This window comes from Arcicella rosea (genome assembly GCF_040543805.1).
Taxonomy (GTDB): Bacteria; Bacteroidota; Bacteroidia; order Cytophagales; family Spirosomataceae; genus Arcicella; species Arcicella rosea.
Genome location: NZ_JBEUMS010000007.1, coordinates 173,014 through 288,356 on the forward strand (window position 1 = coordinate 173,014; position 115,343 = coordinate 288,356).

The 115,343-nt window shown below is 33.2% G+C and carries 104 protein-coding genes, 6 tRNA genes and 1 pseudogene (2 of these 111 only partly in view); 57 read left to right on the forward strand and 54 right to left on the reverse strand.

The window, feature by feature from the left end; translation table 11 throughout:
* The 8 genes from ABID42_RS11065 to ABID42_RS11100 form a co-directional block, all read right to left on the reverse strand.
* Window positions 1-169: the beginning of a tetratricopeptide repeat protein gene (locus tag ABID42_RS11065; protein WP_367283712.1), read on the reverse strand. Its footprint begins 383 nt before the window's first position; the window shows 169 of its 552 coding nt (coding positions 1-169); it begins with the start codon at window positions 167-169; its stop codon lies off the left edge, out of view.
* A 5-nt stretch (window positions 170-174) separates the two neighbouring features.
* Complete coding sequence (locus ABID42_RS11070; RefSeq protein WP_367283713.1) at window positions 175-528, reverse strand: MmcQ/YjbR family DNA-binding protein; 354 nt, start codon at window positions 526-528, stop codon at window positions 175-177.
* Between the two features lie 81 nt (window positions 529-609).
* Window positions 610-798, reverse strand: coding sequence for a DUF6728 family protein (locus ABID42_RS11075; protein WP_323259047.1), 189 nt, complete (start codon window positions 796-798; stop codon window positions 610-612).
* A 165-nt stretch (window positions 799-963) separates the two neighbouring features.
* Window positions 964-3,009, reverse strand: a complete 2,046-nt coding sequence (gene ispG / locus ABID42_RS11080; RefSeq protein WP_367283714.1) for a (E)-4-hydroxy-3-methylbut-2-enyl-diphosphate synthase — start codon at window positions 3,007-3,009, stop codon at window positions 964-966.
* A 145-nt stretch (window positions 3,010-3,154) separates the two neighbouring features.
* Complete coding sequence (locus ABID42_RS11085; protein ID WP_367283715.1) at window positions 3,155-3,475, reverse strand: nucleotidyltransferase family protein; 321 nt, start codon at window positions 3,473-3,475, stop codon at window positions 3,155-3,157.
* Window positions 3,476-3,512: 37 nt separating this feature from the next.
* Window positions 3,513-3,926 carry a nucleotidyltransferase substrate binding protein gene (locus ABID42_RS11090; RefSeq protein WP_367283716.1) on the reverse strand — a complete coding sequence of 138 codons (414 nt, stop codon included), beginning with the start codon at window positions 3,924-3,926 and terminating at the stop codon, window positions 3,513-3,515.
* Window positions 3,927-4,114: 188 nt separating this feature from the next.
* Window positions 4,115-4,819 (reverse strand): GTP cyclohydrolase I FolE, encoded by a 705-nt coding sequence (gene folE / locus ABID42_RS11095; RefSeq protein WP_367283717.1) that lies wholly within the window; start codon window positions 4,817-4,819, stop codon window positions 4,115-4,117.
* Window positions 4,779-5,198, reverse strand: coding sequence for a 6-pyruvoyl trahydropterin synthase family protein (locus tag ABID42_RS11100; protein ID WP_367283718.1), 420 nt, complete (start codon window positions 5,196-5,198; stop codon window positions 4,779-4,781). Before ABID42_RS11100 ends, folE begins: the two co-directional genes overlap by 41 nt.
* A 461-nt stretch (window positions 5,199-5,659) precedes the next feature.
* Between ABID42_RS11100 and ABID42_RS11105 the strand changes: the two genes are divergently transcribed.
* The 10 genes from ABID42_RS11105 to qatD all read left to right on the forward strand — a co-directional run bounded on the left by ABID42_RS11105 (window position 5,660) and on the right by qatD (window position 16,634).
* On the forward strand, window positions 5,660-7,012 hold the full coding sequence (locus ABID42_RS11105) for a Gfo/Idh/MocA family protein (protein ID WP_367283719.1): 1,353 nt from the start codon (window positions 5,660-5,662) through the stop codon (window positions 7,010-7,012).
* Window positions 7,013-7,389: 377 nt separating this feature from the next.
* Window positions 7,390-8,466 carry a GHMP family kinase ATP-binding protein gene (locus ABID42_RS11110; protein WP_367283720.1) on the forward strand — a complete coding sequence of 359 codons (1,077 nt, stop codon included), beginning with the start codon at window positions 7,390-7,392 and terminating at the stop codon, window positions 8,464-8,466.
* A 27-nt stretch (window positions 8,467-8,493) separates the two neighbouring features.
* Entirely contained in the window at window positions 8,494-9,354 is an 861-nt protein-coding gene (locus ABID42_RS11115; RefSeq protein WP_367283721.1) for a sugar phosphate nucleotidyltransferase, read from the forward strand.
* A gap of 505 nt (window positions 9,355-9,859) precedes the next feature.
* Window positions 9,860-10,093: a hypothetical protein gene (locus ABID42_RS11120; protein WP_367283722.1), complete on the forward strand. Its 234-nt coding sequence runs from the start codon at window positions 9,860-9,862 to the stop codon at window positions 10,091-10,093.
* 62 nt (window positions 10,094-10,155) lie between these two features.
* On the forward strand, window positions 10,156-10,464 hold the full coding sequence (locus ABID42_RS11125) for a hypothetical protein (protein ID WP_367283723.1): 309 nt from the start codon (window positions 10,156-10,158) through the stop codon (window positions 10,462-10,464).
* 263 nt (window positions 10,465-10,727) lie between these two features.
* Complete coding sequence (locus ABID42_RS11130; RefSeq protein ID WP_367283724.1) at window positions 10,728-11,600, forward strand: carboxypeptidase-like regulatory domain-containing protein; 873 nt, start codon at window positions 10,728-10,730, stop codon at window positions 11,598-11,600.
* A gap of 273 nt (window positions 11,601-11,873) precedes the next feature.
* On the forward strand, window positions 11,874-13,799 hold the full coding sequence (locus tag ABID42_RS11135) for a KAP family P-loop NTPase fold protein (protein WP_367283725.1): 1,926 nt from the start codon (window positions 11,874-11,876) through the stop codon (window positions 13,797-13,799).
* Entirely contained in the window at window positions 13,799-14,536 is a 738-nt protein-coding gene (locus ABID42_RS11140) for a Qat anti-phage system associated protein QatB (protein WP_367283726.1), read from the forward strand. The genes ABID42_RS11135 and ABID42_RS11140 overlap by 1 nt, the downstream gene beginning before the upstream one ends.
* 2 nt (window positions 14,537-14,538) lie before the next feature.
* Window positions 14,539-15,903 carry a Qat anti-phage system QueC-like protein QatC gene (qatC, locus tag ABID42_RS11145; protein ID WP_367283727.1) on the forward strand — a complete coding sequence of 455 codons (1,365 nt, stop codon included), beginning with the start codon at window positions 14,539-14,541 and terminating at the stop codon, window positions 15,901-15,903.
* A complete protein-coding gene (qatD, locus tag ABID42_RS11150; RefSeq protein ID WP_367283728.1) occupies window positions 15,903-16,634 on the forward strand; it encodes a Qat anti-phage system TatD family nuclease QatD in 732 nt (243 codons plus the stop codon). The genes qatC and qatD overlap by 1 nt, the downstream gene beginning before the upstream one ends.
* Before the next feature lie 841 nt (window positions 16,635-17,475).
* Here qatD and ABID42_RS11155 read toward each other — a convergent pair.
* A complete protein-coding gene (locus tag ABID42_RS11155) occupies window positions 17,476-18,978 on the reverse strand; it encodes a S10 family peptidase (RefSeq protein WP_367283729.1) in 1,503 nt (500 codons plus the stop codon).
* Between the two features lie 127 nt (window positions 18,979-19,105).
* Here ABID42_RS11155 and ABID42_RS11160 point away from each other — a divergent pair, with 127 nt between their 5' ends.
* A complete protein-coding gene (locus ABID42_RS11160; protein ID WP_367283825.1) occupies window positions 19,106-20,296 on the forward strand; it encodes an aspartate aminotransferase family protein in 1,191 nt (396 codons plus the stop codon).
* A 317-nt stretch (window positions 20,297-20,613) separates the two neighbouring features.
* Here the strand turns inward: ABID42_RS11160 and trxA are convergent, their stop codons facing one another.
* From trxA to ABID42_RS11185, 5 genes are all read right to left on the reverse strand, one after another.
* Window positions 20,614-20,937: a thioredoxin gene (gene trxA, locus ABID42_RS11165; RefSeq protein ID WP_309916624.1), complete on the reverse strand. Its 324-nt coding sequence runs from the start codon at window positions 20,935-20,937 to the stop codon at window positions 20,614-20,616.
* A 135-nt stretch (window positions 20,938-21,072) separates the two neighbouring features.
* Complete coding sequence (locus tag ABID42_RS11170; RefSeq protein WP_367283730.1) at window positions 21,073-22,221, reverse strand: hypothetical protein; 1,149 nt, start codon at window positions 22,219-22,221, stop codon at window positions 21,073-21,075.
* A 99-nt stretch (window positions 22,222-22,320) separates the two neighbouring features.
* Complete coding sequence (dnaE, locus tag ABID42_RS11175; RefSeq protein WP_367283731.1) at window positions 22,321-25,893, reverse strand: DNA polymerase III subunit alpha; 3,573 nt, start codon at window positions 25,891-25,893, stop codon at window positions 22,321-22,323.
* 83 nt (window positions 25,894-25,976) lie between these two features.
* A complete protein-coding gene (locus ABID42_RS11180) occupies window positions 25,977-26,933 on the reverse strand; it encodes an SPFH domain-containing protein (protein WP_367283732.1) in 957 nt (318 codons plus the stop codon).
* 125 nt (window positions 26,934-27,058) lie between these two features.
* Window positions 27,059-27,760 (reverse strand): SDR family NAD(P)-dependent oxidoreductase, encoded by a 702-nt coding sequence (locus ABID42_RS11185; protein WP_367283733.1) that lies wholly within the window; start codon window positions 27,758-27,760, stop codon window positions 27,059-27,061.
* 881 nt (window positions 27,761-28,641) lie between these two features.
* On the opposite strand from ABID42_RS11185, the gene ABID42_RS11190 reads away from it, so the two are divergent.
* Window positions 28,642-29,553 (forward strand): carboxypeptidase-like regulatory domain-containing protein, encoded by a 912-nt coding sequence (locus tag ABID42_RS11190; RefSeq protein WP_367283734.1) that lies wholly within the window; start codon window positions 28,642-28,644, stop codon window positions 29,551-29,553.
* A 229-nt stretch (window positions 29,554-29,782) separates the two neighbouring features.
* Here ABID42_RS11190 and scpC read toward each other — a convergent pair whose 3' ends face one another.
* Complete coding sequence (scpC, locus tag ABID42_RS11195) at window positions 29,783-31,285, reverse strand: succinyl-CoA:acetate CoA-transferase ScpC (protein ID WP_367283735.1); 1,503 nt, start codon at window positions 31,283-31,285, stop codon at window positions 29,783-29,785.
* A 190-nt stretch (window positions 31,286-31,475) separates the two neighbouring features.
* Between scpC and ABID42_RS11200 the strand changes: the two genes are divergently transcribed.
* Window positions 31,476-32,261 carry a LuxR C-terminal-related transcriptional regulator gene (locus ABID42_RS11200; RefSeq protein WP_367283736.1) on the forward strand — a complete coding sequence of 262 codons (786 nt, stop codon included), beginning with the start codon at window positions 31,476-31,478 and terminating at the stop codon, window positions 32,259-32,261.
* Window positions 32,262-32,350: 89 nt separating this feature from the next.
* Window positions 32,351-34,678: a TonB-dependent receptor gene (locus ABID42_RS11205; RefSeq protein WP_367283737.1), complete on the forward strand. Its 2,328-nt coding sequence runs from the start codon at window positions 32,351-32,353 to the stop codon at window positions 34,676-34,678.
* Window positions 34,679-34,977: 299 nt separating this feature from the next.
* On the opposite strand, the gene ABID42_RS11210 is transcribed toward ABID42_RS11205, so the two are convergent.
* Window positions 34,978-35,949, reverse strand: coding sequence for a glycoside hydrolase family 43 protein (locus ABID42_RS11210; protein ID WP_367283738.1), 972 nt, complete (start codon window positions 35,947-35,949; stop codon window positions 34,978-34,980).
* A 181-nt stretch (window positions 35,950-36,130) separates the two neighbouring features.
* On the opposite strand from ABID42_RS11210, the gene ABID42_RS11215 reads away from it, so the two are divergent.
* The 4 genes from ABID42_RS11215 (at window position 36,131) to ABID42_RS11230 (ending at window position 40,102) form a co-directional block, all read left to right on the forward strand.
* On the forward strand, window positions 36,131-36,901 hold the full coding sequence (locus tag ABID42_RS11215) for an SGNH/GDSL hydrolase family protein (protein ID WP_367283739.1): 771 nt from the start codon (window positions 36,131-36,133) through the stop codon (window positions 36,899-36,901).
* A gap of 153 nt (window positions 36,902-37,054) precedes the next feature.
* Entirely contained in the window at window positions 37,055-37,720 is a 666-nt protein-coding gene (locus ABID42_RS11220; RefSeq protein ID WP_323259090.1) for a deoxynucleoside kinase, read from the forward strand.
* Between the two features lie 153 nt (window positions 37,721-37,873).
* The gene (locus ABID42_RS11225; RefSeq protein WP_323259157.1) at window positions 37,874-38,242 is read left to right on the forward strand and encodes a BlaI/MecI/CopY family transcriptional regulator; all 369 of its coding nucleotides are present in this window, start codon (window positions 37,874-37,876) and stop codon (window positions 38,240-38,242) included.
* Between the two features lie 42 nt (window positions 38,243-38,284).
* Window positions 38,285-40,102, forward strand: a complete 1,818-nt coding sequence (locus ABID42_RS11230) for a M56 family metallopeptidase (protein ID WP_367283740.1) — start codon at window positions 38,285-38,287, stop codon at window positions 40,100-40,102.
* Window positions 40,103-40,159: 57 nt separating this feature from the next.
* On the opposite strand, the gene ABID42_RS11235 is transcribed toward ABID42_RS11230, so the two are convergent.
* Window positions 40,160-40,243: transfer RNA gene (locus tag ABID42_RS11235), tRNA-Leu, on the reverse strand.
* 139 nt (window positions 40,244-40,382) lie between these two features.
* On the opposite strand from ABID42_RS11235, the gene ABID42_RS11240 reads away from it, so the two are divergent.
* A complete protein-coding gene (locus tag ABID42_RS11240; protein WP_323259093.1) occupies window positions 40,383-40,781 on the forward strand; it encodes a DUF3127 domain-containing protein in 399 nt (132 codons plus the stop codon).
* A 57-nt stretch (window positions 40,782-40,838) separates the two neighbouring features.
* Here ABID42_RS11240 and ABID42_RS11245 read toward each other — a convergent pair whose 3' ends face one another.
* The 4 genes from ABID42_RS11245 to ABID42_RS11260 all read right to left on the reverse strand — a co-directional run bounded on the left by ABID42_RS11245 (window position 40,839) and on the right by ABID42_RS11260 (window position 45,394).
* A complete protein-coding gene (locus tag ABID42_RS11245; RefSeq protein WP_367283741.1) occupies window positions 40,839-42,167 on the reverse strand; it encodes an ABC1 kinase family protein in 1,329 nt (442 codons plus the stop codon).
* Between the two features lie 129 nt (window positions 42,168-42,296).
* The gene (locus ABID42_RS11250; protein WP_367283742.1) at window positions 42,297-42,929 is read right to left on the reverse strand and encodes a TetR/AcrR family transcriptional regulator; all 633 of its coding nucleotides are present in this window, start codon (window positions 42,927-42,929) and stop codon (window positions 42,297-42,299) included.
* 106 nt (window positions 42,930-43,035) lie between these two features.
* Entirely contained in the window at window positions 43,036-44,334 is a 1,299-nt protein-coding gene (locus ABID42_RS11255; RefSeq protein ID WP_367283743.1) for a M43 family zinc metalloprotease, read from the reverse strand.
* Window positions 44,335-44,431: 97 nt separating this feature from the next.
* On the reverse strand, window positions 44,432-45,394 hold the full coding sequence (locus ABID42_RS11260) for a PhoH family protein (RefSeq protein ID WP_323259101.1): 963 nt from the start codon (window positions 45,392-45,394) through the stop codon (window positions 44,432-44,434).
* A gap of 253 nt (window positions 45,395-45,647) precedes the next feature.
* Here ABID42_RS11260 and dnaB point away from each other — a divergent pair, with 253 nt between their 5' ends.
* Window positions 45,648-47,258: a replicative DNA helicase gene (gene dnaB / locus ABID42_RS11265; RefSeq protein WP_367283744.1), complete on the forward strand. Its 1,611-nt coding sequence runs from the start codon at window positions 45,648-45,650 to the stop codon at window positions 47,256-47,258.
* A gap of 156 nt (window positions 47,259-47,414) precedes the next feature.
* Here dnaB and rlmD read toward each other — a convergent pair whose 3' ends face one another.
* Complete coding sequence (gene rlmD, locus ABID42_RS11270) at window positions 47,415-48,827, reverse strand: 23S rRNA (uracil(1939)-C(5))-methyltransferase RlmD (RefSeq protein ID WP_367283745.1); 1,413 nt, start codon at window positions 48,825-48,827, stop codon at window positions 47,415-47,417.
* Window positions 48,828-48,987: 160 nt separating this feature from the next.
* Between rlmD and ABID42_RS11275 the strand changes: the two genes are divergently transcribed.
* Entirely contained in the window at window positions 48,988-49,797 is an 810-nt protein-coding gene (locus ABID42_RS11275; protein WP_367283746.1) for an SDR family oxidoreductase, read from the forward strand.
* 44 nt (window positions 49,798-49,841) lie between these two features.
* Here the strand turns inward: ABID42_RS11275 and ABID42_RS11280 are convergent, their stop codons facing one another.
* Entirely contained in the window at window positions 49,842-50,468 is a 627-nt protein-coding gene (locus ABID42_RS11280) for a hypothetical protein (protein WP_367283747.1), read from the reverse strand.
* A gap of 204 nt (window positions 50,469-50,672) precedes the next feature.
* Between ABID42_RS11280 and ABID42_RS11285 the strand changes: the two genes are divergently transcribed.
* From ABID42_RS11285 to ABID42_RS11300, 4 genes are all read left to right on the forward strand, one after another.
* Window positions 50,673-50,745 (forward strand) — tRNA-Lys (locus ABID42_RS11285).
* A gap of 65 nt (window positions 50,746-50,810) precedes the next feature.
* Window positions 50,811-50,883, forward strand: a tRNA-Lys gene (locus tag ABID42_RS11290).
* Window positions 50,884-50,960: 77 nt separating this feature from the next.
* Window positions 50,961-51,033, forward strand: a tRNA-Lys gene (locus ABID42_RS11295).
* Between the two features lie 67 nt (window positions 51,034-51,100).
* A tRNA-Lys gene (locus tag ABID42_RS11300) sits at window positions 51,101-51,173 on the forward strand.
* A gap of 65 nt (window positions 51,174-51,238) precedes the next feature.
* Here the strand turns inward: ABID42_RS11300 and ABID42_RS11305 are convergent.
* Both ABID42_RS11305 and ABID42_RS11310 read right to left on the reverse strand, forming a co-directional pair.
* Window positions 51,239-51,664: an organic hydroperoxide resistance protein gene (locus tag ABID42_RS11305; protein WP_367283748.1), complete on the reverse strand. Its 426-nt coding sequence runs from the start codon at window positions 51,662-51,664 to the stop codon at window positions 51,239-51,241.
* 23 nt (window positions 51,665-51,687) lie between these two features.
* On the reverse strand, window positions 51,688-52,122 hold the full coding sequence (locus ABID42_RS11310; RefSeq protein ID WP_367283749.1) for a MarR family winged helix-turn-helix transcriptional regulator: 435 nt from the start codon (window positions 52,120-52,122) through the stop codon (window positions 51,688-51,690).
* A gap of 149 nt (window positions 52,123-52,271) precedes the next feature.
* On the opposite strand from ABID42_RS11310, the gene ABID42_RS11315 reads away from it, so the two are divergent.
* Window positions 52,272-53,273 (forward strand): phosphotransferase enzyme family protein, encoded by a 1,002-nt coding sequence (locus ABID42_RS11315; RefSeq protein WP_367283750.1) that lies wholly within the window; start codon window positions 52,272-52,274, stop codon window positions 53,271-53,273.
* 50 nt (window positions 53,274-53,323) lie between these two features.
* On the opposite strand, the gene ABID42_RS11320 is transcribed toward ABID42_RS11315, so the two are convergent.
* Complete coding sequence (locus ABID42_RS11320; RefSeq protein WP_323259117.1) at window positions 53,324-53,623, reverse strand: thioredoxin family protein; 300 nt, start codon at window positions 53,621-53,623, stop codon at window positions 53,324-53,326.
* 301 nt (window positions 53,624-53,924) lie between these two features.
* On the opposite strand from ABID42_RS11320, the gene ABID42_RS11325 reads away from it, so the two are divergent.
* Both ABID42_RS11325 and ABID42_RS11330 read left to right on the forward strand, forming a co-directional pair.
* Entirely contained in the window at window positions 53,925-54,527 is a 603-nt protein-coding gene (locus tag ABID42_RS11325) for a TetR/AcrR family transcriptional regulator (protein ID WP_367283751.1), read from the forward strand.
* A 77-nt stretch (window positions 54,528-54,604) separates the two neighbouring features.
* On the forward strand, window positions 54,605-55,345 hold the full coding sequence (locus tag ABID42_RS11330; RefSeq protein ID WP_367283752.1) for an SDR family oxidoreductase: 741 nt from the start codon (window positions 54,605-54,607) through the stop codon (window positions 55,343-55,345).
* 41 nt (window positions 55,346-55,386) lie between these two features.
* On the opposite strand, the gene ABID42_RS11335 is transcribed toward ABID42_RS11330, so the two are convergent.
* A complete protein-coding gene (locus tag ABID42_RS11335; RefSeq protein WP_367283753.1) occupies window positions 55,387-55,758 on the reverse strand; it encodes a winged helix-turn-helix transcriptional regulator in 372 nt (123 codons plus the stop codon).
* A gap of 146 nt (window positions 55,759-55,904) precedes the next feature.
* On the opposite strand from ABID42_RS11335, the gene ABID42_RS11340 reads away from it, so the two are divergent.
* Window positions 55,905-56,261 carry a DoxX family protein gene (locus tag ABID42_RS11340; protein ID WP_323259125.1) on the forward strand — a complete coding sequence of 119 codons (357 nt, stop codon included), beginning with the start codon at window positions 55,905-55,907 and terminating at the stop codon, window positions 56,259-56,261.
* An 85-nt stretch (window positions 56,262-56,346) separates the two neighbouring features.
* Here the strand turns inward: ABID42_RS11340 and ABID42_RS11345 are convergent, their stop codons facing one another.
* Entirely contained in the window at window positions 56,347-58,689 is a 2,343-nt protein-coding gene (locus tag ABID42_RS11345; RefSeq protein WP_435521473.1) for a M1 family metallopeptidase, read from the reverse strand.
* Between the two features lie 215 nt (window positions 58,690-58,904).
* Here ABID42_RS11345 and ABID42_RS11350 point away from each other — a divergent pair, with 215 nt between their 5' ends.
* Both ABID42_RS11350 and arsS read left to right on the forward strand, forming a co-directional pair.
* On the forward strand, window positions 58,905-59,237 hold the full coding sequence (locus ABID42_RS11350) for an arsenosugar biosynthesis-associated peroxidase-like protein (protein ID WP_323259127.1): 333 nt from the start codon (window positions 58,905-58,907) through the stop codon (window positions 59,235-59,237).
* A gap of 6 nt (window positions 59,238-59,243) precedes the next feature.
* Window positions 59,244-60,287 carry an arsenosugar biosynthesis radical SAM (seleno)protein ArsS gene (gene arsS / locus ABID42_RS11355; RefSeq protein WP_367283754.1) on the forward strand — a complete coding sequence of 348 codons (1,044 nt, stop codon included), beginning with the start codon at window positions 59,244-59,246 and terminating at the stop codon, window positions 60,285-60,287.
* A gap of 97 nt (window positions 60,288-60,384) precedes the next feature.
* Here arsS and ABID42_RS11360 read toward each other — a convergent pair whose 3' ends face one another.
* From ABID42_RS11360 to ABID42_RS11370, 3 genes are all read right to left on the reverse strand, one after another.
* Window positions 60,385-60,711, reverse strand: a complete 327-nt coding sequence (locus tag ABID42_RS11360) for a hypothetical protein (RefSeq protein WP_367283755.1) — start codon at window positions 60,709-60,711, stop codon at window positions 60,385-60,387.
* Window positions 60,712-60,813: 102 nt separating this feature from the next.
* Complete coding sequence (gene holA / locus ABID42_RS11365; protein WP_367283756.1) at window positions 60,814-61,833, reverse strand: DNA polymerase III subunit delta; 1,020 nt, start codon at window positions 61,831-61,833, stop codon at window positions 60,814-60,816.
* Window positions 61,820-62,431: an acyl carrier protein phosphodiesterase gene (locus ABID42_RS11370; protein WP_367283757.1), complete on the reverse strand. Its 612-nt coding sequence runs from the start codon at window positions 62,429-62,431 to the stop codon at window positions 61,820-61,822. The genes holA and ABID42_RS11370 overlap by 14 nt, the downstream gene beginning before the upstream one ends.
* A 108-nt stretch (window positions 62,432-62,539) precedes the next feature.
* Here ABID42_RS11370 and ABID42_RS11375 point away from each other — a divergent pair, with 108 nt between their 5' ends.
* Together ABID42_RS11375 and ABID42_RS11380 are read left to right on the forward strand one after the other, a co-directional pair.
* Window positions 62,540-63,052: an FKBP-type peptidyl-prolyl cis-trans isomerase gene (locus ABID42_RS11375; RefSeq protein WP_323259135.1), complete on the forward strand. Its 513-nt coding sequence runs from the start codon at window positions 62,540-62,542 to the stop codon at window positions 63,050-63,052.
* 75 nt (window positions 63,053-63,127) lie between these two features.
* Window positions 63,128-63,598: a deoxycytidylate deaminase gene (locus ABID42_RS11380; RefSeq protein WP_323259137.1), complete on the forward strand. Its 471-nt coding sequence runs from the start codon at window positions 63,128-63,130 to the stop codon at window positions 63,596-63,598.
* A gap of 163 nt (window positions 63,599-63,761) precedes the next feature.
* On the opposite strand, the gene ABID42_RS11385 is transcribed toward ABID42_RS11380, so the two are convergent.
* The 5 genes from ABID42_RS11385 to ABID42_RS11405 all read right to left on the reverse strand — a co-directional run bounded on the left by ABID42_RS11385 (window position 63,762) and on the right by ABID42_RS11405 (window position 69,469).
* Entirely contained in the window at window positions 63,762-64,625 is an 864-nt protein-coding gene (locus tag ABID42_RS11385; RefSeq protein ID WP_109744482.1) for a sigma-70 family RNA polymerase sigma factor, read from the reverse strand.
* Window positions 64,626-64,775: 150 nt separating this feature from the next.
* Window positions 64,776-66,905 carry a polyribonucleotide nucleotidyltransferase gene (gene pnp / locus ABID42_RS11390; protein ID WP_367283758.1) on the reverse strand — a complete coding sequence of 710 codons (2,130 nt, stop codon included), beginning with the start codon at window positions 66,903-66,905 and terminating at the stop codon, window positions 64,776-64,778.
* Between the two features lie 220 nt (window positions 66,906-67,125).
* Window positions 67,126-67,401 (reverse strand): 30S ribosomal protein S15, encoded by a 276-nt coding sequence (gene rpsO, locus ABID42_RS11395; RefSeq protein ID WP_184135770.1) that lies wholly within the window; start codon window positions 67,399-67,401, stop codon window positions 67,126-67,128.
* 80 nt (window positions 67,402-67,481) lie between these two features.
* A complete protein-coding gene (locus ABID42_RS11400; RefSeq protein WP_367283759.1) occupies window positions 67,482-68,963 on the reverse strand; it encodes an LptF/LptG family permease in 1,482 nt (493 codons plus the stop codon).
* Between the two features lie 113 nt (window positions 68,964-69,076).
* Window positions 69,077-69,469 carry an START-like domain-containing protein gene (locus ABID42_RS11405; protein ID WP_323259143.1) on the reverse strand — a complete coding sequence of 131 codons (393 nt, stop codon included), beginning with the start codon at window positions 69,467-69,469 and terminating at the stop codon, window positions 69,077-69,079.
* A 329-nt stretch (window positions 69,470-69,798) separates the two neighbouring features.
* On the opposite strand from ABID42_RS11405, the gene ABID42_RS11410 reads away from it, so the two are divergent.
* Together ABID42_RS11410 and menD are read left to right on the forward strand one after the other, a co-directional pair.
* A tRNA-Met gene (locus ABID42_RS11410) sits at window positions 69,799-69,872 on the forward strand.
* 89 nt (window positions 69,873-69,961) lie between these two features.
* A complete protein-coding gene (gene menD, locus ABID42_RS11415; protein WP_367283760.1) occupies window positions 69,962-71,680 on the forward strand; it encodes a 2-succinyl-5-enolpyruvyl-6-hydroxy-3-cyclohexene-1-carboxylic-acid synthase in 1,719 nt (572 codons plus the stop codon).
* Window positions 71,681-71,724: 44 nt separating this feature from the next.
* Here the strand turns inward: menD and ABID42_RS11420 are convergent, their stop codons facing one another.
* Window positions 71,725-72,627 carry a tetratricopeptide repeat protein gene (locus tag ABID42_RS11420; protein WP_367283761.1) on the reverse strand — a complete coding sequence of 301 codons (903 nt, stop codon included), beginning with the start codon at window positions 72,625-72,627 and terminating at the stop codon, window positions 71,725-71,727.
* A 234-nt stretch (window positions 72,628-72,861) separates the two neighbouring features.
* On the opposite strand from ABID42_RS11420, the gene ABID42_RS11425 reads away from it, so the two are divergent.
* Complete coding sequence (locus ABID42_RS11425) at window positions 72,862-73,308, forward strand: peptidylprolyl isomerase (protein WP_323259149.1); 447 nt, start codon at window positions 72,862-72,864, stop codon at window positions 73,306-73,308.
* 25 nt (window positions 73,309-73,333) lie between these two features.
* Window positions 73,334-73,576 (forward strand): hypothetical protein, encoded by a 243-nt coding sequence (locus ABID42_RS11430; RefSeq protein WP_184135779.1) that lies wholly within the window; start codon window positions 73,334-73,336, stop codon window positions 73,574-73,576.
* A 417-nt stretch (window positions 73,577-73,993) separates the two neighbouring features.
* Here the strand turns inward: ABID42_RS11430 and ABID42_RS11435 are convergent, their stop codons facing one another.
* Window positions 73,994-75,805, reverse strand: a complete 1,812-nt coding sequence (locus ABID42_RS11435) for a M61 family metallopeptidase (RefSeq protein WP_367283762.1) — start codon at window positions 75,803-75,805, stop codon at window positions 73,994-73,996.
* 225 nt (window positions 75,806-76,030) lie between these two features.
* Here ABID42_RS11435 and ABID42_RS11440 point away from each other — a divergent pair, with 225 nt between their 5' ends.
* The 6 genes from ABID42_RS11440 to trmB all read left to right on the forward strand — a co-directional run bounded on the left by ABID42_RS11440 (window position 76,031) and on the right by trmB (window position 85,120).
* Window positions 76,031-79,054 carry a tetratricopeptide repeat protein gene (locus tag ABID42_RS11440; RefSeq protein WP_367283763.1) on the forward strand — a complete coding sequence of 1,008 codons (3,024 nt, stop codon included), beginning with the start codon at window positions 76,031-76,033 and terminating at the stop codon, window positions 79,052-79,054.
* A 150-nt stretch (window positions 79,055-79,204) separates the two neighbouring features.
* Window positions 79,205-80,893, forward strand: coding sequence for a TonB-dependent receptor (locus ABID42_RS11445; RefSeq protein ID WP_367283764.1), 1,689 nt, complete (start codon window positions 79,205-79,207; stop codon window positions 80,891-80,893).
* Between the two features lie 48 nt (window positions 80,894-80,941).
* Entirely contained in the window at window positions 80,942-82,000 is a 1,059-nt protein-coding gene (locus tag ABID42_RS11450; RefSeq protein ID WP_367283765.1) for an HU domain-containing protein, read from the forward strand.
* 29 nt (window positions 82,001-82,029) lie between these two features.
* Window positions 82,030-82,998, forward strand: coding sequence for an energy transducer TonB family protein (locus ABID42_RS11455; protein WP_367283766.1), 969 nt, complete (start codon window positions 82,030-82,032; stop codon window positions 82,996-82,998).
* A 138-nt stretch (window positions 82,999-83,136) separates the two neighbouring features.
* Entirely contained in the window at window positions 83,137-84,429 is a 1,293-nt protein-coding gene (locus ABID42_RS11460) for a bifunctional folylpolyglutamate synthase/dihydrofolate synthase (protein ID WP_367283767.1), read from the forward strand.
* Window positions 84,430-84,463: 34 nt separating this feature from the next.
* A complete protein-coding gene (gene trmB / locus ABID42_RS11465; RefSeq protein WP_367283768.1) occupies window positions 84,464-85,120 on the forward strand; it encodes a tRNA (guanosine(46)-N7)-methyltransferase TrmB in 657 nt (218 codons plus the stop codon).
* A gap of 91 nt (window positions 85,121-85,211) precedes the next feature.
* On the opposite strand, the gene gap is transcribed toward trmB, so the two are convergent.
* Window positions 85,212-86,222 (reverse strand): type I glyceraldehyde-3-phosphate dehydrogenase, encoded by a 1,011-nt coding sequence (gene gap, locus ABID42_RS11470; protein ID WP_323261108.1) that lies wholly within the window; start codon window positions 86,220-86,222, stop codon window positions 85,212-85,214.
* A 788-nt stretch (window positions 86,223-87,010) separates the two neighbouring features.
* On the opposite strand from gap, the gene ABID42_RS11475 reads away from it, so the two are divergent.
* The 4 genes from ABID42_RS11475 to ABID42_RS11490 all read left to right on the forward strand — a co-directional run bounded on the left by ABID42_RS11475 (window position 87,011) and on the right by ABID42_RS11490 (window position 90,458).
* The gene (locus tag ABID42_RS11475; RefSeq protein ID WP_367283769.1) at window positions 87,011-87,829 is read left to right on the forward strand and encodes a 2,3,4,5-tetrahydropyridine-2,6-dicarboxylate N-succinyltransferase; all 819 of its coding nucleotides are present in this window, start codon (window positions 87,011-87,013) and stop codon (window positions 87,827-87,829) included.
* Window positions 87,830-88,004: 175 nt separating this feature from the next.
* Window positions 88,005-88,862 carry a CvfB family protein gene (locus ABID42_RS11480; RefSeq protein WP_367283770.1) on the forward strand — a complete coding sequence of 286 codons (858 nt, stop codon included), beginning with the start codon at window positions 88,005-88,007 and terminating at the stop codon, window positions 88,860-88,862.
* An 85-nt stretch (window positions 88,863-88,947) separates the two neighbouring features.
* The gene (locus ABID42_RS11485) at window positions 88,948-89,415 is read left to right on the forward strand and encodes a helix-turn-helix transcriptional regulator (RefSeq protein ID WP_367283771.1); all 468 of its coding nucleotides are present in this window, start codon (window positions 88,948-88,950) and stop codon (window positions 89,413-89,415) included.
* A gap of 572 nt (window positions 89,416-89,987) precedes the next feature.
* Entirely contained in the window at window positions 89,988-90,458 is a 471-nt protein-coding gene (locus ABID42_RS11490; RefSeq protein WP_323261116.1) for a nucleoside triphosphate pyrophosphohydrolase family protein, read from the forward strand.
* Between the two features lie 348 nt (window positions 90,459-90,806).
* On the opposite strand, the gene ABID42_RS11495 is transcribed toward ABID42_RS11490, so the two are convergent.
* Together ABID42_RS11495 and gyrA are read right to left on the reverse strand one after the other, a co-directional pair.
* A complete protein-coding gene (locus ABID42_RS11495) occupies window positions 90,807-92,279 on the reverse strand; it encodes a tetratricopeptide repeat protein (protein WP_367283772.1) in 1,473 nt (490 codons plus the stop codon).
* A gap of 94 nt (window positions 92,280-92,373) precedes the next feature.
* On the reverse strand, window positions 92,374-94,911 hold the full coding sequence (gyrA, locus tag ABID42_RS11500) for a DNA gyrase subunit A (RefSeq protein WP_367283773.1): 2,538 nt from the start codon (window positions 94,909-94,911) through the stop codon (window positions 92,374-92,376).
* A gap of 334 nt (window positions 94,912-95,245) precedes the next feature.
* Between gyrA and ABID42_RS11505 the strand changes: the two genes are divergently transcribed.
* From ABID42_RS11505 to ABID42_RS11515, 3 genes are read left to right on the forward strand one after another with little or no spacing between them, the layout of a single operon-like run.
* Complete coding sequence (locus ABID42_RS11505; RefSeq protein ID WP_367283774.1) at window positions 95,246-95,701, forward strand: guanyl-specific ribonuclease; 456 nt, start codon at window positions 95,246-95,248, stop codon at window positions 95,699-95,701.
* A 4-nt stretch (window positions 95,702-95,705) separates the two neighbouring features.
* Window positions 95,706-96,116: a barstar family protein gene (locus tag ABID42_RS11510; RefSeq protein WP_367283775.1), complete on the forward strand. Its 411-nt coding sequence runs from the start codon at window positions 95,706-95,708 to the stop codon at window positions 96,114-96,116.
* A 54-nt stretch (window positions 96,117-96,170) separates the two neighbouring features.
* The gene (locus tag ABID42_RS11515; protein WP_323261126.1) at window positions 96,171-96,587 is read left to right on the forward strand and encodes an OsmC family protein; all 417 of its coding nucleotides are present in this window, start codon (window positions 96,171-96,173) and stop codon (window positions 96,585-96,587) included.
* A 54-nt stretch (window positions 96,588-96,641) separates the two neighbouring features.
* On the opposite strand, the gene ABID42_RS11520 is transcribed toward ABID42_RS11515, so the two are convergent.
* Genes ABID42_RS11520 through ABID42_RS11535 form a run of 4 tightly spaced genes read right to left on the reverse strand, consistent with a single transcriptional unit; the run spans window position 96,642 to window position 100,012 of the window.
* Complete coding sequence (locus ABID42_RS11520; RefSeq protein WP_367283776.1) at window positions 96,642-97,664, reverse strand: LacI family DNA-binding transcriptional regulator; 1,023 nt, start codon at window positions 97,662-97,664, stop codon at window positions 96,642-96,644.
* A 9-nt stretch (window positions 97,665-97,673) separates the two neighbouring features.
* Entirely contained in the window at window positions 97,674-98,024 is a 351-nt protein-coding gene (gene folB, locus ABID42_RS11525; RefSeq protein ID WP_184135812.1) for a dihydroneopterin aldolase, read from the reverse strand.
* 51 nt (window positions 98,025-98,075) lie between these two features.
* Window positions 98,076-99,053 carry a DivIVA domain-containing protein gene (locus tag ABID42_RS11530; protein ID WP_367283777.1) on the reverse strand — a complete coding sequence of 326 codons (978 nt, stop codon included), beginning with the start codon at window positions 99,051-99,053 and terminating at the stop codon, window positions 98,076-98,078.
* Window positions 99,054-99,109: 56 nt separating this feature from the next.
* A complete protein-coding gene (locus tag ABID42_RS11535) occupies window positions 99,110-100,012 on the reverse strand; it encodes a WD40 repeat domain-containing protein (RefSeq protein ID WP_367283778.1) in 903 nt (300 codons plus the stop codon).
* A 125-nt stretch (window positions 100,013-100,137) separates the two neighbouring features.
* Here ABID42_RS11535 and ABID42_RS11540 point away from each other — a divergent pair, with 125 nt between their 5' ends.
* Window positions 100,138-100,773 carry a 4'-phosphopantetheinyl transferase family protein gene (locus ABID42_RS11540; RefSeq protein WP_367283779.1) on the forward strand — a complete coding sequence of 212 codons (636 nt, stop codon included), beginning with the start codon at window positions 100,138-100,140 and terminating at the stop codon, window positions 100,771-100,773.
* Between the two features lie 124 nt (window positions 100,774-100,897).
* Here ABID42_RS11540 and ABID42_RS11545 read toward each other — a convergent pair whose 3' ends face one another.
* A complete protein-coding gene (locus ABID42_RS11545) occupies window positions 100,898-101,734 on the reverse strand; it encodes a transglutaminase-like domain-containing protein (protein ID WP_323261137.1) in 837 nt (278 codons plus the stop codon).
* Window positions 101,735-101,976: 242 nt separating this feature from the next.
* Between ABID42_RS11545 and galE the strand changes: the two genes are divergently transcribed.
* The 3 genes from galE (at window position 101,977) to rfbA (ending at window position 105,016) form a co-directional block, all read left to right on the forward strand.
* On the forward strand, window positions 101,977-102,993 hold the full coding sequence (gene galE, locus ABID42_RS11550) for a UDP-glucose 4-epimerase GalE (protein ID WP_323261139.1): 1,017 nt from the start codon (window positions 101,977-101,979) through the stop codon (window positions 102,991-102,993).
* A 32-nt stretch (window positions 102,994-103,025) separates the two neighbouring features.
* Window positions 103,026-104,078: a dTDP-glucose 4,6-dehydratase gene (gene rfbB / locus ABID42_RS11555; protein ID WP_367283780.1), complete on the forward strand. Its 1,053-nt coding sequence runs from the start codon at window positions 103,026-103,028 to the stop codon at window positions 104,076-104,078.
* Window positions 104,079-104,155: 77 nt separating this feature from the next.
* A complete protein-coding gene (rfbA, locus tag ABID42_RS11560; RefSeq protein WP_367283781.1) occupies window positions 104,156-105,016 on the forward strand; it encodes a glucose-1-phosphate thymidylyltransferase RfbA in 861 nt (286 codons plus the stop codon).
* A gap of 46 nt (window positions 105,017-105,062) precedes the next feature.
* Here the strand turns inward: rfbA and chrA are convergent, their stop codons facing one another.
* From chrA to ABID42_RS11590, 6 genes are all read right to left on the reverse strand, one after another.
* Window positions 105,063-106,229, reverse strand: coding sequence for a chromate efflux transporter (gene chrA / locus ABID42_RS11565; protein WP_323261145.1), 1,167 nt, complete (start codon window positions 106,227-106,229; stop codon window positions 105,063-105,065).
* An 84-nt stretch (window positions 106,230-106,313) separates the two neighbouring features.
* Window positions 106,314-107,291 carry an isopenicillin N synthase family dioxygenase gene (locus ABID42_RS11570; protein ID WP_367283782.1) on the reverse strand — a complete coding sequence of 326 codons (978 nt, stop codon included), beginning with the start codon at window positions 107,289-107,291 and terminating at the stop codon, window positions 106,314-106,316.
* Between the two features lie 108 nt (window positions 107,292-107,399).
* Window positions 107,400-108,149: a superoxide dismutase gene (locus tag ABID42_RS11575; RefSeq protein ID WP_367283783.1), complete on the reverse strand. Its 750-nt coding sequence runs from the start codon at window positions 108,147-108,149 to the stop codon at window positions 107,400-107,402.
* Between the two features lie 30 nt (window positions 108,150-108,179).
* Entirely contained in the window at window positions 108,180-108,557 is a 378-nt protein-coding gene (locus tag ABID42_RS11580) for a hypothetical protein (protein WP_367283784.1), read from the reverse strand.
* Window positions 108,558-108,591: 34 nt separating this feature from the next.
* Entirely contained in the window at window positions 108,592-109,209 is a 618-nt protein-coding gene (gene recR / locus ABID42_RS11585) for a recombination mediator RecR (RefSeq protein ID WP_367283785.1), read from the reverse strand.
* Between the two features lie 55 nt (window positions 109,210-109,264).
* The gene (locus ABID42_RS11590; protein ID WP_323261155.1) at window positions 109,265-109,546 is read right to left on the reverse strand and encodes an ATP-dependent Clp protease adaptor ClpS; all 282 of its coding nucleotides are present in this window, start codon (window positions 109,544-109,546) and stop codon (window positions 109,265-109,267) included.
* A gap of 87 nt (window positions 109,547-109,633) precedes the next feature.
* Here ABID42_RS11590 and ABID42_RS11595 point away from each other — a divergent pair, with 87 nt between their 5' ends.
* Window positions 109,634-111,076 (forward strand): sodium:solute symporter, encoded by a 1,443-nt coding sequence (locus ABID42_RS11595; protein WP_367283786.1) that lies wholly within the window; start codon window positions 109,634-109,636, stop codon window positions 111,074-111,076.
* Window positions 111,077-111,130: 54 nt separating this feature from the next.
* On the opposite strand, the gene ABID42_RS11600 is transcribed toward ABID42_RS11595, so the two are convergent.
* The gene (locus ABID42_RS11600) at window positions 111,131-111,949 is read right to left on the reverse strand and encodes a septal ring lytic transglycosylase RlpA family protein (RefSeq protein ID WP_367283787.1); all 819 of its coding nucleotides are present in this window, start codon (window positions 111,947-111,949) and stop codon (window positions 111,131-111,133) included.
* Window positions 111,950-112,205: 256 nt separating this feature from the next.
* Here ABID42_RS11600 and ABID42_RS11605 point away from each other — a divergent pair, with 256 nt between their 5' ends.
* Both ABID42_RS11605 and ABID42_RS11610 read left to right on the forward strand, forming a co-directional pair.
* Window positions 112,206-114,164 carry an alpha-1,4-glucan--maltose-1-phosphate maltosyltransferase gene (locus ABID42_RS11605; protein WP_367283788.1) on the forward strand — a complete coding sequence of 653 codons (1,959 nt, stop codon included), beginning with the start codon at window positions 112,206-112,208 and terminating at the stop codon, window positions 114,162-114,164.
* Between the two features lie 57 nt (window positions 114,165-114,221).
* Window positions 114,222-114,668 (forward strand): DinB family protein, encoded by a 447-nt coding sequence (locus ABID42_RS11610; RefSeq protein WP_367283789.1) that lies wholly within the window; start codon window positions 114,222-114,224, stop codon window positions 114,666-114,668.
* Window positions 114,669-114,673: 5 nt separating this feature from the next.
* On the opposite strand, the pseudogene ABID42_RS11615 reads toward ABID42_RS11610, so the two are convergent.
* Window positions 114,674-115,343, reverse strand: a pseudogene (locus ABID42_RS11615) (4Fe-4S binding protein); its annotated part runs 404 nt beyond the window's last position; the annotation flags it as partial.

Consider the following 115,343-nt stretch of genomic DNA (forward strand, 5'->3'; position numbering starts at 1 on the left):
TTTCAGTAAAGAATGCTTGTGCTTCAACAAATTTATTTTCGTGAAGTAATCTTTCGCCTTCTCCTAATTTTTCACGGTCACGAAAGTTAAATAGCTTTTCTTCTAACCAATTGAAAAACATCATGGTCAGCACAAATGGTAGGAAGAAAAACAGTAATATCCATTCCATAACACTTATAAATTTTGAAATTCTACTTGTACTTTTTTAGGTAAGCTTGAAACTACTAGCTGATAAGAATGTTCTGTTAATTCTTTTACTTGTACTGTTGAAGCAATATCTGCATTGACAGTGTTCCAATGTTTTTTGTTCATGTGATAACCCGGAATAATGTAATGAAATTCTTCACGCAATTGAATCGCTCTATCAGGGTCACATTTTAGATTAATCGTGAATACTTCTGAATCAAGACCTGTTAAAGCAAACATTTTGCCCATTACTTTATAAACCAAAGTATCTGGACCAAAAGGTAATTCTTCTGTCACGCCTTTCATCGAAAGACAAAAATCTCTAAATTCTTCAATATTCATTGTATTAAATCATAAGGTTTTAGTTTTGCTTATGTTATAGATTTGACAACTTTTTTGAAAGTTGTCAAATCTGAAATGCGTTTATCTAAAGAATGCTCTATAAATCATTACAATCAAACACATTAAAAACATCAAAATTGATATTTTATTGATAATGTGCATGGTTTTGATGTTAAAATTAGTTGGCTTTGATGGATCTGGTTTGCTGAATATTCTAAAGAAGTATCCAAAAGCTTCTCCTAATTTAAACTGGTCTTTCAATTTTGACATGGCTTTGTTTTTTATATTGAATGGCTATTAGCTTTAAGCTATTAGTTAGTTTTGAGCTATGAGCTACCAGCTTTGAGCTTTTTTACTTTCCTTGAATTTTATTGGTCGAGTATTAATCTACATAGAAATGACAGAATTCATAACTTAAAGCTCATAGCTCAATGCTCACAGCTCCAAAGCATTTACTGCTTCAAACCAAACGCCATCCTCTTTGATGATTTCTATCAATTCATTTACGGCATTATCTGCATGAACAGATTTTTTTACCACGTTTTGTCCACGATATAAAGCAATCTTATCTTTTCCAACACCAACATAACCATAATCTGCATCAGCCATTTCACCCGGACCGTTTACGATACAACCCATAATTCCGATTTTTACACCTTTCAAATGCTCGGTACGTTTACGAATCATCGCAGTTGTTTCTTGCAAGTCGAATAAAGTTCTGCCACAAGAAGGACAAGAAATATACTCAGTTTTACTCATACGAGTACGAGCGGCTTGCAAAATACCAAAGGCTGTTGAATTGTAACTTTTTGCTTTAGTGATTAGTTCAGCTTTTGCTGATAAATCAGGCAATTGTAAAAGAATTCCATCACCAAAACCATCGATTAATAATCCTCCACAATCAGTCGCTGAAAATAATTGAAAATCACTTTCTGGTAGATTATCATATTTTCTTACCAAAACTGCTGGAGTACTTATTTCTTGATTTATCAATTCAAAAAATAAACGACGCAATGCTGGCATAGCGTGTTCATTGCTTGTTTCTACTGCTAATACTAATGTTTTATCAGCTTTAATTTGTCGAATTAACTCTTCTGTCAAATCTATTAAGCTGATACTTAAAAAATTTAAAGTAGTATGTTTTTCTGTGTTTTCTTGATAAGCTTCAATACCAAACAATGGGAATTTATTGAGTTTATCATTTTGTTCAGCCCAAAGGGATGCGTCTAAAATTTCTTTTAAACCCATTGGCAACATATATTTTGCAGGATTTTTAGCTGTATAAATATAATCTGCACCTAAATCATTCATCGTCCATTTATCTGGTAAAGGCAAATAAAAATGACCAATTGATTTTAAATCTTCATGTTCAGAAACTTCAATCTTAGAATAATCAGCAATTACTCTTGGCACATTATGTCCTCCGAAATTTGCCACTTCATGCGTATTTCTTCTAAAATACTGGAATGGATTAATTGGAGAATCGAATGAGTTTTGAGTGCTGAGTGCTGAGTGCTGAGTTGGTGTAAATGCTGAAATTATAGTTGATTTCTCTTTTCTGTTTGAATATCTATCAATCAAAGCTTTGGCTACTGGTGCTTCAAATTCTGGATCTTCTGTTAGTGATACTCTTACGGTATCGCCCAAACCATCTTCTAATAAAGTACCAATTCCTACAGCAGATTTAATTCTACCGTCTTCTCCTTCACCTGCTTCTGTTACACCTAAATGTAATGGATAGGCTTTTAAACCTTCTTCATTCAGTTTTTTACATAATAACCTGTAAGCTTCCACCATTACTTGTGTATTTGAAGCTTTCATTGAAAGTACGATATTGAAGTAATTTTCATCTTCACAGATTCTTAAAAATTCCAAAGCCGATTCTACCATTCCTAGTGGAGTATCGCCATACCTACTTAAAATTCTATCACTCAAAGAACCATGATTTGTACCAATACGCATTGCCGTGCCGTACTCTTTACAGATATTTACTAAAGGCAAAAACTTATCTCTGATTCTATCTAATTCTACTTGATAACCAATTTCTGTATAATCAATCGTTTCAAAACGTTTTTTATCTGCATAATTTCCAGGATTAATTCTTACTTTTTCAACTAATCTTGCTGCTAATTCTGCTGCATTAGGTGTAAAGTGAATATCTGCTACTAAGGGAACACTATAGCCTCTTACTCTTAATTCTTTACGGATATTATCTAAATTCTGAGCTTCCTTCACTGATGGTGCAGTAATGCGCACATATTCGCAACCAGATTCAACCATTCTAATGGTTTGTTCAACTGAGCCTATTGTATCTAAAGTATCAATAGTTGTCATAGATTGTACTCTGATTGGATAATCAGAACCCATCGGTACATCGCCAACATTGACAGTAATAGTTTTTCTACGAGAATATTCAGTTAAAGAATTGGCATAACGATTGCCATTTTCAATCAGGTTATTTAAAGTTTGAGTAGTTGACATGGATTTGTGAATTGTTCAATGCAAAGATAAGTGATTCTATCATTGAATTATAGTTTGCATAAAAAAGCCCGATAAACTTAAAACGTTTATCGGGGCTGAATGTTCTTTTATTTTTGAATAAAGACTCATTAAATATTAATTGTATTTATTCATGTTGTATCTCTGCCTTTTTTAAAATATCAATACCTACTCTGTTAATATGTTCAATAACATCTGGGTCATTAATATGACGATACAGAATAATATCAAAAGTATAAGGCAAATAAGTATCATCAAGTTGGTTATCAATATGCAAAACATCTGTTAATGTTAAATTTTCTCCTTTTAGAGCAATATCAACATCACTTCCTTTTCTGTAATTCCCTTTTGCTCTTGAACCAAATAATATCGCTTCTTCAACAGCAGGATTTGCAGTAATAATATCTAATATTTCATTAAGCTGTTTATTTGTAAGTCCGTATTGCATATTGATAAGAGTTTTGAAACCTTATTATTTCACAAATTTAATTGGTTGTATCTATCTCTGTTTGCATTCGCTCTTGAAATACTTTGAATAAGAAATAATAAGTATTTTGAATTGAGTCTTGGATTTCCTCAGCTGTCTCTTTATTGTAAGTATGCGAACTTAAATTACGGCTCTTAATCATATTCATCCAGTTATCTCCATCTTCAATTAAACCCACTTTATAAGCTAATCTAATTGTATCTTTTGAACCAACCAAATCAACATAACCACCTTCTACAAGAAAATCTTTTAAAGTATTCCATGCTAGTTCATAAGTAAATTCAAATGCTTTAATCAGGCCCTGACGTTCAAGTTCACTATAATCACCTTTTTCAACAGCATTTTCCAACTGTGCAAAAGCCTTATTGAAATTGTTAAATCTTTGTATCCAGCGAATATCTGTATTTCCCATGTTTTTAGATGATAGCATTAAAGATTTATTGCATTAGGTTAAAATGAAAACATACTATTTAATGGTTCTCTTCCACAAATATCATTTAAAGCTTTATTTAAACCTAAAAAAAGCTTTTTAACCTATCCTTAAAACAAAAAATCCACTCAAAAACTGAGTGGATTTTAATTAAGATCAACTATTTAAACCTACAATGCAATATATTTCAAAAATTCTGCTTTTGTAGCTTCTTCTAAAAATTTTCCTCCATAAAAGCTTGTTACAGTTGATGATGTATCATCTTTTACACCTCTTGAAGCAACACAAAGGTGTTTGGCATCAATCATAATAGCTACGTCTTCAGTTCCTAAAAGCTTTTGTATTTCTTTGGCAATTTGCATCGTAAGTCTTTCTTGTACTTGCGGACGCTTCGCAAAGTGTTGAACAATGCGGTTTAATTTAGATAAACCAATTACTTGTCCGTTTGCAATATAGGCAACATGCGCTTTTCCGAATATTGGTACAAAGTGATGTTCACAATTTGAATAGAATGAAATGTTTTTTTCTACCAACATCTCATTGTATTGATATTTATTCTCAAAAAGAGCAACTGAAGGCATATTTTTAGGGTCAAGACCGCTGAAAATTTCCTTTACATACATTTTTGCTACTCTTTTAGGCGTACCTTTTAGTGAATCATCTGTCAAATCTAGCCCCAATGTTTCCATAATTTGCTTGAAATGATATTCAATCTGAGCCATTTTTTCATCATCACTCAAATCAAAAGCATCTTCACGCATAGGAGTATCCACCGAAGTCATAATATGCTCATCACCGATTTCATCATCCGTAAACCTAATCTTATTATTGTTATCAACTAACAGGGTATTCAACAAAGTTTCGTTCGGTTTCATATAATCTAATTTTAAGGTCAAAATTTGAGTTGATTTTGGTTTTTAATTTGTCATGAATCACAATTGCGATATTCTCAGCAGAGGGATTTAGGTCTTTAAATTCTTCAGTATCAAGATTTAAGTTCTTATGGTCAAACCTATCTAGAATTTCTACCTTGATAATTTCGCTCAATACTTTCATATCAATCACATAACCAGTCTCAACATCTATTTCTCCCGTTACTTGTACGATTAATTCATAATTATGACCGTGGTAATTGAAATTATTACATTTTCCATACACACGTTCATTTTTTTCATCCGACCAATTCGGATTATTCAGTCGATGTGCGGCATTGAAATGCTCTTTTCTAAACACCGACACTCTTTTTGGCATCATGCTTTTTTTGATTAATTAAAATACAACTTCAGATTAGTAATAAAGTTCAACTAATCTTTAAAAGTTGGAGACAATCATGCGGAATTTAGTCTCAAAGTTTAAAAGCCGTCTGAAAGGTTGTCAGCAACACTCTTAAACTAAATCAGCGTTCTCTTACTCTTTACTATCAAACACTCAGAATAGAATGATTGTTTAAGTTTTAAATTAAAATGATTAAACAAATCCCTTTGTGTGTTGTCTTATCATGCTTCATCAATAAGAAAAACAAAATTAATCAGTAATCAATTACTTATTGAGGCTGATTTGCTAAATATTATTGACAAACTTAATTGAATAAAGAAATTATGATTATTTTTCTCGAAATAATTTCTTAGGTTAGAACATCATTTCAGCTTTCTAGGTTCAAAAAACTAGATAGGATGTTAATAATTCTTTCAAAAACAGCATCATCAAACACAAAAATGCAAAGACGTCAATTTATCCAATCAACTGCGCTGGCAGGTACTGCCGCACTCACTATTCCTAATTTCGTATTTGGAGCTAAACAAGAAGACAAAAAGGTACGCCTTGGTTTTATTGGCGTTGGTCTTCGTGGAAGAAATCATTTAGAAATGGCAATGTATCGTGACGATGTAGAAATTAATGCAATTTGTGACATCGACCCTAATGCCATTGCGATTTCTTTGAAAATGTTGAAAGACAAAGGAAGAAAAGAACCTGCTATTTATCAAAAGAACGACCATGATTTTGAAAACATGGTAAAACGTGATGATTTAGACGGAATTATTATCGCTACGCCTTGGGAATGGCACGTTCCGATGTCGGTTGCTACGATGAAAGCTGGAAAATATGCTGGTGTTGAAGTATCTGCAACAGTTACTTTGCAAGAATCTTGGGATTTGGTGAATACTTTCGAGAAAACAGGTTCGCATTGTATGATTCTGGAAAACGTTTGCTATCGTCGTGATGTGTTGGCGGTCTTAAACATGGTGCGTCAGAATCTTTTTGGAGAATTAGTGCATTTACAATGTGGTTATCAGCATGATTTGCGTGGTGTAAAGTTCAACGATGGTAAACAAGCTTATGGAGGAGGAGTAGAATTTGGCGAAAAAGGTTTCTCAGAAGCCAAATGGCGTACTCAACATTCTATTGATAGAAATGGAGATGTCTATCCAACACATGGATTAGGGCCTGTGGCTGAAATGATTGATATTAACCGTGGTAATAGATTCCTTTCGCTTACTTCAACAGCCACAAAAGCAAGAGGTTTGCATGATTATATTGTTAAGAAAGGCGGAGCCGACCACCCAAATGCCAAAGTGAAGTTCAAATTAGGGGATGTGGTAACAACAGTGATAAAATGTGCTAATGGAGAAAGCATTTTGATTACACATGATACCAATTTACCTCGTCCATACTCACTTGGTTTCAGAGTACAAGGCACAGAAGGAATCTGGACAGAAGATAATAAATCTATTTACTTAGAAAGTTTGGCGAAAAACCACGATCGTTGGGAGCCATTCAAAGAATATCAAGATAAATACGACCATCCACTTTGGAAAGCCCACGCTAAAGATGCAGAAAACGCTGGTCATGGCGGAATTGACTATTTTGTATTGAGAGCTTTTGTAGAATCTATCAAAAGAAAAGTAGCACCACCAATTGATGTATATGATGCAGCAGTTTGGTCGGCAATTAGTCCATTATCAGAGCTTTCAATCGCTAAAAACTCCACATCAGTAGAAATTCCCGACTTTACCAGAGGAAAATGGAAAACCAACAAACGTATTTTTGGATTAGCAGATGAGTATTAGGTTCTAATTTGAAAATTTGAGGATTTGAAGATTTGAAAATTGGTTTAAGTGTTTTTTTAATCCATTGACAAAAGGAGATAATCTAAGCTTAGAACCTCATCCCCAGCCCCTTCTCCTGTTGAGAAGGGGAGTCGTTGGAGTGTTGTTAATATTGATTTTCAAATACTTATAAGATTGTTTTGAAAGTTTTTTCCCATTCAGATAAGGGGAAAAACTTTGGGACTTAAAGCTCCCCTTCTCAACAGGAGAAGGGGCTGGGGGATGAGGTTTTTTTTCGTAGTTATTCCAAATTCCTCTCAAATCCACAAATTTTCAAATCAAAAAACCTCACTATCAAATCAATTCACTAAATTTGCAGTAATTAATTACCGACATTAATGAGTAATAAAATTAAAGTATCAACACCAGGAAGAATTTGTCTTTTTGGCGAACATCAAGATTATCTAGGATTACCAGTAATTGCCGCAGCAATTTCTAAAAGAGTAAGTATCACTGGTGAAAATAGAAATGATGGAAAAGCGATTATACATTTACCCGATATAGATGATGAAATCAGTTTCGAAATCTATCCAGAATTACCTTATTTACATAAAAGAGATTATTTTCGTTCGGCTTTAAATATTTTACAAAGACAAGGCTATACTTTTAAAAAAGGTTTAGAATGTACAGTTCAAGGAAATATTCCCATTAATTCAGGAACATCAAGTTCTTCTGCATTATTAGCGAACTGGATTCATTTTTTATCAAGAATTGCTGATGAACCAAATCCTCTTTCAGCCAATGATATTGCGGAGATTGCCTACAGAGCTGAAGTAGTAGAGTTTAACGAAGCAGGAGGGATGATGGATCATTACTCAACCGCAGTTGGGAATGTTATTTATCTGGAATCAACGCCAGCAATTAAGGTTGAGACCCTAAAACCAGCATTTGGTAGCTTTGTTTTAGGCGATTCACTTGAACCAAAAGACACAGTAGGTATTTTAAAAAGAGTAAAATATGGTGTTTTAGAAGCTGTAGAGAAAATTAAAATAGCCTATCCCGATTTTTCTTTATTTAATGTTCAGCAAGAAGACACCAAAACATTCGCTTCTTTAATTACCAAAGAAGAATTAGATTTAATCAAAGCCAATATTGATAATAGAGAGATTTTGATTGAAGCACTGGCACTATTAAAAGCTAAAACATTGAATCATCAAAGATTTGGTGAATTATTAAATCAACATCAGTTAAATTTACAAGCATTATTAAAAATATCAACTCCTAAAATTGATAGAATGTTAGCAGCAGCAAAGGCATCAGGAGCATTTGGAGGTAAAATAAATGGCTCTGGTGGTGGTGGATGTATGTTTGTGTATGCACCAGAAAACCCTGAGGAAGTTGCTAAAAGTATTGAAAAAGAAGGAGGTAAAGCTTATGTTATTCAAATCGACGAAGGCACGAGCTTTGAAAATTAACCCAACTAGCAAAACGAAAATCTTTAAATGGCAAAATTATTAATCATGGCGGGCGGAATGTCGTCAAGAATGAAAAAAGCAGAAGGCACAGAGGCTTTAGATTCTACATTAGTTGAACAAGCAAATACACTTCCGAAAGGAATGATTGGTGTAGGAAAAGATGGTCGCCCATTTATGGATTATTTAATTTATAACGCTCATCGTGCAGGTTATACAGAAGTTTTGATTTTAAAGAACCCAAAAGACCACGTTACCAAACCTTATTACGATCAATTGGTTGCTGAAAACAAAGCTTGGGGAATTACTTTTAAATATGCTACCCAGCAAATCGCTCCCGACCGTGAGAAACCCGCTGGTACTGCCGATGCTATCCAACAAGCTTTAGAGCAAACGCCTGAATGGAAAGGAGAAAGGTTTACCGTTTGTAATTCAGATAATCTTTATTCTGTAAAAGTACTTACGCTATTAAGAGAAAACCCTGTACAAAATGCAGTAGTTTCTTATGAAAGCATCGCTTTAGGCGTAGCACCAGAAAGAGTAAAAGCATTTGCAGTAATTAAAGCTGATGAAGAAGGCTATTTGGTAGAAATCATTGAAAAGCCAAATGATGAACAGATAGAATCTGCCAGAGATAAAAACGGAAAGATTGGTGTAAACATGAATGTATTCCATTTTAATTATGATGATATTTTGGAATATGTAAGTAAAGAGCCTTTTAATCCAGTACGTAACGAACGTGAGTTGCCAAGTGCAGTAATGAAAATGGCAAGTGAAAATCAGAAGAAAGTAATCACTGTTCCCGTTGAAGAAAACGTACCAGATTTAACATCAAAAGGGGATATTACCATCGTTCAACAATATTTAGTAGAGGAATTTGGAGATTTTTAATGAAATTCCTTACTGAAAGTATCAATTAAATAAAAATTAATATTGAATAGCTCAGAAAGCATTATCTCTTATCAATATCCTGTTATAACTATTGCCCTTCTCGTTTTGAGGAGGGTATTTTTTTTGTAAAAAACAACCTCACCCCCGACCCCTCTCCTGTTGAGAGGGGAGCTTTTTTAACACTAAAGTCTGCTCCCTTCTCTACAGGAGAAGGGGCTGGGGGATGAGGTTTTTTTCTTATCCCCCAAAAACCAATTCTAGGACTAATTCCCCGGAAAAATTTACCGTTTAATAAGTTTTCTGAGTATTACTTTGAGTTTATCTTTCTATTAATTAAGTTTGAAATAGATGAAATTTTAATAGTCATCCATCAGAACTTATACCTTAAAAAGAGAATGTGAAAAGCCTATTTAATAACCCAATAAAGCCAAAAGATTAAGAAACAAGTACACAAAAGCACCTTGTAAAGCCCACAAATGATGAAGCAAAGGCGGGAGATAATCTTGTGAAGCCCGCTAATGATGAAGCAAGAGCGGGAAATAATTTTGTGAAGCCCGCTAATGATGAAGCAAAGGCGGGAAATGATTTTGTGAAGCCCGCTAATGATGAAGCAAGAGCGGGAAATAATTTTGTGAAGCCCGCTAATGATGAAGCAAAGGCGGGAAATAATTTTGTGAAGTCCGCTAATAATGGAGCAAAGCATCAAATGATTGTGCAAGGACGGGAAAATATTTTGTGAAGCCCTCAGATGATTGTGTAATGATGGGAAAATATTTTGCGAAGCCCTAAAATGATTGTGTAATGATGGGAAAGTATTTTGTGAAGCCCTCAAATGATTGTGTAATGATGGGAAAATATTTTGCGAAGCCCTCAAATGATTGTGTAATGATGGGAAAGTATTTTGTGAAGCCCTCAGATGATTGTGCAATGATGGGAAAATATTTTGCGAAGCCCTCAAATGATTGTGTAATGATGGGAAAATATTTTGTGAAGCCCTCAGATGATTGTGCAATGATAGGAAAATATTTTGTGAAGCCCTCAGATGATTGTGCAAATGCGGGAAAATATTTTGTGAAGTCCTCAGATGATGGAGCAAAGAGTAAAGAATAATCTGCAAAAACCTTAAAGAACTATGCTAAAACCACTTAAAAATCAGTGAAAGAAACAGCTTTTTTGAATAACAGCGCTAATGAGATACAACAGTTTTACCTTTTAATGAGATAAACAGGCTACATAAAGAAATGAAGGGATTGAAAGAAATTAACGCTACAAAATTTTTAAAAAGATAAATAATCAATAACAATAAAGACTACAATTTTTTAAACATTTAAACCCCATTTCTTATGACCTCGTTACAAGAATCCAAATTAAGCATGTACCAAAGCGTACAATTGTTGTGCTCAAACAACCCTACAATTACTTCAAGCAATGCAGCCTTTACAGAAGGGCTCAACGAATTAAATGCTAAAATTAGCGACATCCTCAATTTTGTCTCCACAGATATAAAGCATACCAGTGGAATTACAAACGACAAAACGGTAACCAAACATAATCTTTGTACTGTTGCCTCGGAAATTGCAGGATTTGTCTTTGCTTATGCCAATGTTGTTAAAAATGAAGTACTAAAACAAGAGGTAAATTATACTTATAATGAGATTAGGAGACTCAGAGAAGATTTAATTATCCCAACCGTCAAAATTATCTTCAATGCCACACAGGCAAATCTAGCGTCTTTGGGTAGTTATGGCATAGATGCCATCAAATTACAAGAATTTGCCGATGCCATCAGTGCTTATACAAATGCACTGCCTTCAACGAAGATGACAAAGTCAGAAAAATCAAGTGTGGTTATTTCGCTAAACAATCTCTTCAAAGAAACCGACGAATTATTGAAAAATCGACTGGATAAATTGTTGGCACTTTTCACCAAAGCCCATCCTGAGTTTGTAAATGCCTACAAAAGTATCAGACATGTAGATGCTCCTACCAAGACAACCACACAAATCAAAGGAAATATTAGTAGCGCAAAAGACGGAACAGTCATTGAAGGAGCCAATATCATTCTTACAGGCAAAACTAACTACTCAGCCATAAGCGACACCGAAGGAAACTTTAACTTCAAGCCCATTAGCTACGGCAAATATCAAGTAAACGTACAAGCAATAGGTTATCAAAGCCACACAGAACTGAATTACCTAGTAAAAAGAGGAGTTGTGAATAAGCTTTTGGTAGTGCTGAAAGAGTAAATCAGAAGTGTAATGATAGAACCTTTTCCAAAGCTAGCGATTTCAATCGCTGGCTTTGAGGAATTGGTGTTGGTTGGGTTGTTTTTTGTCTTTTGGTAATTGTTGTTTTTGATAAATAGTTTATTATTAGTTGATTAAGCTTTAATTTTTACCGTATAATAAAAAAAGGAAAAGTTTATGGGTTTATTTTTTGATTAGTGATAGGGAAATAGAAGATTTGTGGAAAATTAATGTATCGTTAAATTATTTTAATAGATTTTACAATTTAAAAATATGTGGGCAGATAACGAAACCTCAGAAGACCTATTAGGATTTAGAATTCACGCTGATTTATTAATAGACGTTATTAATGATGAAACAATATTACCAGTGACTATTGGAGTCTTTGGCGATTGGGGTAGTGGAAAATCAAGTATTCTTCAAATGATTAAAGAAAAGTTTGAAGAAAAAAAAGAAGGAGATGAAAGTGAATTTAAAGATATGGAAACGCTATGTATTTATTTTAATGGATGGACATTTGAAGGTTATGATGATGCAAAAGCGGCACTTCTAAATACTATTGTAGATGGACTAGAAGATAATGCAAAATTATCTGAAGAGATAAAAAAAACAGTTAAAGAAAAAGCAAAAAAACTTTGGGCATCAATTGATTGGATGAGGGGTGCTGGAATGGTTATGAAAAATATTGCATTACCAGCTGTTTCAGCTTATTTTTCAGGTGGGATAAGTTTATTGCCATTTGCACATCAAAAAATCACGGAATTAGGATTAAATTCTCCTGCAAAACTTATTGAAAAATTACAATCTAAAGAAGGAAAAGAATTTTTCGAATCATTACAAAAAAAGGAAGTTATTGAAAAAAAGAAAACAAATGCAGTTGCTGATTTTAAAAATGATTTTGAAGAACTGTTGAAATCAACACCATTTAAAAAACTTGTTGTAATAATTGATGATTTAGATAGATGTACTCCTGATAGAATTATAGAAAATTTAGAGGCAGTTAAGTTGTTTTTAAATGTACCTAAAACAGCATTTATAATAGGAGCTGACCCAAGAATTGTCAGACATGCAATAGTTCAAAAGTATAAAGAATCAAATCAAATTATTGAAGATAATAACAGAATTATAGATGACTATTTAGAAAAGCTCATTCAGATTCCATATTCTTTACCCAAGCTATCAGAGCCAGAAGTAGAAACTTATATATCAATGTTAATTTGTAAAAAGGAGATTGAAAATAGTAAGTTTCAAAATATATACTTTCAATTTCAACAATTTAGATTATCAGATAGATATTCAGCATTCGGATTATTAAATTTTGAAAGTATTTTAGAAAAAAAAGATTATGATAAAATTAAATCAAATGTGATAACTGTACCTTCATTAGTTCCATTAATTACAAATAGTTTATATGGGAATCCAAGACAAATAAAAAGATTTCTAAATACATATACTCTTAGAAAAAGATTAGCTGGTGTAGCAGTATTAAAGGATTTTAATGATTCGGTTTTAGCAAAACTTATGATATTAGAATACTCTGAATTAAAGCTATTTAGGGAATTATTTGAACTACAAAGTAATCAGGATGGTTTCCCATCATTAATAAAAGAAATTGAAAAAATATGTGTAGGTAAATTATTAGATGATGCTCATAAAGATTTAGAAAATAGTGATTTTAGGGAATGGGCTAAACCTAAACTAATAAAATGGATACAAAGTGAGCCAAAATTATCTTCTGTTGATTTAAGAGATTATTTTTGGATTTCAAGAGATAAAATATCTACTTCCATATTAGCTTCCAGTTTAATACCTCCTATTGTCAAAGCTTTGTTCAATGAATTAGAAAAAGAAATACCTGCAACTGCAACACGTAAAATAATAAAAGAAAAATTTATAGCTTTTACTGAAATTGAAAAAAACTCTTTTTTTCAAATGTTAAGCTCCTCTCTAAAACAAAATCCTAAACAAAAAAGGTATTATGAAATTTTTAATTACATGATTGAAGAAAAAATAGAAAATAGTGCTTACCAATATATTGAAGTACTTAAAGTAATACGAGAGTCTGACATAGATCCATCAATTGCTCATCGATTAAGTAGTTACAAATCAGAGCCAACTCTTAGTGACTTCCTAAATGATTACTTTAAGAATTCAAATAGTAAACCCGCTAAAGCTTTTAACTTAAAAAATAACAAATAATGGGAACATCAAAATCATTCTCTGATACCAAACATTCAATGATTCCTAATTGGAGAAATTTAAGTGCCTCGTTAACATCCAATTGTAATTCAACTACACTTACAAATGATAAATTGACAATCATAATGAAAAATTATGTTTTTACTATTGGCGGGGCAAGTAAAGCTGGTAGAGGTAGTTCTAAAATTGCTGGAAAGGCAGGTATTAAAACCGCAATAAAACTAAATAGCTTTTTTAGTAACTTTAATGATTCGGGTAATATCAGAGACACCCTTTCCGCTATTGGGTTAACAGATTTAGATAATAAATCAGTAGGGGATGTAATAAATTTTTTAATTGAATATTGCTCAGGTACAGCTAATACGATAGATGAAAATGCTGCCAAGGAAGCGTCAAGGAAGTTAATTGAAGAGTTAATTTCTAATGCAAAAGACATCGATGAAGTCGAAAAACTTTTGTCAGATCAATTTGAAATAGGTTCATCTGAAGAATTAATAATCAGATATTTTGGACACTATATTAATGAACATTTATCAAGGTGGTTTTATGATCATTTAATTAAAAATAAAAACGAAAGAGATTGTAACACTCTTTTTAAGCAAATTAAAGACTTTATTTTTGAAAGAATTAATGTTATGCAAAAAACAAATCCGTTACATAAAATTGATTGGAGTTCAAATGAAGCTCAAGGATTAATTAAGAATATTCAACAAGATGTTTTAACCGTATTTGAATAAATATGAAAGTTACAATCGGAATAAAAGAAGCAAATAATGGTAAGTTTTCAGACTTGACATTATCTTACATTAATAGTAATGGCATTTATAGTGAAGTACCATTATTGATCAATGAATATTCGAGTGTGTTTGATTTCAATGAAGATTTGACTTCAATTAAATTTGACTTATTTTTAATATCAACCTTTGTTTATGGGGTTGATAATCTACTAAGTCGTGAAATTTATTCATTTGATGGATGGGCAAGAGAGATAGAGGTTGATTTTCCTGTAAATAATTTAACTAAATGGCAAGGTAATGAGCTACTTTTAGCTGAAATATTAAATTTCTTAACAGGTGATTATTGGACTGTTTCATTTATACAGAACAAAACTATTAATCATTTTTTACCAAGTATAGGAATAAAGACAAATAAAAATTCAATAATTTTTGAAAAAGAAAAAGTAAAATATACAAGTCTATTTTCAGGAGGATTAGATTCTTTAATAGGTATTATTGATATTCTTGAAATACTAAAAGATGAAGAAAAAATTTTATTAGTTTCTCATTTCGATTTTAAATCTTCTGGACCCAATAGTGACCAAAACAAATTATACAAATATTTAAATTGTCAATATCCCAATAAAATTTATTGGGTACAATCAAAAATAGCACTAGGAAGGAGAGACAATAATTTAAATAAAGTTAGTGTTGAGAGTAATTACAGGAGTCGATCTTTTTTATTTATAGGATTAGGGTGCTTTTTATCTCCTATAGACGAACTAATAATACCAGAAAATGGAACAATTTCAATTAACTACCCTTTAACTCCTTCAAGAGTTAGTTCTTTAAGTACTAGAACGACCCACCCGTTTGTTTTAAATAAAGTTCAAGAACTTCTTAACGAATGTGGATTAGATATAAAAATAGATAATCCTTACAAATTTGAAACAAAAGGTAGAATGGTTGCAGATTGTAAGAATAAAAATGTTTTGAAAAATATATTTAAAGATTCTGTTTCTTGTGGTAAAAGAGGTAGAAAGCAAAATTGGGAAGAAAAAAAAGGTGTTAATCAATGTGGTGTTTGTATGCCTTGTATTTACCGAAGAGCTGCATTAAATAAGGCTAAATTTGATGAAGAAAGATATGGCAATGATATTTTAGGAGCAAAATCCCTTAATTCCTTTGTTGATTTACCTTCACTATTTAGCTATCTCAATAAAATTATTTCGTTTGAGCAAATGAAAAGAGATTTAGTTGTAAATGGAAGTATAGAATCAAAAGATTTAGATAAATATGCAAAAATGGTATTGGAGTCTAAAGAAGAAATTTTACAGTTGTTTAGAGATAAAGGTAAAGAGTTTGTAAAATCACAGTTAAAATTATAATGATAATAGATACTCATTGTCACATAGACTTGTATTCCAATCCTCATTTAATAGCTAATGAATGTGAAAAAGAAGGTATAATTGTAATAGGAATGACAAATTTACCTAGTCATTTTGAAATGGGTTTTCCTCATTTATTATCATTTAAAAAAGTGAGATTAGCTCTTGGTTTACATCCTTTGTATGCTGAAAATCATTTAAAAGAATATGGTCGCTTCATGAAAAATTTAGAAAAAACTTCTTACATCGGAGAAGTTGGATTAGACTTTTCAAAAGAAGGCATTGCTACTAAAGAAATTCAAATTGAAAGTTTTAATTTTATTTTAAATGCGGTAACAGATAAAAAAAAGGTATTAAGCATTCATTCAAGGCAAGCTGAAAAGGAAACATTAGAACTTCTGATTAAATATAATATTAGTAATGCAATATTTCATTGGTATTCAGGTTCTGTAAAATTGATTGATAAAATCATTGATTCAGGGTATTATTTCTCTATCAATCCAGCAATGATAGGGTCAAAATCAGGTCAAGCTATAATCAAAGCAATACCTAAAGAGAATGTACTAACTGAAAGTGATGGTCCATTTATAGAAGTGCAAAAAAGAGTAGTACATTCAAATGATATAAAATACGTGATTGATTATTTATCCAAATTATGGAATGTTAGTTATGAAGAAACAGAAACTATTATTTATCGAAATTTTAGAAGAATAATAGATAAATTACGATAGGAATCATCTAAATAAACGATTCTTAATTAATTCAAAGTTATTTGTTAGACCCGCTTCGGGGTCTAATTGTGATTATTGTTTTTTCTTACTTTCTATTCAAGTTTAATCGCTTTAGGATTGGAGGATAAACTAAGAATATAGATTAGCAATAAGGTGTTAAATTCTATTAAAAGTAAATCTTGCGACAGCAATTGTTCGAAATTCCGCTGTTTGAGCGGAGCGAGGCGGTTCGCCGCTGCGATTCGGAATTTCTTGACTTTCTTTTGTTACTTTTCTTGTGTCAAGACAAGAAAAGTAAGGTCTAAGAATGTGGAATAAATATTTTGATACAAATAATTGGAAAAGATATTCTGTTAGATTAGACCCACTTCGGGGTCTGATTTGTGGTGTAGATTTAATTTTTTGCTATAAACATATCATCCCTTCGGGATTTTAAATTAAAGAGCAATTATTTGGGATTGAGATTTGCTGAGAAGATTTAATTTATTATTGTAATCCTTTCATTCCTTCGGAATAGGGAAATGAAAACATAAAAGAAAGTATTATTTATTGTAAACATGAATCATCCCGAATTTTAAAATTACAAAAAAGCGGTCGAAAAACTAATTTTGACCGCTTTTTTGTTTGATTATAGTTCCGTTAGGAACACTATATCGGTAGATATATCTTGTTTTAACTCCTTCAAGCCCCATCGGGGCGAAATATCCCGCCCCGATGGGGCTTGAAGGAGATGTTTTACCATAAATGCTTCTACTACCGATATTTCGCCTCTCCGAGGCTATTTTGTTTTAATTTTATATAAGTCTCTATTCGTAAGAAAAATTCAGAATGACTCATGTTTTTACTTTAAAGTCTCTTCATAAAACTCATCGGCTTCTTTTTTGAGTTTAATCAAGGAAGCTTTATGAATATACATCATGTGTCCAGATTCAAAGTAAGTAAACTTAACGTTTTTACGTTGTTCTGGTCGCAATCCCATGTGTGAAACTACATATTCTGCCGCAAAATATGGCGTTGCTAAATCGTAATAAGCCGAAGGAATCCATACTTTTAAATAAGGATTTTTTGCCATCGCTTGTCTTAATGTTTCTGCTACATTCAAGTACTTGTTTTGTACATTATTATAATTCCAAGGCTGTACACGTCCCGTCAACATCAAATAAGGCAAATCGTTTTCATACTTCAAATCCTGACGTAAATAGTTATTAACCGTCGTAGAATAAGGGCCAGAGATGGTAGCATCTAAACTTGGGTCGAATTCATAGCGTTCACCAACATTATCAAAGTCAATACCCGTAAAACGACCGTCTAAACGTCCCGCAGTTTTGCCTTCATCACGTAATAATTCCTTTGTGAATCGACTAATTTCAATACGAAGATTAGCATTTTTAATAAAGGTTTCTGAAATACCCGTAAGTTTACTTAGTTTTTGTACAATCTTTTGTTTTTCGTCTTCTGGTAGCAAATCACCTTTCATTAAAGCGGTAGCATATTCATTTAAAGCAAAATGTTCTGCCTCACGCAAAGTTTTTTGTAAGTCACCTTGATATTCTTTAGCGATTTTCTTGTGATACCAAGCCATTGCGGTATAAGTAGGTACATAAAGAATGTTGGGTAAGTCGTTTCCTTTATCGAAAAGAATAGTTTGGAAATTCAATACCGAAGAAATCAAAGAAATACCATTGATATACATATTGAATTTATCTTGTAAGTAACCCGAAAGTCCCGCAGAGCGAGTAGTACCATAACTTTCGCCTGCTAAAAACTTTGGAGATGACCAACGACCGTTCTTTACAGTATATAATCTAATGAATTCACCGACAGATTCAATGTCTTCTACATATCCTAAAAACTGTTTTGGGTCTTCGCCTTGCACCGCACGGCTATAACCCGTATTAATTGGGTCGATAAAGACTAAATCGGTTTTATCTAACCAAGAATATTCGTTATTAATGTATTTATAAGGAGGAGCTAAAGCATCACCTTTGTCGGACATTAAGATTCTTTTAGGACCAATTGCTCCCATGTGCAACCAAACCGAAGCAGAACCCGGCCCACCATTGAAAGTATAAGTAATAGGTCGTTTAGTGATGTCAGTAACACCATCTTTGGTATAAGCAATAAAGAATACATTGCCTTTAGCTTTGCCAGCTTCATCTTTTAAAACCATATAGCCAGTGGTGGCAGTATATGAAATAGCTTGACCGTTAATAATAGTTTGATGTTTTGTAACAACTGGAGCAGGAGGAGGGAGAACAGGAGTATTAAGTTTTGATTCAGTCTTTTCTTGGGCAAAAGAACTGATAGAACAGAGCATTAATAAAAGTAAGAAATGTTTTTTCATTGATTTATTAGTTAAATGATGATGAATGAATTGTAATTTTGTGTTTACTGAAATCTAAAATCTCATAGCTCAAGGCTTATTGCTTAAAGCTATGAGAAGCTAATATCAATTAAATTACAAAAACTTGATTACACATAGAGAATTATTCTTAAAAAATGTTGCCCAAACTTCTGATTTCCCATTGGCTTTGGAAATTGAGAAAGCAGAAGGCATTTATATGTACGGAAAAGATGGAAAGCAATACATGGATTTGATTTCAGGTATTGGTGTTTCGAATGTGGGGCATCGTCATCCAAAAGTAGTTGAAGCGATTAAAAATCAAGTAGATAAGTACTTGCATTTAATGGTTTATGGCGAATATGTTCAAAGTCCACAAGTAGAATTGGCGGAGGCTTTGGTAAAAACGCTTATTCCAAAAGTGGAAAACATGAAGCCTTTGGATAATGTTTACTTTACGAACTCAGGAACTGAAGCCGTGGAAGGAGCAATGAAATTAGCGAAACGTTATACTGGTCGTCAGGAAATCATTTCTTGTTTTAATGCTTATCATGGAGCAACACAGGGAGCTTTATCATTGTCTGGAAGTGAGAATTTTAAAAGAAATTTTCGTCCACTGTTGCCAGAAATTAGAAATATTCGTCATGGAGTAATAGAAGATATAGGATTCATTACTGAAAAAACGGCAGCGATTATTATAGAAATCGTTGGGGGAGAAGCAGGAGTAAGAATTCCAAGCAAAGACTATTTCTTGGCTTTAAGAAAACGCTGTGACGAAACCAAAACGTTGTTGATTGTAGATGAAATTCAAAGTGGATTTGGTAGAACTGGCACTTTCTGGGCTTTTGAACAATTTGGCATTTATCCAGATGTCTTATTATGTGCTAAAGGAATGGGCGGAGGAATGCCAATTGGTGCATTTATTGCAAATCATGAAGTGATGGGTGTATTTAAAAACAATCCAATCTTAGGACATATCACTACTTTCGGTGGACATCCAGTTAGTGCTGCTGCTTCTTTGGCTACGCTGAAAGTAATTTTAGAAGAAAATATTTTAGCAGAAGTAAAGTCCAAAGCAGAACTGTTTAAATCTTTACTAATTCACGATAAAATCAAAGAAGTTAGAAATCAAGGTTTGATGATGGCGGTAGAGTTTGAAGATTTTGATACTTTAAAACCCATTATCGACCGAGCGATTGAAAAAGGTGTTGTAACAGATTGGTTTTTGTTTTGCGATAATTCGATGAGAATCGCACCGCCTTTGATTATTACAGAAGAAGAAATCAGAAAAGCTTGTGAGGTGATTTTGGAAAGCGTCTAACTTATTTAGTGATTTGTGAATGAGTGAGTTAGTGATTGATTCTCTTTGGAAAATTCAAAAATAAATATTTGTCCTTTTGAATTTAAGTTAATAAAAAAGCGGTCGAAAATTAATTTCGACCGCTTTTTTATGATTGATGAACAACGAATTCCTACTGTTTGAGCGAAGCGAGTTTAGGAATTCTTGATTTTTTTGTTACTTTTTGTATCAAGACAAAAAGTAAGGACGAGAATGAACCCAAAACTTATGAAATCTTCTAAAACTCTTTATGCAGAAGAAAAATTCGAGATGAATAATGTTTGTTATAATTCAAAAAATTAAGCGTGTTTCAAAAGTGTTTGTGATAAAACAGCTTTTGGAATATTTCCACCTACTAATCTTTCTTTCAATTCACCATTTTTGAAAATCAATAATGTAGGAATAGAACGAATTCCTAAAGTTGAAGGAACAGTTGAATTAGCATCAACGTCCATTTTAGCAACGATTGCTTGTCCTTCTACATCACCAGCTAATTCTTCAACAATTGGTCCAATCATTTTACATGGTCCACACCATTCTGCCCAAAAATCCACTAAAACTGGTTTATCTGAATTGATTAATTCTTGAAAATTATCATCGGTTGCTACTACGTATTTTCCCATTTTATTTTTTAATTAAGTTAATTTCTTTTTTCAAAGTTAGAACAAAATGTCGTAATATCTTAGTTCCTGTGTTTTATTGAAACAAGGCAGAATTACAGTTTTGTCTTGATATTCAATTATTTAATACTATAAATTTCAGTAATTTTCATAGTATTTTTTTATTTTACGGGTAATTTGGTCATAAATAGGCTTGGTAAATTCTGTAAATAATTGCTGAGGAGGCGGAGGTAAAAGCTCTTTGTTTCTGGTAAGGCTAAGTTGTTGCTTTGTCAAAGCTCTTTCATCACCGTTAAAATTACCCCATTCATTCACCCAAACAAACTCGCCACCTATTTTATCTTGATAGATTTTCTGTTTGGTTTTAAAATCAATCACTTGGAAATCTAAAATTCCTTTAGAAGTAACCGCTTTTCTTGATTGTGTCAATTTCGCAGTTACTTTATTGAACACCGCAATTTTCTTTCCATTTACTGTAGTTTCTCCAACTTTTACGCTGTCTTTACTCGTTACAGTGCTATTATTGGTTTCTACATAAGTTTGACCGACAATAAAATCATCAAATTGTAAACGTATAATTTGGTCTGGCTTTAACTTATTTTGTTCAGCCATTTCAGGAGAATGAAAACGTACAAATTGATTTAATTTAGGATTCGTACGAAGAAACTCGTTGATTTTCCCTTGAAAATACTCATTGCTCAAAGCATAAGTTGGAGAATGCACACTTACTTGCTCTACCACTACATCAATACTTGCTAATTCATAAGATTGATCAAGTTTAGTTTTAATGTCTTTATAAGTTGGAATTAACTCTTCAACGACTGAGAAATTATAGAAAGCATCTTTTGCTGCTTGGCGATTATCATTAGCCTGTGTCATGGCAGATAAACCAACAGTATAACGTTCATCGGCAGCTAAAATCTTAGCCGTTTGTAATTCATCAAAATATCTTTTGGGTGTTCCAGTTATTCTTAGACAAGCTTGGCAATTCACCAATTCATCTGTTAAAGCATGAATCTGTTTATATTCTGCAACAACTCGTTCCCAACGGAATTGTTCTTGAGAGTGCTTCCAATTCTCTACTTTTGAAAGGTGAAAGTTTAAAGCAGCAGGAAAAGCTTCTTTTAATACTTTTTGAGCTTTAGTATTTGTGGGGCTTTTCTGTAATCTTCCAATAGCTGTTTCTACAGCAGCATCATAATTTCCTTGTTCTAAAGCCTTTTTCCCAGAACTACAAGCAAAAGAAAAATAGCCCAATAAAGCAATAGCAAATAGTTTTTTTAACATGTTGATTTTTGAGGTTTATGAGAGTAATTGTGAATGAGTGAGTTGTGATTTAGTGATTGTGTCAAAAAAATCACTAAATCACAATTCACTAACTCACAACTAATTTAATTTATAAGTCAGTCCTTGAATCAATTGTAATTCATTCAAGAATTCATTGCTCGGTGAAATTTTATTTTTTCTCGATAACATGGTTACTTCCACTTTGTCTTCGGGGTCGTAAACTGTCAAAGTCAAATTACAAGTACCTTGGTTTAAGGTTATCAATTTGTTGAGATGCTCAATAAAGACAGCATTAACTTGTTGTAACCCTATGTTGATTTTTAATTCTTTAGAAAACTGATTTCTAATTTCTGATAACAATCGAATCGAAACAGGTTTGAACTCCCATTCGTCTTGTCGTCCCCAACGATTTTTGATTTGCCCTTTGATATAAAGAAAACGGTCTGTAGCAATGTATTTTGAAAGATTTACAAAATCTTCACCAAATAAAGCAAATTCATAACTTCCATTATAATCTTCTAAAGTAAAAAGCATAAATGGATTTCCATTTTTAGAATACCTTTCAATCGCTTTTGTAACAATGCCACCTACAGAAACTTCTTTACCTCTAAAAATCGGTTCCATAACTCTATCCAAGGTACAAGTACAAAAGCTTTCTAATTCCAAACGATACTCATCTAATGGATGACCGGAAATATAAATCCCAACAACTTCTTTTTCAAATTTAAGCTTCTCCATTTGTCCCCATTTCTCAATGTTGGGAATTTTAGGTGTTGCAATTTCGCCACCACCACCTTCGCCAAGCATACCAAAAAGCGAACCTTGAGCAGAAGCCGCTACTTCAACTGCTTTGTTGGCATAACGAATAATTTTTTCGATGAAGTTACTTCCTTCAACATCAGCAAAATAAATTGCACGATGAATATCTTCGAAACAATCAAATCCTCCGCCATAAGCCAAACTTTCTAAAGTCTTTTTGTTAACGGTTCTGAGGTTTACTCTTTTTACGAAATCAAAAATATCTTTATATGCACCATTTTTATCTCTTTCTTCAATGATACTTTCAACCGCAGCATCGCCAGTTCCTTTGATAGCTCCCAAACCAAAACGAATTTCTCCTTTTTTATTTACCGCAAAAGAACGATAAGATTCATTAATATCTGGACCTAATACTGGCAAGCCCATTCTCCTACATTCTTCCATGAAGAAAGTAATCTTTTCAATGTTACCCAAAGAGTTTGACATCACTGCCGCCATGTACTCTGATGGATAATGGGCTTTCAAATAACCAGTTTGATACGCTACAAAAGCATAACAAGTAGAGTGAGATTTATTGAAAGCATACTGAGCAAATGCTTCCCAGTCAGTCCAAATTTTGTTGAGTTTGTCTTCTGGATGTCCTTTTTCTTTAGCACCGTCCACAAACTTACTTTTCATTTTATCAAGCGTGTAACGGTCTTTTTTACCCATTGCTTTTCTCAGAACGTCGGCATCTCCTTTTGAAAAGCCCGCTAATTTCTGAGACAAAAGCATTACCTGTTCTTGATAAACCGTTATTCCATAAGTATCTGCCAAGTATTCTTCCATGTCGGGTAAATCATAAGCGATTTCCTCACGACCATGTTTACGAGCAATAAAGTTGGGAATATAAGCAATTGGTCCAGGACGATACAAAGCATTCATGGCAATTAAATCCGAGAATTGATCGGGCTTTAAATCCAATAAGTGTTTTTGCATCCCGCCAGATTCAAATTGGAAAGTAGCATTTGTTTCGCCTCTTTGATATAATTCATAAGTCTTTACATCATCAAGTGGAATATTATCTAAATCAATTTCTATACCATAGTTTTGTTTAATCAAACGAAGGGCTTCTTTTAGAATGGAAAGGGTTTTTAAACCCAAAAAGTCCATTTTAATTACGCCAGCATCTTCAATGATTTTTCCTTCAAATTGTGTAATTAATAAGTTTACTTCTTTTGAAGTAGCAACAGGAAGGATTTCAGTTAAATCTTTTGGAGCGATGATAATTCCAGCGGCGTGAATACCCGTTCCACGCACAGAACCTTCTAAAACCAAAGCTTCTTCTAATACTTTTGAACGTAAAGAACCTTCCCGACGAATTTCACGGAGTTTCTTAACGTTTTCAATATCTTCTGCTTGGAACTGTTCTTTTTCAGCGAGTGATTTTTCACCAATTAATGGAGCATTCATTACTCTGTTTAAATTAGTGCCGGGTTTATCGGGTACTAATTTGGCTAATTCGTTGGATTCATTCAGTGGTAAATCCATTACACGGGCAACGTCTTTGATAGACATTTTAGCTGCCATTGTGCCATAAGTAACGATATGCGCTACTTGCTGTTTACCGTATTTTTCAACCACATAATCAATTACTTTTTGGCGACCTTCATCGTCAAAATCCGTATCAATATCGGGCATTGATTTACGGTCAGGATTCAAGAAACGCTCGAAAAGTAGATTATACTTAATTGGGTCAATATTTGTAATACCAATACAATAAGCAACTACTGAACCCGCTGCCGAACCACGACCAGGTCCTACAAAAACGCCTAATTCACGACCAGCACGAATAAAATCGGATACAATTAAGAAGTAACCCGCAAAGCCCATTGTGCGAATGGTATGTAATTCAAAACTGAGTCGGTCTTTTACTTCTATACTTTCCCAAGCTTCACCATAACGTTTTCTGGCACCTTCCCAAGTAAGGTGTTCTAAGTAAGCATCCTGATTGACAAATCCAGTTGGGATTTCGTAATTAGGCAACATGATGTCTTGCTTCAGACGTAATGTGTCAATTTTGCCTACAATTTCATTGGTATTATCAATTGCTTCAGGAATATGCGACCACAATTGGGTCATTTCCTGTGTATTCTTGAAGTAAAATTCATCATTATAAAAAGCAAAACGCTTTCCTTTTACCGATTCGCCATCATCAACATCTTTGTATGTAGGAGTTGCTTGCTTTTCGCCAGTGTTGATACACAATAAAATATCATGTGCGTTGGCATCTTTTTGGTCTAAATAATGCGAATCGTTTGAAGCAATTACTTTTACATTATACTTCTTCGCAAACTTTAGTAATACTTCATTACACTTTAATTGGTCTGGAATTTGGTGATTTTGTACTTCTACATAATAATCTTCACCAAAAATATCCAACCACCACTTGAATTCTTTTTCAGCTTCTTCTTCACTTCCTCTCAGAATCGCTTGAGGAACTGACGCACCAATACAACAAGTAGTAGCGATAAGTCCTTTGTGATATTGTAAAATCAAAGACTTGTCGATACGAGGATATTTCCCGTAAAGACCTTCTATAAAGCCTAAAGAACAAAGTTTTACCAAGTTTGCATAGCCCTCAGCATTCTTTGCCAACATCAATTGGTGATAACGCTTATCTTTTTGCTCTTTAGAGAATTGTTTTTTGAAACGATCTTCTACTACATAAAACTCACAACCCACAATAGGCTTTACACCTTCGTGTTTACTTGCCTCTGCTACAAACTGAAATGCGCCAAACATATTACCATGATCGGTAATAGCAACAGCGGGCATATTATCAGCTTTCGCTTTGGCAAATAGTCCAGAAATTTTGGAAGCTCCGTCTAAGAGAGAGTATTGTGTATGACAGTGTAAATGAGAGAATTGCATCAAATTGGGTTTTTACTTATACAAAATAAACAAAAAAGCGACATTTTATTGTCGCTTTTCGGTAAAAATATATAATCATGTTGTTATTTCTTCCCACTAGCCGAAGCAGGTGCAACATAATCTCCAGCATCTTTTAATTGTTGAATACCCATGATTTGTTTCATCGTTCTATCCATGCCTTCAGTTGAACCATCCAAGAAAATCACATTGCCTTGTCCTTGTTCTGCGAAGTGTTTTACAGCTTCTGTCCACATCGAGAAGAGTATTAACGAAGCATCTAAATTTGCTTCATTCATTACTTTCGCAGATTCTGCCATACCCCTTGCTACTTCTTCACGGAAGAGCGCAACACCTTGACCACGTAACTGTGCGGCAATCTTTTCTGCCTCTGCTGAAATCCTAATGGCATTACCTTCTGCCTCAGCCGACTTTGTTTTGGTGATTAATAAAGCTTGTCCTTCGTTTTCAGCCGCAGCCTTTAAGTTATTTGATGCTACTACTTGAGCCATCGAACGCATAATCGCTTCATCAAAAGCTATATCATTCAATTGTAAGTCTATTAAATGATAACCCCATTGTTCTAATGTTTCATCTAATTCATTCTTTACATTTAATACAATTTCACCACGAAGAAGCAATACTTCTGCTTGTTTTTTTGTCGCTACAAAAGCACGAATTGTTCCTTCAACGGTACGAATTAGGGCTTGCATAAAAGAACGCTCGTCCATGTACTTGAAAGCTACGTTTTTAATCGTCTGTTCTTCCTGATTCAGTACTGCATAGACCAACATTGCTTTAAAATTTACATTAGCTTGGTCGGAAGTAATGGCTTGGAATTCTAATTCCATCGAACGGTTTTGAATAGAGATTCTTTTGAAGATAAATTCTACAAATGGAATTTTAAAATTCAAACCTGGAGTCATTACTCTTTGGTATTTTCCAAAAATTGTAATAACTGCAACTGTACCTTGGTTGACAATCACGATGGAAAAGAAAATAATTAGAATGGCAAAAACCACTATAAAAATTAAAGCACTCATAGTTTTGGGGTTTAAGAATGTATGTTTTAGTTAAATAATATAGAAACAGCACCAAAGTACGGAAAACTTTGGTGCTGTTGGTAATAATTATAAGAAAATACGCTTTTCTGATTTGAAAGGTAAAATTACATCGTTTTAATTGAGCTCATCCCACCATCAATGTTCAGTATTTGTCCTGTAATCCAGCTTGAATCATCTGAAATTAAGAATGCTGTCATGCTGGCGATGTCTAATACATTGCCAAAGCGTCCTATCGGATGGCGTTTGTTGGATGCTTCTTTCTTTTCTTCACTTGATAATAAGTTTTTTGCCAATGGTGTTTCTGTTAATGAAGGAGCAATACAATTTACATTGATTTTATTAGGAGCAAACTCTGCTGCCAAGGAGCGAGTTAATCCTTCTATCGCACCTTTTGAACTTGCTACAGAAGCATGGAAACTCATCCCGATTTTAACCGCAACAGTGCTGTATAAAACGATGGAAGCGCTATTGCTTTTTTTGAGACGAGGCAAAACAGTTTGAATAACAGCAACAGCACCTAATACATTGATTTGAAAATCGTTCTTAAAATCTTCCTGACTGAGCCTTGCAAAGGGTTTTAAGTTAATTGTACCCGGACAATAGATAAGTCCATCTAAAACATCTGGTAGTTCATTAAAAACTGTATTACCAGGATTAAGAGCATCCCAAGTGAAATGCTTCACTGTAGTTACTGATGGTGCTGTACGAGAGGCATCGTAAACATTAAAGCCTTGTTTGTTGAGTATTTGTGCAGTAGCTTCTCCAATTCCTGAACTTGCACCTATAATTAAGATATTTTTTGACATCCGATTGTATATTTATAAATAGAAATTATAGCTAGAACATCCTTGATACTGAAATGTTTTAAGGAATAAATAAATCTATAATGGCATATACTTTTATTGAAGCTTTTTACACAGATTATTGATAATTACTAAGAGTTAATTTATTTTTAATGGTAAATTGAATAATCATTCATTATTGTTTTTCTGTTGAAAATCAATGTATTATATACCGTATAATAAGTTTTGAATAAAAAAATGGATTTTTATATAAAGATTATTTATGTTTGATTTTAGAAGAACAAAATTGATTTTTAGACAAGAATGAATAGATTAAACAAATACAGATTACAAACAATTTTATAAAGATGACAGTAAAACAAAGCTTAATTCTATTCAAACAATACTGATGTTTAATTAAGCAAGAGATAGTTAAAAAAAGGCATTGACAAAGTATAGTTAAACAAAGAGCAATTACATTAAAGCAATAAAACGGTAGAATGAAACAAATGATATTGACACTAAAGCATTTGAAAGGTATAACCTAACAGTGAAAAATTACCTAGAATCATTAGAATAGTACAGTCAAGCAAAGAGTAATTACATCAAATCAAGAAAATGGTGCAATCAAACAAAGTATAATTACACAAAAGCAATGAAAGGGTTTCTTTAAACAAAACATAATTGTACATAAGCAATGCTATAGTATTACAAAGCATTTTTTAATTCTATTATCATAAATAATAGGTACTACCAAGAAAAAAGCAATTCAATACAAACAAAGTAAAATTGTATGTAAGTATGTGTAAGTTGCTTTATATTAAATGGTTAAATTGTTTTTGAAGCAAGTAATGATAGTTCATTAATTAAGAATTACATCAAATTTTAATATAAATCAAACACTTATGAAAGCACGTCAAGAGTCCAAATTAAGTATGTACCAAGGTGTACAATTATTGTGTAAAAGCAATTTGACTATTGTATCAAGTAATTTAGCTTTTACGGAAAGTTTAGCACTGTTCAACTCAAAAATTGAGGAAATTCAATTCTATTTAGGACAACAAATTAAAGAAACTACTGGTATTACGAATGATAAGCAATTAGTTAAGGAGAATCTCTGTAGAATGGCTTCGGATATTGCAGGTATTATTTATGCTTTTGCTTCTACCCAGAAAAAAATGGTATTAATGGAAGAGGTAAATTATTCTTACACTAAACTATTTAGGTTAAGAGAGGATTTGATTTTACCTACAATGCAAAATATTTATGTAGCTACTGAAGCAAATCGTGAAGCAATTGTTGATTATGGTATTGATGCAGAAAAAATTGAAGCCTTTGAACAAGCAATTTTTCATTTTAAAGCAGTATTGCCTAAAATCAGAATTATAAGGTCTGAAAAATCTATTTATTTAGATAAAATATCAGAAATAATGGCAGAAGTAGATGCTTTATTAAGTAATCGTTTAGATAAATTGGCGGTTCTTTTTCAGAAATATAATCCTGACTTTTATAATGCCTATAAGCATATCAGAAAAATTGATGCACCCAATAGCACAAGCACACAAGTAAAAGGAAATATTAGTACAGCGCTCAATGGAAAAGCAATTGTAGGAGCAACAATTATATTTAATGGTAAAACAAAAACTAATACTCAAAGTGATAAAGAAGGAAACTTTATCATAAAACCCATTGCTTTGGGTATGTATCGGGTAAATATTGAAGCAAAAGGTTTTAAACCTCAAACTATTGAAAACTTTAGGGTAAAATTAGGGAAGGTTAATAGATTAAATGTAGTGATGAAGGAAGGAGAGGAGTGAAAGCAGAAATTTATTGTATCAATAGGTGTGCAACAACCAATTATTATTTTATGAAAAACCTCACCCCTGACCCCTCTCCTGTTGAGAGGGGAGCTTTCGGAGCTAAAAAGCCCCCTCTTTGCAGGAGAGGGGGTTGGGGGTGAGGTTGAACGCAGAATAATATTTAGTCTCAAAAACTTTTTGGACAGCCTTTTGATAATAAATCATTAACTCTATTGATAATAAGCTATTAATCTTCAGTTTTTATCTTCATACTTCCAGTTTCAATCAATCTTGCTTGCCAAGAAAGGGCTTCATTGAGTAAATGTGGAGTATGTCCACCTTGAAGACTGGCACGTTGGAAATAATCTAACAAATGAGGTCTATAATCTGGATGTGAACAGTTTTGAATAATTCTTACAGCTCTCTCACGAGGAGCTAAACCTCTTAAATCTGCCAAACCATAGTCAGTAACAATAATATCTACATCGTGTTCGGAATGATCTACGTGTGAAACCATCGGAACAATGTGAGAAATATTATCAGCTTTAGAAGCAGCCTGTGTTACAAAAATGCAGAGATAGGAATTTCTTGCAAAATCGCCAGAACCACCGATGCCATTCATCATTTTAGTACCATAAACATGGGTTGAATTCACATTTCCATAAATATCACATTCAATAGCCGTATTAATAGCAATGATTCCTAAACGTCGAATCACTTCAGCGGCATTACTGATGTTCTGAGGACGCAAGAGAATTTTGTTTTTATAGTTATCAAAATTTTGAAAGATACGCTGATAACATTTTTCGGAAACAGTAATAGAAGAAGCAGAAGCAAAAGTTAAATTACCAGCATCTATTAAATCAAAAGTGCTGTCTTGAAGAACTTCTGAATACATCGTAAGATTATTAAACTCACTGTTGACGAAACCTTCAAGAATGGAGTTAGCAACTTTGCCAATACCTGCTTGTAAAGGCAATAATGAAGTAGTTAATCGCCCGTGCTTTACTTCATTTCTTAGGAAATCTAATAAAAAGTTGGCTATGGCAATGGTTTTTGTATCAGGTTCAGCTATACTAGCGGGACTATCCGCCACATTCGTATAAACAATACCGATAACTTTAGAAACATCTACCGGAATACTGGTAGTACCAATTAAAGAATTGGCTTGGGTGATAGGAATAATGGCACGATGAGGGTAATCTCCAGCATAAAATATATCATGAATCCCTTCAATGTTGGTAGGAATAGTAAGATTTACTTCAAGGATAATCTTCTTTGCTTTTTGGATAAATGTAGCCGAATTTCCGATAGAAGTAGTTGGCACAACACTGCCATCGGCTTTAATCATTGCAACCTCGATAACAGCAATGTCTATTTCTGGGAGATGATGGTTATTGATAAGTTCGGCAGTTTCGCCTAAATGTTGGTCGATAAATAATACTTCGCCAGCATTAATATGTTTTCTTAATACAGCATCAGATTGAAAAGGCATTCTTTTAGCAAGCATACCAGTATCTGCGAGAAGCCCATCAATATCATGCCCTAACGAAGCCCCAGTGATTAATGTAATTTTTAATTGTGCCTCTTTTCCTCTATCGGCCAAAGCTTTTAATACAGCTTTGCTATCACCAGCACGAGTAAAGCCACTAGCACCAACCACCATTCCGTTTTCAAAAAATAAAGCAGCATCATTGGCAGTAATAACTTTGTCTAATAAATCAGTATTTTGAATTCTTTCTAGGTTCATACATTTAAGCTTTTGTTGAAAAGCTCGAAATTCGCCTGAAAGGATTTCAATAACTATGACTATTATTAGTTTTCTGGTTAATTGATGGAATAATAAGTTGACAATAACATTAGTTCAAGCAATATTTTAAAATAGAAATACAAAAATGAAGAAATTGTAAGTCATATTTGTAAGAAAATACTTGTCATCTATGACTGAAGAACAACAACATATTACTACTACATACATAGCATTACTAAACCAACAGCAATTTGTGGAGGAGGAACTAGATTATGCTATTCTCGAAAAACATAAGCCACTCTTGCATACTTTGGCTAGTTTAGGAAATAGTGGTGTAAGTGTTTTTGATTCTTTTAGAAAAGAACACGTATTTTATTCACCTAATTTTAGTAGTTTGCTGGGCTATGATTTAGCACAGATTGAAGTAAAAGACCATATCTTCCTAGATACAAAGATTCATCCTAACGATTTAATTGAGCTTACTAGAAATGGAATATCGCTTTTGAAGCTATTTTTTGCTTTTTCAAGTGATGAAAAAGCTAACTATAAACTAGTTAACGAGTATAGAATATTAAATGCTGAGGATAAATACATCAGGGTTGTAGAACAACACCAGATATTGGAATTAGATGCTTATGGTAATATGTGGTTGTCGCTGAGTATTATTGATATATCCCCCAATCAGGAAATTAACGAGGGCTTGAAAAGTCAATTATTGAATTTTAGAACTGGAAAAATAATTCCCTTTCTCGATGACGAGCTTAAAAAAGTAGAAGAACCCAGTGTAGCTTTATCACAACGAGAGATTCAGATTCTCCATTTGGTTAAAGATGGCTTTTTAAGTAAAGAGATTTCAGATAAATTGGCAATCAGTGTGCATACCGTAAATACGCATCGACAACGTGTTTTAGAGAAACTAGGGGCTAATAATTCGCTAGAAGCCATTGTTTTTGCTTCAAAGCTTGGCTTGATATAATGAGAGAATACTGAAAAATCAGTATTGTATGAAAATGGGTTATGAAAGACCTTTGTGCTTTCACATTAAACCGATTTATTCATACAGTTATGCTAAAAATTAACCTACTCTTACTGATTATCGGAATGTTCTCATTCTGCTCAAAAGCACAACAGCCCACCCAAACGATTAGAGGTACAGTCATTGATAATGCTTCTAATATTGCCCTTCCTTCTGCCAATGTTGTAATACTTGATACAAAATTTGGTACTCAAACAGATGCCTCAGGAAACTTTATCATCAAGAATGTAAGTGTTGGAAGGTATAACATTCAAGTAAGCATGGTTGGTTATGAACCTATTTTGATGAAAGAGATTGTATTATCGTCCTCAAAAGAAGTCTTCCTGACTGTTTCAATGAAAGAAAGTACCACTACATTGGCAGAAATTACTGTAAAACCACAAGTCAATAAAGAACAGCCACTCAACAGTACAGCAACACTCAGTGCAAGAATGCTAAGTGTGGAAGAAGCTAGACGTTATGCTGGTGGGTTTGATGACCCAGCCCGACTGGTTTCATCTTTCGCAGGTGTTACTAGTAATGTAGGAAATAATGCCATCGTGGTGAGAGGAAATAATCCACAAGCTTTGCAATGGAAATTAGAGGGCATAGAAATTCCTAATCCCAATCACTTTGCTGATTTAAGTAGTTTTGGTGGAGGAGGTTTAACGGCACTCAGTAGTCAATTACTCGCCAATTCAGATTTTTTCTCAGGCGCTTTTCCTGCGGAATACAATAATGCACTTTCGGGGGTATTCGATATTTTTATGCGAAAAGGCAATAATAACAAAGCCGAGCATACATTTCAAGTGGGACTTACAGGAATTGATGTTTCCTCAGAAGGACCATTTAAGTCGGGGGGTAAATCATCTTATCTTTTTAATTATCGCTATTCAACCATGGCATTGTTAGAGCCACTTTTGCCAGATAATGCAGGAGGAGTGAAGTACCAAGATTTTTCTTTTAAGCTTAATTTCCCTACCAAAAAGGCGGGTACATTTTCATTCTGGGGCATTGGTTTGTTAGATAACTCTAGTGCGAAAATAAAAGAAGATAAAGCAGAATGGAAATACGATACTGATAAAGAAAACCAGTCTGTCAAACAGTTTATGGCAGCCAGTGGAATCAGTCATAAAATATTTTTAAACGATACGCAGTATTTAAAAACAACTTTTGCCTCTACGATTAATGGCATTGATTTGAACACAGATAGAATTAATGATGAATCGCATATTCTGCCCAAAAACAGGATTAATAATCAAAACATAAGCCTTGTTTTTAATTCATATTTAAACACAAAGTTTAGCTCAAAGCATACTAACAAAACGGGCGTAGTGGCAACGAGTTTGCGTTATGATATTTCACTGCAAAATGCTTCAACGCTTGGTAAACTGTTGGAAAAAGTAGTAGAAGAAAAAGGTAAAAGCTTTTTACTTTCGGCTTATACTAATTCAACCATTAATTTCTCTGAAAAGATAACGATGAATGTTGGGGTGAATGGACAGTTATTTACCTTGAATAATCATTACACCATTGAGCCACGCTTGGGCATAAAATATCGCTTTGTCGAAAACCAAGCACTTAGTGTAGGATATGGCTTGCATAGTCGTTTAGAGCGCTTGAATTATTACTTTGTGAAAAATGGACAAGAAAATCTCAATAAAAACCTTGACTTTACAAAAGCTCATCATTTGGTATTGGGTTATGACCTGAGTTTATCAGAATTCCATCATTTGAAAATTGAAGGTTATTATCAAAAACTCTTCAACGTACCTGTGATAAAAGATAGTTCGTTCTCTACAATTAACTTAACCAGCGATTGGTTTTTTAAAGAAGCTTTACAAAACACAGGAGAAGGGAAAAACTATGGTGTGGACATTACTTTTGAGAAATATCTTTCGGACGGATTTTATTATATGGTTACTGGTTCAATTTTTAGTTCAAAGTATAGAGGAGGAGACGGATTGTGGCGAAGTACGAGGTATAATAGAAACTATGCGTTTAATTTTTTAACAGGAAAAGAATGGCAGGTAGGCAAAAGCCAGCAAAATGTATTTGGAATTAATATCCGGTTGAGTTATCAGGGAGGTGATCATTATTCACCGTTAGATGAAAAAGCTTCCCAAAAAGCTCAGGAGGCAAAATTTGATGAAAGACAAGCTTTCTCGAAACAATTGCCTTCGGCTTTTACGTCACATTTTACAGCAACTTTCAAGATTAATAAGAAGAAATCTAGTAGAGAAATTGCTTTGAAAATAATCAATGCTACGATGTATAAAGAGTTTATGGGTTTTCAATATAATTATCTTAGTAAGGTGGTAGATGAATACCGAGAAAGTCTTTTTATTCCAAACCTAAGCTATCGGATAGAATTCTAAATGTTATTTCTACCGATATTAAGTCTCTAATGGAGAACTATAATCTCCCCATTTTCATAAATCCAATATGAGTTATCTCGTTTTTTTCTTTAAGATAACTAGTTTTAGAAGTTTGATATTTATTATCGTTCTGTCCTTACTTTTCTTTTCTTGATAAAAGAAAAGTAACAAAAGAAAATCAAGAATTCCTAAACTCGCTCCGCTCAAACAGTAGGAATTCGTTACTTACCAATCACAAAAAAGTGGTCATAGTTAGTTCTATGGCCACTTTTTTTAAATATAAAATTAGAAATGTCTTTTTACTTTATAGCTTTCTTTTCAACACCTTCATTGGTAATAACTACAGGCTTGATAAGTCCATTTTCATCAAAAAACATTTTATCAATACAAGTAACTCTTGAATTACCATCTTTCTCAGTTAATGGTCTTCTATGATAAACTATGTACCAATCGTCTGTTTTAGGATTTTTTATCACTGAATGATGCCCCGCACCTGTGGCAATCTTTGGGTCTTGTTGTAAAATTTTACCAATTCGTTTAAAAGGACCAAAAGGAGAATCTGCAATGGCATAAGCCACAGAATAATCTGGACCAGTCCAACCACCTTCCGACCACATGAAGTAATATTTTCCATTCTTTTTAAACATAAATGGTCCTTCAACATAGTTTTCTGGTGTAATTTCTTTGAAAATACCTCCGTCTTCATAAGGAATGAAACCTGTAAAGTCCTTTTTCAAATGAGCAATATTACAATGTCTCCAACCACCATAAATTAAATAATACTCGTCTTTATCTTTAAAAACAAATTGGTCGATTGGTTGAGCTCCATTATGAAATTTATCAATTAAAGGTTTTTTAAGGTAATCTTTAAAAGGCCCCGAAGGTTTATCGGCAACAGCTACGCCAATGCCACCATATTCTTTATCACTCTGAATATCGTTTGCTCCAAAGAAAATAAAATACTTTCCACCTTTTTCAATGATAGAAGGAGCCCAAACGGCACGTTTCGCCCATTTTACGTTTGAAGTATCTAAAATTTTGGAATGTTTTGTCCAAGTAACTAAATCTTTGGATGAAAAAGCATCGAAGAATACTTGTTTATCATAAGGTGCAGAATAGGTTGGATAAATCCAGTAAGTTTTGTCGAAAATTATTCCTTCTGGGTCGGCATACCAACCTTGAAAAATAGGATTGCCAGCACTCGTTTTTTTCTGAGCATACATTGTCTGGGCAATCAAAATAAAGAGTAATAAGGATAGTAATTTTTTCATGATTTGAAATGAAAATGTTTTTATAGATAATTGGATAATTTAATCTCAAACATAAGATTTGAGTACAACAAAGAAATCATAAAAACCTTTTGAAAGAAAACAAAAAACAAAATCTTTGATTGATAAGTACATTTTACTGAAATTGTATTTTAAAGTAAATAAAGATTTTAAACCATTATTTATGAAAAACATTTTTTCAAGAAGAGTTTTTTTACAATCCTCAGCCATATCTACCTTTTTGATGGGCTTGAAAAGTAATTCAGTTGCTGCAAGTAATCTTGAGATGGAAACAAAACTTACTTTTCTTTTTCAGGGAGATTCTATTACGGATGGAAACAGAGGTAGAAATACCGACCCTAATCATATTATGGGGCATGGTTATGCTTATGGAGTAGCAAGTAGGATAGGAGCTGATTTTCCTGAAGCGGGATTTACTTTTTATAATAGAGGTATCAGTGGAAATAGAATTCCAGATTTACAAAAACGTTGGAAAGAAGAAACACTTGATTTAAAACCTGATGTATTGAGTTTGTTAATTGGTATTAATGATGTAAATGCTTTAATTCGTAAACCAGAGGAAGCACCTAATCTTGAACAATTTGAAATTGGTTACAGAGATTTACTTGATCAGTGTAAACAAAACAACCCAGATATTCTATTTGTGTTGGGTATTCCATTTGTTTATGCAATTAAGGGTAGAAAAGATAATTGGGACATTTGGCAAAAAGAAACGAACGCTAGAGCCGAAGTTGTCAAAAAACTTGCAAAAGAATATGATGCAGTGTTGATTGATTATCCTTCAATGTTTGAAAAAGCTTTTAAAAATGCACCAGATGAATACTGGGTTTGGGATGGGATTCATCCAACTGTTTTTGGACATGAATTGATGGCTCGTGAATGGATTAAAGCAGTAAGTAAAAGATTGAAGTTTCTGAAAAAGTATAAATATTAAATGAATTGTAGCCTTCGGATATGAAGGCTATTTTTTTGATTTCAATGTAATCCTTTATTTAATGCTCAGAAGAGTAGTTCGTTTTTTGATTTTGATGCTAAAAAGCCCGAAATTTGAGAATAAAATCAAATTCATCAATTTAATAAAAATACAATGCACATTGCCGTAACTGGAAATATCGGAGCTGGAAAAACATCACTAGCGAAAAAATTAGCAGATCATTTTGGATGGGAAGTATTATTTGAAGCTGTGGAAGGAAATCCGTATTTGGCTGATTTTTATGGAGATATGCCACGTTGGGCTTTCCATTTGCAATTGTATTTTTTGAAAAGTAGATACGAACAAGTATTACAAATTCAACAATCGAATAAAAGAATTATTCAAGATAGAACAATTTATGAAGATGCCTACATCTTTGCTCAGAATTTATATGAAGGTGGAATCATGTCGGAAAACGATTATCTTACTTATAAAGGAATCTTCGATTTGATGATGACTTCCGTAAAAGCACCCGATTTAACGATTTATTTAAAAGCTGATATGCCAAAATTGGTTTCTCAGATTAAAAAAAGAGGAAGAGATTTTGAAGCCAATATTTCTATTGATTATCTACAAGATTTGAACAGACACTATGATAACTTTACCGAAAGCTATACTTATGGTAAATTATTGATTTTAGATGTTAACGAATTGGATTACTTAAATAATGCGGAAGATTTGGCTTTTGTCATTAACCAAGTGGACAAAGCTTTACTTTATGAAACACCTCCACGTCCCAAACCGCTGACAATCCCTTCTTTATTCGATAAATCTGAATAAATTCAGCCTGAAGATTTACCGTTTAAAGTAAATAAATGACATTTTAAATTTATTTACGAAAATATTCGTAGATAAATTTGTTAATACGAATTCTTTCGTAGTATATTTGTTACGAAATTATTCGTAACAAATATTATTATTGAAATGGAACCTATCAAACCTACAGAATCAGAATTACAAATTCTTCAAGTACTTTGGTCATTGGGTCAAGCCAGTGTAAGACAAGTAAATGATGAACTTTCGAAAGTAAGAGACATTGGCTATACAACAACTTTGAAGTTACTTCAAATCATGTTTGAAAAGAAAATTGTTTCACGTATAGAGGAGGGGCGTTATCACTTGTACGAAGCAGCAATTACTGAAGAAGCCACGCAACAATTTTTAGTTGACAAATTTGTGGATACTGCTTTTCGTGGTTCAGCCATGAAATTGGTGATGCAAACTTTGGGAAATCATCAAGCTTCGAAAGAAGAATTAGATGAAATCAAAAAACTCATTGCTCAAATGGAACAAAATGCTTAAACCTAATTTAACAAACCTCATATTTAACCCCTTTCTAAATCAATGAACTCAATTTTGAATTTTTTCCCAGAAAATGTAATGTCAGCCGTTGGTTGGACATTGCTTCACTCAGTTTGGCAATTAATGGTACTTGCCATTGTTTTAAAAGTTGTTTTCTTGTTTTCAAAGAACTCAGCCATTAAGAAATATTGGTTTGGTTTTGCGAGTTTACTTTTTCAAGTTTTTGCAAGTATCGTTACTTTTTTAATTGTTTTTGAAGAAAATTCAGTTTCATCAATCACCCAAACTAATTTTACTTTCGATAAAATAGCTCAAACTAATTTAAGTACATCATCTACAACAGCTTCAGATATAAGTATTTGGATGGATTTTCAGGTATTGTTTTCAGAAAATGTAAATGTATTAGTAAGTGCTTGGATGATTGGAATGTTATTTTTGTCAGTCAGGTTGATGGGTGGTTATTTTTATACAGAACAATTACGTTGGAAGTACACCAAAACCATTCAAGGTGATACGCTAGTACTTTTTAATCAGCTTTTAGAAAAAGTAAATATTAAAAAAGGAATTAATTTGTTAGAATCTTCTTTGGCAACGAGTCCAATGACGATTGGTTTCTTGCAACCCGTTATTTTATTGCCAATTGGTTTAATTACAGGTTTGTCAAACAAAGAACTTGAAGCCGTTTTAGCGCATGAATTGGCTCATATCAAACGTCATGATTATTTAGTAAACATCATACAGTCATTGGTTGAAATTATATTTTTCTTTCATCCAGCTACTTGGTGGATTTCTGCGAATATTCGTGAAGAAAGAGAAAATTGCTGTGATGATTTAGCGATTGAGTTATGCGGAAATAAAGTTCATTTAGCGAAAGCATTAACCAAAGTTGAGATTTTCCAACAGCAAACTAATATGTCTTTAGCGATGGGTTTTGCAGGTAAGAAACAAACTTTGTTAGGAAGAGTACATAGAATTTTAGGCGTAAAGAAAACAAATTCAGTGAATTATGCTGGTATTATTGTAATGTCTTTATTTGCATTGACTACTTTGGTATTTATGAATTTGCCTAATAATGCTGATGCACAAACGATTCCACAAGCGCCAAAACCACCTAAGAAAGCCGATGCACCGAAACCACCTAAAAAAATAAATAAGACTGTGAGAATTGACCATAGCTTTGATAATAACCTTAATATCTCTAAGGGAAATATCTATATTAATGGAGAAAAGGTGCATCTTTCTCAAGTAGATAGTATCAAAGTATCGAAAGAATTAGTAGCCATTGAAATTCTTGAAAAGAAAATGGAACCTCACCAAAAGAAAATTGAGGAGCTTTCTAAACAAATTTCTATTTATAGCCAGAAAATAAATGAGCATAGCCAGCCAATGAATAACTTTTCAATCAAAATTTCAGAATTGAGTAATAAGTTATCTAAGTTAGGTGAAAAGCAAGGTAGTATTGCTGAAAAGATGATTTCTTACAAAGAGGACTCACAAGCTAGGAAAAATGCTGAACAAAATATGAATCAGATTGAAAAAGAAATGAAGATGATTGAGCAGCAAATGGAAAAGTATGGTGATGAAATGGAAAAAATAGGAGAGAGAATGAACTTCAACAGCGCTCCAATTGACAGCCTGAGTAAATTAATTGAGCTAGAAGCAAAACCAATTGAAGCATTGGGTAAAGAAATAGAATTTCGTGCTAAAGAAATTCATAAAGTACTCCCAGCCTCAGTAAGAGCAAAAATTAATAGTGCATTTAATGCTTTACCTGATGCACCAGAGCCACCAACTCCACCGACACCACCATCGCCTGCTGCAGCGCCAACACCGCCACCAGCACCAAGTATTAAGCCATAATTAGGATTAACAATAACAAAAAAGCATCTCTGGAAATTTCCAAAGATGCTTTTTTTGTGACAATGAGGAGACTCGAACTCCTACAGGATAACTCCCACTACCACCTCAAAGTAGCGTGTCTACCAATTCCACCACATTGCCTAATGATGGTGCGAAATTAAAGAAAATTTGCTTAATTGCAAAGGTTTTCAAAAGGTGAAGGAGCAAGTTTGCTTTTGTCTTTTTTAAACCTTTGAGAATCAAGTATAACAAACAAAGTAAAAAACAAAAAAATATTACAATGGCATTAGAATTTGAAGGTAATTTGATAAAAGTACTCAATGAAGTAACCGGTCAAGGAAAAAATGGAGCTTGGGTTAAACAAGATTTTGTACTTGAAACTGAAGATCAATATCCTAAAAAAGCTTGTTTCACTGCTTGGGGAGACAAATCAGCAGATTTAAAAACTTTCTCTTTAGGTGATAAACTTAGAGTTACTTTCAGTGTAGAATCTCGTGAATATAATGAAAGATGGTACACAGATTTAAGAGCTTACAGAATTGATTTGGCAAGTGATGCTCCAAGTGCATCTGCTCCAGTGGCTTCTTCAAGACCATCTTCAGCACCAGCTAGCAAGCCTGCAACTCCTGCAGCAGACCTTCCATCTTTCAGTGAAGACGATCAAGACTTACCATTTTAAGTATGAATTTTAGGTGTTATTATATAATTTTTATGACTATAGTAACACCTAAAAAATTTAGCAAACCTTCAATGCGTTTGATCTGAGCCATTCTGGACGTGTTGTAGTTACTTTGGCTTTTAATTCGTTAAGAATAGAATATAAGCCAAAATAAGTACGGTTGATATACAAACCATGTTGTGAACCTCTGGCTACTTTAGAGCTTTTTAGCTCATCTAAGTTTTGTAATTTCTCTGCATATAAATATACACTTTCGAAATATTCGTCATCGGCAAAATCAAATTCTTCTACAGCGAAAGGCTTTCCAAGTAAAAAAATCATTTCTTTAAAAAGCTCAGTAAAAAATATTGCTTCTTTTTCAGAATCGGATTTTGTGATGAAATCCAAGGTTTTGAAAATTCTTGTTGTTTTATCATTATCATCCAAAGTATCAAAATTGATTAATGCGAAGTAATTATCATAAAATTCATCATTAATTACTTTAATGCAACCAAAATCAATAATTCCCATTGTCCCATCTTTTCTCATTAAGAAATTTCCGGGATGAGGGTCTGCATGAACTTTGCGAAGTGTATGTATCTGAAAATCATAAAAATCCCAAAGTGCCTGACCAATTTTGTTTCGAATTTCTTGTGAAGGATTTGTTTTCAGAAATTCATTTAAATGAAATCCTTCCAGCCAATCCATTGTCAGAATTCTTTCACAAGATAAATCAGCGTAATATTTTGGAAAAAATAAACCGTCGATGTGTGCGCAAGCCTCTGAGATTTCGACAGAGCGTTTTAATTCTAATAAATAATCAGTTTCTTCAATGAGCTTTTCTGCAACTTCACCCATGTACCTATCAACATCATTCTCATTTAAGCCGAACATTGCGATTGCAATTGGGCGAATCATTTTTAAATCACTGCCAATACTTTCTGAAACACCTGGATATTGTACTTTAACCGCTAACGGTTTACCATTTTTAGTAGCCTTGTGTACTTGTCCGATAGAGGCAGCATTGCTTGCATTTATGTCAAAAGTATCATAAAGTTCTTGTGGCGATTTACCAAAATGTTTCCTAAACGTTTTCATTACTAAAGGTCCAGAAAGGGGCGGAGCAGAGTATTGAGACATAGCAAATTTTTCTCTGTAAGCTCTTGGCAACATTCCTTTGTCCATACTTAACATTTGTGTAACTTTGAGGGCAGAACCTTTCATCTCGCTCAAAGAGGAGTAGATGTCAGTAGCATTGTCTTGATGTAATTCGTCACGACTAATATTGGGGTCAATCATTTTTTTAACATTATGTTTTAAATAATTACCACCAATTTTTACACCAGTCTTTACGAATTTTGTAGCTCTTGCAACCTTTGAAGTTGGTATCGAATTTTGTTCTTTCATTGTCATAGAGAAAATCTATACTCTTATTTTAAGTACCAAATAATATATTTGTTAAAATATTAACTTGTTGTTTATCAAATATGTTATGGCTATTTATATAAATAAAAAATTTAGAATATATTTTTCCTGTTATCTGTTTTGAAACATGAATTTTGCAAAGTCAAGCACAGAATCTAGGGCAGATGAAGCCATCAAATCAAACGAAGTATTTACTGATTTTTCAATCATAGCATCTGTTTGTTCAAAGCCTTTTGTTTTATCTTTTACCCAAAAATCTAGTATCATCAAGAACTGTAACCAAAAGGCATCTGGGTATCTTTCATCAATAAATTTTCTAGGTTGTACTTCATTACTTTCTTTTCCTTCTAAAACCAAATCATGAGAAAATTCTTTAAAAGCAATTTTCAAGTCGGTCATGAAAACAGGCGTTTTTAATTTTCGTTTATCGATAAGTCGCCAAGTTTGTGAAGTGTAACTTCTATGTTGTTTAAGCACTTCAATCCATGTGTAGTAAAATGCTAAAAGCTTTTCACGAACACTATACGTAGCATATACTTCTTCGGATTCAATTTTGCTTTTGGTTTCATTGAAAAAACCGAGCCAAATAGCACTTTCTAAAAGCTCAAATGAATTATAGTGTTCATAGAATTCACTCTCTTTCATTTTCAATTTTTTAGTGAAAGCAAATACAGAAGGGGGTTGAGTTCCATTTTCAAGAAAGTACTCAATGTAGGCCTGTTTGATTTTTTCTACTTTATCCATGTTTTTTCTTTTTTGTTATTCAGCAAGAAGGATATAATATCTACTTATTGATGCTGTAACATACTGGTGAAGAGCTTTGTTTCTTATTCTTGGAATAATTGCAATATTAACGTTGTACTAAAACTTTTTTTGAAATATATTCAGTAGCAGTTTTTACATTAACAATGTAATATCCTGTTGCTAATGCTTCTGGATTCAAATAATAGAAACCACTTTTTTGTTTATTAAGATTTTTTTCTTGCATTAAAATGCCTCTGCCATCATAAAGCTGAATACTTAAATCTTGCTCATCTTTAAAAGTTACTCTTATTTTGATACTTCCGTCAGTTGAAGGGTTGATTGGATTTGGCTCAACAGATGCTTGTAGTTTTTCAGTATCTGAAAGTGGTTCGGCATTATTTAGTAATTTTTGTCGCTTCATACTTAAGTTCAAGGCCGCTCTTGTTCTATTTTTTTGGTCGAGCGTAAAAACATTCATGCAACGGTCTGGAGAATAATCCATATAGTTCTCAATCATATTAGTAATTCTTTCACTACTACAGCTAGAAGTTAATTTATCACAAGTTGTGTTTAAGTTCAAGCTCTCAATTTGAGGAGTATCATCACAGTAATCTGTTCCACAATTTTCATCTCCATTTGGATGTAAAAGTCCAAGCCAGTGACCTACTTCATGGGTTGTAGTTCGTCCTAAATTATAAGTCTGGCTTAAAGTACCGCAACAATTTCCAAAATTTTTATAGTCGATAATTACTCCATCGAATAATTCTTGTTCAGCAATATTTGAATTATTAGCACCTAATCCTTCGATTTTACTATCATAAGGGAAACTTGCATAGCCAATTACTCCGTTATTACCACGAGTAACCCAAATATTCAGGTATTTTTCATTATCCCATTGAATAATTTCTGCAATTTGATTCTTTTCATTTACAAAATTGAACCCTGTTTGTTTGACATAGGTACGAGTAATACCTATTGTAGAATTACCATCTGGATCAATGTCTGCTAATTTGAAATTTATTTCCATATCGGCTCCTACTGGATTGATATTGTATCCATTAGTGCCCAATTGACGCCGATAATCTTCATTTAAGATTTGAATTTGAGATTTAATTTGAGCATCGGTAATATTAACATTATTTGCTCCGCCTATTACATTATTGATGTTGTTATGAAGAATGTGCACAACAACTGGAATGGTATAAATTTTATCTTCGACTCTTGCCGAACTACTTTTTCTTTGTGCCTGTATTACTTGAATTTGTGCTTCAAAATTTGCTTTTTTTTGATTCCAGTTGCTATACTTTTCTTGAAGCTTTTTGTCGTTCATTACTACTCCGCATTTGTCTTGGGCAGATAGGATAGAGGGAATAAGTATTAAAAAGGAGGATAGTATTTTTTTCATAATGAATATTTTTTGAACTAACGCAAAAACTGCTTTGATTTGTATTATTGACAAAATACAAATCAAAGCAGTTGCGTATGTGTATAAATTTTAAGCCTTATTTTTCAGCTTCAGATTTTTCGTAAGCCATGATAATATCACGAACTAAACGGTGACGGACAACATCTTTTCCATCTAACTCTACGAAAGCAATGCCTTTGATATTATCAAGAATTCTACTTGCTTCTGCCAAACCAGATTTCACCTTTGTTGGTAAGTCAATTTGAGTTTTATCGCCAGTAATAATTACTTTAGATTGAATTCCCATTCTTGTCAAAAACATTTTCATTTGCATGGGCGTTGTATTTTGTGCTTCGTCTAATAAAATAAAAGCATTATTGAGAGTTCTACCACGCATATACGCCAATGGAGCTATTTCAATGACTCTGTTTTCGATAAAGTATTTTAGCTTTTCTGGCTGAATCATATCATCTAAAGCATCATAAATTGGACGAAGATATGGGTCAATTTTTTCTTTTAAATCACCGGGCAAAAAACCTAAATTTTCACCTGCTTCAACGGCTGGGCGAGTGATGATGATTTTCTTTACTTCTTTATTTTTTAAAGCTTTTACCGCAATGGCTACAGCCGTATATGTTTTTCCAGTTCCTGCAGGCCCAACAGCGAAAACAATATCATTTTTTGCCGCCGCCTCAACCATTTTTTGTTGGTTTGGCGTTTTTACTTTGATAACAACTCCCTTTGTACCATACAATAAGACATCGTCTTCTTCTTTAAGATGTACTGTAGGTTCTGTGGAAGGATTTTTTTCAAGAGTAAGATAGGATTGAACTTGCTCCTTGGTAATCTTACCATATTTTTGATAGTGTTGAATAAGCGAATCCATAATTTCGTTTATTCTTACAATTTCAGGCAATGAGCCTCTAATTGTAATTTCATTGCCACGAGAGATGATTTTACTCTGAGGAAATGCCGCCGCCACTTGCTTAATATTGCTGTTTTCAACACCAAGAAAACCAACTAACTCAAGGTCTTCCAAGGTAATTATTTTTTCTGTCAAATCTGAAATAGTTAAAGTTTGATTAATATTCTACCTAAACTTAATAAAAAAATGCTTCAATTGTTTTATAATTTTGTATTAAATATCAAACATTACTTTTAAACTTTGATTATCAATAAATTAGGAAATGTCAGTTTTTTTATTTCTCGGTTTTCTAAGAATTTCTTTGTAAAATTGTGTTACGGATAGAAAATCTTCTTTTTTATTGCTAGAAAGAATTGTAATATCCTAATAAAAGGATTGAATATTGAGAATGGAACTATCAAATCAAAATAACGGAAATTTTAAGAAAAACGGAAATTTCGCTGGTGGAAGAATATCTGCTCAAAACAGATGGTTGGATACTGGCCTTGGTAAAATTCCACCTCAGGCTACAGATTTAGAAGAAGCGGTTTTAGGTGCTTTGATGTTAGAGCGTGATGCTTTGACTGATGTTATAGATATTTTAAAAGTTGAGTCATTTTATAAAGAAGCACATCAAAGAATTTATGGGGCGATTACGCAATTATTTGCTAATTCTGAGCCGATTGACTTATTAACTGTAAAAAACCAATTAGTAACTACTGGCGAATTAGAAATAGCAGGTGGTGTACAATACTTAGCAGAACTTACCCAAAGAGTAAATTCTGCTGCCAATATTGAATTTCATGCCAGAATTGTTGTTGAACATTCTTTAAAAAGACAATTGATTACGGTTTCTTCTGAGATTCAAAAAATGGCTTATGAAGATACGACTGACGTTTTTATGCTCTTAGATAAAATAGAGCAAGAATTGTTCAGAATTTCAGAAGCCAACATTCGTAAGAATTATTCTGATATGGGGCAAATTATGCGTTCTGCTTTATTGGAATTAGAATTAAAGAAAAATCAGAAAGAAGGATTGACGGGCGTGCCAACAGGTTTTACAGCTTTGGATAGAGTTACTTCTGGTTTTCAGAAAACAGAATTAATTATTATTGCGGCTCGTCCGGGTATGGGTAAAACCGCTTTAATTTTATCTGCGTGTAGAAATGCGGCTGTTGACCACGGTCAAGCTGTTGCTTTTTTCTCTCTTGAGATGTCCTCTGTTCAATTGGTCAATCGTTTGATTTCAGCTGAAGCAGAATTAGAATCAGATAAATTAAGAAAAGGTAATCTTGCTCCACATGAATGGGCACAATTACATGCAAAAATTGGAAAGTTAACCAATGCACCAATTTTTATTGATGATACTCCAGCACTTTCAATTTTAGAATTAAGAGCAAAGGCTCGTCGTTTGAAAGCTCAACACGATATTCAGATTATTGTGATTGACTACCTTCAACTAATGTCAGGAGATTCTGGTGGAAAAGGTACTGGTAACCGTGAGCAAGAAATTGCGAATATTTCTCGTTCATTGAAACAATTGGCGAAAGAATTGAATGTACCAGTAATTGCACTTTCGCAATTGAGCCGTGCGGTTGAAACCAGAGGCGGTGATAAGAAACCACAATTATCAGATTTACGTGAATCTGGGTCGATTGAGCAAGATGCTGATATGGTAATGTTTATTTACCGTCCTGATTACTATGGAATTACGCAAGATGAAGCTGGAAATTCTGTGGCTGGAATAGGAGAGTTGATTATTGCAAAAAACCGTGCGGGTTCATTAGATACTGTTCAGTTGAGATTTATCGGTAAATACACCAAGTATTGCGATTTAGATGCTGGAGACTACATGGGCTATGCTGGTGATAGCTTACAATCTTTCCAACAAATTGATAATCCTGCGGCAGCTTTTGAAACTGGTGGAAAAATGTTAGGAAGTAAAATAAATAACTTACCATCTCAAAATCCTTCTTCTTCGTTTGGAAGTAATTTGCCTAATCAAGATGTTCCATTTTAAATGCTTATGAAGTGATTAGTAATTAGTGACTATTTTTTATAATAGGCTGATTATTATATAAATATCAAGATTTTGGTTGTAATAATTCATAAAAGTAAAAAAGCTACTGATTTTGTATCGGTAGCTTTTTTACTTTTATGACGTTGATATTTGAAATTATCGTAAATCTAATCTTACTACATTTTCAACATGATGTGTCTGTGGAAACATATCAACAGGTTGAACTGAGGTTACTTGATACTTTTCATCTAATAATGCTAAATCTCTGGCTTGAGTAGCTGGATTACAACTTACATAGACAATTCTCTTTGGAGAAGCTTCTAAAAGTGTTCTAACTACTGGTTCGTCCATACCAGCACGTGGTGGGTCTGTAATAACGATGTCTGGTCTTCCGTGTTTATTTACAAATTCGCTGCTCAATAATTTACGCATATCACCAGCATAAAATTCTGTATTGGTAATATTATTGATTTGTGAATTTACTCTTGCATCTTCAACAGCCATTTCAACATATTCTAAACCAATTACTTTTTTGGCTTGTCGGGCTACGAAATTGGCGATTGTTCCAGTTCCAGTATAAAGGTCATATACAAAGTCATTAGCCTGAATATCAGCATATTCACGAGTGATTTTGTATAATTCATACGCTTGTTTTGAATTTGTTTGGAAGAAAGATTTTGGACCTACTCTGAATTTTAAATCTTCCATTTCTTCAACAATATAAGGTAAACCTTTGAAATTGACGATTTCTAAATCAAAGAAAGTATCGTTTCCTTTTGTGTTGATTACATAATTTAGAGAAGTAATTTCTGGAAATTTATCAGCCAAAAAGTTCATCACTAAATCAATATCTTCAGGTTGACAATACGCAAATTGTACCACAACCATTAAATCACCCGAACTAGCTGTTCTGATAATTAGATTTCTTAAAGCTCCTTTTTCTTGGCGAACCTGCTCATAATAATCTAAATTATTGGCTGCTGTAAAATCTCTCAAAGCCAAACGAATAGCATTTGATGGGTCTGGTTGTAAATAGCAATGGTCAATATCCAAGATTTTATCATAGCGTTTAGGAATATGAAAACCTAAAGCGTTTCTTGAAAAAGATTCTCCAGAATCAATTTGTGCTTGAGTCAACCAACGATTTTGTGAGAAAGTATATTCTAATTTATTACGATAGTAAAATGTTTCAGAAGATGGGAAAATTGATTTTATTTCGGGTAATTCTACTTTAGCAATTCTTTCTAAAGCATCAACAACTTGCTTGTGTTTAAACGTTAATTGTGTTTGATAATCAATATGTTGCCATTTGCAACCGCCACATGTGCCAAAATGCGAGCATATTGTTTGAGTACGATATTCTGAGTTTGGGCGAATGTTAAAAGCTGTCGCCTCCATGAAGCTTGACTTTGATTTGGTAACTCTTAAATCAGCATAATCACCAGGAGCAACGGGTCCATCTATAAAAACTACTTTGTCTTCAATTCGACTTATACACTTTGCTTCGGCAGCAAAGTTTTCAATTAATACATTTTCAAAAATGATATTTTCTTTCTTTTTCTTTTTCATACTTTGCAAAAATACGAAGGATTAAAATTATTATTGATAATCAACGAGGAGTTTTCAGAAACTTAGTTGAATTTTGTAGTAAATAAGGATGCATTGAAAGCTCATTGTTGGTATCCTAATCATTTTGAAAAATCATTGACAGAGCAACAAAATTTTAATTATGAAAGGTAAAGTTGTCATTATTACGGGTGCATCATCAGGAATTGGAAAAGCTTTGGCTTTTGCCTTTGGTCGTGAAGGTGCCAAAATTGTTATTACTGGTAGAAAACAAGATGCACTTTTAGCAACAAGCAAAGAACTGAGTGCTGTTGGTATCGAAAATTTGCCAATCGTTTCTGATGTAAGTATTGAAAAAGATAACCAAGATGTTGTTGAAAAAACAGTAGCAACTTTCGGTAAAATAGATATTCTTATCAATAATGCTGGCGTTTCGATGAGAGCTATGTTTGATGATTGTGATACTGAAGTAATCAGAAAAGTAATGGATATTAACTTTTTTGGTACTGTTTATATCACGAAATACGCTTTGCCTTATATTAAAGCTACTAAAGGCTCAATTGTAGGGATTTCTTCGATTGCTGGTTACAGAGGTTTACCAGTTAGAGTTGGCTATTCTGCATCTAAATTTGCCTTGAATGGCTTTTTAGAAGGACTCCGTACAGAGCTTCTTCACTCAGGAGTACATGTATTAACAGCTTGCCCGGGTTTTACGGCTTCAAATATTAGAGTCGCTTCATTAGGTGCTGATGGTAATTCAAAAGGAGAATCGATGCGTGATGAAGGAAATATGATGAGTTCAGAAGAAGTAGCTGAACGTATTCTTCAAGCTGTGAAGGCTAGAAAAAGAGATTTGGTACTTACGCTTCAAGGAAAATTTACTGTTTTTATCAATAAATGGTTACCTGCTTTAGCAGACACATTGGTTTTTAATGCTTTGGCAAAAGAAAAAGATTCCCCTTTGAAAAAATAAAATTAAAAAGGCTAGTTCTACATACTGAACTAGCCTTTTTAATTTTATTCAACTAACCAAATATCACTTTCTTTCAAATAAAGAAATTTATCGTCCCAATAAACTCTTTTCCAAATATCATTTCCTCCAATTAGATTCAAACGATGCCCTCTGTCAATCATCAACACTACTGGGGCTACCGCAGAAGGCTCTGCTCGAAGTAAAACACCATCTCGGTTGATAATACCTTGGTGATACTTATCAGGAAGGTTCAACAGAATCCCTATTCCAATAATATAAATCAATAAAAAAATCTTTTGACCAATAGGAATGAATCTATTTTTATATCTTTTCGTAAAAAGTACAAAGAATATATAAATACTCAAGAGCAACATAATACCAATTAAAAAGCCAGAATATTGCTTATAGAAAAGAATTAGAAAATTAAAATCATTCAATTCGTAACCTTTTAATTCATGAAGCTGAGCAATTTCATTCAGTTTTGAAAGAATTTTTTCGTTTGGGTCTTGTTGATAAGCTTTATTGAGGTAGTAAAGAGTCTTCAAAAAATCTCCTTTTTTTTCTTTCAGAAAAGCTAATTTTAAAAACAGTGCAGTAGAAGGTTTTTCTATGTTTGGCAAAAGTTGCTCATAAATAAGTTCTGCTTGAGTAAAATTGTCAGATTTATACAAAGAATCTGCCTTTTTAAGCGTTGCTACATTGCTCTGAGAATAAGCTAGTTGTAGTAAAGTTAAAGAAAAACAGAAAAAAAATATGATTTTTTTTAGATAGTATGCTTGCATTGTATTCTTAATAATCGTAGTTTTGCACCGCAATTAAGGGAAACAATATGACAAAAACAAAAGATGTTTGGTCGCTTTCTCAAAAAAGCAAATGATTCCGTAGCTCAGTTGGTAGAGCAATACACTTTTAATGTATGGGTCCTGGGTTCGAGTCCCAGCGGGATCACAAAAGAAAAAGCCATCGTTTTAGCTGAAGCGATGGCTTTTTTTACCGAAAAAAAAATAATTACCGATTCCGTAGCTCAGTTGGTAGAGCAATACACTTTTAATGTATGGGTCCTGGGTTCGAGTCCCAGCGGGATCACGAAGATTACCGTCGGTAATTTTCCTTTCGTGCTAGATGGCACACTTTATATATATTAAATCGGTTTGCCGATTTACGATTCCGTAGCTCAGTTGGTAGAGCAATACACTTTTAATGTATGGGTCCTGGGTTCGAGTCCCAGCGGGATCACAAGATTTTTTGTTAATTTCCTTCTTGGCTTTTTTAAAAGCACATTTATCAAACAAATCGGTTTACCGATTCCGTAGCTCAGTTGGTAGAGCAATACACTTTTAATGTATGGGTCCTGGGTTCGAGTCCCAGCGGGATCACGAAAAAGCCTTCAAAATTTAATTTTGAAGGCTTTTTTATTGAATGTATCTTTTGATTTTATTCACTAATTTTCATTAGTAACCGTAAGCGTTACTTCAATATTGCCTCTTGTAGCATTTGAATAAGGACAAACTTGATGTGCCTGTTTTACAAGTTGTTCGGCTTGTGCTTGCTCAACGCCCGGAACATTGACAAATAATTCTACAGCTAATCCGAATCCACCGTTTTCAATTTTTCCGATACTTACTGCTGCTTTTACTGATGTTTCGCCTGTTGTAATTTTACCCATTTTAATCACCAATTTCAAAGCGCTATCGAAACAAGCTGAATATCCTGCCGCAAATAATTGTTCTGGATTGGTGTAATTGTCATTTGCACCGCCCAATGCTTTTGGCATACGAACTTCTAAATCTAAAATACCGTCTGAACTTTTTACTTTACCATTTCTTCCGCCAGTAGCAGTAGCTACGGCTGTATATAATTTTTCCATTTTTGTTTTTTTGTTGATTAATTTTAAACATTCTTTGATTCTTTTAATGCTAATATTCTATTGATTTGCGTTTTTAGCATGAAGTATTGCTCTTCGTCAGTTTCTAATTCTTTAATTAAAGCTTCTGGAATACTTGTGGCTTCTTGTTTTAACAAACGCCCTTTTTCAGTTATTTTAATATCAACCAATCTTTCATCATGTTCAGAACGGCTTTTGGTTACAAGTCCGCTCTCAATCATTCGTTTAAGTAATGGGGTCAGTGTACCACTATCAAGCCATAATTTGTGTCCTAATTCTTTTACTGTTACTTCTTCATGTTCCCACAGTACCAACATCACTAAATATTGTGGATAGGTTAATCCGATTTTTTCAAGATGAGGTCGATACAATGAAGTAATATGCCTTGATAAGGCATAAACGGGAAAACATAATTGGTTTTCAAGTTTTAAGTTATTCATGTTGTGATTATTTATTGTTCAAAATTAAATTGTACACAATTAAATTGCAAGCAAAATGACAAGTATTTTTGATTCAATCAAAAATATTATTTTACAGGAATAAAATTGCTTTAATTATTTTTGCATCCCTTTTTCAAAATACTTCAACAATGAACACAATTTTTCCGACCCAATATTCTACTGTTTCTACCAAAGCACTAGAACTATTTTTAAATGAACAATATGGTTTTAAAGAAATGTCGTGTCGTTTGCTAATTCGAAATGTAAGTGATACTTACTTGTTAGAAGGTGAATCGGAGAAACACATCTTTAAAATTTATAGAAATACGCATAGGAGTCTGCCTGAAATTCAAGCTGAAGTTGAATTATTACATCATTTAAAACAGCAAGGAGCGAAAGTAGCTTTTCCTATTTTTGATAAACAGGGAAACGATATTCAATCATTTAATGTAGCAGAAGGCATTAGATATGGTGTTTTGTTTACTTATGCTTTAGGAAAACCTGTTTATGATTTGAATGAGCATCAACTGCTGACTGTAGGGCGTGAAATGGCGATAAATCATAATATTAGCTCAAATGTAACATTAAGTCATTTAAGAGAGACGCTAGATATCAATACTACATTACTGACGCCTTTAGAAGTAATTAAGCCAGCTTTTAAAGATTTGCCAGAAGAATACGAGTATTTAAGAGCAACAAGCTTTAAAGTAATCGAAAAACTAAATGAGTTTGATTTAACAAAGTTTAGTTATGGCTATTGTCATTATGATTATTTACCTAAAAATTTCCATTTTGATGAAAACGACAATATTACTTTTTTTGATTTCGATTTTGCTTCAAAAGGCTTCTTAGTCAATGATGTCATGACTTTTTTTGTACATTTTTTCTTTCACGTACATTTTAAGGCAATTACTCAAGAACAAGCCGATAAAGATTTTGATACTTTTTTGAAGGGTTACCGAGAGAACAGAGAATTGTCGGATGAAGAAATTGCTACAATTCCTTACTTAGGATTTATGTTTTGGATGTATTACTTCAAATTTCAATTTGAGCATTTTGAAGATTGGTCGAACTACTTTTTCACGCCTAGATTTATCAAGGAAAGAGTAACGCTCATCAAGAAATGGACAGATTTGTATTGCAAGTTTTAAAATTATCTTGGAAAAAGATTTTTACTTCTCCTTTTTCCAAGATATAATCCCTACAAAATTTCTCTAATGGCTTGTTTAGCTTTCACTAAAGTAATCATTCCTGTATGGCGCCACTTTTGTTTACCTTTTTTGAAAGCAATCAAAGTTGGTACAGCCGTGATATTATATTTTTTTCTCAAAGCTGGATTTTTATCAATGTCAATTTTTATAATTGAGATTTCTTCATCCAATTCATCCACCAATTGACTTAAAATCGGTGTTATTTTCTTGCAAGGCACACACCATTCTGCTGAAAAGTCAATTATTACTGGAGTTGATGAAGCAATTAATTCTTCGAAAGTACCTGTCATTTTATTTTAATATTTGATGATTCTGAATTAATGAACAGCTTTTTAAATAGCTATAGTTCATTATGTCAATAAATTTAATGAGTTGCTACAAAATTATTGGATGCTCATATTTTATTCATTGAACTAGTTCAAGAAAATAGGAATCATTTTTTGTCTAGGAATAAATTTAAAAATAAATCAAGCAATATTTTGTTTTTAATATACCGATTGGTATATTTGTGTCATCAATTAAGAAATAAAGAAAAAGCAAAGCTGATTTGTTTATTTTTTTATCGAATGAAATACCGAAAAGTATATAGCCATGACTTTTATTCCAAGATCAGAAAAAACTCGTCAGTTTATTATTGAAACTACAGCAAGCCTTTTTAATAAGAAAGGTTATGCTGGTACTTCAATGTCGGATTTAACAGAAGCGACGAAACTTACCAAAGGAAGTATTTATGGAAATTTTGAAAATAAAGAAGATGTAGCTTTAGCAGCTTTTGAATATAATCTTGCACAAAGAAATCAATTGATTACTAAAAGAATGAATGAAGCGAAAAGCTATTATGATAAATTAATGGTTTTGCCTATGATTTATGCTAGTTCAGAAATGTCAATATTTCTTGAAGATGGTGGTTGTCCTTTATTAAATACAGGTATTGAAGCCGACGATGCTAATGAATTGTTTAGAATACAAGTAACAGAAGGAGTAACAAACTGGAAACAGTCTTTAGAAAATATTATTGAAGGAGGCATTGAAGCCCAAGAGTTTAAGACAGAAACTGAAATAAGTAAAACAGCTACATCAATCATCGCTTTAATACAAGGTGGAGTTTTCTTGTCAAAGACGACTAAAAACCCATTATTGTTGAATCAATCTTTAGAAACTGTAAAAGAAATTATTCAAAAAATAACCTTGTAAAAAAGGTATTTTTTTGAATACAAATATACCGATTGGTATATGATAAATAAAAAAGAATAATTAAAAATCAAAAAACAATGAAAACGCAAAACAACACAATTTTGATTACTGGCGGTAGTGCTGGTATTGGCTTTGAAATGGCTAAATTATTTTCTCAAAATGGAAATAAAGTAATTATAACAGGTAGAAATGCAGATCGTTTAACAAAAGCCGCTGCTCAATTAGAAAATGTAACATCTATCGTTTCTGATGTGACAAATGCGGAAGATACTGCCCAATTGGTTGATGTACTGAAAAAAGATTTTCCTAGTTTGAATATCGTTATAAATAATGCTGGCTTCGCCCATGTATATAATTTGATTGATATTGAAGTAGAAGCTTTTCAAAAAGCACAAGAAGAAATTGTTACCAACTATTTATCCATTGTCAGATTAAATGAAAAATTATTGCCACTCTTAAAACAAAATGAGAGTTCAGCCATAGTCAATGTATCTTCAATTGTATCTTTTGCACCAGCTTTGTCTATCCCAACTTATTCTAGTTCTAAAGCAGCTTTGCATTCGTATAGCCAAATTTTACGTTTTGCATTGGCTAAATCAACTAATGTAAAAGTATTTGAATTAATGCCTCCTTTGGTTGATACTGATTTTTCAAGTGAAATTGGTGGAAATAATGGTATCAAACCTAATGTAGTTGCAGAAAGATTATTTGAAGGCTTAGCAAACGATGAGTTTGAAATTCATGTAGGTTTTACAGAAGACTTTTACAAACTATATCTTTCTTCACCAGAAAAAGCCTTAGAAGCATTGAATTCATAAAAGCTTAAAACTGGTTGTATTGGATGAAATGCAACCAGTTTTTATGACATAATTCTTTTACGATGCTCAATTCCCCAACTTATCATTTCGGCGATTAACGCATTCAATGTTTTTCCGTACTCGGTGATTTCATATTCAACAGTTATTGGCTTGGTATCGCAAACAGTTCTGGTAACGAGTTGATTACTTTCAAGTGTTTGGAGTTCCTTTGAAAGCATTTTTGAACCTATTCCTTCAACATTTCTTAATAAATCCATAAAGCGTTTTTTGCCGTCAAAACTCAATGTAGCAATAATTTGGATTTTCCATTTTCCGCTAAGTAACTCCATCACATCTCTTGCAGCTAAGATGCCCTGAGTATGATCTCCCTCGCAATTTCTTTCAATGATTTCTTGTGCTTTGTCTTTATTCATTTTCTTATTTTAAGTTGATGTAAAGTTACTGTCTATGATTTCTCCGAAAGCTATTAATTTACTCAAAGAAACTACTTTCCTTCAGTAAACTGATAGCAATTTGAGGGAAATTTTAGCAGAATTTTGTCGAAACAAATTTTAAATCAATGAAAAAAGAAAAAATAATTTATTGGATAAGTACTGGTCTAGTAGCAGCAGGAATGTTGATGAGCAGTTTTATGTATTTAAGTAAGAATCCAGAATTGTTGGAGAATTTTAAACAATTAGGCTTTCCTGCCTTTTTTATTCCGATGTTAGGGATTGCCAAATTATTAGGCGCTATTAGTTTAGTGAATCCGTGGATTGAAAAACTGAAAGAATGGGCTTATGCAGGTTTTACATTTACTTTTATTGGAGCTATCTGGACACATATTGCAACGAATACGCCATTTATTCCTGCACTTGTGTTGTTAGTAATTTTGGCTATTTCTTACTTTTTTAATGGTAAAATTGAAAAAGCATAATTGTAATCTTATCTTATCAGCAATAAAAAATCCCAAGTTGTTAGCTTGGGATTTTTATTTAATCATAAATGACTAACAATTTACACTAGTTTTTCGCACCTTGAACTGCACTAGCTTTTTGCTGTTGCATTGGGTTTGGCTGCGACTGGCGACTTTGTTTGAATACTTGGAAACGAGTAGGTTCTTCTGGTTCTCTTGGAAAAACATTGCTTTTTGTATCAATATCAGCAATTTCGAAGAATGGATCTAAAACCCACTTAGTTACTTTTTTGTCTGTAGGAATTACTTTTTTAATTTCCTTATCATTCAAGCGCCAAATTTCAGCAGGGTATCTGAATACTTCACTTGTGCCATCTTCATAGTTTGCTTTTACAATGACTGGCATTGGTAAACCACCTACATTTTTCACGTTCAATACATAGAAGTTTTTATTTCCTTGCACTAAAGCTTTTTCTTCTTCGTTGAGTCCCGCAATTGTTTGTTCGAATTTCTTCTTATCTGCTTCGCTTGTCGCAAATTTGTCATAAGTATTATAGAAGTCTGTCATATCAGGATTTTCTTCTACTACCGTCTTAGGAATATCTGTTTTGTTACGAATATTACTCATCGTTTGGCGTTTAGCTTGATCTTCAGCTTTTGCTTTTTCGTTTTTCTTTTCTGGAGAAACATTATCAATACCAAACCACTCTACATTTTCTAAAGATAAATCGACTGGTTCAACGCCATAGAACCAACCTTTCCAGAACCAATCCAAATCAACACCTGAAGCATCTTCCATGGTACGGAAGAAATCTTGTGGAGTTGGATGCTTGAATGCCCAACGGCGTGCATATTCTTTGAAGGCTGCATCAAACAATTCTCTTCCCATTACTGTTTCACGTAAGATGTTTAAAGCGGTTGCAGGCTTTGTATATGCGTTTGGTCCGAATGCCATGATATTATCCGAGCTCGACATAATTGCTACTTGTTGGCTTTTGTCAGTTTTCATATAAGGAACAATGTCTTGAGGTTCACCTGAAGCATCAAAATTTCTGTCCCATTCTTTTTCTGCCAATTGTTCACAGAAAGTATTTAAGCCTTCATCCATCCAAGACCATTGTCTTTCATCTGAATTGACAATCATTGGAAAGAAGTTATGACCTACTTCATGAATTACTACACCAATTAAGAAATCTTTTGTTCCTTGTGAATAAGTACCATCAGCTTCTGGTCTTGCGCCATTGAATGAAATCATTGGATACTCCATTCCACCAACTGGACCGTGAACTGATTGTGCTACTGGATAAGGATAAGCAATTGTTCTTTTTGAATATGAACGAAGTGTATGCGCTACTAACATTGTAGAGTACTGTCCCCAAAGTGGATTAGCTTCTTTTGGATAAGCTGACATTGCCCATACTTTCTTGCCTTCAATATTTACTTGCATGGCATCCCAAATAAATTTTCTTGAACCTGCAAAAGCAAAATCTCTTACATTTTGTGCTGCAAATACCCACGTTTTTTTACCTGTTGGTTTTGCTTTTTCAGCAGCAGTTGCTTCGTCTTGTGTTACGATTAATACTGGACGAGTAGCATTTTTTGCTTGTTCTAATCTTTTCGCCTGTGTTGCGCTGATTACTTGTGTTGCATTTTGCAATTCTCCTGTTCCTAGAATCACAAAGTCATTTGGAGCAGTAATACTTACTTTATAATCTCCGAAAGGAACTGTAAATTCTCCTTGTCCAAGGAATTGTTTATGTTGCCAGCCATTTACGTCATCATACACACACATTCTTGGGAACCACTGAGCCAATTCATATAAATAGTTTCCATCTTTTGGAAAGTACTCATAGCCACTTCTTGCACGTGTAGCAATCGCATCTGTAATGTTAAAATTCCAATCAATAGAGAAAGTGAATGAAGCACCAGATTTTAATGCAGCTGGTAAGTCAATTCTCATCATGGTTTCATTGATAGTATATTTTAAAGCATTACCTGCTTTGTCTTTTACGGCTGTAATGTTATAGCCATATTCTTTAGGAGTTACCCCTGAAACATTCCCTAATCTTGCAAAAGAAGTACCTCTGTCTGTCAAACTTGATGTTTGCGAAAGTTGAGCGATACCGCCTTTCTTAAAATTGTTTTGGTCTAACTGTACCCATAAGTAACCTAATTCATCTGGAGAGAAATTTTTGTAGGTAATTACTTCCGAAGCGGTCATTGATTGATTTTGGTCGTTCAATTCTGCTTTGATTTCGTAATCGGCACGGTTTTGCCAATAACTTTTTCCAGGTGCACCTGATGCTGCTCTGTAGGCATTTGGCGTTGGTAGAATGTTTCCGAGTTGCTCGAAACGATTATTACCATTGAACTGACCTGCTTGTTGTGCAATTGCTTGAATACTACAAGCAAGGAGCATCAAACAGGGAGATAGGAATCTTCTTGTCATGATTGATAGTTTGAGTTAATGAATAAAACTAACGAATTTAATGAAAAAAAGGCTTTATTCTTCACTTTTGGGATAATTGGTAGCATTTTCCAGCCTTGTGTCAACCTTGAATTGAGTTTTTACAATCAAGAATATTCTTCATTCACTTGCATAATGAATTACCTTCTTTCGTTATTTGTCGTAATTTCGTTATTCAACAATAAAAAAATCAAACGATGGAAAACTATTATAATCCTGAAGACCTTAAAAAATTTGGTAAGATAGGTGAGTTTCAAAAAGAATTAGCAGATAAGTTTTTTGATTATTATGGCGCTGTTTTCGCTGAAGGGGCTTTAACTGCTCGTGAGAAATCTCTGATTGCTTTAGCGGTTGCTCATGCTGTTCAATGTCCTTACTGTATTGATGCTTATACAACAGATACTTTAGAGAAAGGTTGTTCGGAAGCGGAAATGATGGAAGCTGTTCACGTTTCTGCTGCCATTCGTGGCGGAGCAAGTTTAGTACATGGTGTACAAATGATGAATAAAGCGAAAGAATTATCAATGTAATAAATTATGAAGTCATTAAAAGCAAGTGGTCATCAGTTTGCTGAATCTTCTACTCAAATTCAAACACTTCATCAAGAGGTAGTTGATGTGTTACAATTACCTACTTTTCAAGAAAAATTAGTAAAAGCTTCTCTTTTTCCTTTGAAAACTAAGCACATTGATACTTTACAGATTAATGTTGGGAAGATGTGTAACCAAGTTTGTAAGCATTGTCATGTGGATGCTGGCCCTGACCGTAAGGAAATCATGACTCAGGAAACGATGCAAGAATGTTTGGAAGCTCTAAAGCGTTCTAAAATTGCAATAGTCGATTTAACGGGTGGCGCTCCTGAAATGAACCCTCATTTTCGTTGGTTTGTGGAGGAAATTGCTAAACTCGGAAAGCATATTATCGTTCGTTGTAATCTTACTATCATTGTAGCAAATCCTAAATACAACGATTTACCTGATTTTTTTAAGCAACACCAAGTGGAGGTAATTAGCTCTTTGCCTTTTTATAACGCTGATAAAACCGACCGCCAACGTGGACAAGGAGTTTTTGTTGATTCTATTAAAGCTTTGAAGTTACTGAATGCTGCTGGCTATGGAATTGAGGAGGGTTTAAAGCTTAATTTGGTTTATAATCCCAATGGCGCTTTTATGCCCGCTCCACAAGATAGTTTACAGAAACAATATAAACGTGCTTTGCTGAATGAATTCGGAATTGTATTTAACGATTTATACGCCATTACGAATGTTCCAGTGAGTAGATATTTAGATTACCTGATTACTTCTAAGAATTATGATGGTTACATGGAAAAACTAATTAATGCTTTTAATCCTGTAGCTGCCGAAGGAGTAATGTGTCGCTCTATGATTTCTGTGGGTTGGGATGGCGCTCTTTATGATTGCGATTTCAATCAGATGCTTGATTTATTGGTGAATACTCCTGTTAAACACATTCGTGATTTTGATATTGAGACATTATCGCAACGTAATATCGTCGTCGGTGAACATTGTTACGCTTGTACGGCAGGAGCTGGCTCTAGCTGCGGAGGAAATACCATTTAATAAGCTATAGAATTTCTTTTCCGAGTAGTGATATTTCTTTTCCGAGTAGCAATATTTCTTTTCCGAGTAGTGATATTTCTTTTTCGAGTAATGATATTTATTTTCTGAGTAGCGATATTTCTTTTCTGAGTAGTAATATTTCTCTTCCGAGTAGCGATATTTCTTTTTGGTGTAGCGATATTTCTTTTCTAAGTAGTGATATTTCTTTTTGGTGTAGCGATATTTCTTTTCCGAGTAGTGATATTTCTTTTCCGAGTAGTGATATTTCTTTTCCGAGTAGTGATATTTTTTTTCCAAGTATCGATATTTCTTTTCCGAATAGAGATATTTCTTTTCTGGGTAGTGATATTTCTTTTCCGAGTAGTAATATTTCTTTTTGGAGTAGTAATATTTCTTTCTTGAGTAGTGATATTTCTTTAACCAACAAGAGTGTTTAAATTAAACCTATAAGGATTTTGATGATTACCAGTTGATGGAATCTTTTAAAAGAAATCCTTATAGGTTTTAGTATCAACTAATTAACTTCTTAATGCAAAATTCTAAAAGTCATTTCTCTTAAAGCTTCACCGTCGCTCAAAGAGCCACTTTCAACGCCTTTTGATTTTAAATCTAATTTCTTAATCTCATTAATAATCTGGATAACCTTTGAAAAGTTGTAATTTCTAACGGCTAATGAATAATCTTTCGTGAAAAATGGATTTACGCCCAATACTTGTGCTAAATTCTTTTCTGTTTTATCGGCAGTAACATGCGTTAACAATACTTTAGAAAAAAAGTTGAAGAGCATCATCACAATAGGAGCAAGCGGATTATCCTTCGGGTTCGAAGCAAAGAAATTGACAATTTGGTTGGCTTTCAATACATCACGGTTAATCAAGGCTTTCTGGAATTCAAAATAATTATATTCTTTACTGATACCTACAAATTTTTCAACTACATGTGCATTGATTTCCTCATCTACTCGTAGATTCAACACAATTTTATTGATTTCCGAAGCCAAACGTTTCAAATCGTTTCCAACGTTTTCAATCAACATCTCAATGGCTTTTCTACTGATTTTCAAGCCTTGTTCATGACAATACTCCAATATCCAATCTGGAATTTTATTATCATAAAGCTTTTTAGAGGGCATCAAAACTCCTGATTTATCAAAAGCTTTCACCCAAGCTTTGCGTTCATCCACTGAATCTTTAAACATTAAAACCAAAATCGTGGAGGAAAGCGGGTTTTTAGCATAGTTTTCAAGGGCCGTTTGCATATCTTTTTGCTCTAATCCTTGAATTCCCTGTGCTTCTTTCACCAAAATAAGCTGTTTGTCCGACATCATCGGAAAGCTTTTGGCATAAGATAACAAAGAAGGAACACTCAAATCTTTTCCAAATAAAATATATTGGTTAAAGCTTTTATCGCCCGTTCCTAAAGCATGTTCTTCTAAATAATCCGCAACTTTTTCAATATAATAAGGCTCATCGCCGTGTAATAAATACAGCGGAGCGTAGTGTTTTTTCTTTAAATCTTTTAAAACTTCAATACTAGATTTTGGCATTTTGTTGTTTTGCTAAAATGTCTTGGCAATATGAAATGAGTTCAGGAAAGAACACCGTAAATTCTTCCAAATATAAATCATAATCTCTTTTTAAATCTTCTGTGGCATTTTCTATGCCCGATTCAAAGCGTAATCTTTGCGAAATTCCTTTCAAAGACCATTCAATTCCTTGGTATGTAGCATAGCCTTTGAACCAATCATGGGTTACCATCGAATGGATAAGTCTTTCTATATTAACGGGCATCTCATTTTTTCGTTCTTGAATCAAACGATAGAATGCTTGACTGTAAATGGACAACGAAATAGGAGAGTAGTGATGGAAATTTTTCGCAAGAAGATGATCGTAAAATACATCCACAATAATTCCTGCACATTTATGATATTGAGGTTGAAGTCGCTGAATACTTTTTCGGACTACAGGGTGCATATCTGTGAAAGAATCTATGGCTCTATGTAAAATAATGCCATTTTTAATGCCTTCATTTATCAAAGAATTTTGCTCATTATCAAGATTTCCTTTGATAAAATCACCCATCAAATTCCCGATTTTTATGTCATCATCATCGCCAGAAAGGAAAGTATGTGCTAGAAAATTCAACTTTTATGGTTTTTTTATTGTTCTGAGACCATAAAGTTAAGGAAAAACCCTTACGTTTGTGGCAAATACGGTTTCCTCAACGAAAACACTATCAAAAAACTTAGTACAATGCAAATTTCAAATGAAAAGGTTGTTACCTTAACATACGAGCTAACAGTAACAGATGCTGAAGGCGTAAAAGATTTAATTGAAACCGTAGAACAAGAAGACCCAATGGTTTTTATTCAAGGTTTAAGTGGTTTACCAGAAGCTTTTGAAGAAAAAATTCAAGGACTTTCAGCAGGTGATACTTTTGAGTTTTCAATTCCTGCGGAAGAAGGTTACGGAGAATACGACCCATCGGCTGTGGTTGAATTACCAAAAGAAATTTTTAAAGTTGATGGCGAATATGTAGAGGAGATGTTAGAAGTTGGAAACTTTTTACCAATGACTGATGACGCTGGAAATCGTTTAAACGGAAAAATTATTGCTGTAGAAGATACCTTAGTGAGAATGGATTTTAATCACCCATTGGTTGATAAAGAAATGTTTTTCAAAGGAACTATCGTTGCGGTTAGAGAAGCTACACAGTCTGAACTAGACCACGGTCACGTTCATGGCGACGGCGGAGTACATCATTAATAGCTTATGAGTTTAAAGTTTATGAGTTTTTTTCTCATAAACTTATAAACTCATAAACTCATAAACTAAAAAAGAATGCAGAAACCTGCTTTTGATGATATTTTTATGGATTTGGCTGTTAATCTAGCCAAACGTTCACACTGTGTAAAAGCACAAGTAGGAGCAGTATTGACAAAAGATACCAGAATTATTTCGATTGGCTATAACGGACCTCCAGCGGGTACACACAACTGTGATGTAGAATTTCCAACTGAAGGCTGTGAGAGAGACTCAAAAGGAAGTTGTTCTTTAGCATTACACGCTGAACAAAATGCTATCCTTTATGCAGTAAAAAATGGTTCAAGTATTGAAGGTTCAACGATTTACGTAACGCTTTCGCCATGTATTGCTTGCGCAAGAGTAATTTTTACGATGAAAGTTGCCAAAGTTGTTTACCTAAATTCTTATGCTGAATACAAAGGAATTCCTAAAGACGAAGGAGTGGAGTTTCTAAAGAAGTTTGGCGTAGAGGTGGTTAGGTATAAGAAGGAAGAGGAAAGAAGCTAGATACAAGAAACAAGATTCAAGACAAAAGATTCATTTATAATCAAAATGTCTTTAACAATAAAAGCCTCTTTCGGAGGCTTTTATTGTTAAATCTATAAAGTCTAAAATCTTGTATCTTGAATCTTGCTTCTTTTGTCTTAATTCTTGAATCTAAAAATAAAAACTATCCAAGATAAGTTTTCAATGCTTTACTTCTTGAAGTATGTCTCAAACGACGAATCGCTTTTTCTTTGATTTGACGAACACGTTCACGAGTCAAATTGAATTTTTCTCCAATTTCTTCTAATGTCATAGCATGCTCTCCGTTCAATCCGAAATATAAAGTAACTACATCTGCTTCACGTTGCGTTAAAGTAGATAAAGCTCTTTGTACTTCACGACGAAGAGAGTCATTAATCAAGCCAGAATCTGGTTTATCTTCACCGTCATTTTCCAAAACGTCCAATAATGAATTTTCTTCACCTTGTACGAATGGTGCATCCATCGAAACGTGACGACCCGAAATTTTTAAAGTATCAACAACTTCACCTGTTGAGATTTCTAATACTTCAGCTAATTCTTCAGGAGTAGGCTCACGCTCGAACTTCTGCTCTAATTCAGAAAAAGTTTTAGAAATTTTATTTAATGAACCTACACGGTTTAAAGGTAAACGTACAATACGAGATTGCTCAGCTAAAGCTTGCAAAATAGATTGACGAATCCACCAAACAGCATAAGAGATAAATTTAAAACCACGAGTTTCATCAAAACGTTGAGCTGCCTTAATCAAACCTAAGTTACCTTCGTTAATTAAGTCGCCTAAGCTAAGCCCTTGATTTTGATATTGTTTTGCTACGGATACCACAAAACGAAGGTTTGCCTTCGTTAGTCTTTCTAATGAAAGTTGATCCCCGTCACGAATTTTCTGAGCTAAAATAACCTCCTCCTCTGGTGTCAATAAATCCACCTTACCAATCTCTTGTAAATATTTATCAAGTGATTGACTCTCTCTGTTAGTAATTTGCTTACTAATTTTTAGCTGTCTCATATTATACTTGTTATATTTTTAAAATGGTTAACAAATCCAAATGGTAAAAACCAAACAATTATATAAAGACAAAATCTTCAAAATATAATCGTTTGGTAAAATATATTTTTAATGCGTTATCAAGAGAACGTAATAAAATTCGGATTTGTTCTAATTTTTTTCTGGTTTTGGTAAAAGAGCTTTACGTGATAAACGGAACTTTCCAGTTTTCTTATCCACTTCAATCAATTTTACTTTTACTTGTTCTCCAATTTGTAATACACCTTCTACTGTTTCTAAACGTTCCCATTTAATTTCAGAGATGTGTAATAAACCATCTTTGCCCGGTAAGAACTCAACAAATGCTCCAAATGGCATAATTGATTTTACAATACCATCGTAAACTTCTCCTTCTTCTGGAATCATTACAATTCCTTTAACCATTGCAACGGCTTTATCCATTGACTCTTTGTTTGAAGAGAAAATAGAAACATAACCACCGTCTGGTTTTTCTTCAATTGTAACAGTTGCTCCAGATTGTTTTTGAATATCTTGAACGATTTTACCACCCGGTCCGATTACTGAACCAATTTGGTCTTTCAAGATTTTAATAACCATTGCTCTTGGAGTATGTGGTTTCAATTCAGCTCTCGTTGTTTCGATAGCTTCTTTCATTTTACCCAAAATGTGTAAACGACCACGTTTTGCTTGATCCAAAGCTTCTGCCAATACTTCATAAGAAAGTCCGTCAACTTTAATATCCATTTGACAAGCAGTGATACCATTTTCAGTACCAGTTACTTTGAAGTCCATATCTCCTAAATGATCTTCATCACCTAAAATATCAGAAAGAACAGCATATTTACCAGTGTTAGGGTCAGAAATTAAACCCATAGCAATACCAGAAACAGGCGCTTTGATTTTCACACCAGCATCCATCAATGCTAAAGTACCAGCACAAACAGTAGCCATTGACGAAGAACCATTTGATTCTAAAATATCAGAAACTACACGAATTGTATAAGGATTGTCAACATCAGCAGGTAATACTTTTTTAATAGCACGCATCGCTAAGTTACCATGACCAATTTCACGGCGACCAGGGCCTCTGTTTGGTCTAACTTCACCTGTAGAGAAACCTGGGAAGTTGTAGTGTAACATAAAACGGTTATAACCAGACGTCATCGCTTGATCAACGATTTGTTCATCTAATTTCGTTCCTAATGTTACTGTTGTAAGTGATTGAGTTTCACCACGAGTAAATACTGCTGAACCGTGTGGAGAAGGTAAATAATCAACTTCGCAAGTAATTTGACGAATTTCGTCTAATTTACGACCATCTAAACGATAACGTTCGTTCAATACTAATTGACGAGCCGCTTCTTTTTCGATGTCATGAAAATACCATTTTGCTAAAGTTTTATTAACAGTAGAATCTTCTGGTAATGAAGTGAAATATTCATCTTCAATTGCTTTGAATGATTCTTTTCTGCCGTTTTTACTTGGGTTAGCTAATTTTACAGCTTCATAGAATTTAGTAAAATAAGTATCCCAAAGGAATTTCTTCAATTCTTCATCATGTGTTTCGTGATTGTAAACACGCTTTTCTGTTTTACCAGTTTCAGCAGTTAATTCAATCAAAGCTGCACATTGAATTCTAATGGCGTCATGCGCAATTTTCAAAGCCGCAAGCATATCAGTTTCAGAAATTTCATTTCCTTCACCTTCTACCATCAAAATATCGTTTACGTTTGCTGCAACTAATAATTCTAATTCAGCATTGGCAATTTGTGATGAAAGAGGATTAACAACAAATTCTCCGTTGATTTTTGCTACACGTACTTCTGAAATTGGACCATTGAATGGAATATCTGATACTGCCAAACAAGCTGCAGCCGCTAAACCTGCAAAAGCATCAGGAGTGATTTCTGAATCAGCAGAAATCATCGTAATCATTACTTGTGTATCAGCGTGATAATCTGAAGGGAAAGTAGGGCGTAAAGCTCTATCTACTAAACGGCTAACTAAAATTTCATAATCAGAAAGTCTAGATTCACGTCGTAAAAAACCTCCTGGGATTTTACCTGCAGAGGCGAATTTTTCTTGGTAATCAACTGATAAAGGTAAAAAATCAGTTCCTTCTTTGGCTGTTGGGCTTGATACCACAGTTGCCAAAAGCATCATGTTTCCGCTTCTCACGACCACAGACCCATCTGCCTGTTTTGCGAGTTTACCTGTTTCGATGGTAATTTCTTTACCATCGGGCATTATTATTTTCTTCGTAATTACGTTAAAAGACATATATTTTGATTAATTACCTTGTTGGATTAATTATTTAACGTATCGAACAAGGTTTTTGTTGGATGTTGATTCGCATATTCTCTGTTCGTCAATGCTCAATTTATCGTTAAATTGTCTAGAGAAACTACTTTACTGACGAACCACAAAAAATTGACGAGTACCCAAAGAGAGGAAATGTAAGCAGGGAATCTTTTTCAAGACTCCCTGCTTTGAAAGAAAATTACTTTCTAATGCCTAGTTCAGCAATGATAGCACGGTAACGAGTAATATCTGTTTTGATTAAATAATCTAACAAACTTCTACGTTTACCAACCAACTTCAAAAGACCCATACGAGTAGAGTGATCCTTTTTGTTTTTCTTTAAGTGTTCTGTCAAATGAGAGATTCTGAAAGTAAACAAAGCGATTTGCGACTCTGCAGAACCAGTATCAATTTTTGACTTCTCATGTCCACGAGATTCGAAAATCCCCTGTTTTACTTCTGAAGTTAAATACATCTTCAACCAGTTTTAAATTGTTATATAATATGAAAACGTGCAAAATTAACGTTTTTTTTGTCTATTAGCAAATCTAATCCTTAATTATTAAAGAATCTCTTTGAAAACTTTAGTTTTTTGAAACTTTCTTTGGCTTGATTGAAGTAAACGATGTAAGCATCGCTTTCAAAAAGACGAGAATCGTTTTTGGCTTTATTTAGGAAGTATAAACCAATAAGAAACAATACTGTATTGGAAAGCCAAGCACCGATTTGAACGATTACTCTACTTTCCTTTGCAGCTTTGTCACCTTGCTGTGTCATTACATACATTAAAATAAAGAACACAATGGCAATAACCACTGGCAAACCAAAACCTCCTTTTTTGATAATACCTCCCAATGGTGCTCCAATGAGAAACATTACAAAAACCGCAATAGCATTGGTGAATTTATGATGCCATTCAAGATTGGTCTTTCTAAAATCTTCGTCTTTTGACTTTAAGGCTGAAACATTACTTTCTGCAAAACTTAAAACATTATTGGTTTGAGAAATAGCAAAATCAAGTACTTGAAAAGGATTAGCGGTTCTATTATCTCTTTTTTTGATGAGTGAATCCACACTACTCATCTTCATTTTTTTAAGTTTTTTTTGTTCTTCCGTTAATGGAAGAGGCAATCTATTCATTTCAAAAAGATAATATGAACGAGAATTATCATAGAAATTTTCTTTAATTCTATTAAAATCTCTTTTGAGTGAATCAGCATCTTTAGCTAATTCATCATAACTTCTCATCATTTGATAATGCTTAAATTGCTCTTCTTCTGTTTTGTGCATATCAAAGGCTGCTAAACTCATCACTACTTTACTCTTCGTAAAGGCATGAGTTACCATATCCGTCTGGTTGGTATTACTTGTTTTGTCTGCATCTTCTACGTAGTCATTGCCATTGAAAAGCTCAAAAATCAAATATTGTTTATCCATGATGGTGTACATCAAAGCAGAATCAGCTAAAGTTAGATGTTTGTTTCCATCATTTTTTGTGTGGTCGAAAATGACAATGTTTTTTAAGGTTTTATTGTCAGCATATTTTTTTGATACTTTAATACTGTATCCTGGTAAGTCATTATAAAAAATTCCTTCTTTAATATTTAATGTAGTTTTTGTGGTTTTGATATCATAAAGTAGTCTATAACCTTTTAAGTTTGCCCAAGGTAAAGCAACATTATTGAACCAAAATGCAAAAACACTAATAAATACTGTAATTACAAACATGGGTTGCATAGCACGGGTAATGGAAATTCCAGCACTTTTAATAGCAGTTAGTTCAAAAAACTCTCCCAATTTTCCATAAGTCATTAGTGTAGAAAGTAGCATCGCCAAAGGTAAAGCGATGGGAATTGTGATTAGACTAAAATAGAAAAAAAGCTCAAAATATACTTCAATGCCCAAATCTTTTCCGAAAAGGTCGGCGAAATACACTAAAATAAGTCTCATCAAAAAAATAAAAATGACTACAGCTAATGTTAAAACAAAAGGTTGCCAGAAGGCTTTGATGATAAGTTTATCAAGTTTCTTAATCATATAGTATAATTAAAACGCTCGTATTTCATCAAATGAAACACGAGCGTTGTGTGCGTCTGTTCAAAGAAACGCAAAATTAAATATTTTTGAGTTGATACGCTTGTTAAATAAGCTTAATTGCCAACAATTTCTTTGAGTTTATAGATTAAATCTTCCCATAACTCACTCAATTCATTGTCGTCTGTGTTATCAGAGTAATCAACAATTTTCAAATAGGTTGAACCCGTCAAATCACTTACTTCCATCTTGAATTCGATATAGTTATGGTCACGATCTTCAGGACTACTTGGTAAAAAATCAAATTTTGCTGATTTATTTAACCTCAATTGTGAAAGTTTTGCAATGTGGCTATCACCATCCCAAGAAAAATCAAACGTCGAACTGTCTTTCAATGTGACTTTCTCTGCAAACCACTGTTGTAAGCCAGATGCCGAGCTGATGTAAGGAAAAAGTACCTTAGGAGAGGCTCTCAATTCAAATTCTACAATAAATTTATGTTTGCTCATAATCCTAACATTTAAAGGTATTTAAATCACTAAATTACTCGTCTCCATAGTTTGAGGAGATAGGGGTCGAGTAATTGACTACCGAAACTCTGTTTTGGCAAAGGTATAAATGTTAGAGAAATACGCAAGCTTTTTTTTTAATTTCAAAAAATTTACTTTTTTTTTGATAAAAAAAGCATCTGCTTTCCTTCTTGATTCTCAATTATTTATAATGAATATTGATTGTAAAACGGTTAAAAGAAAAAAATATTTTCAATAAAAAATGAAAGTATTTGTCAAATCACTTTGCATTTGAACACAAAAGTGCTAATTTTGCACCACAATACGACAGCGGGATAGCTCAGATGGTTAGAGCGTAGGATTCATAACCCTAAGGTCGGCAGTTCGATCCTGCTTCCCGCTACTTATTAAAAGCGTAATTAATTGAACTTCAATTGGTTACGCTTTTTCTTTTTTAATCTGTTTTTAGTGTTTACTAATCTGTAAATATCTATGCTTTTACAACCCATAGTTAATCTTGTAGAAATTCTTTCGAGAAAAGATGTTAATCATGCTATCATTTCTCCCGGTTCAAGAAATGCTCCGTTGACGATTGCTTTGGTTCGTCATCCAGATATTAAAACGCTATCAATTTCTGACGAACGTTCGGCTGCTTTTATTGCCATGGGAATGGCGCAAAACCTTAAAAAACCTGTTGCAATTTGTTGTACTTCTGGCTCGGCAGCTTATAATTATGCACCAGCTGTTGCGGAAGCTTTTTTTCAGGAAATTCCTCTGATTATTCTTACTGCAGATAGACCCAAAGAGTGGATTCATCAACATGATGGACAAACGATTTATCAAACAGATATTTTTGGAAAACATGTAAAGCAAAGCTTTGAAATAGGAGCAGATTATAGTCATCCTGATGCTATTTGGCATATTGAGCGTACAGTAAATCATGCTGTTAATTTGGCAAATACTTTTCCAAAAGGACCAGTTCATATTAATATTCCATTAAGAGAGCCTTTTTATCCTGCTGAAAATGAGCAGATTAATTTTGATAATGATGTTAGAGTAATTGAAAGATTAGATACAGAAAATACACTTTCAAAAGAAGTTTGGACATCTCTTTTACAAAGTATTGAACAATATGATAGAGTGTTAATTGCTGGTGGACAAAGCGAATATAATCCAGCTTTAACTGCCGTTTTACAGAAATTACAAGATGAATTTAACTTCCCAATCCTTGGTGATGCTATTGCTAATTTGAAATTTGATGTAATCTCAAATCATGATATTTTTCTGAATCAAGATGCTGATAATTTAAGACCAGAACTCTTAATTACTTTTGGAAAATCCTTTATTTCAAAGAGTTTTAAAACTTTTTTGCGTAAAAATAAAGCCATTGAACATTGGCATTTAAGTCTTGATAATCACTTGATTGACACTTTTCAATCTTTGACGAAAGTAATTCCTGTTCAGCCTCTGTATTTTTTTGAGAAACTCCTTGAAGATGTTGATTTTGAACAATTTAGAAATGGTGATGATGAAGAAAGAGATGGCTTTTATTTAGATGAATGGAAAAAAAATGATTTTAAAGCTAAGAGTTATCTTGAACATTTCTTTTTAGCAGATTTTCACCAAAAACAACTCAATGAATTTTATGCGATTAAGAAATTATTAGATGCCTTGCCAGCCGATAGTCAATTGCATTTAGCGAATTCTATGTCGGTTCGTTATGCAAATTATATCGGTACTGCTCCTGAAAAACAAATAGAAACCTTTGCCAACAGAGGAACAAGTGGAATTGATGGTTGTGTAAGTACTGCTTTAGGAGCTGCTTTGAGTACGAATAAATTAGTCTATTTGTTAATCGGTGACTTAGCTTTCTTTTACGACAGAAATGCTCTTTGGAATCGTTATGTTCCTGATAATCTGCGTATTATTTTAATCAACAATCACGGAGGTGGAATTTTTAGAATGATTGATGGGCCAAGTAAACAAGCTGAATTAGCAGATTATTTTGAAACGGTTCAATCTTATAACGCTGAAAAAACTGCTTTAGAAGCTGATATAGCTTATTTTAATGCTAAAACAGTGGATGAGTTTCATGCTTTATCAACAGCTTTCCTTGAACCTGATGGAAAAGCAAAAATTTTTGAAATTGAAACGAATAGCGTTTATAATACTGAAATATTCAAACAATTTAAGGCTGGCTTTTCGGCCTAGTTGATAACAAAAAAGACTTTACGATGAGTGTAAAGTCTTTTTTGTTATTTAATTTCTATACTGTTATCAAGCTTTTTGGCTTCTGTAAATTTGGCTTGTGCTTCCGCTTCTTTTCCGATTTTTCTAAAATAATAGCCTAAATTCCTCAGTGTATAAGCATTTTGTGGGTTAATTCTCAAGGAGCGTTCCAACGTTTCTTTCGCCTGTTCTAGTTTGCCAATCTGTAATAAAATGTATCCGTAATTATTCAAATAAATGGCATCTGTTGGTTTTATAGCGATGGCTTGTTCAGAAAATACTTTTGCTTCTTGAAATTTTTGCTCTTCTGAAAGTATAAAAGCAAGATTATTCAAAGCAAAATCTTGTTTTGGATTAATAGCGATTGCCTTCTGAAAATCTTTCTTCGCTAAATCATACTGCTTATTTTCAAAGTAAATAAAACCATGATTTGAATAAGCTTCCGCATTTTTTGGATTGATTCTCAATGCTTTCTCATAATCTGCTGTAGCACCTGATGAATTATTCAACTGTACTTTTACATTTCCCAAGCTCACAAAGTAAAAAGAAGAATCTTTAAAAGGAACGGCTATTTTCTCTAAATCCACCAAGCTGTTTTGGAAATCACCTTTCTGAAAAAATATTTCTGAACGATTGTAATAAGCTTCCCAATACTTTTTATCAAGCTCAATGGCTTTATCTAAATCTACCAAAGCTTCATCCAGTTTATCTAACTTTTGGTAAGCTAAAGCTCTGTTATTGAAGGCATCTGCAAAATCTGGATTTTGAATAATGGCTTCATCGAACCAATGAATGGCTTCTTGGTACTCTTTATCTTTTAATTTATAATTACCTCTTTGAAAGAATTTAATGGCTTCTTCTTTTTTATCAGCTCCGCAAGAGAAAAAAATCAGGCAAGAGAGTATGAATAGGATTGATTTATTTTTCACTAATATTAATGTGTTTGTTTGTATAAGACTATGTTTAATCTTTGAATGAAATTTTCACATTCAATTTCGGCTTCAAAATTACTACAAATTGTTGAGAACGACTCATGCTAATTATTTTCAATTGTTTTTTGAAAAATTAGGAAGACTGACCTTGAAACTATGACTTTAACGCTTTTGTTTCTAATTTTGTGAGGGTGCTTTGCTACCTTTATTTAAACTTTAAAAAATATTACAATGATTAAAGCTGAAATGCTAACCGACAAAGGTTTGATGGTGATAGAATTTTACGAGCAAGATGCTCCAATTCATGTTAAAAACTTTGTTGATTTATCAAAAAGTGGATTTTACGATGGCGTAACATTTCATAGAGTTTTACCTGATTTCGTGATTCAAGGTGGAGACCCAACTGGTACTGGTGGTGGTGGTCCTGGCTATACTATTCCTTGTGAATTAACTGGAAACAATCAATACCATGACCGTGGCGTTTTATCAATGGCTCACCGTGGAAGAAATACTGGTGGTTCTCAGTTCTTTATCTGCCATAGCCGTAGAAATACTGCTCACTTAGACCGTAACCATACTTGTTTTGGTAAAGTTGTTGAAGGTTTAGAGGTAATCGATGCGATTCGTGAAGGTGATGTAATTCAAAAAATTACTATTATCGAAGACGTAGTAGCTTAATTCACACAATTTAAATTTATCTGATATGTACTTTATTGGCGAGTTGAAAGGTTCTAGTCCTGATTTGAAAATTTCATTATATAAATGGAATTCAAAGTTTTTTGTAAAATTCGAAACCCCAGATTTAGAACAAGTTTATAAAATTTCAGAAATGGATGTTTCAGAAGATGAAATTCGAGAAATGGTAAACGAAGAATTTATCGAAAAAATAATTACTCGTTTTAAAGAAATGTATCAGGATTTAGGTGAATTGATGGGTGATTACTGAGAATTTCTCAGGAGAACAAAATAGATTTTTTATTATTAAAAAGGCTTCTTGTGACAAACAAGAAGCCTTTTTGATTTTAACGATGAGATAAAAAGTGTCATCGAAGACATATTTTGTGATTCCGAAGAGATGTAAAGTGTCATCGATGACATACTTTGTGATTCCGAAGAGATGAAAAGTGTCATCGATGACATACTTTGTGATTCGGAAGAGATAAAAAGTGTCATCGAAGACATAATTTGTGATTCGGAAGAGATAAAAAGTGTCATCGAAGAGATATTTTGTGATTCCGAAGAGATGTAAAGTGTCATCGGAGACATATTTTATGATTCGGGAATCTTAAATTATTATTCCACAAAAAAGGCTTCCTGTTTTGAACAAGAAGCCTTTTTTGTGGGGAAATACTATTAATTTATCTTATAAAAATAACCATTTTTTATAAAGTACTTGTTGTTCTGGGCTTTGATTTGCCAAAGGTTCAATCACAAAATTTTTGGTAGGATTTCTCAGAATGGTAATCGGATATGTTTTTTCTAAACCATCTCGTTTTACTTTAACAGTTAATACATCTCCAATTTTCTTATTGCTTACTGCTTTCAGAACATCCTCATTTTTAGTAACAGCTTGTCCGTCTATTTGTAAAATATCATCATTTACATTCAAACCGTTAATATAAGCAGGTGAATCTTTGATTACACCCGTGATTTTTAAATTAGTAGTTTTGCTTAATTCTGCACCCAAGAAAGGCTCGTTTTTATCAGCATTTTTATCCACTAAATTCATTCCAACTGCTTCTAAATAAGTATTGTATGGAATTGTTTCTGTTCCGAAAATATATTTTTGGAAGAAATCATTCATACTTTTTCCAGCAATTGTTTCCACTGTTTTCTGGAATTCTTCATCCGTAAAACCTCTACCTTGTTTTTTGTAATATTCATTGTATAAAGCTCTCATTACATCATCAAGGTTTTTGGCACCTTTAGTCGATTGTAAAATAATCAGGTTCAATACTCCGCCCAATACAGCACCTTTGTCATAATAGGAAACGGTACTATTCTTTGAATTTTCGTTCGGGCGATAATATTTTATCCAAGCATCCCAGCTAGATTCTGTTACAGATTGTGTTTTATTTCCTGGTTGATTTTCAATTGTGTTGATTTCAGACGCATAAGTATTAATATAATCTTCTACACTTTGAATATTCGCTCTGCGCAAAATATAACTTTGGTAAAAACTTGTACAACCTTCCGAGAACCACAACATGTGTGTATAGTTTTCGTTCTCGTAATCGAATGGACCAAGTGCTTTTGGACGAATACGTTTTACATTCCATAAGTGAAAATATTCGTGAGCCACTAAGCTTAATAAACTTTGGTAACGTCTTGGGTCGGCATAGCTACTTCTTGACGTTTGGCAAGTAGTTGAGTTTAAGTGTTCTAAGCCACCGCCACCAGCAGCTAAATTATGAATCAAGAAAGTATAATCTTTACATGGATGTTCGCCCACTACTGACAAAGCAGCTTCGCATACTTTTTTGAAATCAGCGGTTACTTTGGCATCATCAAATTTAGCTTCGCCATACATCGCAATTTTATGAGGAATTCCATTCAAATCAAATGATAATACTTTCTGTGTACCAATTTCAATAGGAGAATCAATCAAAATATCAAGGTTTTCAGCTTGATAAGTAAAAGTACCAATGTTTTTTAAGCCCGTAGAAACGGTAGTCCAACCTTGATAAGGCTTGATTGTAAGCGTTGAGGGAACTTGTTTCCAAGCATTAGCGTATAAGAATACACTTGCTGGATTCAAATAGCCATGAGAATCATCTAAGAAAGATGTTCTAACGGATAACTCATAAGCATATACTTTATAGGAAATATTTACTTCATTCGTGTTTTTATCGATTTGAACTCGCCATGTATTTTTATTGATTTTATCTGATTTTAAAGGATTTGTTTTGTTAGAAGCCTTTACACTTTCAACGTTTTTGGCATATTCACGAACAAGGTAAGAGCCGGGCGTCCAAACAGCCATTTTAAAATCAATATAACCTTGAGTTTTTGTTTTGATGTCAAGATTAGATACTTTCAGGTTTACATCAAAGTAATGCGTTTGAGGTTGTTCCATGGAAAGTGTGTACTCAATTTTAGGCTGACTTATGGGGTTCTGTGCCCGCAGAAATTGGCAAATGAGTAGAAATACGGCTAATATTGATTTTTTTTTCATAATTTAATGTTTGTTATGAACGTTTTAAAATTAAATAATACTTTGCTGTGAAAAATGCTTGGTGACTTTCTAAATTTGCGTTCCAATTCAGTATAAGCAAGCATTAAAGACTTTTCACAAATGTCAAAAGTAACAATCCATAGCTTGTTTAACAAATTATTTTCTATCTAAAAATAATCACATTTACATTTTTTGATAGATTAAACACCCTAAAAATCATCTCTAATGAAAAGATTAACTTCGTTAGTAATCTCAACACTTCTTACTTCAACAATTGCTTTCCAGACAACAACTTTGGCACAAAGCACTTTAAGTTATTCAGATATTTCTGTGCATTTTAGAAATGGACAAGAACATTTTGAATCGAGGAATTATGAAGCCTGTAGAGCAGAACTAGCACAATACCTCGAAGCAGACAGAACCTTTTTGGAAAAAGAAGATGCCAATAAAGTATGGGCAGAATATTATTTAGTGAAATGCAGTTTGTATTTGAATTATTCGGATACAGAATTATTGGCGAGCAGATTTGTTAGAAATTATCCTGAACATCCGATTGCGGCAACACTTTTTACTGAGATTGGTAATTACTTTTATGATCAAGGTGATTATGCACGTGCGGTAGATTATTTATCGAAAAGTCCGAAATCAAATGAAGAAGCACAATATCGTTTAGGAATTTCACATTTCACGCTTCAAAATTACAGAGAAGCATTAAATATTTTTAGTGCTATTAAAGGCGGACAAGGTGCTTATGCTTCCTCAGCTTCTTACTATTCAGGAATTATCAATTTCCGTGATAAAAAATATGAAGAAGCTATTTTTGATTTTAAACAAGCAGAACTTTCTACGGCGTATTTCTCAGAAATTCCAAGTTGGTTAGCCCATAGTTATTACCGTCAAGGAAAATATACCGAAATGTTGGCTTATACTGAGCCTTTGTTAAGAGAGAAAAATTCAGGAAAGAAACTAGACGATGTAGCTTTATTAAGTGCAGAAGTATATTTTCAACAAGCTAACTACGTAAAAGCTGAAAATTATTATACCATTTATAAAAACTATAAGTCGCAAGGAATGCCACCAACGATTGCCTATCGTTATGGTTATAGTTTGTATAAAACAGACCAATTTGCGCTTGCCAGCGAACAATTAAAAAATGTAGCAGCCAAAGGAGATACTTTAGGACAATACGCTGCTTATATTTTAGGCATTAGTTACTTGAAAGCCAATAATCCAAATTATGCTTTAGGGGCATTCGACCAAGCTAGAAAAACCAGTTTCAATAAAACGGTTACTGAAGATGCAGATTTCAATTATGCCAAAGTATTATTGGATTTGCAAAGAGGAGCGGAGTCTATCAAAGCTTTTGAAGGTTTTCTGGCAAAGTATCCCAATTCAAAATATGAAGATGAAGCCAATGAATTGGTGAGCGAAGCTTATTTATACTCAAATAATTATCAAGCCGCTTTAGCTTATATTGAAGGATTGAGAAAACGTACTCCAAGAACAAACGGAGCTTATCAAAGAATTTCATTCAACCAAGCAGTGAAATTTTATAACGATGAGCGTTACGTTGATGCACTTCCTTATTTTGAGAAATCTTTATTAACACCAGAAAGTGCTGAAACTAAATACTCGGCGATTTTCTGGAAGGCAGAAGCTCTATCAGCTGAGAAACGTTATGCAGAAGCGATTCCTTTATATCAAATGCTTATCGGAACTTCAGACCCTTCAGTAAGTACTTTGGCTGAATTACAAGGAAAAAGCAGATATTCTTTAGCGTATTGCTATTATAATAATAAGGAATACGATAAAGCGAATCGAATTTTTAAAGAGTATGCAGATTTAATGAAATCTTCTGGTGATTCTCAAGCATTGCAAGATGCTTTGGTACGTTTAGGAGATACTTATTTTGCTTCTAAAAATTATGATCAAGCGATTTATTATTATGACCAAGCTATTGCTGGTAATCGTTCTGACCGTGATTATGCTACTTTCCAAAAAGGTTTGGTTTTGGCATTGAAAGGAAATGAAGCAGGGGCAAAGGCTGCTTTCCAAAAAGTACAATCAGATTTCCCTCAATCACTTTATTTTGATAATGCACTTTATCAAGAAGCAAATCTTGAATTTGTAGCGGGAAGATATATTCCCGCAATTACAAGATTTACGCAATTGATTAATAACAAACCACAAAGTAGATTGATTCCTAATGCTTTATTGAAAAGAGCTGCAGCTTTTTCGAATACAGCGAATCATGAAGCAGCGATTTTAGATTATAAAAATATTTTGAAGAACTTTCCAACGCTTCCACAAAGTAAAGATGCTTTGACTGGCGTTCAAGAAGCATTGAATGAAGTAGGTCGCCCGGATGATTTTTCAATGATTTTAATGGAATATCAAAGAACTAATCCAACTGATAATTCAGTAGTTGGTTTAGAATACGAAACGGCGAAACGTCTTTTCTACGCTGATAAATTCGATAAAGCTATTCCTGCTTTAACAGAATATATTCGTAAAAATCCAACAAGTGTTGAATCGTATGAAGCGAAGTATTTGATTGCAGAATCTTACAATAAGTTAAATGACAAAAACCAAGCATTGAATTATTATTACCAAGTAATTGCTGATAATAAATATAAATCAGTCAATAAAGCCTTGGTAAAAGCAGCAGAAATTGAATATAACGCAAACAATTTCAATAGAGCAATTACGAATTACAAAAACATTTTAAGATTAGTTGCTGACAAAAAAGACCAACAATCAGCTTTAATTGGTTTGATGGAATCGTATTATAAAATATCAAGAACAGATTCTACTATTTATTATGCCAATGAAGTAGCCAATACTCCTGATTTAGTATTAGGTGCAAAAAGTAAAGCTAAACTTTACACAGGTAAAATTTATTTGGATAGAAACGATTATGTAAAGGCTACAGATTTCTTCAATCAAACAATTGCGATTGCCAAAGATAATTATGGTGCAGAAGCACAGTATTTAATTGCGAGAATTCTTTACACTCAAAGAAAGTACAAAGAGTCGTCTGAAATGATTATCAGTAAATTCAGAAATGATTTTGCTGATGCTTCTGATAACATTGTTGGAAAAGCTTATTTATTACTTTCTGATGATTTTGTAGGTTTGGATAATATTGTTCAGGCTCGTGCTACTTTAAACTCTATTATTGAAAATCTTCCAGATCAAGAAATCGTCGCTGAAGCAAAAGCAAAATTAAAAGCTATCGAAAGAAGATAAGTAATAAAGATGAATTATGAGAGATTAATTAAGAATATAAAATACTGATATTCATTTATTTAATTCATATAACAGCATCGTTTATTTTTCATTGACTACATAGTATTCAAACAGACAGAAATTGATTAGGTCATTAAAACCTTTCTTAAAATGCAAAATAGCTCATTCAATACCATATATACACGAGTTCCTCTTTTAATCATGGCACTAGGTTTTTCATTAAAAATGAATGCTCAGAAAAAAGAAGGAGAAGTAAAAACAGATGAAATTGAAGTTTGGAAAGAAGCAAAAGTAAATTTGCCACAAGCCAACAGAATTTTCGAAAAGATTTCAACGGCAAAAATTGATAATAGTAAAAAGCCAATTCGTTACGAATTTACAGAAAGAAGATTGCCTGTAGAAACACCAGAATTTAGTCCAGTTGTTACGATGCCCGACAAAGGAAGTACCAAAGAAGACGAAAATGCTGAAAGATATAATAATATCATCAGAGCTGGTTTTGGAAATTATGGACATACTTTTTTAGAAGGCCATGCAGGAATTTCTACTGGTGAAGACAATTATCATGGCATTTATATAAAACATAATGCTTTCAGATTAGGACCGATTGGAGCAAATTATTCTGGTCAATCTCAAAATTTAATTAAAGTACATAGCCGTACTTCATTGAGTGCAATAAAATTAGCAGGCTCATTAGGGTGGGAAAGAAGAGGTTTTGATTTTTATGCTTATAGTCAGAGCAATTTTAATTTCCCAGAATCTCAAATTTTTAATTCTTGGAATAAATTTAATTTCACAGGAGCAATCAGTAACAATAAAAAAGATGCGAAAGTAGATTATGTCCTTAATTCAAATCTATCTTATTTATTCACTCATCTGAAAGCTAATGAATTAGTTTGGAATGCAAGTTTGAAAGGCGTTTATCCATTAACAGAAGAATTATCAGCTTTGATGGAGGGTAATATTGTAATAGCACAGCGTCAAGATTCACTTACTTTGTATCGTAATCTATACAAGCTAAAACCAACTTTCCAGTACAAGAATGATTTGTTTTCGATTTCTGCGGGTTTAAATATCATTAATGACCGAGAAAAAAATACTTTCAATCGCAGTTATTTATATCCTGTTGTTAAGCTTGATGTTCAACCTTTGGAAGGAGTAAAAGTATTTGCAGGTTATGAAGGTGATGTTTATGCGAATAATCTTACTTCTTTATTAACAGAAAATCAATGGCTTGGTCGATTTACTCAACTAAGAAATACAAGAAAAACGGCTGATTATTTTGTTGGAGGAAAAGCTACTTTATCTAATGGACTTTCGGTAGAAGCCAAAGTAAGTTATGCTCGTTACAAAGATTTCTATGTATTTAATAGTAATTCAACAGATAGTACTCGTTTTGATGTGATGTATTCAAATGATACAACGATTGTAAAAGTAACTACTTTCTCAGGTCAGGCAAGTTATCAAATTCAAGATATTTGGAAATCAAATTTCAAATTTGACGTAAATGTTTATAGTGGTTTAGGTAATCTTGAAGGCGCATGGCATCGTCCGGCTTTCAATGCAATTTGGACTAACACCTTTACTGTTAAAAACAAATTATTGTTAGCATCTGATTTTTATATGATGACTGGATTGAAAGGTAAAAATTATGTAACAGACCGTGAAGTGAAACTTAAATCAATTATCGACTTAAATTTCAAAGCTACTTATTTACTTTCAGATCATTTGAATTTGTTTATTTCAGTGAATAATATATTGAATAAAAGCTATCAGCGTTACTTATATTATCCAACACAAGGGGTTAATTTTCTTGGTGGTCTGTCATATTCTTTCTAAATTCGTAAATAGAACATGAAAACAATTATTTGAATTATTTTAAAATTTATGACAACGGTACAAAATCATATTAGAGAATTACTCTTTGAACAAGATTGTGTTGTAATCCCAGATTTCGGTGGATTCGTTACCAATTTTGATTGTGCTAAGGTTGATAAATCTGAAGAATACATCAAGCCTGCTCAAAAATGGTTGGCATTCAATGGTTTATTGAAAAATGATGATGGTTTGTTGAGTAACTATATTGCCAAGAATGAGGGAATCAGTAGAGATGAAGCAAACCTGAGAATTAAATCTTTTGTAGAAACAGCTAAAAAAGGAATACGTTTTGATCAGCGTTTTGATATTAGTGGAGTAGGTACTTTTACTGAAAATGAAGAAGGTAAAATTCAATTCAATCCTTCTGAGAACAGTAATTTTCTTGGTGAAAGCTTCGGATTAGAAAAAATTGTAATAAAAAAATCTACTTTTATTAAACCAATTATTCAAGTAGAAAAAATCAACACTAAGGTTTCTCAAAAAACTGTTCAACAAGTTTTTGCCAGTAATGACCGTGAAACTTCAGCTGAAGAAGTTAAGTTGGTTGGCACGAGTAAAATTCGGAATAATCGTAGAAGAGGAACAGCAGTATTGAAATTTTTATTAGGAATGTTTTCAGCGGCTTTATTTGTTTCAGCTATTTATTTATACGATAACGAGAAAAACAGCTTAAGCTCATTCAATCCTTTTCATTTTTCTCAAAAACAAGCTCAGGAAGCCTACGCAGAACCGATTGAAAAAGTAATTCCCAAAGCCGAACCAATTAAGGTAGCTCCAGTATTAATTAAAAAAGATACTTTAGTGAACATTGTAAAGCCGATAATAAATGATGAGGAGAATCGTTTTTTTGTAATAACAGGGAGTTTTGGTGAAAGAGAGAATGCTGAAAATCAATTATATGTTTTAAAAAGTAAAGGTTTTTCAAAAGCTTCAATTTTAAAACCTAGTAAAAGAGGTAGATTAATAAAGGTTTCAGCAGGTGGTTTTACAGATGAGCAAAGTGCTAATGAGGAAGCTGTAAAAGTTGCCAAAGCAATTAATCAAAATGCCTGGATTTTTAAAAAGTAAATTCTGAGAATCTATAAATATTAATTACAATGAACTCCTATCATCTCGAACAAGAAGAAAGTAAGAATAGGCAAAGAGCGCTAATTATTACTATTGTCGTCAATGCCATAATGTTCTACTTGTTTTGGTACATTACAGTATGGACAGGCGAGGAGAATAAAAAAGAAGAGTTAGCAGGTGGTGGCGGTTTTGTACTCAATTTTGGAACAGATAAATCAGGAAGTGGTAATGTTTATACTAGAAACAAGGCCAGTGATTTAAAAGAAGCAAACGAATCTAAAGCTGCTCCTGAAGAAAAGAAAGTCGAAAAAGTAATTACTAAGCCAGATGTAGTTGCTCCAGAAGTAGAAAAAATAAAAAAAGTTGTAAAATCACCAAAGGAAGCACCACTAGTAAGTAGTAAACTTAGCAGTCCAGTTAAAGTAAAAGAGAGTTTAAATACTAAAGTTGATAAAAAGATTCTATCAGCAAAACCAACTGAAGTAAAGCCAACTCCTGCTAAACCCGTTGAGAAAATTAATAACTCAGCTTTATTACCAACAAAAAAAGGTACTTCAGCTTCAAATGGAACAACAGGGTCTGATTCAAGAGCAGGTGGAGCTTCAGATGGAAATACTAGTGGAAAAGGTAATCAAGGTCAACCAAATGGACAAATAGTTCAAGGAGGTGAATATTCTAAAAGACCGCTAGGAGATGGAAATGGTGGAACAGGAGGGAACGCTGGCGGTGGAAGTTCATTAAGTTTAACTGGTTGGACTTGGTTTAGCAAGCCAGTTGTTGATGATGACTCAAACGATACTGGAATTATCCGATTTAAAATCAAAGTTGATTCAGATGGAGATGTAGTTGATATCAGTGTTTTAGAAAGTACGGTAAGCCCAACAGTGATGCAGAAGTACAAAAAGACAGTTCAGAGAACAAAATTTAGACCAACGAGCGATGGAGATAGACCTGAGTACTCATCAGGAACAGTAACATTTAAGTTGAGTCCAAGATAATTAATTCAAAAGTGTAAGTCGAAAGATTTACACTTTTTTTCTTTTAAGGCAGTTCATTAATTATCTTTGTTTATCATTCAATAAAGATAAATAATCGGGATGCTTATCCAGTTTGGATTACTTCCGATTTTTGAAAAAATGACTTATCAAGAAACAATCAATTATTTATATCAGCAATTACCAGTATTTCATCGAATTGGTAAAAAAGCTTTCAAGGCAAATCTTCATAATACGCTTGCTATTTGTAATCATTTAGGAAATCCACAAGAAAAATTTAAGTCTATTCACATTGCCGGAACCAACGGAAAAGGAAGTACGTCTCATTTTTTAGCTGCTATTTTACAATCAGCCGGATATAAAACTGGTTTATATACTTCGCCACATTTAAAATCCTTTACTGAACGAATTCGTATTAATGGACAGCCAATTCCTGAAGAAGAGGTTATTTCTTATGTTACTGATAATCAGGTTTTTTTAGAAGATTTAAAGCCTTCTTTTTTTGAAATGAGCGTTGGTATGGCTTTTGAATATTTTGCTAAACAGCAGGTAGATATTGCCGTAATTGAAGTTGGTTTGGGTGGACGATTAGACTCTACTAATGTCATTAATCCAGAACTATCAGTTATTACTAATATTAGTTTTGATCATACCGATATTTTGGGCGATACTCTTCCACAAATTGCAGGAGAAAAAGCAGGAATTATCAAAAAAAATACGCCAGTTGTTATTAGTGAATTTCAAAAAGAAACAAAGGATGTCTTTTTACTAAAAGCTCAAGAAGAAAATGCTAAAATTTATTTTGCAGAAGAAGATTTTGAAATCAAATCTTCTGTGAATAATGGTACTTCTTTGGAATTAGAAATTTCAAAGAAAAGAACTGGAACAATAAAAACATTGGTTTCTCAACTCACTGGAAGTTATCAATCAAAAAACATTCTTGGAGTATTGAAATCGGTAGAAATCTTAAATGAACAAGGCTTTAATATTTCAGAAGAGGCTGTTTGTCAAGGAATTGAAAAAGTTGTATCAATTACTGGCTTAAAAGGTCGTTGGCAAGTTTTGTCAGAAAAACCGTTGATGATTTGTGATACAGCACATAATTTAAGCGGAATTACTGAGATTTTATCAAGCATTGCTAAGGTTAAATATAGTCAGCTTTGGATGATATTAGGATTTGTTTCGGATAAGAATATTGATGGAATTCTAACAATGCTTCCTAAAGAAGCAAATTATATTTTTTGTCAAGCAAATGTTCCTAGAGCCTTAGAAGCAAAATTGTTGCAAGCAAAAGCAGAAAGTTACGCATTAAAAGGAGAGGTTATTGAAGAAGTTAATAAGGCAATTGCTTTTGTAAAAGGTAAATGTTCTGACGACGATTTGATTTATGTTGGCGGAAGTACTTTTGTAGTAGCGGATATTGACGAATTATAGTTTTTAGATTGATAAGTAAAATTTTGAATATTAAATGGGAAGACAGAAGGCAATAAGATTTGAAAGTAATATTACTCAAGAAAATGTAATACAAGAAGGAAAACCTCTTTATGAAAAAGTAAAAGGTTTGTGGAATAAAGAAGTTTTTAAAAATTCAAATCCAATTGTTCTTGAATTAGGTTGTGGAAAAGGAGAATATACTGTGGGACTCGCAAAATTATTTCCAGATAAAAATTTTATTGGAATCGATATTAAGGGGGATAGAATCGCAGTTGGAAGTATAAAGGCTACTGAGGCAAATTTATATAATGTTGCTTTTCTTAGGACGAAAGTACATGAATTAGAATCATTTTTTAATGAAAATGAAGTCGCTGAGATTTGGATAACTTTTCCTGATCCGCAAGTATTACAGAGTGGCGAAAGGAGAAGGCTTACAAATCCTCGTTTTTTGGAGATTTATGATAAAATTTTAGCTGCTGGAGGCTGTTTACATTTAAAAACTGACTCTGAATCTTTCTTTAAATACTCTGTATCAATGCTTAAAAACTTTGGAGTAAAAGAATTAACTAAAACTGAAGACCTTTATAATTCTGATTTGAATGTAAGACATTATAATATTAAAACCAGATTTGAGGAAATATTTACTGCTAAAGGCTTTAATATAAACTATTTATATTGTTATTTCTCATAAACTATAAACTACGTTAGTTAAAACTTCGAAAAATAAAAAAGGTGACTCTATGAATAGAATCACCTTTTTATTTTCGAAACAGCAGATTAAATTATTTAATCAATTGAGCGAAATAGTTTACTGTACGTACTAATTGAGAAACGTAAGACATTTCGTTATCATACCAAGATACAGTTCTAACGATTTGAGAATCACCTACATTTTGTACTTTAGTTTGTGTTGCATCAAATAATGAACCGAAAGAAGTACCAATTACATCGCTACTTACAATTTCATCTTCAGTATAACCAAAGCTTTCGTTTGCAGCAGCTTTCATTGCTTCATTGATTTCGCTTGCAGTGACTTTTTTAGCTAAAATTACAGTAAGCTCAGTTAATGAACCTGTAATAGTTGGAACTCTTTGCGCTGAACCATCTAATTTACCTTTCAATGAAGGAAGTACTAAACCAATTGCTTTTGCAGCACCAGTAGAGTTTGGAACGATGTTTTCAGCAGCAGCTCTAGCTCTTCTTAAATCACCTTTTGGATGTGGAGCATCTAAAGTATTTTGGTCATTTGTATAAGCATGAACAGTTGTCATTAAACCGTTTACAATACCAAATTGTTCTTCTAATACTTTTGCCATTGGAGCTAAACAGTTCGTTGTACAAGAAGCACCACTAATTACTGTTTCAGAACCATCTAAAATATCGTGATTTACGTTAAATACAATTGTTTTTGCATCTCCAGTAGCAGGAGCAGAGATTACTACTTTTTTAGCACCAGCAGTGATATGAGCAGAAGCTTTTTCTTTGTCAGTAAAGAATCCTGTACATTCTAATACAACATCAACTTCATGTTTACCCCAAGGAATAAGTGCTGGATCTCTTTGTGCGTAAATTGTTACTTCTTCGCCATTAACAGTAATTGTGTTATCAGTAGAAGTAACTTCTGCATTGAAACGTCCTTGAGCTGAGTCATATTTTAACAAATGAGCTAATACTTTAGGACTAGTTAGATCATTGATTGCTACGATGTCAATGCCTTCCATGTTATAAATTTGACGATAGACTAAGCGTCCTATGCGTCCGAAACCGTTGATTGCAACTTTTACCTTTGCCATTTTAAATAAGGGATAATGATTAAATCTACAGTACAAAAGTAGAGTTTTAAGAATAATAATACAAGTCTTTTTAATTTATAATAAGAGTAAATTGTTTAGTAATTAATGTTAATAAACTTAGTAAAATGTTCTGGGATTCTTGTTAATTACTAAAAATAGTAGTTTATCTACTTTGACTTACTAATGATAATTTCGCTCAGTCTCTCACTTTTATACTCTCTAGTAATTACATTAAAGCTCGAAAAATAAACATTTGACCAGCAAAATCAAGAGAGGTTCAATTCTTCATTGGCATCTAAAAATCAATGAAGAATCTGCTTCAGATACCTTTAAATCAATAAATAATAAAAGGGTAGGGCAGACTTCTTATTTAAAGTATTAAAGACTTTAATAATCATAAAATGGTTACATTTTTGTTCTTTGGATGATGTAATTCAAATACCATTTGAAGAAATTATAAAATTAGCTATTGCAGTATAAAAATAAACCGAGTACTTCTTTGTGACAAAATGTCATAAAATAAAGCAATAATACCACCAAATAATATTTTGACACCTATTCCTAAACGTAAACATTAAAAACACAAAGAAATGATAATCAATAACTTAAATGACATAGTCTAAAGTTTAAGATAATGTTCGATAAAAAAGGACTAACTTTTATAATACATTATCTAATCGGATAAATAACCTATTTATTCACTCTAATCTGTAGAAACCTTCTGACTTTGTATAAAAACAGTTTATCTTTGCACACTAATTATAAGTAACGATATTTAAAATATTTAAATGGAAAATTTAAAACAAATTATTGAAAACGCTTGGGAAAACCCTAGTTTAAGAGCTTCTGATGAGACCAAAAAAGCTATTGAATCAATAGTTGAGAAAGTAGATAAGGGAGAGTTAAGAACGGCTAATCCTAACGAAGATGGTACTTGGACAGTAAATGAATGGGTAAAAAAAGCAATAGTAATGTATTTCCCTATTCGTCAAATGGAAGTACAAGAAGTTGGTATTTTTGAGTTTCATGACAAAATGAAATTAAAAAACAATTATGCTAATTTAGGCGTTCGTGTTGTACCACCAGCAGTAGCAAGATATGGAGCCTTTTTAGCAAAAGGTGTTATTATGATGCCGTCTTATGTGAACATCGGTGCTTATGTAGATTCTGGTACAATGGTTGATACTTGGGCTACAGTAGGTAGTTGTGCGCAAATCGGTAAAGATGTTCACTTGAGTGGTGGCGTTGGAATTGGTGGCGTCTTAGAGCCACCTCAGGCATCTCCAGTAATTATTGAGGATGGTGCATTCATTGGCTCACGTTGTATTGTAGTAGAAGGTGCTAGAATTGGTAAACGTGCTGTATTAGGTGCAGGTGTGACTATTACTGGTAGCTCTAAAATCATAGATGTTACAGGTCCAGAACCAATTGAATATATTGGTTTCGTGCCAGAAAATAGTGTGGTAATTCCTGGAAGTCTTACTAAGAAATTTGCTGCTGGAGAATACAATGTTCCTTGTGCACTTATCATTGGTAAACGAAAAGAAAGTACAGACCTTAAAACGTCTTTAAATCAAGCTTTAAGAGAAAACAATGTAGTAGTTTAAAATTACCTTTACTAATAAGCAAAAAAGTCGTGACAATTCACGACTTTTTTGCTTATATCTATATACATTAGAGGAAATGGAAATATATACTTATATTTCCATTTGAGTTGTTTTAACAGAGATATTAGCTATTAACTGAATATTCATTCTATTCGAACATAAAATATAAAATCAGATGATTAACGATGTAGCTCCTTTACAATTAGGAAAATATAATAGACTTCAAGTCATCAAGGAATTAGACTTCGGCTTATACCTAGATGGCTTTGAAGGAGAAGAAATTTTAATACCAAGAGTGTATGTTCCAGAAGGGACAGAAATAGGACAATTCTTAGATGTCTTTATTTACAGAGATTCAGAAGATAGACTTATTGCAACTACCTTAAAACCTTTTGCAACGGTGGGAGAATTTGCTTATTTGAAAGTAAAAGATGTGAGTAAATTAGGTGTATTTCTTGACTGGGGTTTGATGAAAGACTTATTCGTTCCATTCGGCGAGCAGCTTTCTAAAATGGCAGTAGGCAGGTCTTATTTAGTGTATATATACATTGATGAAGAGACTCAAAGAATTGTAGCATCTGCTAAAATTGATAAATTTCTTCCTGAAGTTGACCCAATATTTAATGAAAGAGATGAAGTAGAATTACTTCCTTATGAATATACAGAACTTGGAATAAAAGCATTGATTAACAAATGTAAAATAGGGGTAATATACAAAAACGAAGTGTTTAGAAATGTTAATCTTGGTGAGTTTACAATTGGATACATCAAGAAAATAAGAGATGATGGAAAGATAGATTTAGCCCTTGGGAAAATAGGATTTGATAGGATTGACAATGTTAAACAAGTCATTTTATCATCCTTGCATGCACAGAAAGGCTTTTTACCTTACAACGATAAAACTGACGCTGAGGTTATTTATAGGAATTTACAAATGTCAAAAAAGGATTTCAAGAAAGCGATTGGGGGTTTATACAAAGATAAAGTGATTTCAATACAAGATAATGGAATTTACATTATTCAATCTGAGTAATTACATACAATTTACATTTGTTTTTGTCCTTGACATATTGTAAATTTACATCACTATACACAAATGTAAATTTCACATATGTAACATGGATTTAAATAAAAAGATTGAACAAATAATAATAGACAAAGGTTTGTCTCCTAGCTATTTTGCTGATGCCATTGGTATTCAAAGAAGCAGTATTTCTCATATCCTTTCTGGAAGAAATAAGCCAAGTTTAGACATTGTACAAAGGATTTTAAAGGTATTTCCTGATATAGATAGAGATTGGCTACTTTTTGACAATGAATTACCCAATATCAATACAATACAAAATAGCAATCAAATAGCTAATTCTCAGCCGATTAGACAGCATTCTAATAGAGAGGCAAAGCCCTCAGAATCGATTAAAAATGTTACTCCTGAGCAGTTGTATGTACAAACACCTGTAAACGCCCTACAAAGGCGCAAAACTGAGCGTCCTGAGATTGAAGCACCAGCTCCATCTGGGAAGCAAATTGAAAGGATTGTAATCTTTTATACTGATGGGACTTTCATGGAAAGCAAGCCTGTTTAAAATAGGGTATAATTGTATTTTTTAAAGATATATATTCACCGAAAAATAGGAGATATCAACTTCATTTTGAAATATAACTTTTAATAATTAGATAGGATAGAGCTCAATTTTATGCTTTATTTTATGTTAATTTTTAAAAAACAGGATATAGTTTTAGTTAAATGAGATAGGTTCTTAAAATCAAAAATAACGCAAACTAAAGAATTCAAAAATTAAAAAGTTTTCTATTTTTCTAAAACCAGATTTTATTTTTAAGATATATATTAAAGCAGAATAGAAATTTTTATTTTCGATTTTCTATCCGACTCTAATTTTTTGATGATTAGCTATTAACCTATACCATCGTTGTTTTGCTACAAATACTTATCTATTATCTGTAGCAAATCGTTTCACGAAATACAAAAAAACATATAATCAATTGATAATCAATACAATAACATCAAGTGTTCCACGTGAATTTATAAGTGTCTGAAAATTAGACACTTATAAATTCATTAGTAAAACTAAGGAATAATGCCTCATATTGGGGAATAATATCATTTTATTTTTCATTAAACATTATCATTTTAAACATGCAAAGTATCGATTCTCTTAATCAAGTCGCTGAATTTCATCGTACATTCAAAGCTCCAATTCTTGATACACCACAAATTCCTTCTATAGAACGATGTAATTTAAGAGTAAGCCTTATCGCTGAAGAGCTAAAAGAATTACAAGAAGCAATTGAAGCTAATGACATTGTAGAAATTGCTGATGCTCTTTGTGATATTCAATATGTACTTTCTGGAGCTGTGTTAGAATTCGGGCTTGGAAATAAATTTGTTGAATTATTCAATGAAGTACAAAGATCTAATATGTCTAAGGCTTGTAATACTTATGAAGAAGCTGAAGAAACTGTAAAATTCTATTTTGAAAAAGACGGTACTTTGGCTGAAATCGTTAAAGATGGCGATAAATTTTTAGTCTATAGAATTTCAGATAATAAAGTACTCAAATCTGTAAAATATTCTCCTGCAGATTTAGAGAGCATAATTACAGCATAATTAAACTTTCTGTCTTGAATATATAGCCGCTTTAGAATTAAATATTCAAGACAGAAGCATTCATTTAAATATTTATGGAATTCTCAGCGCTTACCAAAAAACAATTACAAATCTCAGAATAAGTATAACTTCCTTATTATCAATACAAAAGAGAAGCACTCTCTTTCATAACTCATCATAATTCACCTTAATATTCAGCCTTAATTCATTAAATTTAAATGTTACATAATTTACATTATGTTAAATAATAACATTCAAAAGAAAAAAGGTTTATATTTCCACTCCTAAAGACAAAATAAAAGGCCTCAGATTTCTGAGGCCTTTTATTTATTTCAAAATTAGCTTTTATTATTCTCCTAAAGCTTTAAGCTTATCTTCCATTTTCAAAATTTGGTATAAACTTCTCAAACTTGATTTCAAATCGTCTTCTTGTTTGATTGAATACGCTTTCTCAAAATATGGTAAAGCTTCTCTGAATTTCTTGTCTGCTTGCTCTTCGATTTTCTTACCTTCTGTCTTATAAGCAGCCATATCTAACAAATCAACTTTTTTCTTAATCTCTACAGCTTCATTAAAGCTCATTACGCCTAAATTGAAGTTAACATCGTAGTTATTAGGATCTAAGTCTAATGATTTCTTGTAGAAGTTTAAAGCAGATTCTTTCGCTTCTTTTTGTTTTGCTTCTAAATCAGCTAACTTTTTATTTACTTCTTCTACATTTACTCCACTTGAAGCTTGTTTAGCAGCCTCTTCATTAAGCTTAGTTAATTCAGCTTTTTGTTCATTTTGCATTTCCTTTACTGATGCAATTTGTTTTTTTGAAGCCGCTGCACTCTTAGGATCTTTTTTAATTTTGTCAGTCAAACGCTTAATTTCTTCGTCATAAGCTCCTACTTTATCCTTTTGTGCTTGAATCTTTTTCTTTAAAGCATCTACATTATTATCAGCTAAAGTTTCTCTTAAAGAGCGAATTTCTGGAGCAAATTCTTGAGCTTTGTTTTCATAAAGAATCCCTAAGTTTAATACTTCTTGTGGGTTGCTATTTCCTTTTGCTACTGAACTTTCAAGTTCTTTGATGGCCAAATCAATCTTTTTGAATGATAAAAGTAAATTGATTTTCTCTGACTTTAAATCTTTGTTATTTGGATGAAGAGCAATTCCTTTTTCTAATGTTGAAATTGCTTTTTCTTCATTTTTTTCGTTTCTATAAATCTGAGCTAAAGCATAAACCATTGCAGGGTCCTTCCCTCCTAGTTCTAGGAATTTTTCAAATCCTGCTTTGGCAGCTGCATCATCTTTTGCCATTTGACCAATCACACCTGTGTACATCGCTGCAGTTGTATCTTTAGGGCTAATTTCAGATGCCATTTGCAAATCTTTTACAGCACCAGTAAAATTTTTAGCTTGATATTTAGCAATACCACCATTCATGAAAGCACTAAATGTTTTTTGTCCTTCAATTTCAGGTTTTCCGTCTTTAGCATAAGTAAGTAAAAGATATTTTTTAGCTGCAACTCCAGCGGCTCCATCTTTTTCTAAGGCGATTGCTTTTTTGAAATACTCTACAGCTTTGTAAGCTGCTAAAGGTTCTCCTTTTGTCAACACTGAATCTTGAGAATTGGCAAGGTCTAAATATGCTTCTCCACGAGTCAACCAGGTTTTAGCTTTTGCCGAATCTTTCTTAGTAACAGCCGCATCAGCTTTCTTTACCGCATCGGAAATAGTTTTACGATTAGCCTCAACCATAAGTTTGTCCATTTGAGCAGAGGCTGCTCCTGCTGTCATCAGTATTGCGAAAAGAGCAAGTGTGATTTTTTTCATTGTTCTGTTTGGAAATGGTTTCTATTTATTAAATTATTGAAAAAGTAAAATCGCATTTTACTGCGATTTTACAAACGGTACTCTCTTAAAATAGCTATTCTTGGATTACTTCACCTTCAGTAGATGCTGTATCTACATCTGCTTCTGGCGTAATATCTGTAACGATTTCTTCTTCTGGATCTTTAACAATTTTTGTTACAGAAGAGATTTCATCTGATTCATTTTTCAAACGAATCAATTTAACACCTTGGGTATTTCTGCCCATTACACGTAAATCGGCAACAGCAATTCGGATTAAAATACCTGATTTTGTAATAATCATTAAATCATTATTATCAGTTACTTCTTTGATTGCTACCAAGTTACCTGTTTTGTCAGTTAAATTGAGTGCCTTCACTCCTTTTCCGCCACGGTTTGTTAAACGATAATCTTCAACATCCGAACGTTTACCGAAACCTTTTTCAGAAACTACCAACAACTGTTGTGTTTCTGGGTCTTCGATACATACCATGCCAATTGCTTTCTCGTCTTGCTTCTCTTCGTCAAGCCAAATACCTTTAACACCGGCAGCAGAACGACCCATTGGACGAACACGTGATTCTTCAAAACGAACTGAACGACCAGTATTTGTTGCAATGATAATATGATTATTTCCGTTTGTTAACGATACATCTAATAATCTATCGTTTTCTCTAATCGTAATAGCAATAATACCATTCTGGCGTGGACGAGAATAAGCTTCTAATGTTGTTTTCTTAATCGTTCCATCTTCAGTACACATTACAATAAAGTTATTATTGATGTAATCTGGATCTGTAAGCGATTTTACATTGATTACCGCACGGATTGAATCACCACTTTCAATATTCATTAAATTTTGAACTGGTCTTCCTTTTGCAGTTTTTTGTCCTTCAGGAACAGCATATACTCTTAACCAGAAACATTTTCCACTTTCAGTAAAAAAGAGTAACCAATTGTGCATGGTTGCTGTAAATAGATGTTCTGTATAATCGCTATCTTTTGTAGCTACTGCACGAGAACCTACTCCTCCCCTTCCTTGAGCTTTGTATTCGCTGATTGGAGTACGCTTGATATAACCTTGATTCGAAACAGTAATTAACATTTCCTCATCAGCAATCATATCTTCAATCGAGAATTCATCATCTGTCATGTTGATTTGTGTGCGACGAGCATCACCGTAACGTTCTTTAATTTCAATCAATTCGTCTTTGATGATTTGCAACTGACGTTCTGGTCTATCCAAAATATCTTGCAAATCTTCCATCAAACGTTTGATTTCCTCATATTCAGCCAAAATCTTGTCACGCTCCATACCAGTAAGGCGTTGAAGACGCATTTCAAGAATTGCTTTTGATTGAATCTCAGAAAGATTAAACTGTTCCATCAAACCAAGTTGAGCCGTATGTGGGTCACGTGATTCACGGATGAGTTTAATAACAGCATCTAAGTTATCAAGGGCGATAATAAAGCCTTCTAAAATATGTGCTCTTTTTTGGGCTTCTCTTAAATCGTATTGAGTACGACGAATCACTACTTCGTTTCTGTGTTCTACGAAATAATGAATTAAGTCTTTCAATGTAAGCGTATAAGGACGACCTTTTACCAAACAAACATTATTAACTGAAAACGAAGATTGTAATGCCGTTTGTTTGTAAAGATTGTTCAAAATTACATTGGGAACAGCATCTCTTTTCAAATCAAAAACGATACGCATACCGTCACGGTCAGACTCATCTCTGATTTCAGAAATTCCTTCAATTTTCTTTTCATTCACCAAATCAGCACATTGTTTAATCAATGATGCTTTATTGACCATGTAAGGAATTTCAGAAACAATAATTTGTTCTTTCCCAGTTTTTGATGTTTCAAAAGTAGCATTTCCACGCACTACGATTCTTCCTCTACCCGTAGCAAAAGCATTTTTAATACCAGAAACGCCGTAAATAGTACCTCCAGTTGGAAAATCTGGAGCTTTGATATACTGCATCAAGCCTTCAATAGTAATATCTCTATCATCAATGTAGGCAATAATTCCTTCAACTACTTCTGTTAAGTTATGAGGTGCCATGTTGGTGGCCATCCCTACTGCAATACCAGAAGTACCATTTAATAATAAATTGGGAATTTTTGAAGGAAGTACCGTTGGTTCTTGAAGAGAATCATCGAAGTTATTTTGGAAATCGACTGTATCTTTATTGAGGTCTCCTAAAAGCTCTTCAGCTATTCTTTTTAATCTAGCTTCGGTATAACGCATCGCCGCAGGTGAATCGCCATCAACAGAACCAAAGTTCCCTTGGCCATCAACGAGTGGATACCTTAACGACCATTCCTGAGCCATTCTCACCATGGTGTCGTATACTGAGGAGTCACCATGTGGGTGAAATTTCCCCATTACCTCACCAACAATACGAGCTGACTTTTTATAAGCTTTGTTGTAATTCACACCTAATTCATCCATCCCAAAAAGTACTCGGCGGTGAACAGGTTTTAATCCATCACGGACATCTGGTAAGGCACGAGACACAATAACTGACATTGAATAGTCAATGTAAGCACCACGCATTTCGTCCTCAATGTTAATCGAAATAATGTTACTATGTTGTTCTGACATATAAATAAGGTTTGGTTGAAGGGACTTACGTACCTTTTTTGATTTTTCTCAATAACAAAATCAATTGGTATAATTTTAAGTACCCTTAAAATGCCATTTTATACAAATTTCGTGAAATTTTAATGGTTTTGCAAATTTGAGAGGGACGAGAATACAAGCTTTATGAGAAGATTATCCAAACTTGATTGAATTATAATTCACTGCAAATTGATTCCATCAAAATCGTGACTAAGTTGACAATAAAATACTTTTGTGATGATTTTTTTATTAAAAAAAATATTGTCAAATAAAATTCAAAACTTCTTTTGTAGTTTTACCAAAACTATCCTCAACTATGAAAAATCTATTACTTCGTACTCTCACTTTTGTTGTCCTTTGCCTTTTTACTTGTTTTTCAGCAAATTGTTATCCTACAAAAAACGTGATTCTTAATAATCACAAATACATTGCTGAAACGAGTGAAAAAACTTATTATTATGAAGTACTTCTGCAAAGTAATCAAGCATCTCAAGAAATTCCCCAGCAAGCAATAAAAGTTTTGAAATTTGTTCGAGAAAATGGACGTCCAATAAATGCAATAAATGGCTATGTAGGAGGTAGAAAATTTGGGAATTATGAGGGCTTACTCCCTAAAAAAAATCAGTACAATCAAAATATTCATTATCGTGAGTGGGATATTTACCCGAAAATTGAAGGTAAAAACAGAGGTGCCGAAAGGTTAGTAACTGGTTCCGACAAAAAAGCCTATTATACTAAAAATCATTATCAATCATTTGTTGAAATAAAATAATGCAATGGCAAATTATTACATTTTAAAAGAAACATATACTCAAACATCTCAAAACAATATTCTAGTAGCTATCATAGATGGTGAAAAAGCTGATACTGCTGAAGCTTTCTATAAAATTCTGGGAGAAGCTCTTCGTTTTCCTGATTATTTCAATCATAATATGGATTCTTTCGATGAACTAATCAATGATTTAGATTGGTTAGACGAAAACGATGTTAGAATTGTATTCAAAAATTATGATAATTTTCTTGAAGAAGAAAATGATGAAATAAGAGAAATCATCTTAACTATTTTTGATGATGCTGCTGAAGAATGGAAACGAAATGACAACACAAAACTATTAAATATTTATATTGAACCTTCAGAATTAGCCGAAGACGATTTAGAAACGCTTGGAATTAGTTATGAAAGTTAATTTAAAACAGTATTATTCAACCAATTTTGTCTCATAAACTTAAATAAAAAAATCATGCAAATCAAAAGAAGTGCTACTGCCCAATGGATTGGTGCAGGTAAAGATGGTAAAGGTACATTAACAAGTCCAAGTGGTGTTTTGAGCAACACTCAATATTCATTCAATACACGTTTTGAAGATGGCATTGGTACCAATCCAGAAGAATTAGTTGCGGCAGCTCATGCAGGATGTTTTTCTATGCAATTAGCGTTCAATTTACAAGGTGCTGGTTTTGTGGCTGATGTTATTGATACAAGCTCACAAGTAATTTTAGAAAATGGCGCTATCAACGAAATTAAATTAACAACTTCTGTTAAAGCCGCAGGTTTGACGCAAGATAAATTTGAAGAATTGGTAAATCATGCAAAAGTGAATTGTCCAATTTCAAAACTTTTTAACGCAACAATCAGCTTGGATGCTACATTGCTTTAAAAATAACAAAGCCCGAAGAAATCAATATTTACTTCGGGCTTTATTATTTTTATGCTATTTTAATCGTTGAGAAGATTCTCTGACAATTAATTGGGTTTTCAATATTTGTATTTCCGGCTTAAAAGTACCAGCAGCATCTTCTATTTCATCAATTAATAAAGAGGTTGCGTTTCTTCCAATATCCAAAGTAGGCTGAGCAACACTAGATAAAGTCGGTGTGATAACAGTACAAATTGGCTCGTCGTTAAAACTTACTACCGCTACTTCATCTGGAATTTTAATATTTCGTGCTTTTAAAGCCGAAATAGCACCAACAGCCAAACGGTCACTCACAACAATTAATCCGTCTGGTCTATTTTCAAGATTTAATAGATGATGCGTAATTGCTACTGCCTTAGACAAAGCATACTCCCCATGAACAATCAGCTCATCTTCTACTAGCATTCCATGATCTTTTAAAGCATTTCCGTAACCTTCCAATCTTTGGTTACTCACAGTTACACTCTGTGGACCAGCTAAAAAAGCAATTCTTTTACAGCCATTATCAATTAAATGTTTGGTGGCTTCATAAGCGGCACCAACATTATCAACCATCACTTTAGAAACATCAAGTTCTTGAGCATCTCTATCAAAAAAAACGAGAGGAATGCCTTTTCTTTGCAAGCGCTTGAGATGATCTAAATCTACAGTTTCCTGAGAAAGTGAAATGATAAAACCTTCTACTTGACCTCTCGATAAATTTTGGACATTGATGAGTTCTCTTTCATACAACTCGCTTGTTTGCGTTAAAAGTAAGCTATATCCACGAGCAATCGCCTCAGCCTCAATACCTTTTATTACAGAAGCAAAAAAATGATAAGCCAAATCAGGTACAATTACGCCAATGGTTTTAGTTCTACTCTTTACCAAACTTGTTGCCAAGATATTGGGTTGATAATCCCACTCTTTTGCTAATTGCAAAACTGCCTGACGAGTTTCTGGTTTTATTTCTGGCATGTCACGCAAAGCACGAGAAATTGTTGCCACTGAAACATTCAAATGGCGAGCTAAATCTTTAATCGTTACTTGATGTGCCATAAATTTATTTTATCCTTTCAGCGTTACTTTTGCTCTTGTACAAACACCTCCGATAGGTGGATTAAATTTGGATACTGAAACTTCTATTAATTCTACTTTTGGATAGCGGTTTCGAACACTTTTAATAATTAATTGGGCTATGTGTTCTAATAATTTTGCTTTTATTTTCATTACTCCTGAAATGATTTCATACACATCGCCATAATTCACTGTATCGCTAAGTTTATCATTTTCAGCAGCTTCTGAAAAATCGGTTGTAATAGCAATATCTATTTGATATCGATTCCCAATTTTTTGTTCTTCAGCATATACTCCATGATATGCAAAAAATTCAATGCCTTCAAGGGCAATTATTCCCATTGTTTTTTTATTTCAAAATACTTCTTAAAGTATTAATTTAGTTTCAAACATCTACAAATCATCAAAAAAAGAACCACCACCATTTGAGATTCCACTTGAATTATCTTTCCCAAATTCCTCCATGACAGATGAAACCGTTGGTAGTCCATCATCTTTACCTGGTTTTCTTGGTTTTACTTTTATGGTTCTCATTTCTCTTACCAATTCGTCTGCTTTGGCATTAAAAATAACTTGGTCTTGTTTCTCTAATATTTTATGTACTTCTGGCAATTCTTCATTTTCATCATCAAAATCATTGGCAGGTTCAAAAAGAATTTCTGTTTCATTTTTTGATTCTTCAGCCTTAGCAAATAAAGGTGCATTTTCTATAAACGCTTCTTCCTTAACTGGAACTGTCGGTATTTGTTTTGTTGGCTCTTCTACAACAGTACTTTTTACTTCATTTGAAGGCGAAACAGAAGAAACAGATTTTTCAACAACATTTTCAATTTTCTGAAAAGTAGTCCTTGAACTTAGATTATCTTCAAATTTTGCAACTTTTTCTAAAGTATCATTAGCAAAGCGTTTAAGTTCAACAACTAAAAACTCTTTGTATTTTTCCATTGCTTTGAAGTCACGTTCATAATTTTTTAAATCATTCACGGCTTCTTCTACCAAAAACTTAGCTTTATTTTCTGCATCAGAAACAATCATTTTAGCATTTTTCCGTGCTTCATTCAATATTTCTTCTGCTTCAATTCTAGCATTTTCTTTAAGTTGCTCTACTTCACTCTGAGCTTTAACATTAATTTGGTCTTGAGCTTCCTCAGCAGCTTTCAATGTTTTAAAGAGACTATTTTCAATCTCTTTCATTCTAACAATTTCACGTTCAGCTACTTCTAGTTTTTGTTTTGATTGGCGCATATCATCACCAACACGTTCCCATTCTTGCGAAAGCGAAAGTAAAAAAGCTTCAACTGATTCTGTATCGTAACCTCTAAAGCTTTTATCAAAAGTATGTTTTCTTATTTCTAATGGAGTAATTCTCATTTTCTTAATTGTTTAATTTGGTCGCAAAATGCTTGGCTTCTAAAAAAAGACTCATTCTAGCTTTTCAATCCCCAAACAGCTATTTGTTTGTCGTCGGAGGCAGAAATCAACTGATTTTCGTAAGTACTCCAAAAAAGTTTATTTACCGATGTCCCATGTCCAGCATGTCTGGCTCTATCAATTACTTTCAATAATTTAAAGTTAATCGCATCCCAAATCTTAATGGATTTATCCATGCTACAAGTTGCAAAAAAATCGCCAGTTGGGTGGTAGGTAATATGGTTAATTGCAAAAAGGTGTGCTACAATATTCTCTTTTAATTGGTAATTTAACGCAACATCCCAAACCTTCAAATGGGCATCTCTTCCAGTAGTTAATAAATATTTTTTATCTGGTGAATAACAAACGGAAAAGATTGAATTTGAATGTTCATTTATCACTAATTTCAATGAAAAATCCTGCAAATCAAAGATTTTTACAGAAAAATCACTGTATCCTACTGCAAATTCATTTGCTTTTTCATTTATATCTATACTTCTAACACTTTTTTCAGAAGCTTTTAAATGCTTTTTTACACTAAAAGTATCGACATCCATTACAACGATTATGCCATCAGATAAACCGATTAAAGCTATGTTTTCATGTATTTTAATATCGAATATAGAAGCTGAAGTAATTTTTAAAGATTTTATTTCTTTTTTGTGTACAACATCTATGAGATGAATGCCATCAAAATTTTGCCCTACCCAAAGCTGATTTCTCTGTTTATCCAAACAAATTGCATAAACAGAAGCAGGAACTTGTGCGATTAATTCTCCTAAATCTGGCTTTTGTAAATTCCATCTTACCACAAGTCCGTCGCCACCCGCCGAAAAAAACTCTGTAGCATCTGCACTACCTTCAAGTGTATAAACACAGTCACGATGACCAGAAAATGTATCTATTCTATCAACTTGCATAAGTAGTGTTTAAAATTTTAAATCTTTATTTAAGCAAAAATAGTTTATTTTGCGTCTAATGACAACAATCAAAGCTGCTTAAGCTCTTCAAGAGTTTGTATTGCTTTGAATTACAGGATAGTTAAATGGCAATAATTTTTTGTAAAAATATTTCTGAAAAAAGTATCTTAACTCTTTGGAAAATTGAAGAGACAATCTCATTCTATTTGGAGTATCTTGGGATTAATGAAAAAGACTTAATTAGTCTTTCAAATGTGAGCCATCCTACCAAACAATTAGAATGGTTAGCCAGCAGAACTTGTGCAAAACACACAATGGAATTGTTTGATTTAAACTATCACGGTATTGGTAAAGATTCATTCAAAAACCCGTATCTCATTAATAATCATACTGCCTACATTTCTTTAACGCATACCAATGAGTATGCTGCTGTGGTAATTAGTTTAGACGAAGAAGTAGGAATTGATTTAGAAAGAATTTCAGACAAACTAAGTAGAGTTGCACACAAATTTCTGAGCACTTCTGAACTTGTACATTCAGAAAATGATTTAGTAAAACTTTGTATTTACTGGTGTGCAAAGGAAAGTTTATATAAATGGTATGGGAAAAAGAATTTATCCCTCAAAGAAAATATTTATATTGAGCCTTTTGAAGAAAAGCCAAGTAGATTAAAAGGAGAAATTTTTATTGAAGGTCAACTAAAAACAGAACACCAGCTTTTAGTAATTTATTTTGATGATTATGTGTTGACAGTCACTTAAAGAATGATTAATTGTGAGTTTAAATATCAATATCAACATCTGCATTTGTATTCATACTCAATATCTTTTATTTTAAATAGAATACTTAATTTGTTGCTCAAACATTGATTTGAGCAACAAATTTTTACTTCATCATTTCTTTCAGTGCTTTTTCGATTTCTTGTACTTTATCGTCATCTCCTACTTTTTCAAAAGCCAAAGTCAGGTTTCTGAGTACTCGTCTGATAATATCCAAATTACTACAAGGTTGATAAAAAATGTCGTTTTGAGCTATATTTAACTGAGAAATATAATTATCAATATCAACTTTGCTAAAAACTAAACCTCTATTAAAAACATTGACATAAAATTGCATTTGTTCAGATTTGTAAGTCAAAATAAACAAATTAGGAAGATTTACTCCCCAAACAGGCAATCTTAGTTTTTGGGCAATCAATAAATAAATCACGCAAAGTGAAATAGGATTTCCTTTTTTTGATTCCATCACTACATTCAACATTGAATTGGAAGCTGAGTGAAAATGTTTAGTATTTGCCCCAAATTTCAACTTCCCAAAAATCACAGAATTTAGCGTTTTGATTTGATCCATCGGGTGCATATTGTCCCTAATTTCTAACCAAACCTCATAATAAATCTGTTGTAAATCTTGACGTAGTTTTTCAATAGAAAGCTCAGGATATTGATAAGTAGCGATTGCCCACATTCCTTCTAATAAATCTTCGGCACCATTTTCTTTCCAAGTAACTAATCTTGAAAAAAAGGCTTCATATTGTAAATCATGAATTAAATCTTCAATTTTTTTCTGGGTATAAGGGCTCAAAGAAGATTCCTCCCAACGGTCTTCTAAAAACGGAATTACCGACCCACCCAAAGATCTAATTTTATTTTCTACAAGATTTAATACTTCGTTATCATCGTCCTCTAATAAGGAAACCAAAGCCTTAATTTCTGATTGCTTCATATTGTCACGTTTAAATTGATTAAAAATAACATTTCTTATTCAAAAGTGCAAATTTGGGCTTCAGGTTCTTTTTTAATGATAATTCTTATTTAAAAAGCAATTATATATTTTTTGTTTTAGAAAGGCTTTATGCTAAATTTGTTTTTCACAACCTCATACTTATTATCAATTGGTGCAGAATATTTTGTACAAGCGATAATAACTTGACTTAACTCTTCCTTTTTTCTGGATTCACTTAAAATATGAAAATTTTAGTAACAGGTGGTGCAGGCTTTATTGGGTCTCACACAGTAGTTGAACTTCACAATGCTGGATACGAAACTGTCCTCGTTGACAATTTTTCAAACTCTGAAAAAAGTGCCATCACTGGCATCGAAACAATCATCGGTCAATCCGTTACTTTGTACGAAGGAGATATTTCTGAAGCAGCTACATGGGATACATTATTCACTGAACAAAAAATTGATGGTATTATTCACTTTGCTGCGAATAAAGCCGTTGGTGAATCGGTAGCAAATCCTTTGAAATATTACAAAAACAATATTTCAGCAACAGTTCTGATGCTTCAAAAAATGTTGGAATATGGTGTGCAAAACTTAGTTTTTTCTTCTTCATGTACAGTTTACGGTCAACCCGACACTTTACCAGTAACAGAAAATTCAGCCGTACAACCTGCAATGTCTCCTTACGGAAACACGAAACAAGTTTGCGAAGAAATCATTAAAGATACGGTGATAAGTGAAAAGAACTTTCATGCTATTTCACTAAGATACTTTAATCCAATTGGGGCTCACGAAAGTGTTTTGATTGGTGAATTACCATTAGGTGTTCCAGCTAATCTTGTACCTTTCTTAACTCAAAGTGTTGCAGGATTAAGAGGAGCTTTAGCAGTTTTTGGCGATGATTATCCAACACCAGATGGAACTGCAGTTCGTGACTATATTCATGTTGTTGATTTAGCAAAAGCACACGTTTCGGCACTGGATTTATTGTTGAAACAACCAGAAGGACAATATTATGATTTCTTCAATATTGGAACAGGAACAGGTAGTTCAGTTTTGGATGTAATCAATGCTTTTGAGGCGGCAACTGGTTTAAAAGTTGATTATAGTATCAAACCAAGACGTGATGGTGATGTTGTAGCTGTTTATGCAGATTGCACAAAATCTAATGAAATTTTAGGTTGGAAAACTGAAAAAACGTTAACAGATGCCTTAGGCGATGCTTGGAACTGGCAGAAAAAGCTAATTGAAAAATAAGGAATAACCATTTACTTACAAAATACTTGTTTATGAAGAAACTATTAATCACGGGCGGAGCAGGTTTTATTGGCTCACATGTTGTCAGACTATTTGTTACAAAGTATCCAGATTATCAAATTTTCAATTTGGATAAATTGACTTATGCTGGGAATTTGGAGAATTTAAGAGATATTGAAAATCAACCTAATTATACTTTTGTAAAAGGCGATATTGTTGATGCTAGTTTCATCGATGCTTTATTTGCTGAACATCAGTTTGATGGGGTTATTCACTTAGCTGCTGAATCTCATGTTGACCGCTCTATCTCTGAACCAATGGCTTTTGTCATGACCAATGTTGTAGGTACTTGTAATTTATTGAACGCTACTAAAAATACTTGGAAAGCCTCTGGATATGAAGGAAAGCGTTTTTATCATGTTTCTACGGATGAGGTTTATGGAGAATTACACAATCCAGAAGATTTCTTTACAGAAACAACTCCTTATGACCCTCGTTCTCCTTACTCTGCTTCAAAGGCTTCATCTGACCACTTTGTAAGAGCTTATGGTAATACTTATAAGTTACCAGTTGTTATTACGAACTGCTCTAATAACTACGGTCCAAATCATTTCCCTGAGAAATTATTGCCTTTAATGATTCACAACATCTTGAACAATAAACCATTACCTGTTTATGGAAAAGGTGAAAATGTAAGAGATTGGTTATTTGTGGTTGACCATGCTAGAGCAATTGATACAGTTTTCCATAATGGAGTACTTGGTGAAACTTATAATATTGGAGGTTTTAACGAATGGAAAAATATAGACATCGTTATGTTAGTTTGTAAAACGATGGACAGTAAACTTGGAAGACCAGAAGGTACTTCAGAACAGTTAATTACTTATGTAACAGACCGTGCTGGACATGATTTAAGATACGCCATTGATGCTACAAAAATCATGAATGAATTAGGTTGGAAACCATCTTTACAATTTGAAGAAGGACTTGAGAAAACCGTAGATTGGTTTTTGAGCAATCAGGAATGGTTGGATAATGTTACTTCTGGAAATTATCAAGAATATTATAAAAAAATGTACTCTTAAATCGCTTTGGTAATATGCTACAGGCAATAAGTATTTTATGCAATGTAGCTATTGCCTACAGCCTAAAGCTATAAGAAATGAAAGGAATTATTCTAGCTGGTGGTTCGGGGACTCGTCTTCATCCACTAACCTTAGCTGTAAGTAAACAATTAATGCCTGTTTACGACAAACCAATGATTTATTATCCGCTTTCAATTCTGATGTTGGCGGGCATCAAAGAAATCTTAATTATTTCTACTCCTCACGATTTACCACATTTCAAAAAGCTTTTGGGAGATGGTTCGCAAGTGGGTTGTAGATTTGAATATGCAGAACAACCTTTACCAAATGGATTAGCTCAGGCTTTTGTAATTGGCGAAGAATTTATCGGTGATGATAAAGTAGCTTTGGTTTTAGGAGATAATATTTTCTACGGAAGTGGATTAAGTAAATTACTTCAATCTAACAACGACCCAGAAGGTGGTGTGGTATACGCTTATCAAGTACACGACCCTGAAAGATATGGAGTAGTAGAATTTGATGATGATTTCAATGTACTTTCTATTGAAGAAAAGCCAGTTGAGCCAAAATCAAATTATGCAGTTCCAGGTTTATATTTCTATGATAACTCAGTAGTTGAAATTGCTAAAAACATAGCGCCTTCACCAAGAGGAGAATATGAAATTACTGACGTTAACAAAGAATACTTGAAACAAGGAAAACTAAAAGTTGGTGTATTGAACAGAGGAACAGCTTGGTTAGATACTGGAACATTTGTATCCTTAATGCAAGCAGGACAATTTGTACAAGTAATTGAAGAAAGACAAGGACTAAAAGTAGGTTGTATTGAAGAAGTAGCTTACAGAATGGGATTCATTGATGAAGAACAACTCAGAAAAGTAGCAGAACCACTGGTGAAAAGTGGATATGGTAAGTATCTTTTGGGGTTGTTGAAGTAAAAATAATAAAAGCCATTTTGGAGTAATATCTGAAATGGCTTTTTTCTTAAAAGATAAATCCCAATATCAATCCCCCCAAGAAAATAAAAAAGCTTGGAATCTTGGTAAATTGTAAGATTAAAAATGTAGCAATTACGGTTACCATACCAACAATATCTACTTGCTTGACCATTGGAACAATAAAAGTGACGGCTGCTGCTAAAGTTAATCCAATTGAAGTGGCATTTATTCCGTCCAAAGAGGCTCTAATTCCCCTGTATTGTTTTAGCTGTCCCCAAATTCTATACACAAAAAATATCAAAAAAGTCCCCGGCAAAAAAATACCAGCGGCACCAACAGCACTTCCTAATAATTGTTCCCACCAAGTGCCTTCTTTCATTACTAAAGTTCCTAAATAAGAAGTAAATGCAAAAACTGGCCCCGGCAAGGCTTGGGAAAGTGCCATCCCGGTTAAAAAATCATCGGCTCTTACTAATTCTTTAAATTCCACAAATTCAGTATAAAGAATTGGTGCTAGTACTTGTCCTCCGCCAAAAACTAAACTACCATTTCGATAAAAGTTTTCAAATAATCGAATGGGTTCATAATCTGTAAAATGCCCAAGTAATGCTAAACACAATAAAAAAATCCAAAACAAATTAAAGTTAGCCCAAGGAATAACCATTTTATGTTTTGTTTGATGGGGATAATCTTTATAATTGAATGCTGTAAATGTCCCACCAATAATCAATGAGATAGGAAAAACCCAAGGCGACTGAAAATAGAATGCAAAGCCAGCGGCAAGTATCATCAAAATTATTCCAGAAACATTTTTAATAACTTTATGTCCTAATACAAAACCTGCATGAATAATAAAGGCAACTCCTATCGGTTGTATAAACCTAATGATATTTCTATTCTGAAGATAAGTCATTCCAAAAGCGGCGGCAGTCATTACTGTAACCGCTGGAGTAATCCAAACAAGTAAAGTCAGATATGCTAAATTTGGCCCACCGATTTTGTAACCTAATGCAGTAATTGTTTGTGTAGAAGTAGGTCCGGGAAGAAATCCACATAATGCTTGAAGTTCAAGTAATTCAGCTTCTGTGAGATAATTTCTTTTCTTTACAAAACGGTCAATAAACATTGCCAAATGTACTTGTGGTCCTCCAAAAGAAGTACAAGCAAGAATCAGAACGTCTTGGAGAAAGATGAGTCTTCTGATTTTTTTCATTTGGATAATAAATAGCTTTTATAAATTAAAAAACAAATCCATGAGATATTCTATAATCTCATGGATTCTATATAAATAACAAAATTACTTCTTTAAGCCTAATTCAATTAGTCTTTCATTCAAAAACTCCCCTGCTGTCATATCAACATACATTTTTGGATGAGTAGCATCAATACAAGATTCCAGACACGTAAGATTCATTTCTGAGCGAGGGTGCATAAAGAAAGGAATAGAAAAACGTGAAGTACCCAATTTTTCTTTAGGTGGGTTTACCACACGATGAATCGTTGATTTTAATTTATGGTTAGTTAATCTATCTAACATATCACCTACGTTTACCACAACATAATCTGGTAAAGAAGTAATCGGAATCCAAACACCATCAGCTCTTAAAACTTCTAGTCCCTCCGCTGAAGCACCCATCAGTAAAGTAATCAAATTAATATCTCCATGTGCAGCAGCTCTCACAGCTCCTTCTGGTAATGCTTCAGGATTCAGAATAGGAAAATAATGAATCGCTCTTAAAATAGAGTTTCCATGTTTTACTTTTTCTTCAAAATAATCTTCTGGTAATTCTAAATACAAAGCAATGGCCTTTAATAAGGTCTTACCCGCATTTTCTAGCGTTTTGTAGGTATGAAGTGTATATTCTTCAAAATCTGGTTGCTCTTTTGGAAAAACATTATCTGGGTATTCTTCCCAAATTGGGTCTCCATCATCAATTTTTGGCTGACCAACGTGATAAAATTCTTTTAAATCTGGTACTTTAAAACCTTTAGCAGTTTCTTTCCCTTTACTAATATAACCTCTTTGTCCAGCAATTCCTTCAATGGCATATTGCATTTTTAATTCATCTGGAGAAAAGAAAAACTTCTGAACATTATCATAAAGTTTTTCAGTATCGTCATTGGTTAAACCATGATTTTTGATGGCTACAAAACCAATATTATTAAAAGCAGCTCCTAAATCTTGTACAAATTTTTCTTTACGTTCGGGATTATCCGAAAGAAAATCTGCTAAATCAAGTGATGGAATTGTGTCGAGAAGTGTTTCAGAATTCATGTTAGTAAATGTTATTTATCAAATTTCACGATGGTTTTTAAAAATGATAAACGTTTTCAAGCTTTCAAATTAGGTTCTGTACATAAAGTATGCACAGAACCTAAAATATTATTTAATGATGTTTTCAAAATTCTTTGAAACTGCATCCCAATTTACAACATTCCAAAATGCAGTAATGTAATCCGCACGTTTGTTTTGATATTTCAAATAATATGCATGTTCCCAAACATCTAATCCTAAAATTGGAGAACCTTTCTTTTCAGCAACATCCATCAAAGGATTGTCTTGATTTGGAGTTGAACTAATCACTAACTTTTTGTCTTGAACAATTAACCAAGCCCAACCAGAACCAAAACGAGTAGTTCCAGCTTTCGCAAATTCTTCTTTGAATTTATCAAACGAACCAAAAGTTTTGTTGATTTCTTCTAACAATTCTCCTTTAGGTATTCCTCCGCCTTTAGGAGACATCACATTCCAGAAAAAAGTATGGTTCCAATGTCCACCTGCATTATTTCTAATAGCAGCGGGAGCTTTGCCTGCTTCTTTTAAAATATCCCATAAAGACAATTTTTCGTAAGGAGTTCCTACAATCGCTTTGTTAAGGTTATCTACATAAGCCTTGTGATGACGCCCATGATGAATTTCCATCGTCAATTTATCAATACTTGGTTCTAAGCTTTCAGGAGCATAAGGCAATGCTGCTAATGAAAAAGGAGCTGATTCTAAAACAACTTCATCCAAAGTAAGCTTTGGTAATTTATCGTTATAACTTCTTCTTAATGAAAAACTAAATGAATTTAAACCCGACAATGCAAAAGCCGATGCCAAAGTTGTCTTTAAGAAATTTTTACGGTTCATTGGAGATTTTGTTTGAAATGTTAATGAAATCTAATTTTCCTTTTTAAATAATTCAGAATTATTTTCAGGAGTAATTCGATTCGGTTCTTTTGGAGTAATAATTATTAAATGATGATTAATATCTGTTGGTGGCTGAACAACTGGCATTTTTGACATTTGAGCCAAATCTGGTTTTACAATAATTAAATTATCAATATTTTCTACAGATTTTTTAATTTCAGCTAAACCGATTGGCTTTTGTGGAAATCGTTTTAAGTTGTTCTTCTGCTGATACGAATGTAAGTAATCTTTCATCATTGGAGATAATAACGATAAAGCAGATGAATCTGATGGTGCTTTTAACAAGATTTGGCTTTTAACAAACGTAGGGATAATAGCCAAAAGAACAATAATTGAGATTTTTTTCATGATTAACAGGTTTTACAAATTTTATCATTAAGTTTTACTCATATACAATTCTGCTTACGATGCTTCTTCCTAACGTTATTTCATCTGCATATTCTAAATCTCCACCGATAGGTATTCCTCTAGCAATCGTTGTAATTTTTACATTAAGAGATTTAAGCCTCTTTGTAAGATAGAACGCTGTAGTATCTCCTTCCATTGTAGGACTAAGTCCTAAAATAATTTCTTTTATCGCTGCATGGGTATTTTGTTTCTCTGCAATACGATTAAGTAATGAATCTATATTCAAATCTCCTGGGCCAATTCCTTCTAATGGTGAAATGATTCCTCCTAAAACATGATAGAGTCCACGGAATTGAGACGTGTTTTCTATCGCTAGTACATCTCTGGTGTCTTCAACTATACAAAGTACAGATTCATCTCTTTTAGGATTGGTACAGATTCCACAAAGGGTATCATCTGAAATATTATGACATTGGCGACAATACTGTGTTTTTGTTCTCATAGCCGTTAAGGCTTCAGACAGATGGAGTGTCTGCTTTTCATCTCTTTTTAATAGATGTAAAGCCATTCTCAATGCTGTCTTTTTTCCAATGCCTGGTAATTTTGAGATTTCTTCAACAGCATTCTCTATGAGTTTGGATGGATAATTCAAGGGTTATGGGAATGTTGATTTTGAAGTAATGAATAATTATACTGAAAAAGCGCACTTATTGAACCTCAGCTGCAATGCCACGACGGCAAATATCATTTCTCATCGGAGCGAGTTCTTCAAAAGTACCTTTTTTTACAGCACATTTACCCTTGAAATGAATCAATAATGTACATTGTTCTGCTTGTTCAGCCGAATGCCCACACACATCTATAAGTGTTTCAATCACAAAATCGAATGTATTTACTTCGTCGTTAAACACTACAAGATCATATTGATCCACACCAACAACTTCTTCTAATACATCAACTTCTTCTTCGAATTGTTCAAATGGTTGCATTTGTAAAAATATTTATCTTTTAAAATGATAGCAAATTTAACAAAAAATATCAAATTTGATGTTCACAAAACTGAATACCAAAAATTTATGACTACAGGATTAGCTTTCGGGATTTTAGCCGTTTACTTTCTAATGCTTATAATTGTTGCCCATTACACTTCTAAAGGTGCCGACACCAATACTTTTTTTACAGCAAACAAACAATCTCCTTGGTGGCTAGTAGCTTTCGGTATGATTGGAACGTCAATTTCTGGGGTTACGTTCATTTCAGTACCGGGTGATGTTGGTAAAGTATCGCTTTCGTATTATCAAATTATATTAGGCAATTTAGTTGGTTATTTTGTAATTGCAACGGTTTTACTTCCTTTATATTACCGATTAAATTTAATTTCAATTTATACGTATTTAGATAAACGATTGGGGAAGATGTCTTATAAAACTGGCTCTTCTTTTTTCTTGTTAGCTCGTACTTTGGGTTCTGCTGCTCGTTTATTTTTGGCCGTTCAAGTACTTCAATTAGCCATTTTCGATGCTTGGAATATTCCTTTCTGGATTTCAGCTTTGGTAACAATTGCACTGATTTGGGTTTATACTTATCGTGGCGGCGTAAAAACAATTATCGTTACAGATACTTTACAGACTTTCTTCCTTTTAACAGCATTGGTATTAACAATTTTCTTAATTGCGAACAAACTAGATTTAGGTGTAGGCGGATTAGTTTCTACCATTCAAGAAAGTAAATACTCGAAAATGTTCTTCTTTGATGATTTTTCTTACAAACATCATTTCAGTAAAGATTTCATCGCAGGTATTTTTATTGCTATTGTCATGACTGGGCTTGACCAAGATTTGATGCAAAAAAACCTTACCTGTAAAAACATCGGCGAAGCTCAAAAGAATATGTTTTGGTTTTGCTGTACTTTCGCTGTAACCACTTTGCTGTTTGTTTGTTTAGGAGCTTTACTTTATATCTATGCAGACAAAATTGGTTTTCCAATTCCAGAAAGAACAGATTTATTATATCCAAAATTAGCATTAGGTGGTGAATTTGGCATTTTAGCTGCTGTTACTTTCTTATTAGGTATCACAGCTGCAACCTATGCAAGTTCTGATTCTGCTTTAACAGCACTTACGACCGCTTTCTGTATAGATTTCATGCACATCGAAAAATATGAAGAAAAACAAAGAAACAGTATCAAGCATTATACTCATATCGGTTTCTCTGCACTTTTCTTTATCATCATTTTGATATTCAATGCAATAAGTAGTCAGTCTATTATTTCAACAGTCTTTAATATTGCAGGTTATACTTACGGACCACTTTTAGGTTTATTTTCTTTTGGACTTTTCACCAAAATGCCCATTAAAGACAAACTCGTTCCATTTGTTTGTATCGCCGCTCCTATTCTAACTTATGTAATCGACGTTAATTCAAAAGAATGGTTAAATGGTTATCAATTCGGATTTGAGAAATTATTGCTGAATGGAGCAATTACTTTTATCGGATTACTCCTGATTAAAACAAAGTAAGAATCTTCGTCTTCACAAAAAATGGATGTCAGGTAAATTCTGACATCCATTTTTTTATAAATTATAATGAGAACGAACAACGCCCGTATAACCTTGTTGTGAAAGCCAAACGGTTTTTTCATTCGCTAGTTCTTTTGAATAATATTCTCCAAAGAGTAATCTATATAACTTAGCATTTTCTTTGAGAGCAACTTGTATAAAAATTTCTTCTTTAGGTATTCCCATTTTTAGTAACTCATCATATAAATCTCTTACAAAACCTAAATTTGTCAATGCAGTAACTTGCACAGCATAGCCTTTTGGGAATTTCTCTGTACCATCAATATCATAAGTTCTTTCAGCTGAAAATGGAGGATTTGTTGCTATTGAATTAATGTAAAGATTGTTTTCATAACTCTTTCCACTATCTTTTGAAAGTACTTCTCTCCTTTCAGGCATTATACTTTCCGCAATTCTATCTGATGCTCTTTTATGAGTATTCGAAGCCATTGGTGAAAGTACTTCAATCCGTACTCTTGCTTTTCCACTTGCCATCATACCAAGCCTGGAAGCAGCTTCTTTGGAAAGATTAATAATTCTGTCCTCTTTCTCGCATTCGCAATAATCATTTACTCTTACTTCTACAGCATGATTATTTTCGAGATTAACCACTTTTAAAATAGTATTCAGAGGATACCTAGAATGTGAAGCGGTGAGCTGAGTATCATCATACTTTTCACCAAAAGAGGTATATTTACCCTTGAGATGAGCCGCATAGTAACGAGCAATGCCTTCTTCGGCAAAGCTTTTTGTAGGAATTTGTTCAATGATAGAGGCAAAGGAGGAAGCTTTTACCAATAAAAATAGGGTTGAGTAAGCGATGATCTTTTTCACAGCGTTTTTTAATTTATAAATTTAAAGCTAACAATATACTACTTAGAATATCACGAATAAGTACAAGTTTTTCATCAGATAATAAAAAACATATACTCTTATCTTATTAAATCAGGCAACCATGTGAAATTAATTACTTTTTACTATAATTACATAAAAATTGATATAATTACATCTCATTTTTTTAGTCTAATTTTAGAATATTGTACTTCTAAGTACTTTATAATTACATTTTTAACCATTTTGATATACAAATATGATTTCAAAAACAATTCAAGGACAACAAAGGGTAATCATTGAAAATGTTAGCCCACAACTCGATGCAGGACGCTTTGCTGTAAAAGCTTTTATTGGCGATACCATCAAAGTTGAAGCTGATATTTTCTTGGATGGACATGACCAATTAAGCGCAAGATTACTTTACAAGTTTTCAACTGATGAAGCTTGGACTGAGAAAAAAATGAGTTTCGTCAATAATGACCGATATGAGGCATCTTTTGAAGCTGCTAAAAATGGTTTTTATACTTATACGATTGAAGCATGGGTTGATCATGCTGCTACTTGGGAACATGAAATTGATATGAAAATCAAGGATGGTCAAATAGTCAATGTTGAACTTTTGATGGGTGCTAACATTCTTGACAAAATGGCTAAAATAGCTTCAAAAGAAGATAAAACTGAATTGAAAGCTACTGCAAAAATTTTCAGAGACAAAAATACTTACAACGAAGCCATCGCATTTACTCATAGTGAAAAAATGCACCATTGGATTGAACAATATCCAGATAAACAGTTTATAGCTACTCATAAAGAACTAAAACTTTGGGTTGATAGAGAAAAAGCAGCATTCTCGTCTTGGTACTCAATGTTTCCACGTTCTGCCTCCTCTAAAAAAGGACAGCACGGAACATTTAAAGATGTCGAAGAAAATGTACTTCCTCGTTTAAAATCATTAGGTTTTGATGTTTTATATATTCCGCCAATTCATCCAATCGGTAAGCAATTCAGAAAAGGGAAAAACAACAGTACCACTTGTGAAGAGGACGAACCGGGAGTACCTTATGGAATTGGCTCAGAACTAGGTGGACATACCGCTATTTTACCAGAATTAGGAACATTAGATGACCTAAAACATTTAATTGCTACTTGTAACGAAATGGGAATTGAATTGGCTTTGGATTTGGCGATTCAATGTTCTCCCGACCATCCTTGGGCAAAAGAACATCCAGAATGGTTCAAGATTCGCCCTGATGGAACAATTCAGTATGCTGAAAATCCTCCGAAAAAGTACCAAGATATTTATCCAATCAATTTTGAGTCTGAAAATTGGCAAGGACTTTGGGAAGAATTGAAAACGGTAATTATGACTTGGGCTGAATGGGGAATCAGAATTATTCGTGTTGATAATCCACACACTAAAGCTTTTGGATTTTGGGAATGGGTTATTGCCGAAGTACAAACTGTGTATCCTGACATGATTTTCTTGGCTGAGGCATTTACAAAACCTAAAGTAATGGCACAATTAGCTAAATTGGGCTATACGCATTCCTATACTTATTATACTTGGCGAAATACAAAGGCGGAATTAATTGGCTACATGAATGAATTGACCAAAACCGAACAAGCTTTATATATGCGTCCAAACTTCTGGTCAAATACGCATGATATTCTTCCTTGGTGCTTACAAACAGGGCTTGAGCCAATGTTTATTATTCGTTACTTCATGGCAGCTACACTTTCGTCTAACTATGGAATTTTCGGACCTGTTTATGAATACATGATTAACGAAGGAAATCCTAATAAAGAAGAGTACAAAAATTCTGAGAAATACGAAATAAGACATTGGGATTGGCAAATGGAAAATAAACTAACCCATGTTATCCGTAAAACCAATGAAGCGAGGATTGAAAATTCAGCTTTACAAAGAACCAATAATATTACTTTCTGTGATATTCAGAATGACCAAGTATTGGCTTATTTGAAAACGCATTCAAACGGAAATAAGATTTTATGCGCCGTTAATCTTGACCCTCACAATCGTCAGGGAGGAAATGTAAGAATTCCCTTGCATTTAATTCATAAACATCCTGACCAAGAATATATCGTTCATGATTTGATTACTGGTGCAAAATATGTTTGGCGTGGCGAATACAACTTCATTGATTTAGATCCACACATTATGCCAATGCACTTATTTAGAATTGAAGATATTTAGAAAACAAAAAGACCTTTTCTTCAGAAATAAGAAAAGGTCTTTTAAAATCATCCTAACATGAAAGAAGCAATATTAACATTATTCCAAAGAGATTTAAAAGTTCTTATCAAAGAAATAGAACAGTATCCTGACGAAAATCTTATTTGGCAAACAGTAAATGGAATAAATAATTCCGCTGGAAACTTAGCGTTACATCTGGTCGGAAATCTGAAAACTTATATCGGCAAAAATCTAGGGAACATTGAATATATCAGAAATCGTGAACTTGAATTTTCAGCAAAGAATATTCCACGACAAGAAGTACTCCAAGCCATCAATGAAACATTAGAATCTGTAACAATTACACTTGCTCAATTAAGCCCCGAACAATTATCAAATACTTATCCAGAAAATGTATTGGGTTATGAAATGAGTATCGAGTATTTCTTGATTCATTTACATGGACATCTTACTTATCATCTCGGACAAATTAACTATCACAGAAGAATTATTAGTGAAATGTAGTAAAGTTATTTTCTTGAGAAATTTTCCAAATTTAGGACTCCACGAGGACAAATCTCTGAACAAATTCCACAACCAACACAAGAAGCCCTAACAATATCTTGTCCTTTTTGCGCATAAGCTCTTACATCAATGCCCATTTCGCAAAAAGTAGAACAATTCCCGCAAGAAATACATTGACCAGCATTTACGCTGATTCTGTATCTTGATTTATATCGCTGAACGATTCCTAAATAAGCTGCCAAAGGGCAACCAAATCGACACCAAACACGGTTGCCCATTAATGGATAAAAGCCTGTTCCGACAACTCCTGCAAAAATACTTCCAATCAAAAAGCCATAAATGTATCGGATAAAATTGGTGTCAATAATTCCGAAGAGTTTACTCTCTTTGGTAAAAAAAGTATAAAGTACTCCAGCTGTCATTATCAAAGAGAAAGCTAGTATTCCATAAATAGAGTAACGTTCAATTTTCCATGCTTTTAAAGATTTATCTGATAATTGTCTGAATGGGTCTCCTACAGTTTCTGCCAATCCTCCGCAACCGCAAACCCAAGAACAATACCATCGTTTTCCGAAAAAATAAGTCATTACTGGAACGCCAACAATAAACAAGAAAATACCCCAAGCCAACATAAAGTAGCCAATTGTACCCGCAGCAATTTTCTTTTCTATATTA

Excerpts from the sequence above, each read along its gene's own strand:
- ABID42_RS11070 (WP_367283713.1), bottom strand. The coding sequence starts at position 528 with ATGAATATTGAAGAATTTAGAGATTTTTGTCTTTCGATGAAAGGCGTG.
- ABID42_RS11075 (WP_323259047.1), bottom strand. The coding sequence starts at position 798 with ATGTCAAAATTGAAAGACCAGTTTAAATTAGGAGAAGCTTTTGGATAC.
- ispG (WP_367283714.1), bottom strand. The coding sequence starts at position 3,009 with ATGTCAACTACTCAAACTTTAAATAACCTGATTGAAAATGGCAATCGT.
- ABID42_RS11085 (WP_367283715.1), bottom strand. The coding sequence starts at position 3,475 with ATGCAATACGGACTTACAAATAAACAGCTTAATGAAATATTAGATATT.
- ABID42_RS11090 (WP_367283716.1), bottom strand. The coding sequence starts at position 3,926 with ATGGGAAATACAGATATTCGCTGGATACAAAGATTTAACAATTTCAAT.
- folE (WP_367283717.1), bottom strand. The coding sequence starts at position 4,819 with ATGAAACCGAACGAAACTTTGTTGAATACCCTGTTAGTTGATAACAAT.
- ABID42_RS11100 (WP_367283718.1), bottom strand. The coding sequence starts at position 5,198 with ATGATGCCAAAAAGAGTGTCGGTGTTTAGAAAAGAGCATTTCAATGCC.
- ABID42_RS11105 (WP_367283719.1), top strand. The coding sequence starts at position 5,660 with ATGCAAAGACGTCAATTTATCCAATCAACTGCGCTGGCAGGTACTGCC.
- ABID42_RS11110 (WP_367283720.1), top strand. The coding sequence starts at position 7,390 with ATGAGTAATAAAATTAAAGTATCAACACCAGGAAGAATTTGTCTTTTT.
- ABID42_RS11115 (WP_367283721.1), top strand. The coding sequence starts at position 8,494 with ATGGCAAAATTATTAATCATGGCGGGCGGAATGTCGTCAAGAATGAAA.
- ABID42_RS11125 (WP_367283723.1), top strand. The coding sequence starts at position 10,156 with ATGATGGGAAAGTATTTTGTGAAGCCCTCAAATGATTGTGTAATGATG.
- ABID42_RS11130 (WP_367283724.1), top strand. The coding sequence starts at position 10,728 with ATGTACCAAAGCGTACAATTGTTGTGCTCAAACAACCCTACAATTACT.
- ABID42_RS11135 (WP_367283725.1), top strand. The coding sequence starts at position 11,874 with ATGTGGGCAGATAACGAAACCTCAGAAGACCTATTAGGATTTAGAATT.
- ABID42_RS11140 (WP_367283726.1), top strand. The coding sequence starts at position 13,799 with ATGGGAACATCAAAATCATTCTCTGATACCAAACATTCAATGATTCCT.
- qatC (WP_367283727.1), top strand. The coding sequence starts at position 14,539 with ATGAAAGTTACAATCGGAATAAAAGAAGCAAATAATGGTAAGTTTTCA.
- qatD (WP_367283728.1), top strand. The coding sequence starts at position 15,903 with ATGATAATAGATACTCATTGTCACATAGACTTGTATTCCAATCCTCAT.
- ABID42_RS11155 (WP_367283729.1), bottom strand. The coding sequence starts at position 18,978 with ATGAAAAAACATTTCTTACTTTTATTAATGCTCTGTTCTATCAGTTCT.
- trxA (WP_309916624.1), bottom strand. The coding sequence starts at position 20,937 with ATGGGAAAATACGTAGTAGCAACCGATGATAATTTTCAAGAATTAATC.
- ABID42_RS11170 (WP_367283730.1), bottom strand. The coding sequence starts at position 22,221 with ATGTTAAAAAAACTATTTGCTATTGCTTTATTGGGCTATTTTTCTTTT.
- dnaE (WP_367283731.1), bottom strand. The coding sequence starts at position 25,893 with ATGCAATTCTCTCATTTACACTGTCATACACAATACTCTCTCTTAGAC.
- ABID42_RS11180 (WP_367283732.1), bottom strand. The coding sequence starts at position 26,933 with ATGAGTGCTTTAATTTTTATAGTGGTTTTTGCCATTCTAATTATTTTC.
- ABID42_RS11185 (WP_367283733.1), bottom strand. The coding sequence starts at position 27,760 with ATGTCAAAAAATATCTTAATTATAGGTGCAAGTTCAGGAATTGGAGAA.
- ABID42_RS11190 (WP_367283734.1), top strand. The coding sequence starts at position 28,642 with ATGAAAGCACGTCAAGAGTCCAAATTAAGTATGTACCAAGGTGTACAA.
- scpC (WP_367283735.1), bottom strand. The coding sequence starts at position 31,285 with ATGAACCTAGAAAGAATTCAAAATACTGATTTATTAGACAAAGTTATT.
- ABID42_RS11200 (WP_367283736.1), top strand. The coding sequence starts at position 31,476 with ATGACTGAAGAACAACAACATATTACTACTACATACATAGCATTACTA.
- ABID42_RS11205 (WP_367283737.1), top strand. The coding sequence starts at position 32,351 with ATGCTAAAAATTAACCTACTCTTACTGATTATCGGAATGTTCTCATTC.
- ABID42_RS11210 (WP_367283738.1), bottom strand. The coding sequence starts at position 35,949 with ATGAAAAAATTACTATCCTTATTACTCTTTATTTTGATTGCCCAGACA.
- ABID42_RS11215 (WP_367283739.1), top strand. The coding sequence starts at position 36,131 with ATGAAAAACATTTTTTCAAGAAGAGTTTTTTTACAATCCTCAGCCATA.
- ABID42_RS11220 (WP_323259090.1), top strand. The coding sequence starts at position 37,055 with ATGCACATTGCCGTAACTGGAAATATCGGAGCTGGAAAAACATCACTA.
- ABID42_RS11230 (WP_367283740.1), top strand. The coding sequence starts at position 38,285 with ATGAACTCAATTTTGAATTTTTTCCCAGAAAATGTAATGTCAGCCGTT.
- ABID42_RS11240 (WP_323259093.1), top strand. The coding sequence starts at position 40,383 with ATGGCATTAGAATTTGAAGGTAATTTGATAAAAGTACTCAATGAAGTA.
- ABID42_RS11245 (WP_367283741.1), bottom strand. The coding sequence starts at position 42,167 with ATGAAAGAACAAAATTCGATACCAACTTCAAAGGTTGCAAGAGCTACA.
- ABID42_RS11250 (WP_367283742.1), bottom strand. The coding sequence starts at position 42,929 with ATGGATAAAGTAGAAAAAATCAAACAGGCCTACATTGAGTACTTTCTT.
- ABID42_RS11255 (WP_367283743.1), bottom strand. The coding sequence starts at position 44,334 with ATGAAAAAAATACTATCCTCCTTTTTAATACTTATTCCCTCTATCCTA.
- dnaB (WP_367283744.1), top strand. The coding sequence starts at position 45,648 with ATGGAACTATCAAATCAAAATAACGGAAATTTTAAGAAAAACGGAAAT.
- rlmD (WP_367283745.1), bottom strand. The coding sequence starts at position 48,827 with ATGAAAAAGAAAAAGAAAGAAAATATCATTTTTGAAAATGTATTAATT.
- ABID42_RS11275 (WP_367283746.1), top strand. The coding sequence starts at position 48,988 with ATGAAAGGTAAAGTTGTCATTATTACGGGTGCATCATCAGGAATTGGA.
- ABID42_RS11305 (WP_367283748.1), bottom strand. The coding sequence starts at position 51,664 with ATGGAAAAATTATATACAGCCGTAGCTACTGCTACTGGCGGAAGAAAT.
- ABID42_RS11310 (WP_367283749.1), bottom strand. The coding sequence starts at position 52,122 with ATGAATAACTTAAAACTTGAAAACCAATTATGTTTTCCCGTTTATGCC.
- ABID42_RS11315 (WP_367283750.1), top strand. The coding sequence starts at position 52,272 with ATGAACACAATTTTTCCGACCCAATATTCTACTGTTTCTACCAAAGCA.
- ABID42_RS11320 (WP_323259117.1), bottom strand. The coding sequence starts at position 53,623 with ATGACAGGTACTTTCGAAGAATTAATTGCTTCATCAACTCCAGTAATA.
- ABID42_RS11325 (WP_367283751.1), top strand. The coding sequence starts at position 53,925 with ATGACTTTTATTCCAAGATCAGAAAAAACTCGTCAGTTTATTATTGAA.
- ABID42_RS11330 (WP_367283752.1), top strand. The coding sequence starts at position 54,605 with ATGAAAACGCAAAACAACACAATTTTGATTACTGGCGGTAGTGCTGGT.
- ABID42_RS11335 (WP_367283753.1), bottom strand. The coding sequence starts at position 55,758 with ATGAATAAAGACAAAGCACAAGAAATCATTGAAAGAAATTGCGAGGGA.
- ABID42_RS11340 (WP_323259125.1), top strand. The coding sequence starts at position 55,905 with ATGAAAAAAGAAAAAATAATTTATTGGATAAGTACTGGTCTAGTAGCA.
- ABID42_RS11345 (WP_435521473.1), bottom strand. The coding sequence starts at position 58,689 with ATGACAAGAAGATTCCTATCTCCCTGTTTGATGCTCCTTGCTTGTAGT.
- ABID42_RS11350 (WP_323259127.1), top strand. The coding sequence starts at position 58,905 with ATGGAAAACTATTATAATCCTGAAGACCTTAAAAAATTTGGTAAGATA.
- arsS (WP_367283754.1), top strand. The coding sequence starts at position 59,244 with ATGAAGTCATTAAAAGCAAGTGGTCATCAGTTTGCTGAATCTTCTACT.
- holA (WP_367283756.1), bottom strand. The coding sequence starts at position 61,833 with ATGCCAAAATCTAGTATTGAAGTTTTAAAAGATTTAAAGAAAAAACAC.
- ABID42_RS11375 (WP_323259135.1), top strand. The coding sequence starts at position 62,540 with ATGCAAATTTCAAATGAAAAGGTTGTTACCTTAACATACGAGCTAACA.
- ABID42_RS11380 (WP_323259137.1), top strand. The coding sequence starts at position 63,128 with ATGCAGAAACCTGCTTTTGATGATATTTTTATGGATTTGGCTGTTAAT.
- ABID42_RS11385 (WP_109744482.1), bottom strand. The coding sequence starts at position 64,625 with ATGAGACAGCTAAAAATTAGTAAGCAAATTACTAACAGAGAGAGTCAA.
- pnp (WP_367283758.1), bottom strand. The coding sequence starts at position 66,905 with ATGTCTTTTAACGTAATTACGAAGAAAATAATAATGCCCGATGGTAAA.
- rpsO (WP_184135770.1), bottom strand. The coding sequence starts at position 67,401 with ATGTATTTAACTTCAGAAGTAAAACAGGGGATTTTCGAATCTCGTGGA.
- ABID42_RS11400 (WP_367283759.1), bottom strand. The coding sequence starts at position 68,963 with ATGATTAAGAAACTTGATAAACTTATCATCAAAGCCTTCTGGCAACCT.
- ABID42_RS11405 (WP_323259143.1), bottom strand. The coding sequence starts at position 69,469 with ATGAGCAAACATAAATTTATTGTAGAATTTGAATTGAGAGCCTCTCCT.
- menD (WP_367283760.1), top strand. The coding sequence starts at position 69,962 with ATGCTTTTACAACCCATAGTTAATCTTGTAGAAATTCTTTCGAGAAAA.
- ABID42_RS11425 (WP_323259149.1), top strand. The coding sequence starts at position 72,862 with ATGATTAAAGCTGAAATGCTAACCGACAAAGGTTTGATGGTGATAGAA.
- ABID42_RS11430 (WP_184135779.1), top strand. The coding sequence starts at position 73,334 with ATGTACTTTATTGGCGAGTTGAAAGGTTCTAGTCCTGATTTGAAAATT.
- ABID42_RS11435 (WP_367283762.1), bottom strand. The coding sequence starts at position 75,805 with ATGAAAAAAAAATCAATATTAGCCGTATTTCTACTCATTTGCCAATTT.
- ABID42_RS11440 (WP_367283763.1), top strand. The coding sequence starts at position 76,031 with ATGAAAAGATTAACTTCGTTAGTAATCTCAACACTTCTTACTTCAACA.
- ABID42_RS11445 (WP_367283764.1), top strand. The coding sequence starts at position 79,205 with ATGCAAAATAGCTCATTCAATACCATATATACACGAGTTCCTCTTTTA.
- ABID42_RS11450 (WP_367283765.1), top strand. The coding sequence starts at position 80,942 with ATGACAACGGTACAAAATCATATTAGAGAATTACTCTTTGAACAAGAT.
- ABID42_RS11455 (WP_367283766.1), top strand. The coding sequence starts at position 82,030 with ATGAACTCCTATCATCTCGAACAAGAAGAAAGTAAGAATAGGCAAAGA.
- ABID42_RS11460 (WP_367283767.1), top strand. The coding sequence starts at position 83,137 with ATGACTTATCAAGAAACAATCAATTATTTATATCAGCAATTACCAGTA.
- trmB (WP_367283768.1), top strand. The coding sequence starts at position 84,464 with ATGGGAAGACAGAAGGCAATAAGATTTGAAAGTAATATTACTCAAGAA.
- gap (WP_323261108.1), bottom strand. The coding sequence starts at position 86,222 with ATGGCAAAGGTAAAAGTTGCAATCAACGGTTTCGGACGCATAGGACGC.
- ABID42_RS11475 (WP_367283769.1), top strand. The coding sequence starts at position 87,011 with ATGGAAAATTTAAAACAAATTATTGAAAACGCTTGGGAAAACCCTAGT.
- ABID42_RS11480 (WP_367283770.1), top strand. The coding sequence starts at position 88,005 with ATGATTAACGATGTAGCTCCTTTACAATTAGGAAAATATAATAGACTT.
- ABID42_RS11485 (WP_367283771.1), top strand. The coding sequence starts at position 88,948 with ATGGATTTAAATAAAAAGATTGAACAAATAATAATAGACAAAGGTTTG.
- ABID42_RS11490 (WP_323261116.1), top strand. The coding sequence starts at position 89,988 with ATGCAAAGTATCGATTCTCTTAATCAAGTCGCTGAATTTCATCGTACA.
- ABID42_RS11495 (WP_367283772.1), bottom strand. The coding sequence starts at position 92,279 with ATGAAAAAAATCACACTTGCTCTTTTCGCAATACTGATGACAGCAGGA.
- gyrA (WP_367283773.1), bottom strand. The coding sequence starts at position 94,911 with ATGTCAGAACAACATAGTAACATTATTTCGATTAACATTGAGGACGAA.
- ABID42_RS11505 (WP_367283774.1), top strand. The coding sequence starts at position 95,246 with ATGAAAAATCTATTACTTCGTACTCTCACTTTTGTTGTCCTTTGCCTT.
- ABID42_RS11510 (WP_367283775.1), top strand. The coding sequence starts at position 95,706 with ATGGCAAATTATTACATTTTAAAAGAAACATATACTCAAACATCTCAA.
- ABID42_RS11515 (WP_323261126.1), top strand. The coding sequence starts at position 96,171 with ATGCAAATCAAAAGAAGTGCTACTGCCCAATGGATTGGTGCAGGTAAA.
- ABID42_RS11520 (WP_367283776.1), bottom strand. The coding sequence starts at position 97,664 with ATGGCACATCAAGTAACGATTAAAGATTTAGCTCGCCATTTGAATGTT.
- folB (WP_184135812.1), bottom strand. The coding sequence starts at position 98,024 with ATGGGAATAATTGCCCTTGAAGGCATTGAATTTTTTGCATATCATGGA.
- ABID42_RS11530 (WP_367283777.1), bottom strand. The coding sequence starts at position 99,053 with ATGAGAATTACTCCATTAGAAATAAGAAAACATACTTTTGATAAAAGC.
- ABID42_RS11535 (WP_367283778.1), bottom strand. The coding sequence starts at position 100,012 with ATGCAAGTTGATAGAATAGATACATTTTCTGGTCATCGTGACTGTGTT.
- ABID42_RS11540 (WP_367283779.1), top strand. The coding sequence starts at position 100,138 with ATGGCAATAATTTTTTGTAAAAATATTTCTGAAAAAAGTATCTTAACT.
- ABID42_RS11545 (WP_323261137.1), bottom strand. The coding sequence starts at position 101,734 with ATGAAGCAATCAGAAATTAAGGCTTTGGTTTCCTTATTAGAGGACGAT.
- galE (WP_323261139.1), top strand. The coding sequence starts at position 101,977 with ATGAAAATTTTAGTAACAGGTGGTGCAGGCTTTATTGGGTCTCACACA.
- rfbB (WP_367283780.1), top strand. The coding sequence starts at position 103,026 with ATGAAGAAACTATTAATCACGGGCGGAGCAGGTTTTATTGGCTCACAT.
- rfbA (WP_367283781.1), top strand. The coding sequence starts at position 104,156 with ATGAAAGGAATTATTCTAGCTGGTGGTTCGGGGACTCGTCTTCATCCA.
- chrA (WP_323261145.1), bottom strand. The coding sequence starts at position 106,229 with ATGAAAAAAATCAGAAGACTCATCTTTCTCCAAGACGTTCTGATTCTT.
- ABID42_RS11570 (WP_367283782.1), bottom strand. The coding sequence starts at position 107,291 with ATGAATTCTGAAACACTTCTCGACACAATTCCATCACTTGATTTAGCA.
- ABID42_RS11575 (WP_367283783.1), bottom strand. The coding sequence starts at position 108,149 with ATGAACCGTAAAAATTTCTTAAAGACAACTTTGGCATCGGCTTTTGCA.
- ABID42_RS11580 (WP_367283784.1), bottom strand. The coding sequence starts at position 108,557 with ATGAAAAAAATCTCAATTATTGTTCTTTTGGCTATTATCCCTACGTTT.
- ABID42_RS11590 (WP_323261155.1), bottom strand. The coding sequence starts at position 109,546 with ATGCAACCATTTGAACAATTCGAAGAAGAAGTTGATGTATTAGAAGAA.
- ABID42_RS11595 (WP_367283786.1), top strand. The coding sequence starts at position 109,634 with ATGACTACAGGATTAGCTTTCGGGATTTTAGCCGTTTACTTTCTAATG.
- ABID42_RS11605 (WP_367283788.1), top strand. The coding sequence starts at position 112,206 with ATGATTTCAAAAACAATTCAAGGACAACAAAGGGTAATCATTGAAAAT.
- ABID42_RS11610 (WP_367283789.1), top strand. The coding sequence starts at position 114,222 with ATGAAAGAAGCAATATTAACATTATTCCAAAGAGATTTAAAAGTTCTT.